The 114,576-nt window shown below is 49.8% G+C and carries 121 protein-coding genes, 1 tRNA gene and 1 pseudogene (1 of these 123 only partly in view); 52 read left to right on the top strand and 71 right to left on the bottom strand.

The annotated features are described in order from the left end of the window. Positions 1–1,060: the 3' portion of a SpoVR family protein gene (locus tag D9738_RS05250; RefSeq protein ID WP_130205627.1), read on the top strand. The gene continues 473 nt to the left of window position 1, outside the view; 1,060 of the gene's 1,533 nt are visible here — the last part of the coding sequence; its start codon lies beyond the left edge, outside the window; its stop codon occupies positions 1,058–1,060. A gap of 51 nt (positions 1,061–1,111) precedes the next feature. Here D9738_RS05250 and fadR read toward each other — a convergent pair whose 3' ends face one another. After that, on the bottom strand, positions 1,112–1,831 hold the full coding sequence (gene fadR / locus D9738_RS05245; RefSeq protein WP_130205625.1) for a fatty acid metabolism transcriptional regulator FadR: 720 nt from the start codon (positions 1,829–1,831) through the stop codon (positions 1,112–1,114). 221 nt (positions 1,832–2,052) lie between these two features. Between fadR and nhaB the strand changes: the two genes are divergently transcribed. Together nhaB and dsbB are read left to right on the top strand one after the other, a co-directional pair. Then, the gene (gene nhaB / locus D9738_RS05240) at positions 2,053–3,594 is read left to right on the top strand and encodes a Na(+)/H(+) antiporter NhaB (protein ID WP_130259690.1); all 1,542 of its coding nucleotides are present in this window, start codon (positions 2,053–2,055) and stop codon (positions 3,592–3,594) included. Positions 3,595–3,739: 145 nt separating this feature from the next. After that, positions 3,740–4,270 (top strand): disulfide bond formation protein DsbB, encoded by a 531-nt coding sequence (gene dsbB, locus D9738_RS05235; protein ID WP_130205621.1) that lies wholly within the window; start codon positions 3,740–3,742, stop codon positions 4,268–4,270. A gap of 45 nt (positions 4,271–4,315) precedes the next feature. Here the strand turns inward: dsbB and umuC are convergent, their stop codons facing one another. From umuC to D9738_RS05205, 5 genes are all read right to left on the bottom strand, one after another. Further along, positions 4,316–5,584: a DNA polymerase V catalytic protein gene (umuC, locus tag D9738_RS05230; protein ID WP_130259689.1), complete on the bottom strand. Its 1,269-nt coding sequence runs from the start codon at positions 5,582–5,584 to the stop codon at positions 4,316–4,318. After that, positions 5,584–6,003 carry a translesion error-prone DNA polymerase V autoproteolytic subunit gene (locus D9738_RS05225; protein ID WP_130205617.1) on the bottom strand — a complete coding sequence of 140 codons (420 nt, stop codon included), beginning with the start codon at positions 6,001–6,003 and terminating at the stop codon, positions 5,584–5,586. The genes umuC and D9738_RS05225 overlap by 1 nt, the downstream gene beginning before the upstream one ends. A gap of 1,714 nt (positions 6,004–7,717) precedes the next feature. Then, the gene (locus tag D9738_RS05215; RefSeq protein WP_205712811.1) at positions 7,718–8,164 is read right to left on the bottom strand and encodes a YcgN family cysteine cluster protein; all 447 of its coding nucleotides are present in this window, start codon (positions 8,162–8,164) and stop codon (positions 7,718–7,720) included. 90 nt (positions 8,165–8,254) lie between these two features. Further along, the gene (locus D9738_RS05210) at positions 8,255–8,914 is read right to left on the bottom strand and encodes a fumarylacetoacetate hydrolase family protein (protein WP_130205613.1); all 660 of its coding nucleotides are present in this window, start codon (positions 8,912–8,914) and stop codon (positions 8,255–8,257) included. A gap of 71 nt (positions 8,915–8,985) precedes the next feature. Beyond that, positions 8,986–9,279: a YcgL domain-containing protein gene (locus D9738_RS05205; RefSeq protein ID WP_130205736.1), complete on the bottom strand. Its 294-nt coding sequence runs from the start codon at positions 9,277–9,279 to the stop codon at positions 8,986–8,988. 125 nt (positions 9,280–9,404) lie between these two features. Here D9738_RS05205 and minC point away from each other — a divergent pair, with 125 nt between their 5' ends. The 5 genes from minC (at position 9,405) to D9738_RS05180 (ending at position 12,343) form a co-directional block, all read left to right on the top strand. Continuing rightward, positions 9,405–10,100, top strand: a complete 696-nt coding sequence (gene minC, locus D9738_RS05200; protein WP_130259688.1) for a septum site-determining protein MinC — start codon at positions 9,405–9,407, stop codon at positions 10,098–10,100. Between the two features lie 23 nt (positions 10,101–10,123). Then, complete coding sequence (gene minD / locus D9738_RS05195) at positions 10,124–10,936, top strand: septum site-determining protein MinD (RefSeq protein ID WP_000101043.1); 813 nt, start codon at positions 10,124–10,126, stop codon at positions 10,934–10,936. A gap of 3 nt (positions 10,937–10,939) precedes the next feature. Then, entirely contained in the window at positions 10,940–11,206 is a 267-nt protein-coding gene (gene minE / locus D9738_RS05190) for a cell division topological specificity factor MinE (protein WP_001185664.1), read from the top strand. Positions 11,207–11,659: 453 nt separating this feature from the next. Then, positions 11,660–12,004, top strand: coding sequence for a YMGG-like glycine zipper-containing protein (locus tag D9738_RS05185; protein ID WP_130205610.1), 345 nt, complete (start codon positions 11,660–11,662; stop codon positions 12,002–12,004). A gap of 3 nt (positions 12,005–12,007) precedes the next feature. Then, on the top strand, positions 12,008–12,343 hold the full coding sequence (locus tag D9738_RS05180; RefSeq protein WP_165383319.1) for a YmgD family protein: 336 nt from the start codon (positions 12,008–12,010) through the stop codon (positions 12,341–12,343). A gap of 56 nt (positions 12,344–12,399) precedes the next feature. Here D9738_RS05180 and D9738_RS05175 read toward each other — a convergent pair. The 4 genes and pseudogenes from D9738_RS05175 to D9738_RS05160 all read right to left on the bottom strand — a co-directional run. Continuing rightward, positions 12,400–12,543 (bottom strand): annotated as a pseudogene (locus tag D9738_RS05175) (autotransporter outer membrane beta-barrel domain-containing protein); the annotation flags it as partial. A 48-nt stretch (positions 12,544–12,591) separates the two neighbouring features. Continuing rightward, positions 12,592–12,810 (bottom strand): cell division-associated protein YmgF, encoded by a 219-nt coding sequence (gene ymgF / locus D9738_RS05170; protein WP_130259686.1) that lies wholly within the window; start codon positions 12,808–12,810, stop codon positions 12,592–12,594. Positions 12,811–12,940: 130 nt separating this feature from the next. After that, positions 12,941–14,464: a cyclic diguanylate phosphodiesterase gene (locus D9738_RS05165; RefSeq protein ID WP_130205605.1), complete on the bottom strand. Its 1,524-nt coding sequence runs from the start codon at positions 14,462–14,464 to the stop codon at positions 12,941–12,943. Between the two features lie 253 nt (positions 14,465–14,717). Continuing rightward, the gene (locus D9738_RS05160) at positions 14,718–15,119 is read right to left on the bottom strand and encodes a DUF302 domain-containing protein (protein ID WP_130205603.1); all 402 of its coding nucleotides are present in this window, start codon (positions 15,117–15,119) and stop codon (positions 14,718–14,720) included. Between the two features lie 454 nt (positions 15,120–15,573). On the opposite strand from D9738_RS05160, the gene D9738_RS05155 reads away from it, so the two are divergent. After that, a complete protein-coding gene (locus D9738_RS05155; protein ID WP_130205601.1) occupies positions 15,574–15,903 on the top strand; it encodes a YkgJ family cysteine cluster protein in 330 nt (109 codons plus the stop codon). A 405-nt stretch (positions 15,904–16,308) separates the two neighbouring features. On the opposite strand, the gene D9738_RS05150 is transcribed toward D9738_RS05155, so the two are convergent. Beyond that, positions 16,309–17,025: a YebC/PmpR family DNA-binding transcriptional regulator gene (locus D9738_RS05150; RefSeq protein WP_130259685.1), complete on the bottom strand. Its 717-nt coding sequence runs from the start codon at positions 17,023–17,025 to the stop codon at positions 16,309–16,311. 679 nt (positions 17,026–17,704) lie between these two features. On the opposite strand from D9738_RS05150, the gene D9738_RS05145 reads away from it, so the two are divergent. Further along, the gene (locus D9738_RS05145; RefSeq protein ID WP_130259684.1) at positions 17,705–18,046 is read left to right on the top strand and encodes a DHCW motif cupin fold protein; all 342 of its coding nucleotides are present in this window, start codon (positions 17,705–17,707) and stop codon (positions 18,044–18,046) included. 188 nt (positions 18,047–18,234) lie between these two features. Here D9738_RS05145 and icd read toward each other — a convergent pair whose 3' ends face one another. Next, positions 18,235–19,485, bottom strand: a complete 1,251-nt coding sequence (icd, locus tag D9738_RS05140) for an NADP-dependent isocitrate dehydrogenase (RefSeq protein WP_000444487.1) — start codon at positions 19,483–19,485, stop codon at positions 18,235–18,237. Positions 19,486–19,656: 171 nt separating this feature from the next. On the opposite strand from icd, the gene rluE reads away from it, so the two are divergent. The 8 genes from rluE (at position 19,657) to roxA (ending at position 27,483) form a co-directional block, all read left to right on the top strand. After that, positions 19,657–20,310, top strand: a complete 654-nt coding sequence (gene rluE, locus D9738_RS05135; RefSeq protein WP_130205595.1) for a 23S rRNA pseudouridine(2457) synthase RluE — start codon at positions 19,657–19,659, stop codon at positions 20,308–20,310. 9 nt (positions 20,311–20,319) lie between these two features. After that, positions 20,320–20,781 (top strand): phosphatase NudJ, encoded by a 462-nt coding sequence (gene nudJ, locus D9738_RS05130; protein ID WP_130205593.1) that lies wholly within the window; start codon positions 20,320–20,322, stop codon positions 20,779–20,781. Positions 20,782–20,834: 53 nt separating this feature from the next. Next, positions 20,835–21,941, top strand: a complete 1,107-nt coding sequence (mnmA, locus tag D9738_RS05125) for a tRNA 2-thiouridine(34) synthase MnmA (RefSeq protein WP_001353282.1) — start codon at positions 20,835–20,837, stop codon at positions 21,939–21,941. 35 nt (positions 21,942–21,976) lie between these two features. Then, a complete protein-coding gene (hflD, locus tag D9738_RS05120; RefSeq protein ID WP_001297479.1) occupies positions 21,977–22,618 on the top strand; it encodes a high frequency lysogenization protein HflD in 642 nt (213 codons plus the stop codon). A gap of 3 nt (positions 22,619–22,621) precedes the next feature. Beyond that, positions 22,622–23,992, top strand: coding sequence for an adenylosuccinate lyase (gene purB, locus D9738_RS05115; protein ID WP_130259683.1), 1,371 nt, complete (start codon positions 22,622–22,624; stop codon positions 23,990–23,992). 162 nt (positions 23,993–24,154) lie between these two features. Further along, on the top strand, positions 24,155–24,826 hold the full coding sequence (phoP, locus tag D9738_RS05110) for a two-component system response regulator PhoP (protein ID WP_130205589.1): 672 nt from the start codon (positions 24,155–24,157) through the stop codon (positions 24,824–24,826). Beyond that, the gene (gene phoQ, locus D9738_RS05105; protein WP_130259682.1) at positions 24,826–26,286 is read left to right on the top strand and encodes a two-component system sensor histidine kinase PhoQ; all 1,461 of its coding nucleotides are present in this window, start codon (positions 24,826–24,828) and stop codon (positions 26,284–26,286) included. The genes phoP and phoQ overlap by 1 nt, the downstream gene beginning before the upstream one ends. 75 nt (positions 26,287–26,361) lie before the next feature. Further along, positions 26,362–27,483, top strand: coding sequence for a [50S ribosomal protein L16]-arginine 3-hydroxylase (gene roxA, locus D9738_RS05100; protein ID WP_130205585.1), 1,122 nt, complete (start codon positions 26,362–26,364; stop codon positions 27,481–27,483). 48 nt (positions 27,484–27,531) lie between these two features. Here roxA and pepT read toward each other — a convergent pair whose 3' ends face one another. Next, complete coding sequence (gene pepT / locus D9738_RS05095) at positions 27,532–28,758, bottom strand: peptidase T (RefSeq protein ID WP_130205583.1); 1,227 nt, start codon at positions 28,756–28,758, stop codon at positions 27,532–27,534. Positions 28,759–29,007: 249 nt separating this feature from the next. Between pepT and potA the strand changes: the two genes are divergently transcribed. The 4 genes from potA to potD are packed head-to-tail and all read left to right on the top strand — an operon-like array spanning position 29,008 to position 32,819. Next, the gene (potA, locus tag D9738_RS05090) at positions 29,008–30,144 is read left to right on the top strand and encodes a spermidine/putrescine ABC transporter ATP-binding protein PotA (protein ID WP_130205581.1); all 1,137 of its coding nucleotides are present in this window, start codon (positions 29,008–29,010) and stop codon (positions 30,142–30,144) included. Continuing rightward, complete coding sequence (potB, locus tag D9738_RS05085) at positions 30,128–30,985, top strand: spermidine/putrescine ABC transporter permease PotB (protein WP_060773672.1); 858 nt, start codon at positions 30,128–30,130, stop codon at positions 30,983–30,985. The genes potA and potB overlap by 17 nt, the downstream gene beginning before the upstream one ends. Beyond that, entirely contained in the window at positions 30,982–31,776 is a 795-nt protein-coding gene (gene potC / locus D9738_RS05080) for a spermidine/putrescine ABC transporter permease PotC (RefSeq protein WP_000580316.1), read from the top strand. Before potB ends, potC begins: the two co-directional genes overlap by 4 nt. Continuing rightward, complete coding sequence (gene potD / locus D9738_RS05075) at positions 31,773–32,819, top strand: spermidine/putrescine ABC transporter substrate-binding protein PotD (protein WP_130205579.1); 1,047 nt, start codon at positions 31,773–31,775, stop codon at positions 32,817–32,819. The genes potC and potD overlap by 4 nt, the downstream gene beginning before the upstream one ends. Positions 32,820–33,060: 241 nt before the next feature. Here the strand turns inward: potD and cobB are convergent, their stop codons facing one another. From cobB to lolC, 5 genes are read right to left on the bottom strand one after another with little or no spacing between them, the layout of a single operon-like run. Further along, positions 33,061–33,882: a Sir2 family NAD+-dependent deacetylase gene (gene cobB, locus D9738_RS05070; RefSeq protein WP_096938882.1), complete on the bottom strand. Its 822-nt coding sequence runs from the start codon at positions 33,880–33,882 to the stop codon at positions 33,061–33,063. Positions 33,883–33,897: 15 nt separating this feature from the next. Continuing rightward, positions 33,898–34,809, bottom strand: a complete 912-nt coding sequence (nagK, locus tag D9738_RS05065; RefSeq protein WP_130259681.1) for an N-acetylglucosamine kinase — start codon at positions 34,807–34,809, stop codon at positions 33,898–33,900. Between the two features lie 28 nt (positions 34,810–34,837). Next, on the bottom strand, positions 34,838–36,082 hold the full coding sequence (gene lolE, locus D9738_RS05060) for a lipoprotein-releasing ABC transporter permease subunit LolE (RefSeq protein WP_042003467.1): 1,245 nt from the start codon (positions 36,080–36,082) through the stop codon (positions 34,838–34,840). Continuing rightward, positions 36,082–36,783 carry a lipoprotein-releasing ABC transporter ATP-binding protein LolD gene (lolD, locus tag D9738_RS05055; RefSeq protein WP_001033695.1) on the bottom strand — a complete coding sequence of 234 codons (702 nt, stop codon included), beginning with the start codon at positions 36,781–36,783 and terminating at the stop codon, positions 36,082–36,084. Before lolD ends, lolE begins: the two co-directional genes overlap by 1 nt. Beyond that, the gene (gene lolC / locus D9738_RS05050) at positions 36,776–37,975 is read right to left on the bottom strand and encodes a lipoprotein-releasing ABC transporter permease subunit LolC (RefSeq protein ID WP_000284714.1); all 1,200 of its coding nucleotides are present in this window, start codon (positions 37,973–37,975) and stop codon (positions 36,776–36,778) included. The genes lolD and lolC overlap by 8 nt, the downstream gene beginning before the upstream one ends. 261 nt (positions 37,976–38,236) lie before the next feature. On the opposite strand from lolC, the gene D9738_RS05045 reads away from it, so the two are divergent. From D9738_RS05045 to ldtC, 3 genes are all read left to right on the top strand, one after another. After that, positions 38,237–39,307, top strand: a complete 1,071-nt coding sequence (locus D9738_RS05045) for an acyltransferase family protein (RefSeq protein ID WP_130259680.1) — start codon at positions 38,237–38,239, stop codon at positions 39,305–39,307. Between the two features lie 127 nt (positions 39,308–39,434). Next, a complete protein-coding gene (gene mfd / locus D9738_RS05040) occupies positions 39,435–42,881 on the top strand; it encodes a transcription-repair coupling factor (RefSeq protein ID WP_130259679.1) in 3,447 nt (1,148 codons plus the stop codon). 144 nt (positions 42,882–43,025) lie between these two features. Beyond that, positions 43,026–43,988, top strand: coding sequence for a L,D-transpeptidase LdtC (ldtC, locus tag D9738_RS05035; protein ID WP_165383318.1), 963 nt, complete (start codon positions 43,026–43,028; stop codon positions 43,986–43,988). Positions 43,989–44,069: 81 nt separating this feature from the next. Here ldtC and bhsA read toward each other — a convergent pair whose 3' ends face one another. After that, on the bottom strand, positions 44,070–44,327 hold the full coding sequence (gene bhsA / locus D9738_RS05030; protein WP_000800147.1) for a multiple stress resistance protein BhsA: 258 nt from the start codon (positions 44,325–44,327) through the stop codon (positions 44,070–44,072). Positions 44,328–44,567: 240 nt separating this feature from the next. On the opposite strand from bhsA, the gene comR reads away from it, so the two are divergent. Continuing rightward, positions 44,568–45,200 carry a TetR family copper-responsive transcriptional repressor ComR gene (comR, locus tag D9738_RS05025; protein ID WP_130259678.1) on the top strand — a complete coding sequence of 211 codons (633 nt, stop codon included), beginning with the start codon at positions 44,568–44,570 and terminating at the stop codon, positions 45,198–45,200. Positions 45,201–45,262: 62 nt separating this feature from the next. Here the strand turns inward: comR and D9738_RS05020 are convergent, their stop codons facing one another. The 22 genes from D9738_RS05020 to yceD all read right to left on the bottom strand — a co-directional run bounded on the left by D9738_RS05020 (position 45,263) and on the right by yceD (position 64,487). After that, a complete protein-coding gene (locus D9738_RS05020) occupies positions 45,263–45,802 on the bottom strand; it encodes a glycine zipper 2TM domain-containing protein (protein WP_064528599.1) in 540 nt (179 codons plus the stop codon). 173 nt (positions 45,803–45,975) lie between these two features. Continuing rightward, entirely contained in the window at positions 45,976–47,280 is a 1,305-nt protein-coding gene (ndh, locus tag D9738_RS05015) for an NADH-quinone dehydrogenase (RefSeq protein WP_064528597.1), read from the bottom strand. Between the two features lie 397 nt (positions 47,281–47,677). Beyond that, positions 47,678–48,220: an alpha/beta hydrolase YcfP gene (gene ycfP, locus D9738_RS05010; protein ID WP_075331716.1), complete on the bottom strand. Its 543-nt coding sequence runs from the start codon at positions 48,218–48,220 to the stop codon at positions 47,678–47,680. A 22-nt stretch (positions 48,221–48,242) separates the two neighbouring features. Then, positions 48,243–49,268: a beta-N-acetylhexosaminidase gene (gene nagZ, locus D9738_RS05005; RefSeq protein WP_130205563.1), complete on the bottom strand. Its 1,026-nt coding sequence runs from the start codon at positions 49,266–49,268 to the stop codon at positions 48,243–48,245. A 10-nt stretch (positions 49,269–49,278) separates the two neighbouring features. Then, entirely contained in the window at positions 49,279–50,103 is an 825-nt protein-coding gene (gene thiK, locus D9738_RS05000; RefSeq protein ID WP_130205561.1) for a thiamine kinase, read from the bottom strand. Further along, positions 50,084–50,725 carry a penicillin-binding protein activator LpoB gene (gene lpoB / locus D9738_RS04995; protein ID WP_130205559.1) on the bottom strand — a complete coding sequence of 214 codons (642 nt, stop codon included), beginning with the start codon at positions 50,723–50,725 and terminating at the stop codon, positions 50,084–50,086. Before lpoB ends, thiK begins: the two co-directional genes overlap by 20 nt. Positions 50,726–50,738: 13 nt before the next feature. Continuing rightward, positions 50,739–51,116: a YcfL family protein gene (locus D9738_RS04990; protein ID WP_130205557.1), complete on the bottom strand. Its 378-nt coding sequence runs from the start codon at positions 51,114–51,116 to the stop codon at positions 50,739–50,741. Positions 51,117–51,118: 2 nt separating this feature from the next. Next, a complete protein-coding gene (gene hinT / locus D9738_RS04985) occupies positions 51,119–51,478 on the bottom strand; it encodes a purine nucleoside phosphoramidase (protein ID WP_054445830.1) in 360 nt (119 codons plus the stop codon). 498 nt (positions 51,479–51,976) lie between these two features. Further along, positions 51,977–53,410, bottom strand: coding sequence for a PTS glucose transporter subunit IIBC (gene ptsG, locus D9738_RS04980; RefSeq protein ID WP_000475698.1), 1,434 nt, complete (start codon positions 53,408–53,410; stop codon positions 51,977–51,979). A gap of 294 nt (positions 53,411–53,704) precedes the next feature. Then, on the bottom strand, positions 53,705–54,502 hold the full coding sequence (locus tag D9738_RS04975; protein WP_130205555.1) for a metal-dependent hydrolase: 798 nt from the start codon (positions 54,500–54,502) through the stop codon (positions 53,705–53,707). A 10-nt stretch (positions 54,503–54,512) separates the two neighbouring features. After that, the gene (gene holB / locus D9738_RS04970; RefSeq protein ID WP_130259677.1) at positions 54,513–55,517 is read right to left on the bottom strand and encodes a DNA polymerase III subunit delta'; all 1,005 of its coding nucleotides are present in this window, start codon (positions 55,515–55,517) and stop codon (positions 54,513–54,515) included. Further along, on the bottom strand, positions 55,514–56,155 hold the full coding sequence (gene tmk / locus D9738_RS04965) for a dTMP kinase (protein WP_130205551.1): 642 nt from the start codon (positions 56,153–56,155) through the stop codon (positions 55,514–55,516). The genes holB and tmk overlap by 4 nt, the downstream gene beginning before the upstream one ends. Further along, a complete protein-coding gene (yceG, locus tag D9738_RS04960) occupies positions 56,145–57,167 on the bottom strand; it encodes a cell division protein YceG (RefSeq protein WP_130205549.1) in 1,023 nt (340 codons plus the stop codon). Before yceG ends, tmk begins: the two co-directional genes overlap by 11 nt. 2 nt (positions 57,168–57,169) lie before the next feature. After that, positions 57,170–57,979 (bottom strand): aminodeoxychorismate lyase, encoded by an 810-nt coding sequence (pabC, locus tag D9738_RS04955; RefSeq protein WP_130259676.1) that lies wholly within the window; start codon positions 57,977–57,979, stop codon positions 57,170–57,172. Between the two features lie 119 nt (positions 57,980–58,098). Beyond that, positions 58,099–59,340 (bottom strand): beta-ketoacyl-ACP synthase II, encoded by a 1,242-nt coding sequence (gene fabF, locus D9738_RS04950; protein WP_130205545.1) that lies wholly within the window; start codon positions 59,338–59,340, stop codon positions 58,099–58,101. A gap of 89 nt (positions 59,341–59,429) precedes the next feature. Beyond that, the gene (gene acpP / locus D9738_RS04945; protein ID WP_000103754.1) at positions 59,430–59,666 is read right to left on the bottom strand and encodes an acyl carrier protein; all 237 of its coding nucleotides are present in this window, start codon (positions 59,664–59,666) and stop codon (positions 59,430–59,432) included. 210 nt (positions 59,667–59,876) lie between these two features. Further along, complete coding sequence (gene fabG / locus D9738_RS04940) at positions 59,877–60,611, bottom strand: 3-oxoacyl-ACP reductase FabG (protein ID WP_001008542.1); 735 nt, start codon at positions 60,609–60,611, stop codon at positions 59,877–59,879. 12 nt (positions 60,612–60,623) lie between these two features. Continuing rightward, positions 60,624–61,553, bottom strand: coding sequence for an ACP S-malonyltransferase (gene fabD / locus D9738_RS04935; protein WP_130215900.1), 930 nt, complete (start codon positions 61,551–61,553; stop codon positions 60,624–60,626). 15 nt (positions 61,554–61,568) lie between these two features. After that, positions 61,569–62,522 carry a beta-ketoacyl-ACP synthase III gene (gene fabH / locus D9738_RS04930; RefSeq protein ID WP_130205541.1) on the bottom strand — a complete coding sequence of 318 codons (954 nt, stop codon included), beginning with the start codon at positions 62,520–62,522 and terminating at the stop codon, positions 61,569–61,571. A gap of 67 nt (positions 62,523–62,589) precedes the next feature. After that, positions 62,590–63,660, bottom strand: a complete 1,071-nt coding sequence (plsX, locus tag D9738_RS04925) for a phosphate acyltransferase PlsX (RefSeq protein WP_130259675.1) — start codon at positions 63,658–63,660, stop codon at positions 62,590–62,592. Between the two features lie 80 nt (positions 63,661–63,740). Next, a complete protein-coding gene (gene rpmF, locus D9738_RS04920; RefSeq protein WP_000290727.1) occupies positions 63,741–63,914 on the bottom strand; it encodes a 50S ribosomal protein L32 in 174 nt (57 codons plus the stop codon). A gap of 51 nt (positions 63,915–63,965) precedes the next feature. Further along, a complete protein-coding gene (gene yceD, locus D9738_RS04915; protein WP_001174481.1) occupies positions 63,966–64,487 on the bottom strand; it encodes a 23S rRNA accumulation protein YceD in 522 nt (173 codons plus the stop codon). A 198-nt stretch (positions 64,488–64,685) separates the two neighbouring features. Here yceD and yceF point away from each other — a divergent pair, with 198 nt between their 5' ends. Further along, positions 64,686–65,270, top strand: coding sequence for a 7-methyl-GTP pyrophosphatase (gene yceF / locus D9738_RS04910; RefSeq protein ID WP_064528833.1), 585 nt, complete (start codon positions 64,686–64,688; stop codon positions 65,268–65,270). 111 nt (positions 65,271–65,381) lie between these two features. Here yceF and rluC read toward each other — a convergent pair whose 3' ends face one another. Then, positions 65,382–66,341 carry a 23S rRNA pseudouridine(955/2504/2580) synthase RluC gene (gene rluC, locus D9738_RS04905; RefSeq protein WP_024191859.1) on the bottom strand — a complete coding sequence of 320 codons (960 nt, stop codon included), beginning with the start codon at positions 66,339–66,341 and terminating at the stop codon, positions 65,382–65,384. Between the two features lie 572 nt (positions 66,342–66,913). Here rluC and rne point away from each other — a divergent pair. The 3 genes from rne to D9738_RS04885 all read left to right on the top strand — a co-directional run bounded on the left by rne (position 66,914) and on the right by D9738_RS04885 (position 71,014). Next, the gene (rne, locus tag D9738_RS04895; protein WP_130259674.1) at positions 66,914–70,099 is read left to right on the top strand and encodes a ribonuclease E; all 3,186 of its coding nucleotides are present in this window, start codon (positions 66,914–66,916) and stop codon (positions 70,097–70,099) included. Between the two features lie 133 nt (positions 70,100–70,232). Beyond that, a complete protein-coding gene (locus D9738_RS04890; RefSeq protein ID WP_130259673.1) occupies positions 70,233–70,526 on the top strand; it encodes a DUF1778 domain-containing protein in 294 nt (97 codons plus the stop codon). After that, complete coding sequence (locus tag D9738_RS04885; RefSeq protein WP_130205533.1) at positions 70,523–71,014, top strand: GNAT family N-acetyltransferase; 492 nt, start codon at positions 70,523–70,525, stop codon at positions 71,012–71,014. The genes D9738_RS04890 and D9738_RS04885 overlap by 4 nt, the downstream gene beginning before the upstream one ends. Positions 71,015–71,112: 98 nt before the next feature. Here the strand turns inward: D9738_RS04885 and flgL are convergent, their stop codons facing one another. The 11 genes from flgL to flgB all read right to left on the bottom strand — a co-directional run bounded on the left by flgL (position 71,113) and on the right by flgB (position 81,065). Next, the gene (flgL, locus tag D9738_RS04880) at positions 71,113–72,066 is read right to left on the bottom strand and encodes a flagellar hook-associated protein FlgL (RefSeq protein ID WP_130215892.1); all 954 of its coding nucleotides are present in this window, start codon (positions 72,064–72,066) and stop codon (positions 71,113–71,115) included. 11 nt (positions 72,067–72,077) lie between these two features. Next, positions 72,078–73,721, bottom strand: a complete 1,644-nt coding sequence (gene flgK / locus D9738_RS04875) for a flagellar hook-associated protein FlgK (protein ID WP_130258295.1) — start codon at positions 73,719–73,721, stop codon at positions 72,078–72,080. A gap of 65 nt (positions 73,722–73,786) precedes the next feature. Further along, complete coding sequence (flgJ, locus tag D9738_RS04870; RefSeq protein ID WP_130205527.1) at positions 73,787–74,728, bottom strand: flagellar assembly peptidoglycan hydrolase FlgJ; 942 nt, start codon at positions 74,726–74,728, stop codon at positions 73,787–73,789. After that, positions 74,728–75,825 carry a flagellar basal body P-ring protein FlgI gene (gene flgI, locus D9738_RS04865; protein ID WP_130259672.1) on the bottom strand — a complete coding sequence of 366 codons (1,098 nt, stop codon included), beginning with the start codon at positions 75,823–75,825 and terminating at the stop codon, positions 74,728–74,730. The genes flgJ and flgI overlap by 1 nt, the downstream gene beginning before the upstream one ends. 11 nt (positions 75,826–75,836) lie before the next feature. Then, positions 75,837–76,532: a flagellar basal body L-ring protein FlgH gene (flgH, locus tag D9738_RS04860; protein ID WP_130222889.1), complete on the bottom strand. Its 696-nt coding sequence runs from the start codon at positions 76,530–76,532 to the stop codon at positions 75,837–75,839. A gap of 43 nt (positions 76,533–76,575) precedes the next feature. Next, positions 76,576–77,358 carry a flagellar basal-body rod protein FlgG gene (flgG, locus tag D9738_RS04855; RefSeq protein ID WP_000625837.1) on the bottom strand — a complete coding sequence of 261 codons (783 nt, stop codon included), beginning with the start codon at positions 77,356–77,358 and terminating at the stop codon, positions 76,576–76,578. Positions 77,359–77,529: 171 nt separating this feature from the next. Next, positions 77,530–78,285: a flagellar basal-body rod protein FlgF gene (gene flgF / locus D9738_RS04850; protein WP_130259671.1), complete on the bottom strand. Its 756-nt coding sequence runs from the start codon at positions 78,283–78,285 to the stop codon at positions 77,530–77,532. Positions 78,286–78,304: 19 nt separating this feature from the next. Further along, a complete protein-coding gene (flgE, locus tag D9738_RS04845) occupies positions 78,305–79,510 on the bottom strand; it encodes a flagellar hook protein FlgE (RefSeq protein WP_130259670.1) in 1,206 nt (401 codons plus the stop codon). Between the two features lie 24 nt (positions 79,511–79,534). Beyond that, positions 79,535–80,230: a flagellar hook assembly protein FlgD gene (flgD, locus tag D9738_RS04840; RefSeq protein ID WP_130259669.1), complete on the bottom strand. Its 696-nt coding sequence runs from the start codon at positions 80,228–80,230 to the stop codon at positions 79,535–79,537. Positions 80,231–80,241: 11 nt separating this feature from the next. Beyond that, positions 80,242–80,646 (bottom strand): flagellar basal body rod protein FlgC, encoded by a 405-nt coding sequence (flgC, locus tag D9738_RS04835; RefSeq protein WP_001196460.1) that lies wholly within the window; start codon positions 80,644–80,646, stop codon positions 80,242–80,244. Between the two features lie 2 nt (positions 80,647–80,648). After that, the gene (gene flgB, locus D9738_RS04830; protein WP_130216143.1) at positions 80,649–81,065 is read right to left on the bottom strand and encodes a flagellar basal body rod protein FlgB; all 417 of its coding nucleotides are present in this window, start codon (positions 81,063–81,065) and stop codon (positions 80,649–80,651) included. Positions 81,066–81,218: 153 nt separating this feature from the next. On the opposite strand from flgB, the gene flgA reads away from it, so the two are divergent. The 3 genes from flgA to flgN all read left to right on the top strand — a co-directional run bounded on the left by flgA (position 81,219) and on the right by flgN (position 82,667). After that, the gene (gene flgA, locus D9738_RS04825; protein ID WP_130259668.1) at positions 81,219–81,878 is read left to right on the top strand and encodes a flagellar basal body P-ring formation chaperone FlgA; all 660 of its coding nucleotides are present in this window, start codon (positions 81,219–81,221) and stop codon (positions 81,876–81,878) included. 74 nt (positions 81,879–81,952) lie between these two features. Next, positions 81,953–82,246, top strand: a complete 294-nt coding sequence (gene flgM / locus D9738_RS04820; RefSeq protein ID WP_130205511.1) for a flagellar biosynthesis anti-sigma factor FlgM — start codon at positions 81,953–81,955, stop codon at positions 82,244–82,246. Positions 82,247–82,250: 4 nt separating this feature from the next. Beyond that, positions 82,251–82,667: a flagella biosynthesis chaperone FlgN gene (gene flgN, locus D9738_RS04815; protein WP_130205509.1), complete on the top strand. Its 417-nt coding sequence runs from the start codon at positions 82,251–82,253 to the stop codon at positions 82,665–82,667. A gap of 39 nt (positions 82,668–82,706) precedes the next feature. Here the strand turns inward: flgN and murJ are convergent, their stop codons facing one another. The 4 genes from murJ to rimJ form a co-directional block, all read right to left on the bottom strand. After that, positions 82,707–84,242 (bottom strand): murein biosynthesis integral membrane protein MurJ, encoded by a 1,536-nt coding sequence (gene murJ, locus D9738_RS04810; RefSeq protein ID WP_130205507.1) that lies wholly within the window; start codon positions 84,240–84,242, stop codon positions 82,707–82,709. A gap of 108 nt (positions 84,243–84,350) precedes the next feature. Next, positions 84,351–85,274, bottom strand: coding sequence for a Gfo/Idh/MocA family oxidoreductase (locus D9738_RS04805; RefSeq protein WP_130205505.1), 924 nt, complete (start codon positions 85,272–85,274; stop codon positions 84,351–84,353). A 1-nt stretch (position 85,275) separates the two neighbouring features. Then, positions 85,276–85,923: a YceH family protein gene (locus tag D9738_RS04800; protein ID WP_064528533.1), complete on the bottom strand. Its 648-nt coding sequence runs from the start codon at positions 85,921–85,923 to the stop codon at positions 85,276–85,278. A gap of 10 nt (positions 85,924–85,933) precedes the next feature. Continuing rightward, entirely contained in the window at positions 85,934–86,518 is a 585-nt protein-coding gene (gene rimJ / locus D9738_RS04795) for a ribosomal protein S5-alanine N-acetyltransferase (RefSeq protein WP_130205501.1), read from the bottom strand. Between the two features lie 235 nt (positions 86,519–86,753). On the opposite strand from rimJ, the gene mdtH reads away from it, so the two are divergent. From mdtH to D9738_RS04745, 10 genes are all read left to right on the top strand, one after another. Next, positions 86,754–87,962 carry a multidrug efflux MFS transporter MdtH gene (gene mdtH / locus D9738_RS04790; RefSeq protein WP_130259667.1) on the top strand — a complete coding sequence of 403 codons (1,209 nt, stop codon included), beginning with the start codon at positions 86,754–86,756 and terminating at the stop codon, positions 87,960–87,962. A 63-nt stretch (positions 87,963–88,025) separates the two neighbouring features. Further along, a complete protein-coding gene (gene grxB / locus D9738_RS04785; protein ID WP_130259666.1) occupies positions 88,026–88,673 on the top strand; it encodes a glutaredoxin 2 in 648 nt (215 codons plus the stop codon). Positions 88,674–88,806: 133 nt separating this feature from the next. Beyond that, a complete protein-coding gene (locus D9738_RS04780; RefSeq protein ID WP_064528527.1) occupies positions 88,807–89,367 on the top strand; it encodes a lipoprotein in 561 nt (186 codons plus the stop codon). Between the two features lie 105 nt (positions 89,368–89,472). After that, entirely contained in the window at positions 89,473–90,519 is a 1,047-nt protein-coding gene (gene pyrC, locus D9738_RS04775; RefSeq protein WP_130259665.1) for a dihydroorotase, read from the top strand. Positions 90,520–90,592: 73 nt separating this feature from the next. Further along, positions 90,593–90,838, top strand: coding sequence for a DNA damage-inducible protein I (dinI, locus tag D9738_RS04770; protein WP_130259664.1), 246 nt, complete (start codon positions 90,593–90,595; stop codon positions 90,836–90,838). 284 nt (positions 90,839–91,122) lie between these two features. Then, positions 91,123–91,377 (top strand): biofilm formation regulator BssS, encoded by a 255-nt coding sequence (bssS, locus tag D9738_RS04765; RefSeq protein ID WP_000414435.1) that lies wholly within the window; start codon positions 91,123–91,125, stop codon positions 91,375–91,377. A gap of 114 nt (positions 91,378–91,491) precedes the next feature. Then, a complete protein-coding gene (gene solA / locus D9738_RS04760; protein WP_130259663.1) occupies positions 91,492–92,610 on the top strand; it encodes an N-methyl-L-tryptophan oxidase in 1,119 nt (372 codons plus the stop codon). A 47-nt stretch (positions 92,611–92,657) separates the two neighbouring features. Then, positions 92,658–92,771: a YceO family protein gene (locus D9738_RS04755; protein WP_001253741.1), complete on the top strand. Its 114-nt coding sequence runs from the start codon at positions 92,658–92,660 to the stop codon at positions 92,769–92,771. Positions 92,772–93,032: 261 nt separating this feature from the next. Beyond that, positions 93,033–93,599 (top strand): cytochrome b, encoded by a 567-nt coding sequence (locus D9738_RS04750; protein ID WP_130205491.1) that lies wholly within the window; start codon positions 93,033–93,035, stop codon positions 93,597–93,599. A 3-nt stretch (positions 93,600–93,602) separates the two neighbouring features. Further along, on the top strand, positions 93,603–94,178 hold the full coding sequence (locus D9738_RS04745; RefSeq protein ID WP_064528519.1) for a YceI family protein: 576 nt from the start codon (positions 93,603–93,605) through the stop codon (positions 94,176–94,178). Between the two features lie 41 nt (positions 94,179–94,219). Here D9738_RS04745 and D9738_RS04740 read toward each other — a convergent pair whose 3' ends face one another. Further along, the gene (locus D9738_RS04740) at positions 94,220–95,272 is read right to left on the bottom strand and encodes a rhodanese-related sulfurtransferase (protein ID WP_130205489.1); all 1,053 of its coding nucleotides are present in this window, start codon (positions 95,270–95,272) and stop codon (positions 94,220–94,222) included. A gap of 223 nt (positions 95,273–95,495) precedes the next feature. Between D9738_RS04740 and lpxL the strand changes: the two genes are divergently transcribed. The 3 genes from lpxL to D9738_RS04725 all read left to right on the top strand — a co-directional run bounded on the left by lpxL (position 95,496) and on the right by D9738_RS04725 (position 98,271). Continuing rightward, entirely contained in the window at positions 95,496–96,416 is a 921-nt protein-coding gene (lpxL, locus tag D9738_RS04735; protein ID WP_130205487.1) for a kdo(2)-lipid IV(A) lauroyltransferase, read from the top strand. A 171-nt stretch (positions 96,417–96,587) separates the two neighbouring features. After that, complete coding sequence (mdtG, locus tag D9738_RS04730) at positions 96,588–97,814, top strand: multidrug efflux MFS transporter MdtG (RefSeq protein ID WP_130215860.1); 1,227 nt, start codon at positions 96,588–96,590, stop codon at positions 97,812–97,814. Positions 97,815–97,896: 82 nt separating this feature from the next. Beyond that, positions 97,897–98,271 carry a MysB family protein gene (locus tag D9738_RS04725; RefSeq protein ID WP_130205483.1) on the top strand — a complete coding sequence of 125 codons (375 nt, stop codon included), beginning with the start codon at positions 97,897–97,899 and terminating at the stop codon, positions 98,269–98,271. Here D9738_RS04725 and D9738_RS04720 read toward each other — a convergent pair whose 3' ends face one another. The 3 genes from D9738_RS04720 to mdoG form a co-directional block, all read right to left on the bottom strand. Next, positions 98,272–98,499 carry a YceK/YidQ family lipoprotein gene (locus D9738_RS04720; RefSeq protein ID WP_130205481.1) on the bottom strand — a complete coding sequence of 76 codons (228 nt, stop codon included), beginning with the start codon at positions 98,497–98,499 and terminating at the stop codon, positions 98,272–98,274. It lies immediately after the preceding gene. A gap of 171 nt (positions 98,500–98,670) precedes the next feature. After that, on the bottom strand, positions 98,671–101,214 hold the full coding sequence (gene mdoH, locus D9738_RS04715) for a glucans biosynthesis glucosyltransferase MdoH (protein ID WP_130205479.1): 2,544 nt from the start codon (positions 101,212–101,214) through the stop codon (positions 98,671–98,673). Next, positions 101,207–102,742: a glucans biosynthesis protein MdoG gene (mdoG, locus tag D9738_RS04710; protein ID WP_130258319.1), complete on the bottom strand. Its 1,536-nt coding sequence runs from the start codon at positions 102,740–102,742 to the stop codon at positions 101,207–101,209. The genes mdoH and mdoG overlap by 8 nt, the downstream gene beginning before the upstream one ends. A 393-nt stretch (positions 102,743–103,135) precedes the next feature. Here mdoG and mdoC point away from each other — a divergent pair, with 393 nt between their 5' ends. Next, positions 103,136–104,293: a glucans biosynthesis protein MdoC gene (gene mdoC, locus D9738_RS04705; RefSeq protein ID WP_130222069.1), complete on the top strand. Its 1,158-nt coding sequence runs from the start codon at positions 103,136–103,138 to the stop codon at positions 104,291–104,293. 7 nt (positions 104,294–104,300) lie between these two features. Here mdoC and clsC read toward each other — a convergent pair whose 3' ends face one another. The 6 genes from clsC to csgB form a co-directional block, all read right to left on the bottom strand. Continuing rightward, on the bottom strand, positions 104,301–105,782 hold the full coding sequence (clsC, locus tag D9738_RS04700; protein ID WP_130259662.1) for a cardiolipin synthase ClsC: 1,482 nt from the start codon (positions 105,780–105,782) through the stop codon (positions 104,301–104,303). Next, complete coding sequence (ymdB, locus tag D9738_RS04695; protein ID WP_130259661.1) at positions 105,724–106,257, bottom strand: O-acetyl-ADP-ribose deacetylase; 534 nt, start codon at positions 106,255–106,257, stop codon at positions 105,724–105,726. The genes clsC and ymdB overlap by 59 nt, the downstream gene beginning before the upstream one ends. 94 nt (positions 106,258–106,351) lie before the next feature. Beyond that, positions 106,352–106,663 (bottom strand): type 1 fimbrial protein, encoded by a 312-nt coding sequence (locus D9738_RS04690; protein WP_130205471.1) that lies wholly within the window; start codon positions 106,661–106,663, stop codon positions 106,352–106,354. A 117-nt stretch (positions 106,664–106,780) separates the two neighbouring features. Next, positions 106,781–107,113, bottom strand: coding sequence for a curli assembly chaperone CsgC (csgC, locus tag D9738_RS04685; RefSeq protein ID WP_000992819.1), 333 nt, complete (start codon positions 107,111–107,113; stop codon positions 106,781–106,783). Positions 107,114–107,171: 58 nt separating this feature from the next. Next, entirely contained in the window at positions 107,172–107,630 is a 459-nt protein-coding gene (csgA, locus tag D9738_RS04680) for a curli major subunit CsgA (RefSeq protein WP_000771421.1), read from the bottom strand. A gap of 40 nt (positions 107,631–107,670) precedes the next feature. Next, the gene (gene csgB, locus D9738_RS04675; protein WP_130205467.1) at positions 107,671–108,126 is read right to left on the bottom strand and encodes a curli minor subunit CsgB; all 456 of its coding nucleotides are present in this window, start codon (positions 108,124–108,126) and stop codon (positions 107,671–107,673) included. Positions 108,127–108,883: 757 nt separating this feature from the next. Here csgB and csgD point away from each other — a divergent pair. From csgD to csgG, 4 genes are read left to right on the top strand one after another with little or no spacing between them, the layout of a single operon-like run. After that, on the top strand, positions 108,884–109,534 hold the full coding sequence (gene csgD, locus D9738_RS04670; RefSeq protein WP_064528493.1) for a biofilm master transcriptional regulator CsgD: 651 nt from the start codon (positions 108,884–108,886) through the stop codon (positions 109,532–109,534). 4 nt (positions 109,535–109,538) lie between these two features. Beyond that, positions 109,539–109,928, top strand: coding sequence for a curli production assembly/transport protein CsgE (csgE, locus tag D9738_RS04665; protein ID WP_130205465.1), 390 nt, complete (start codon positions 109,539–109,541; stop codon positions 109,926–109,928). A 22-nt stretch (positions 109,929–109,950) separates the two neighbouring features. Next, on the top strand, positions 109,951–110,367 hold the full coding sequence (gene csgF / locus D9738_RS04660) for a curli production assembly/transport protein CsgF (protein WP_130205464.1): 417 nt from the start codon (positions 109,951–109,953) through the stop codon (positions 110,365–110,367). Between the two features lie 25 nt (positions 110,368–110,392). Next, complete coding sequence (csgG, locus tag D9738_RS04655) at positions 110,393–111,226, top strand: curli production assembly/transport protein CsgG (RefSeq protein WP_130205462.1); 834 nt, start codon at positions 110,393–110,395, stop codon at positions 111,224–111,226. 61 nt (positions 111,227–111,287) lie between these two features. Here the strand turns inward: csgG and D9738_RS04650 are convergent, their stop codons facing one another. The 4 genes from D9738_RS04650 to ghrA form a co-directional block, all read right to left on the bottom strand. Next, positions 111,288–111,779 carry a DUF1097 domain-containing protein gene (locus D9738_RS04650; RefSeq protein ID WP_130205460.1) on the bottom strand — a complete coding sequence of 164 codons (492 nt, stop codon included), beginning with the start codon at positions 111,777–111,779 and terminating at the stop codon, positions 111,288–111,290. Between the two features lie 101 nt (positions 111,780–111,880). Continuing rightward, on the bottom strand, positions 111,881–112,435 hold the full coding sequence (gene ycdY, locus D9738_RS04645) for a molecular chaperone YcdY (RefSeq protein ID WP_130259660.1): 555 nt from the start codon (positions 112,433–112,435) through the stop codon (positions 111,881–111,883). A 22-nt stretch (positions 112,436–112,457) separates the two neighbouring features. Beyond that, a complete protein-coding gene (ycdX, locus tag D9738_RS04640; protein WP_130205456.1) occupies positions 112,458–113,195 on the bottom strand; it encodes a zinc-binding phosphatase in 738 nt (245 codons plus the stop codon). Positions 113,196–113,249: 54 nt separating this feature from the next. Then, complete coding sequence (ghrA, locus tag D9738_RS04635) at positions 113,250–114,188, bottom strand: glyoxylate/hydroxypyruvate reductase GhrA (RefSeq protein WP_130205454.1); 939 nt, start codon at positions 114,186–114,188, stop codon at positions 113,250–113,252. Between the two features lie 233 nt (positions 114,189–114,421). Here ghrA and D9738_RS04630 point away from each other — a divergent pair. Beyond that, positions 114,422–114,509, top strand: a tRNA-Ser gene (locus D9738_RS04630). Positions 114,510–114,576 lie beyond the last annotated feature (67 nt).

Here is a 114,576-nt window from a genome sequence, read left to right as displayed (position 1 = left end):
CGAGTGCGAAGAGCGTTATGGCGTTGATGAAGTAGAAAAGCTGCTGGACTCCTGTCATGCCCTGATGAACTACGGCGTGGACCGGTACAAACGTCCGCAAAAAATCTCTCTCCAGGAGGAAAAAGCCCGGCAGAAAAGTCGCGAGGAGTATCTGCAAAGTCAGGTCAACATGCTGTGGCGTACCCTGCCGAAGCGCGAAGAAGAGAAAACAGTCGCCGAAGCGCGCCGCTATCCTTCCGAGCCGCAAGAAAACCTGCTTTATTTTATGGAGAAAAATGCCCCACTGCTGGAATCATGGCAGCGTGAAATCCTGCGCATCGTGCGAAAGGTGAGCCAGTATTTTTATCCGCAAAAACAGACCCAGGTGATGAATGAAGGCTGGGCGACCTTCTGGCACTATACCATCCTTAACCATCTGTATGATGAAGGGAAAGTAACGGAACGTTTTATGCTGGAGTTTTTGCACAGCCACACCAATGTGGTCTTCCAGCCACCCTATAACAGCCCGTGGTACAGCGGAATAAATCCGTATGCGCTTGGTTTCGCCATGTTCCAGGATATTAAAAGGATTTGTCAGTCGCCAACGGAAGAAGACAAATACTGGTTCCCGGATATCGCCGGTTCTGACTGGCTGGAAACATTGCATTTTGCGATGCGTGATTTCAAAGATGAGAGTTTTATCAGCCAGTTCCTGTCACCGAAAGTGATGCGTGATTTCCGCTTCTTCACTGTGCTGGATGACGATCGCCATAATTATCTGGAAATTTCTGCCATTCATAATGAGGAAGGTTATCGGGAGATCCGTAACCGATTATCGTCGCAATATAACTTAAGTAATCTGGAGCCGAATATTCAGATCTGGAACGTGGATTTACGCGGCGACCGTTCACTGACGCTGCGCTACATTCCGCATAACCGCGCTCCGCTGGACCGGGGGCGTAAAGAGGTGCTGAAGCATGTGCATCGCCTGTGGGGATTTGATGTGATGCTCGAACAGCAAAACGAAGACGGCAGCGTCGAGTTGCTGGAACGTTGCCCGCCAAGAATGGGTAATCTGTAAAAACAACAAAAAACCCCTCGTTTGAGGGGTTTGCTTTTTAAACGGAAGGGATTATCGCCCCTGAATGGCTAAATCACCCGGCAGATTTTTCTGCATCCGGTGCCATATCTCGCCACTCTCATGCCCATAGCGGCGCACTGTTTCGTAAACCTGATCATGCGCGCCTTCAGTGCACAATGCCGATAGCTTGTGATAGAAGCCCAGTGCCAGACTGCGCGCCTCCGGATTAGCGAAATAGTGACGACCAATTCGCGTATACAGCCCTTTCATCCCGTTAATGATCAGACCGTAAATTGGGTTACCGGAAGCAAACGCCAGACCGCGGAAAATGTTGTAATCCAGATCAGCAAAGGCGTCGGCGTGATCGGCCACTTCATTGGCGGTTGCCAACACTTCTTGCGCTTTATCAGGATGCTGACGAAACGCGGTGCGAATAAAAATGGTTGAAATATTGGTACGCACCGACAGCAAATTATCAATAAGCTGCGGCACACTTTCGTGATCCAGTCGCGCAAGCGTCTCAAGAATATTCAACCCGGAGGTTTCCCAGAAATTATTCACCTTCGTCGGTTTGCCGTGTTGAATAGTCAGCCAGCCGTCTCGCGCCAGGCGCTGCAACACTTCGCGTAACGTAGTACGCGTTACGCCAATTAATTCTGAAAGTTCACGTTCTGCGGGCAAAATAGTCCCGGGAGGGAAGCGGTTATTCCAGATACTTTCAATAATGTACTCTTCCGCGAAACCCGCCGGGCTTTGCGCCTTAATGACCATAGTGAGATTTCCATAACACAGCAAAACAAAGTTGCACTCATCATACCAGAGGGCTAATCACGCTGATAGCAGACAAAAAGAAGAAAAAAGGGATCAAGGCTTCATTTTCTGCATCTCTTTCTCCTTGATCATCAATACTTGCCTCACTCCTGCCCGACCGTTAAGCTTTGCGCTTAAACATAAAAACATCATTGATTATTACTAAGGTAAGGGAAACCATCATGGAAATCTCCTGGGGCCGCGCGTTATGGCGCAATTTTTTAGGCCAGTCACCCGACTGGTACAAACTTGCCCTCATCATTTTTTTAATTATTAACCCGCTCATTTTTCTCGTCAGTCCTTTTGTTGCTGGCTGGCTGCTGGTAGCGGAATTTATTTTCACGCTGGCAATGGCCCTGAAGTGCTATCCGCTACTGCCAGGTGGTCTGTTGGCTATCGAAGCCGTATTTATTGGCATGACCAGCGCAGGACATGTTCGGGAAGAGGTGGCTGCAAACCTTGAGGTTTTGCTGCTACTGATGTTTATGGTTGCGGGGATCTATTTTATGAAACAGCTATTGCTGTTCATTTTTACCCGCTTGCTGTTAAGCATTCGCTCCAAAATGCTGTTGTCGCTCTCTTTTTGCATTGCGGCAGCATTTCTCTCCGCGTTCCTTGATGCCTTAACCGTCGTGGCGGTGGTGATCAGCGTCGCTGTCGGTTTTTATGGTATTTATCACCGCGTAGCCTCTTCCCGCACGGAAGATACTGACCTGCAAGACGACAGCCATATCGACAAACATTACAAGGTGGTGCTGGAGCAGTTCCGTGCTTTTCTACGTAGCCTGATGATGCACGCGGGCGTCGGTACCGCATTAGGCGGCGTGATGACTATGGTAGGCGAACCGCAAAACCTGATTATCGCCAAAGCCGCTGGCTGGCATTTTGGCGATTTCTTTCTGCGCATGTCGCCGGTAACCGTTCCGGTCCTGATCGGTGGCATGTTAACCTGCCTGCTGGTGGAAAAAATGCGTTGGTTTGGCTACGGTGAAACACTGCCGGAGAAAGTCCGCGAAGTGCTGCAGCAGTTTGACGATCAAAGCCGCCAACAGCGTACCCGCCAGGATAAAGTTCGCCTGATTGTCCAGGCAGCCATCGGCGTCTGGCTGGTTATCGCGCTGGCACTACATCTGGCAGAAGTTGGCTTAATTGGTTTGTCTGTGATCATTCTGGCGACATCACTGACCGGTGTGACTGATGAACACGCTATCGGCAAAGCCTTCACCGAATCACTTCCGTTTACCGCATTGTTGACGGTCTTTTTCTCGGTAGTTGCGGTGATTATCGACCAGCAATTGTTCTCGCCAATTATTCATTTTGTCCTACAGGCATCGGAACACGCCCAGTTGTCACTGTTCTATATTTTCAACGGCCTGCTGTCATCCATTTCGGATAACGTCTTCGTGGGGACGATTTATATCAACGAAGCGAAGGCAGCTATGGAGAGTGGCGTTATCACCCTGAAGCAATACGAGCTGCTGGCGGTCGCTATTAACACCGGGACCAACCTGCCCTCCGTCGCCACGCCGAACGGCCAGGCAGCATTCTTGTTCCTGCTGACCTCCGCACTCGCGCCATTGATTCGTCTCTCTTATGGTCGCATGGTGTGGATGGCCCTGCCTTATACCCTCGTACTGACTCTCGTCGGACTGCTCTGCGTCGAGTTTACTCTTGCCCCTGTAACCGAATGGTTTATGCAAATGGGGTGGATAGCAACGCTTTGATAACAACTTACCGGGCATATTTATGCCCGGTTTGCCTTTTCGCCCGATAATTGTTCAATTACATCCTATTTTTACTCCCTCCTGGTGGCGCAACGAATGAATTGGTTTAAACTGCGCATTCGATGCATATTGCAGGGAAATTATTATGTTGCGATTTTTGAACCAATGTTCACAAGGCCGGGGGGCGTGGTTGTTAATGGCGTTAACCGCTCTGGCACTGGAACTGACGGCGCTGTGGTTCCAGCATGTGATGTTACTAAAACCTTGCGTGCTCTGTATTTATGAACGTTGTGCGTTATTTGGCGTTCTGGGCGCTGCACTCATTGGCGCCATCGCCCCGAAAACTCCGCTACGTTATGTAGCAATGATTATCTGGTTATACAGTGCGTTCCGCGGTGTGCAGTTAACTTACGAACACACTATGCTTCAACTCTATCCCTCACCGTTTGCGACCTGTGATTTCATGGTTCGCTTCCCGGACTGGCTGCCGCTGGATAAATGGGTGCCACAAGTGTTTGTCGCCTCTGGCGATTGTGCCGAGCGTCAGTGGGAATTTTTAGGTCTGGAAATGCCACAGTGGTTGCTCGGTATTTTTATCGCTTACCTGATTGTCGCGGTGCTGGTGGTGATTTCCCAGCCGTTTAAAGCGAAAAAACGTGATCTGTTTGGTCGCTAATCAATTCGGCGCTCCTGCGGGAGCGTCTTTTTCCTGCCGCTATGTTTATTTGACCCGCAGTAAATCAGAACTTCGCGTTGTATAACGAGGCGAAAGCATGGCACGCTTCATCTGCCATTGTTGCTGGATCCCCTGTCCGGCAAAATAGAGTGTTCTCCTGCCATCCTTAGCATTCAGCATATCCATTACCGCCATCAATTGTTCACTACCGGGACGCGGTGCGTTGTCATCGAACAAATTTAGCTGCGCCACTCCCTGACTGAAAAAATCGCCCAGCATCACTCCCGCTTTTTGGTAGCGATGGCCCGCTTGCCAGATGATGTCCAGGCAGCTCGTAGCCGCGTTAATAATGTCTCTGCTGTCCTGGGTAGGCGTCAGCAGTTTTACCGACGCACTATTACCGTAATAGGATTCATTGAGCGCAAATGGCGACGTTTTAATAAACGTGGAGATAAACCGACAATATTGATGCTCACTGCGGAGTTTTTCTGCCGCCCGGGCGGCGTAACTACAAATGGCCTGCCGCATCGATTCATAATCCGTGATACGTTCGCCAAACGAGCGGGAACAGATAATTTCCTGCTTCGTCGGTGCAAACTCTTCCAGCTGCAAACAGGGTTCGCCGCGCAGTTCACGCACCGTTCTTTCGAGCACGACATTAAAGTGTTTACGAATAAACCGGATATCTGTATCCGCCAAATCCAGAACGGTTTTGATACCCATCGTGTTCAATTTTTTGCTGATGCGCCGTCCAATTCCCCAGACTTCATCTACGGGTAAAGCGGCCATTAATTTACGCTGGCGTTCCAGATTGGATAAATCCACCACCCCACCGGTCTGCCGCTGCCATTTTTTTGCCGCATGATTGGCAAGTTTTGCCAGCGTTTTGGTCTGAGCGATACCCACCCCTACGGTGAGATGCGTTCGTTGCAGTACCGTTGCGCGAATTTCTCTGCCAAAGTCAGTGAGATCGCGGCAGTTACGTACCCCCGTCAAATCGCAGAACGCTTCATCAATACTGTAAATCTCCACGCGAGGAGATAGCTCTTCCAGCGTCGACATCACCCGATTGCTCATGTCTGCGTAAAGCTCATAATTGCTGCTAAAGCAGACAACGCCACAGCGACGAAACAGCTCTTTTTGTTTGAACCAGGGATCGCCCATTTTAACGCCCAGCGCCTTTGCCTCAGCGTTTCGGGCAATAACGCAACCGTCATTATTCGATAGCACAACCACCGGTTTACCCCATAAGTCAGGGCGAAACACCGCTTCACAACTGGCATAAAACGAGTTCACATCGCAAAGGGCAAACATCAGCGCATCGCCTTTATTACATGGACAACTACGCCAAAGACATCCAGCGTATCCTCGCTGCCGAGGGTAATCGGCGAGTACGCGCTATTCATGGGAATAAGCTGTACCGTCGGGCGCAACTGCAATTTTTTCACCGTAAACTCGCCATCGACAGCAGCGATGACGATATCACCGTGGCTGGCGGTAATAGCGCTATCGACAATCAATAAATCACCGTCACTAATCCCACCGTCAATCATGGAGTCTCCGCTCGCTTTGACGAAGTAAGTCGCGCTGGGATGCTGAATAAGCAATTGATTCAGATCGATACGCTGTTCAACGTAATCCGCTGCCGGTGAAGGAAAGCCACACTGAACAAGATCGCTAAATAGCGGAAAAGTCACAATTTCGCGGAGATCCGCAGGCTTGATAAACAACATAATAATCTGCCTGAAGTTATACTGTTTTTATATACAGTAGTCTGTTCTTGCCAGCAGATCAATACTGATTCAGGCTATCAATATCTGTCGCTGCGTAGGCTGCTCCTTAAGGATTGCCGCCCCACTGTTAACCGTCTGAACGCGGTATGGATATGTCGGTAAGCATTACCTAAAAATACGGTTAATTTTATAGTTTAAACCTTTTTTAGTTATTAGTAAGATACCTGTGCTTCCAAAAAAGCTGGGAAATTCAACGACTCTTGGAAATTTTTGGACCTTGTCCCGCGGCTACAATCCGACAGCCGCGTTTCTTTTTACTATCTAACCCACCGTAAACCTACCTACGGACCTTGCTCTACGGCTCATCCTGTACCCGTGTGATCCTGGCCACGTAATGAATGGATAGCAGTGACTTATCCGGTTACGACATCAACCAGTTCTTTGGTTTCATCACTTTGGACTCTGCCCACCACAATAAATCTGAGAAGATGGACAACGAGAGCAATAACACAGACCATAAATAAGCCTCAAAAAAAATAATAAAAGAAGCCATTTGTTTTATTAACAACGAGGATTTAATGATCAATAGAATTACAGATGTTTTAGTTAATGGGATATCTTCGATATTAAAATGACATAAAGAGTAGTTATTATTTTCCTGACACATTGTTCCCGGTGGCGGCCTTCAAGATGGTCATTGATAATGATCAAGTCAATAATATCTTCCGATATTTATATTTTTATCGTGAAGCGTTTTTACTATAGCGCTAAAGTTTATCGATCAGCTAAAGACACGTTACCATGGATTAACAGTATGAATGGAGTTTTTTCAGCACGGCGTGATATTAATCACGCCAGAGTTGGATAATGAAAAGCAATATGACAGACGAGAAGTTAATGCAGGACTTTTCCATGAGTGGGGGGGAGTTGCGTAACGTTGGGTATTTACGCTCAGGAAGATGGGGGTATTTATTATGTTGAAAATCATAGGGTAGATCAGGATCTTGCTGTGGCCTATCCTGCTCAGGTAGTAGCATTCTACGGCGAATCCATCGCCTGATGGCGCTTCTTTGTCCACTGTCATTTGCATTATTGTAGAGTAAACATAGACTGGAATTGAACAATCTCACGTAATCAGAATCACCCATTCTCAGTTTCAACCGCCAGTGCATAGCGCTAAATAAAGCTAACAATATAAAAGGACTTTATGAATTTTTTACATATTCTACAAGCATATTCACGAGTATTTTTATATCAACTACCTGTATCTCGGATATATAACGGCGTCGTTTGATGTCCGAATTTACCGTCTTTCATTTTATACCCACCAGAACACCTGAGTAGAATAAGCATGCATGTTCAGGCAGTCTAATAAATGTGTCCATTGGTTACGGCATTTAAATTATTGTCATACCGTAGATTATCTTTTTTCGCGTGCTGCAATTTACTTAGAAACAGCGATGACGCTCTCACTTTTTAGCTCGAAAATTTTTTGCAGGATTCAGGATTAATACGTCAGCCCACCAGTACAAAATATTTCATACTTCCAATATACCGCCAGCCCAAACTTCATCGTGGCACTCTGGCGACACGTCTGGGAAATCGGTTCATTTCTTCCCGGGTAGCAAATCGCTAATACACTGTGCGCCAGACCTTGTTATTGATGACCAGAAAACCGCAAGGACCATTTTCGCGGCGGTTTGACTGATGCGGATTATTGCGCCCAGTCAGGTTTATTTAAGATATGGTCCTGCCAGTCAATCACTTCCGACTCTTTCACCGCGATATGGCGCACTGAAATGCGTTCGCCATGCATGGCTGCTTTTGAACCGGTAAGTAGCGGATGCCACGCAGGTAAATCTTTACCCTCCGCCAACAAGCGATAAGCACAAGTCATCGGTAGCCATTCGAACGTGGGCAGATTTTCACGAGTTAATTTAATGCAGTCGGGTTCAAACTCGAAGCGGCGTTCGTAGTTCCGACATTGACAGGTTTTAATATTGAGCTGACGGCAGGCAACGTTAGTGAAGTAGATTTCGTCGGTGTCCTCATCCATCAGTTTATGCAGGCAGCACTGACCACAACCATCACACAACGACTCCCATTCTGCATCGCTCATTTCGTCCAGGGTTTTACTTTGCCAGAAAGGTATATCGCTCATCAGGTGTTCCACCATTACGTTAAAACGCACCTTATAACCAGTCTGGCACGGCGATGCAAGCTTTGCCGCCCCTTTCAGGCGGCAAAAGTATTACAAAACGCGAGTTGTCAAAGAATGACCGCCGAAAGTAACCGTCAATTCATCGCCACTGTGCAGCGGACCAACACCATCAGGCGTGCCTGTCAGCACAACGTCACCGGCCTTAAGGGTAAAAAACTTGCTCATATAAGCAATCAGTGGAACGATTTTGTGGATCATGTCCGCAGTCGTACCTTGTTGGCGTTGTTCGCCGTTTACACTTAGACCCAGCGACGTATTTTGTGGATCACCGCTGAACTCTGCTGCAGGAATAAACCCGGAAAGTGGACACGAGTTATCAAACCCTTTGGCCTTTTCCCACGGCTGTCCGGCTTTCTTCATTTTTCCCTGAACATCACGTAATGTCAGATCGAGCGCCACACCGTAACCTGCAATAGCTTTGCGCACATGCTCTTCCGTGGCCTGACGTAGCGTCGCGCCAATCAACACCGCCAGTTCAACTTCATGATGAACCGAGCCGAAATTAGAGGGGATAGCCAGGGGCTGGCGCAGATCACACAGTGCCGTTTCAGGTTTAATAAACAACACGGGCTCTTCGGGCACTTCACTCCCCATCTCTTTAATATGTTTGGCATAGTTACTGCCAACACAGACGACCTTACTCACCGGATAATCCAGCAGCGCACCTTGCCAGTTGTGATGTTGATACATAACGTTCCTCTCACTTCATCGTGGTTCTTAAAACCCGCTCCAACGAATATGATGCCACCGCCGGATATCGGTTATTTGTCAGTACTGTCTGTATTTTTCGCCATCACAGAAAGATGTTGTTTAAGCAAATCCTCAGGTGGTGGTGGTAACTGGAGATAATAACCTTGCTCGGCTAATGCCTGTTTAACTTTCTCAATATCGGCATTTACCAGTTTTTTCCGCCCATCCAATGGCAGAATCATCGCGAGTTGAGGTTGGCCAAACCCTTTCATCAGCTCCTCTGGAACACGCGAAAAATCGTCTTTTTTTTCGACATATAAATAGGTCTGGTCACGTTTGCTACTTCGATAGATCACACAAAACATAATTTTACTCTGAATAAATGTGGGGGTGACTTGCCTCAATATAATCCAGACTATAACATGCCTGATAGTCTTCGTAATATCATCGCTCGCTGATGATGATAATTAGCTAATTGAGTAAGGCCAGGATGTCAAACACGCCAATCGAGCTTAAAGGTAGCAACTTCACCTTATCCGTGGTTCATCTGCATGAGGCAGAGCCTAAGATTATTCATCAAGCGCTGGAAGACAAAATCGTTCAGGCCCCGGCATTTTTAAAACATGCACCCGTCGTACTCAATGTCAGTGGCCTCGAAGAACGGGTCAACTGGTCAGCAATGCACAAAGCTATCTCAGCAACTGGCTTGCGGATAATTGGCGTCAGCGGTTGCAAAAATGCGAAACTGAAAGCTGAAATAGAAAAGATGGGGCTACCAATCCTGACTGAAGGAAAGGAAAAAGCGCCACGTTCAGCTCCCGTTCCCCAGGCTCCAGCGCAAAATACGATCCCGGACACAAAAACACGTTTAATAGATACTCCTGTACGTTCCGGTCAGCGCATTTATGCTCCACAATGTGATTTGATTGTTACAAGTAATGTAAGTGCAGGAGCAGAATTGATCGCAGATGGTAACATTCATATCTATGGCATGATGCGCGGTCGTGCGCTGGCCGGGGCAAGTGGTGACCGGGAAGCGCAAATATTTTGTACTAACCTGATGGCCGAACTAGTATCTATTGCTGGTGAATACTGGCTGAGTGATAAAATCCCAGTAGAATTTTATGGCAAAGCGGCACGGCTGCAATTAGTCGAAAACGCTTTGACCGTTCAATCGTTAAATTGATCCCTTTTTAACAAGGAATTTTTATGGCACGCATTATTGTTGTTACTTCGGGGAAAGGGGGCGTTGGAAAGACCACCTCCAGCGCGGCCATCGCCACTGGTTTGGCCCAGAAGGGAAAGAAAACTGTCGTGATCGATTTTGATATCGGCTTGCGTAACCTCGACCTGATTATGGGTTGTGAGCGTCGGGTCGTGTACGATTTCGTCAACGTCATTCAGGGCGATGCAACGCTAAATCAGGCGCTAATTAAGGATAAGCGTACTGATAACCTCTACATTCTCCCGGCATCGCAAACTCGCGATAAAGATGCCCTCACCCGCGAAGGGGTGGCCAAAGTTCTTGATGACCTAAAAGCGATGGACTTTGAGTTTATCGTTTGTGACTCACCGGCGGGTATTGAAACCGGTGCATTAATGGCTCTTTATTTCGCTGATGAAGCCATTATTACCACGAACCCGGAAGTCTCATCAGTTCGTGACTCTGACCGTATTTTAGGTATTCTGGCGTCGAAATCACGTCGCGCAGAAAACGGCGAAGAACCCATTAAAGAGCACCTGCTGTTAACGCGCTATAACCCTGGTCGCGTGCACAAAGGAGACATGCTGAGTATGGAAGACGTGCTGGAAATCCTGCGCATCAAACTCGTCGGTGTGATCCCAGAGGATCAATCCGTATTGCGCGCCTCTAACCAGGGTGAACCGGTCATTCTCGACATCAATGCCGATGCGGGTAAAGCCTACGCAGATACCGTAGAACGCCTGTTGGGTGAAGAACGCCCTTTCCGCTTCATTGAAGAAGAGAAGAAAGGCTTCCTCAAACGCTTGTTCGGAGGATAAGTTATGGCATTACTCGATTTCTTTCTCTCACGGAAGAAAAACACGGCCAACATTGCAAAAGAACGGCTGCAGATTATTGTTGCTGAACGTCGTCGCAGCGATGCAGAACCACACTATCTGCCGCAGTTGCGTAAAGATATTCTTGATGTCATTTGTAAATACGTACAAATTGATCCCGAGATGGTGACCGTACAGCTTGAGCAAAAGGATGGCGATATTTCCATTCTTGAGCTTAACGTGACCTTACCAGAAGCAGAAGAGCTGAAATAAGCTGTATTAGCTCAAACCTGATCTGACAGTTACCGGTTGTTTATACTGGTATCTGTCAGATTGCATTTGGTCTAAATTTTGTTCTCCCCTTCTATTGTCAGCTCAAATCGCCGCTAATTCACACTATTGCCACCAGAGCGAAATTACTTATCCTGCCTTTTTTGATAAATATTTTTTACATTTAAATCACACAACAATATTGATATTTCAGATCGCATAACCTTTACAATACCATGTTAACACCTGATGACATTTCTTGAAGAAAATATTTCAAATCAATGAGTTAATCCTTATTTAAGATTATTCCCATTCAAGCATAAAACACAATTACTATTATACCATTCGCGCTCATTTTGAATTATCTGAATAATAGCGAGCGTTCTTTAGTTAAGTGAATATTAATTAAAGACGAAATTATTGTGTGTGCAACTTACTTAATACCGGACATCTAAGTTGAAGAAAAAAATACTCGCCTTCGGGCTTATCTCAGCATTGTTCTGCTCCGCACCAGCAATGGCGGATATGAATCGCACCACGAAAGGTGCGCTGTTAGGTGCAGGCGTAGGTTTACTGACTGGCAATGGCGTTAATGGTGTGCTGAAAGGCGCTGCTGTGGGCGCTGGTGTTGGTGCAGTAACTGAAAAAGGTCGTGACGGTAAAAATGCCCGCAAAGGTGCGAAAGTGGGTGCTGCCGTTGGTGCAGTCACTGGCGTGTTGACCGGCAATGGTCTGGAAGGCGCGATTAAAGGTGCTGTAGTTGGCGGCACAGGTGGTGCCATTCTGGGTAAAATGAAATAAGGAATGATAATGAAAAAATTTGCATTACTGGCTGGTCTGTTTGTTTTCGCACCAATGAGCTGGGCGCAGGACTACAATATTAAGAACGGTTTGCCAGCAGAAACCTATATTACTTGTGCTGAAGCCAACGAAATGGCAAAAACTGACAGCGCACAGGTTGCAGAAATTGTGGCTGTAATGGGTAACGCCAGCGTTACGAGCCGTGATTTAAAGATCGAGCAATCTCCGGAACTCAGTGGCAAAGTGGTAGAAAAACTGAACCAGGTTTGTGCTAAAGATCCGCAAATGCTGTTAATTACCGCCATTGATGACACCATGCGTGCCATTGGCAAAAAATAATCATTAATGCAGTACCGCGCCGATTGATTCGGCGCGTTTTTTAGCAGGCGAAGGAATCAGAACTTATATTTCAATCCCACCATAACTGCGGTGTCATTGTAGCCATTATCACCGAGTTGAACGCCAACATTTCCCCAGACGCTGGCCGCTGAATTCAGATTGCCATTTACGCCAAGTTTAATTTCCCCCTGATTACGCGCACTGCCAGCAACTCATTTAGCCGTTTTCTGACAGTGATAACAGAAGGATTAAGGCTGATCCCTATGGCTAACGAGTTTTTCCCTTAACCGATTAACCACATTGATCGCCAACCAAACCAACGCATTTAGCAAATTTATAGTAACAAGCACTTCTCCCCGCCAGGTGCTGGGTTTGGCAAAAAGGATAACCAGGAAAGTGATTAGCATAAATGCAATGGAGAAAATGATATATAAAGTAAAATAATCCAGATTATTACTCTTGTTCATGCTACTGATGGTAATCCTGTCAAAAATTTCAGACAATTATAGCAAACAAAATAATGAACAATAGTAACAAGACGAAACGAGCTAATTAGCTGTCTATAATTACGTCACCTCACGCTCAGGCGATCATTTTTCACTCAACCACCACTTTCACCTTCGGTTTTGAGAGAATAATTTTGACCAGCTCAATATATGTCACTGGTTTATAGAAATAGTATCCCTGTTGGAACGTGATGTTGTTTTGGTTCAGGTAATCGAGCTGCTCCTTCGTCTCAACACCTTCAGCGACAATACTGATAGAAAGTTTGCGCGCCAGATCCAGCACGCAGTCTAGGATCCGGGTGGAATCTGGATCTGCGTTGACCCGCCCGACGAAGCTGTGATCAATCTTAATATAATCAATATGTAGATCATGGAGATAAGAAAGCCCCGAGTATCCAGTACCAAAATCATCCAGTGCGATGACAAAACCATTTTCATGCAAAATGTTTAGTCGCTGGACCAGACTTTCATCAACATGCAAAGGCTCACGCTCAGTGACTTCAAGCACGAGATTCAAATCACGGCGCGTGAAGCTGTCCTTGTATTTCAGGCATTCTTCAACAAATGTCGGCGAAATAATATGCGAGGCGCTGAAATTTATCCCAACGTGAAAACCTTCTGGCAGTTTACTTTCGATCGCATTCATTTGTTTGGCGACCTGGCTCATCAAACTTTGGGTGAGCGGAACTATCAACCCTGATTTTTCAGCAAGAGGAATGAAAGCCGCAGGAGAGATATATCCTCCCCGAGGGTGTTTCCAGCGGGCAAGGACTTCCACGCCGCGTAACGTCCCTTCCAGCCCATTTACCACTGGTTGATAAAAAGGCACAATTTCACCGTTATGTATTGCCCGCCGCAGGATCTCTTCCGGTGTCGCGCTTTTGTTGAAATATTTATCAAGCAGGAAGACAACGGCGCAGGAAATCAACAAAATGAATATCAAAATCCCCAGACCTTTATCGATAAGTCTGCTAAAGCTAAATAGAGGCGGCTGGTTATAAATAATACTGAAATGATATTTTGTGGAACTGACTCGCCCAGAAAAATGATTTTTACCATTGAGAGCTGTCACATCTCCCGACGGGCCAATAATGCTACCGCCAACGAGTAAAGTATATTTCGCCCCCTTCAACGGCACATTGAGCGCGCCACGAATATGTTGATCGCTAATAGTCACCAAAACTCGGGTATCTGCGAACTGATTCTGATAAAGCAAAATGGGCATTTTATTAACAGTATCGATTGCCGGAGCTAGCAGTAAATTGCTTTCAGGAATCACGGGTATACGTGATAGCAGTACGCGGTTCCCCGGCAGTGAAGTACACCAGACCGCATCTTGTTTGAGAATGATGATCGTACGCAGATGTGGCTTGAGCGCTGCTTCTGTACCTAGTTGATATTGTTCATCCAGATCACACCCTTTTCTGGCTATTTCCCGTACCGTTTGAATCGCCTGTGACGCTTCCTCAAGTATATAATTGATATTGTTTGCGGCATATCTCGCCCCTGCCAGGCTCTCCGCTTTTGCGGAATACCAGAGCTGGATGTTCAAAATAGAGACGCCGGTAATAAACAGGCAAACCGCAGCGAGGATAGGGATAAGTGTATTGCGCATCTGCGTGTCCCTGACAACAGGTTAATAGAGGGGGTTGACATTCATTCGCTCAATCTGGCGTCTACAGAGAGCATGGTCGAGAGAATCAGAAATATCCACGCATCAGATGAAATTTTGCCCAACATGCCGCAAGTCTTTCAATGACTGATGAAAAACTAATGTTCGCGCTGATCAATGGGTCTTTAAGCAGACAAGAGGCATGGGGTAATAATTCGGGAACAAAAATATAGGTTGAGCACGTTTCTGTTTAGCTTTAACCTTCGCCTTTATACATATGTGAATCAATAGGTTGAATGCATTTCTGTACCAGCAATTCCAGCTTTTTCAGCGTTTGTATCGCCGTTGAGTCAAGTCCATAACATTTCAATTCTTCTGCCGAATGAAATCTAACGTTGACCTGACCTCCGGGCAACTGGCGAAGGAGTACCCTGAAAGGTAAATCCAGAGCGAGGTCTGGATGTTCCAACATCAAAGGCGTTCCCTTTTCAGGATTACCAAATACCAGAACAGTCGTTGGCGGCATTACAAGACCTGCATTACTGGCAGCTTTCGCGTGGTCAAACTCGCCAAATAAAACCAGACCATTATTTGATACCGCCTTAAGAAGACGTGTTCTGGTATGCTCGAAGTCAAATGCACTATTGAATTGAATCATAACGTTTTTACCATTAACACCATAATCAATGTGAACGATGAGACAACCATAATATAAATACAAAATATTAAAACCTGAGTTTGCTCATATTTTTTAACATCAGAAAAATAACATTTTCTGATGAGTTCCTTTAATCAACCAGAATTAAAACAATCGCAATATCCACTATGTTTATAAAATCATCCTATGCTAACAAGATAATGTAGACTCTGATTCCATAAAGCACTCCCTTCCTAAACCCTGTAGTTACAAATTGTAAAGATTAATTTACTCTGTTTATATTTTGACTATCTGGTTATATCTCAGTGGATATGTAAAATTAATAACAGCTGGTGATCATTCAGTAGTTGACTATAGAAAATTCGCCAGCCGGTCACAGACACGCATCTTTACAGGGCGTGTCTGCATTTTTTGTTATGATGTATTGTGATGTATATAGTAGTACTGGTGAATTATGAGCAATCTGAATCCATGCCTGGCGTGTGGTGCCTGTTGTGCATTTTTCCGCGTCTCTTTTTACTGGGCCGAAGCAGATGATGCAGGCGGCACTATCCCGGCTCATCTTACTGAGCAAATATCCCCTTACCATCGATGTATGAGCGGTACTAACCAGAAGGATCCCCGTTGTGTTGCCCTGGCAGGAACGCCTGGAAAAAACGCATGTTGCACCATATACAAGAATCGCTCATCGACATGTCGAGAATTCGCCATGTCTGGCGAGGATGGGAAGATTAATGAGGCATGTAATCGCGCCCGAGCAAAATATGGGCTGCCTCCAATTTAAAAAGCACTTTTCATTTTTAATGGGCGCTATAAAACTGCGTATCCATGATTATATTCTGATGTAACATGCCCATTGCCCGAGTATCAAGAATACAATGCCATATGTTCCTGGTACCGGGCAACATTTTGGTGAAAACTGCCATTTTAAAAATTCAGTTCTTGATGATCATTCTTGATATTTTACGTAACAATCAACAGGCATTACATTCTGATATTTCGACTGTAAACCATTATGTTTTTCGCGCAATTCCCACCCATCGAATGATCCTTTGCCGTTAATCATGAGATAGTTAAAATCAGTAATTTCGATTAGTCTTATTTTTTAGATGAGAGTCTTTTTATATGCTTTTAAACATTCTTTAAGAATAAGAAATCTGCCATAAAGACAGATTTCTTTAATTTATAATTAGAGATTTGCAACGTTATGATATACTTTTTGAACATCGTCGTCATCTTCGAGGGCATCAATAAGTCCTTCAAAGATTTCTAAATCTTCTGGTGAAAGCTCAACTTCTGATTGAGCAATCATTTCTAATTCTGTTGTTGAGAACTCAGTAATTCCAGCTGCTTTTAGAGCTGCAATTCCTTTATGAAGGTCTGTAGGCTCAGTATAAATAACTATGTTTCCTTCTTCTTCGGTCACATCACGGACATCCACTTCAGCTTCAAGCAAAATTTCAAAAATACGGTCAGGGTCAGTTCCTTCAAATACAATCACGCCAGTATTGTCAAACATATAGCTGACAGAACCAGCTGCTCCGATATTCCCGCCTTTTTTATTGAAAATTGTACGAACGTTAGCAATCGTACGGTTAACGTTTGAAGTCAACGTTTCAGCGATAATCATTGAACCACTGGGTCCAAAGCCTTCATAACGTCCTTGTACGAACGTTTCGTCTCCGCCACCTTTGGCTTTATCAATAGCTTTATCAATAACGTGTTTTGGAACTTGCGCCTGCTTCGCGCGTTCAATAACGAACTTTAAAGAAGTGTTTAATTCTGGGTCTGGTTCACCTTGTTTAGCCGCAGCATAGATTTCCACACCGAATTTTGCATATACTTTAGACGTTGCCCCGTCTTTAGCCGTTTTTTTAGCTACGATATTGGCCCATTTACGTCCCACTGGAATAATCTCCTCGAAATTTATTTACATCAATAACAGGTTGATAACCTGCGATTTTCGTCATATTATATCATAACATGAAAAATTTCGTCTATGAGAATTAGAAATAAGATAAACATATAGCAGCACTTTAATTTTCCATTATTTAAAAATGTTACCAGATTATTTTTCTGATTTAGTTTTAGATTTTTGTTCTTAATAATTGAAACGCTATAATAATACATAAGGCAAAAACAATGTGATAATCCCGACTAATCATCTGGAAACCGTTTTTAAAACAAATCCATTCTTAATCAACTGATATTTAATGATAAATTTCATTTAATTGTTCTTTTATTAATTGAAATCAACCCTTTCCCAACCATTTGATATAATTGATATTATCCTTCATTTTAGGAAGTTTTTTTACTATCACTTATATCAAAATAACGTTTCTTTTCACCAACGATTAAGAGGAACTTTTAATGATTACGGTTGAGCTATGAGCGAAAAGCGGACGTTACCGACACCCGCCGATCTTCACTAATGTAGCACTCCAAATGAATATATACCTTAAATCAGGTTCAACTTCGTTACTACATATGAAAAATAATGTGTTGATATATAAATTATTTTTTCTTATGTTAATTCATTCCAACCTGTGCTCAAGCACTCTTTCTTAACAACGAAAGGCCATAAAATGAATATCGAAGCATTTGCTTTTGGCACCACCAACTGGGGTGAAGTCGAAAAAACAGAACATCCCGGGGAAACAGGCATGGCCTACTGGCGCACACAATTTTTTGGTCACAAGCCGAACCAAATCCGTGTGCGAATGGTTGAATATACCCCAGGTTACCTGGCGGATCATTGGTGCAGTAAAGGTCATATCCTTTTATGCATAGAGGGAGAACTCGAAACACTGCTCGCAGATGGCCGCAAATTCACTTTAACTGCGGGGATGAGTTATCAGGTTGGTGATAACGCAGAGCCACATCAGTCCAGAACAGAGACAGGAGCAAAACTCTTTATTGTGGACTAAAGGATTCGTCGTTGTTGCGATTGCGACATCCGATTCTGGCACAGAATTGGAACCTGGCAGTAGAACAACCATCTGACCATCCCCCAACTACCTGGGGGTTTTGATAACTTATTTTGATAACCGTTAGCATCCTGACAAAAATAACGGGAGCGTTACGCTCCCGTTAATGGATTTAATAAATTACCGAATTACATGTTCTTGATGATCGCATCACCAAACTCTGAACATTTCAGCAGCTTAGCGCCTTCCATCAGACGTTCGAAGTCATAGGTTACGGTTTTCGCGTTGATTGCGCCTTCCATACCTTTAACAATCAGGTCTGCGGCTTCAGTCCAGCCCATATGGCGCAGCATCATCTCAGCGGAGAGGATGATAGAGCCTGGGTTAACTTTGTCCTGACCGGCATATTTCGGCGCAGTACCGTGGGTGGCTTCAAACAGGGCGCATTCGTCACCGATGTTTGCGCCAGGGGCGATACCGATACCGCCAACCTGCGCTGCCAGGGCGTCAGAAATGTAGTCACCGTTCAGGTTCATACAGGCGATTACGTCGTATTCAGCCGGACGCAGCAGGATCTGTTGCAGGAATGCATCAGCAATCACGTCTTTAATGACGATCTCTTTGCCGGTATTCGGGTTTTTAACTTTCAGCCACGGGCCACCGTCAATCAGTTCACCGCCAAACTCTTCACGCGCCAACTGGTAGCCCCAGTCTTTAAACGCGCCTTCGGTGAACTTCATGATGTTGCCTTTGTGCACCAGGGTCACGGAGTCACGATCGTTAGCAATTGCGTATTCGATCGCTGCACGAACCAGACGTTTGGTGCCTTCTTCAGAACATGGCTTAATACCGATACCACAATGTTCCGGGAAGCGAATTTTCTTCACGCCCATCTCTTCACGCAGGAATTTAATTACTTTCTCAGCGTCGGCAGAGTCTGCTTTCCATTCGATACCTGCATAAATGTCTTCCGAGTTTTCACGGAAGATAACCATATCGGTCAGTTCAGGGTGTTTAACCGGGCTTGGGGTGCCCTGATAGTAACGTACCGGACGCAGGCAGATGTAGAGATCAAGTTCCTGGCGCAGGGCAACGTTGAGAGAACGAATACCGCCACCAACCGGAGTGGTCAGCGGGCCTTTAATAGCAACGCGATATTCACGAATCAGATCAAGGGTTTCAGCAGGCAGCCACACATCCTGACCATAAACCTGTGTGGATTTTTCACCGGTGTAAATTTCCATCCAGGAGATTTTACGCTCGCCTTTATAGGCTTTCTCGACTGCAGCGTCGACCACTTTCAGCATGGCTGGGGTTACATCTACACCGATTCCATCACCTTCAATGTAAGGGATAATCGGATTTTCAGGAACGTTGAGTTTGCCGTTTTGCAGGGTGATCTTCTTGCCTTGTGCCGGAACAACTACTTTACTTTCCATTCACCTCTCCTTCGAGCGCTACTGGTTTGCTCGTCTGCCACCACGTTGCATATGCGTTTGCGTCCTGCGATACGGATGCTTTAGAGCAATTTTTTGTTAATGATTTGTAATTGGCTTGTCAATACTACCCTATTGTTTGCCGTCATGAAAGATGCGCGTTATTAGGCTATAATGCGGCAATTCATAATCTCTGAAAATACCATGCAAAAAACTTCTTTTAGAAATCACCAGGTTAAGCGATTCAGCTCGCAACGCACTAACAAACGCAAACCAGAAAACCAGCCCACGCGTGTGATCCTGTTTAATAAACCTTACGATGTCCTGCCACAGTTCACCGATGAAGCTGGGCGCAAAACATTAAAAGAATTCATCCCGGTTCAGGGTGTTTATGCGGCGGGTCGTCTCGACCGCGATAGCGAAGGGTTATTGGTGCTGACCAATAATGGTGCACTACAGGCTCGTTTAACTCAGCCGGGCAAACGCACCGGGAAAATCTATTATGTGCAGGTGGAAGGCATTCCCACACAAGACGCTCTTGAAGCCTTACGCAATGGCGTAACCTTAAATGATGGTCCTACCCTGCCCGCAGGCGTGGAGCTGGTTGAAGAACCAGAGTGGTTATGGCCACGTAATCCGCCAATTCGTGAACGTAAAAGTATTCCCACCAGCTGGCTGAAGATTACTTTATATGAAGGACGTAATCGCCAGGTGCGCCGCATGACCGCCCATGTCGGTTTCCCTACGCTGCGACTGATTCGCTATGCCATGGGCAATTACACACTGGATAATCTCGCTAACGGCGAATGGCGAGAAGCAACAGAATAAGGATGCACAATGTTTAAACCGCACGTTACCGTCGCCTGCGTGGTACACGCAGAGGACAAATTTTTAGTTGTTGAAGAGACGATTAACGGTAAAGCGTTATGGAACCAACCGGCGGGACATCTGGAGGCGGATGAGACGCTAGTAGAAGCAGCTGCGCGTGAGCTGTGGGAAGAAACCGGCATCAGCGCGCGACCGCAACACTTTATCCGCATGCATCAGTGGATTGCGCCAGATAAAACGCCGTTTTTGCGTTTCCTGTTTGCCATTGAACTTGAGCAAATATGCCCGACCCAGCCTCATGACAGCGATATAGACTGCTGCCGTTGGGTCAGCGCCGAAGAAATTTTACAGGCGTCAAATCTACGTTCGCCACTGGTGGCGGAAAGTATTCGTTGTTATCAAAGCGGGCAACGCTATCCGCTGGAGATGATTGGCGATTTTAACTGGCCTTTTACAAAGGGTGTCATCTAAAAGGCTGCGTGATAGAATACGCCGCCTTGAAGTTCAATGTCGTGAGTAATCCAATGTCTGAAACCGCAAAAAAAGTGATCGTCGGCATGTCCGGCGGTGTCGATTCCTCCGTTTCTGCCTGGCTGTTGCAACAACAGGGATATCAGGTCGAAGGCCTGTTTATGAAGAACTGGGAAGAAGACGACGGTGAGGAATATTGCACAGCGGCAGCGGATCTGGCTGATGCCCAGGCGGTCTGCGATAAGCTCGGCATTGAACTGCACACCGTCAACTTTGCTGCCGAATACTGGGACAACGTCTTCGAACTGTTCCTTGCCGAATATAAAGCCGGTCGCACGCCGAATCCGGATATTCTGTGCAACAAAGAGATCAAATTTAAAGCCTTCCTCGAATTTGCCGCCGAAGATTTAGGTGCCGATTATATCGCTACCGGTCATTACGTTCGTCGGGCAGATGTCGATGGCAAGAGCCGCCTGCTGCGTGGTCTGGACAGCAATAAAGACCAGAGCTACTTCCTTTATACGCTCAGCCATGAGCAAATTGCGCAAAGCCTGTTCCCGGTCGGCGAACTGGAAAAACCGCAGGTGCGTAAGATTGCTGAAGATCTTGGTCTGGTCACCGCGAAGAAAAAAGACTCTACCGGCATTTGCTTCATTGGCGAACGTAAATTCCGCGAGTTCCTGGGCCGTTATCTCCCGGCGCAACCGGGCAAAATCATTACCGTCGATGGCGATGAAATTGGTGAGCACCAGGGGCTGATGTATCACACCCTCGGTCAGCGTAAAGGTCTGGGTATCGGTGGCACTAAAGAAGGCACCGAAGAACCGTGGTATGTGGTCGATAAAGACGTCGAAAACAACATTCTGATTGTTGCGCAGGGCCATGAACACCCGCGTCTGATGTCTGTCGGTCTGATTGCCCAGCAGCTACACTGGGTCGATCGCGAACCGTTCACCGGCACTATGCGTTGCACGGTAAAAACCCGCTATCGCCAGACCGACATTCCGTGCACCGTCAAGGCGCTGGACGACGATCGCATTGAAGTGATTTTCGATGAGCCAGTTGCCGCCGTGACGCCGGGCCAGTCTGCCGTCTTCTATAACGGTGAAGTGTGCCTCGGTGGCGGTATCATTGAGCAGCGTCTACCGCTGCCGGTCTGATTATTGTCTTTAATTACAACAAGGAAGCAGTGAACGTGGCAAAGAATTACTATGACATCACCCTCGCCCTGGCCGGTATTTGTCAGTCGGCACGCCTGGTGCAACAACTCGCTCACCAGGGGCATTGTGATGCCGATGCGCTACACGTCTCACTCAACAGTATTATTGATATGAACCCCAGCTCGACGCTGGCGGTTTTTGGCGGCAGTGAAGCCAACCTGCGCGTCGGGCTGGAAACCCTGCTCGGCGTGCTCAATGCCAGCAGTCGTCAGGGCTTAAACGCTGAGCTAACCCGCTACACGCTAAGCCTGATGGTGCTTGAGCGCAAACTTTCCTCAGCGAAAGGTGCGCTCGACACTCTGGGCAACCGGATCAACGGCCTGCAACGCCAACTCGAACACTTCGATTTACAGTCCGAAACGCTGATGAGCGCGATGGCCGCCATCTATGTTGATGTGATAAGCCCGCTTGGCCCGCGCATTCAGGTCACCGGCTCCCCTGCCGTACTGCAAAGCCCACAGGTGCAGGCGAAAGTTCGCGCAACCCTGCTGGCAGGCATTCGCGCCGCCGTGCTCTGGCACCAGGTCGGCGGCGGACGTCTGCAACTGATGTTTTCTCGTAATCGCCTGACCACTCAGGCAAAACAAATTCTTGCTCATTTAACCCCGGAGTTGTGATCTATGGAATTATCCTCACTGACCGCCGTTTCCCCTGTCGATGGACGCTACGGCGATAAAGTCAGCGCGCTGCGCGGGATTTTCAGCGAATACGGTTTGCTGAAATTCCGTGTACAAGTTGAAGTACGTTGGCTGCAAAAACTGGCCGCGCACGCAGCGATCAAGGAAGTTCCTGCTTTTGCTGCCGACGCAATCGGTTACCTTGATGCAATCGTCGCTAATTTCAGTGAAGAAGATGCATCGCGAATCAAAACCATCGAGCGTACCACTAACCACGACGTTAAAGCGGTTGAGTATTTCCTGAAAGAAAAAGTGGCGGAGATCCCGGAACTGCACGCGGTTTCTGAATTCATTCACTTTGCCTGTACTTCGGAAGATATCAATAACCTCTCCCACGCGTTGATGCTGAAAACTGCGCGTGATGAAGTGATCCTGCCATACTGGCGTCAACTGATTGACGGCATTAAAGATCTCGCCGTTCAGTATCGCGATATCCCGCTGCTGTCCCGTACCCACGGTCAGCCAGCCACACCGTCAACCATCGGTAAAGAGATGGCTAACGTCGCCTACCGTATGGAGCGCCAGTACCGCCAGCTTAACCAGGTGGAGATCCTCGGCAAAATCAACGGCGCGGTCGGTAACTATAACGCCCACATCGCCGCTTACCCGGAAGTTGACTGGCATCAGTTCAGCGAAGAGTTCGTCACCTCGCTGGGTATTCAGTGGAACCCGTACACTACCCAAATCGAACCGCACGACTACATCGCCGAGCTGTTTGATTGCGTTGCGCGCTTTAACACCATTCTGATCGACTTCGACCGTGACGTCTGGGGTTATATCGCCCTTAACCACTTCAAACAAAAAACCATTGCTGGTGAGATTGGTTCTTCCACCATGCCGCATAAAGTTAACCCGATCGACTTCGAAAACTCCGAAGGCAATCTGGGGCTTTCCAACGCGGTATTGCAGCACCTGGCAAGCAAACTGCCGGTTTCCCGCTGGCAGCGTGACCTGACCGACTCCACCGTGCTGCGTAACCTCGGCGTGGGTATCGGTTATGCGCTGATTGCTTACCAGTCCACCCTGAAAGGTGTGAGCAAACTGGAAGTGAACCGTGATCATCTGCTGGATGAACTGGATCACAACTGGGAAGTGTTGGCTGAACCGATCCAGACGGTAATGCGCCGTTACGGGATTGAGAAGCCATACGAGAAGCTGAAAGAGCTGACTCGCGGTAAACGCGTTGACGCCGAAGGCATGAAGCAATTTATCGACGGTCTGGCGCTGCCAGAAGATGAAAAAGCACGCCTGAAAGCGATGACGCCGGCTAACTATATTGGTCGTGCCATCACTATGGTTGATGAGCTGAAATAAGCCTCGTATCAGTGCCGGATGGTGATGCCGTCCGGCCTGTTTATAAAGATAATCCGCTTTTCTATTTACACCTCCCTTCCCCACTGGTTTATTTAATGTTTACCCCCACAACCACATAATCGCGTTACACTATTTTTATAATTAAGACAGGGAGAAATAAAAATGCGCGTACTGGTTGTCGAAGACAATGCGTTGTTACGTCACCATCTTAAAGTTCAGATTCAGGACGCGGGTCATCAGGTCGATGACGCAGAAGATGCCAAAGAAGCCGATTATTATCTCAACGAACATTTACCGGATATTGCGATTGTCGATCTCGGTTTGCCTGACGAAGATGGTTTGTCGCTGATCCGTCGCTGGCGTAGTAATGATGTTTCACTGCCAATTCTGGTTTTAACCGCCCGTGAAAGCTGGCAGGACAAAGTTGAAGTATTAAGCGCCGGTGCTGACGATTACGTGACTAAACCCTTTCATATTGAAGAAGTGATGGCTCGAATGCAGGCATTAATGCGGCGTAATAGCGGCCTGGCTTCACAGGTTATTTCACTGCCGCCGTTTCAGGTTGATCTCTCCCGTCGCGAATTATCCATTAGTGACGAAGTCATCAAACTGACCGCATTTGAATACACCATTATGGAAACCTTGATCCGTAACAACGGCAAAGTGGTCAGTAAAGATTCATTGATGTTACAGCTCTACCCGGATGCCGAACTGCGGGAAAGTCACACCATTGATGTTCTGATGGGCAGGCTGCGCAAAAAAATTCAGGCGCAATACCCGCACGAGGTGATTACCACCGTTCGCGGCCAGGGTTATCTTTTCGAATTGCGCTGATGAAAAAATTACTGCGTGTTTTTTTCCCGCTCTCGCTGCGGGTACGTTTTCTGTTGGCGACGGCCGCGGTAGTACTAGTGCTTTCACTTTCCTACGGTATGGTTGCCCTGATCGGTTATAGCGTTAGTTTCGATAAAACGACGTTTCGTCTGTTACGCGGCGAGAGCAATTTATTCTATACACTGGCGAAATGGGAAAACAATAAGCTACACGTTGAACTGCCGGAAAATATTGACAAGCAAAGTCCCACGATGTCTCTGATTTATGACGAGAACGGCAAACTATTGTGGGCGCAGCGTGACGTTCCCTGGCTGATGAAAATGATCCAGCCTGACTGGCTGAAATCCAATGGTTTTCACGAAATAGAGGCTGACGTGAACGATACCAGCCTGCTACTGAGTAACGATCTCTCTATTCAGCAGCAGTTGCAGGAAGTTCGGGAAGACGACGACGATGCAGAAATGACCCACTCGGTAGCCGTTAATGTCTATCCGGCAACGGCGCGAATGCCAAAACTCACCATTGTGGTGGTCGATACCATTCCCGTAGAGCTTAAAAGTTCCTATACGGTATGGAGCTGGTTTCTCTATGTACTCCTGGCCAACCTGTTGTTAGTGATCCCGTTACTGTGGATCGCCGCTTGGTGGAGCTTACGCCCTATTGAAGCCCTGGCGCGAGAAGTCCGCGAACTGGAAGAACACCACCGTGAACTGCTCAACCCTACAACAACGAGAGAACTGACCAGCCTGGTGGGTAACCTGAACCGACTTTTAAAAAGCGAGCGTGAGCGTTACGACAAATACCGCACTACGCTCACTGACCTGACTCACAGCCTGAAAACGCCTCTGGCGGTGCTACAAAGTACGCTACGTTCTTTGCGAAGTGAAAAGATGAACGTCAGTGAGGCGGAACCGGTGATGCTGGAACAAATTAGCCGTATCTCGCAACAAATTGGTTACTACCTACACCGAGCCAGTATGCGTGGAGGGACATTACTTAGCCGCGAACTACATCCAGTGGCCCCGTTGTTGGACAATCTCACATCGGCACTGAATAAAGTTTATCAGCGTAAAGGCGTCAATATTTCCCTCGATATCTCGCCAGAAATTAGCTTTGTCGGTGAGCAGAACGATTTTGTTGAGGTAATGGGCAATGTACTGGATAACGCCTGTAAGTATTGTCTCGAATTTGTCGAAATCTCCGCAAGGCAAACTGACAAACATCTCTACATCGTGGTCGAAGATGATGGACCGGGGATCCCGCAAAGCAAGCGTGAGGTGATTTTCGACCGTGGTCAGCGTGTTGATACCTTACGCCCCGGGCAAGGCGTGGGGCTGGCGGTCGCTCGTGAAATTACTGAACAGTACGACGGAAGAATCATCGCCGGAGAGAGCATGCTCGGCGGTGCGCGAATGGAGGTGATTTTTGGTCGCCAGCATTCCTTGTCGAAAGATGAATAAATATGTCCTTTGTTCGCGCATTACAGTATGCATCCGTTATAATCGGTTGCAGATACCCGCCTATGGACGCTTAACATGGAATACCAACTCACCCTTAATTGGCCCGATTTTCTTGAACGCCACTGGCAGAAACGTCCCGTGGTGCTAAAACGCGGCTTTAATAATTTTATTGACCCTATTTCTCCCGACGAGCTGGCGGGCCTGGCGATGGAAAGTGAAGTCGACAGTCGGCTGGTCAGTCATCAGGATGGCAAATGGCAGGTCAGTCACGGGCCATTCGAAAGCTACGACCATCTGGGCGAAACCAACTGGTCATTGCTGGTCCAGGCGGTTGATCACTGGCATGAACCGGCCGCCGCGCTGATGCGTCCGTTCCGTGAATTACCGGACTGGCGCATTGACGACCTGATGATCTCGTTTTCCGTGCCTGGCGGCGGCGTCGGTCCGCATCTCGATCAGTACGATGTATTTATTATTCAGGGTACAGGTCGCCGTCGCTGGCGGGTAGGTGAAAAACTGCACATGAGGCAGCACTGCCCTCACCCGGATCTGTTACAGGTTGATCCGTTTGAAGCGATTATTGATGAAGAGCTGGAGCCAGGCGATATTCTTTATATTCCGCCAGGGTTCCCGCACGAAGGCTACGCGCTGGAAAATGCGATGAACTATTCCGTTGGTTTTCGTGCGCCGAATACGCGGGAACTGATCAGCGGATTTGCCGATTACGTGCTGCAACGTGAGCTGGGCGGTAATTACTACAGCGATCCGGATGTCCCTCCTCGCGATCATCCGGCAGACGTTCTGCCGCAGGAGATGGATAAACTGCGTGAGATGATGCTTGAGTTGATCAACCAGCCAGAACACTTTAAGCAGTGGTTTGGCGAGTTTATTTCGCAGTCGCGTCATGAACTGGATATCGCTCCGCCAGAGCCACCGTATCAACCGGATGAAATCTACGACGCGCTGAAACAAGGTGATGTACTGGTGCGTCTGGGTGGTCTGCGCGTCTTGCGCATTGGCGACGATGTTTATGCTAATGGTGAGAAAATTGATTCCCCGCACCGTCCGGCGCTGGAGGCACTCGCCAGCAACATTGCACTGACCGCCGAGAATTTTGGCGACGCACTGGAAGATCCGTCATTCCTCGCGATGCTCGCGGCGCTGGTCAATAGCGGGTATTGGTTCTTCGAAGGGTAAATTTGAATTGAAGCCGGATGCGGCATCATATGCCGCATCCAATTTCGCTTACTTCCGTTTCGCCGTTAACTCGGCAATACGCACAATCACTTGCACCGCTTTTTCCATTCCTTCCAGAGTGACAAACTCATGTTTACCATGATAGTTATAACCGCCGGTAAACAGATTCGGACACGGTAATCCCATAAACGACAACTGCGCACCGTCAGTACCACCACGGATCGGTTTCAGGTCTGGTTCAATATCGCAATCGCGCATCGCCTGCTGGGCAATATCAAGAATATGCGGATGCTCAACGACTTTCTCGCGCATGTTGTAGTAACTGTCTTCAATCACCAGTTCAATGTAGCAATCCGGGTGTAACCCTTTGCCCACTTTCTTGGCAATTTCCATCATTTTACGTTTACGCGCTTCAAACTGTTTACGGTCGAAATCACGGATGATGTAGTGCATATCGGCGCGCTCAACAGTGCCTTTCATGCTTGTCAGGTGATAGAAGCCTTCATAACCTTCCGTGGCTTCCGGGCTTTCATCTGCCGGTACTTCCGCATGAATGCGTGCCGCCAGCGACAGCGCATTCACCATCACACCTTTTGCCGTACCTGGGTGAACATTGTTGCCGACGATTTTGATATTCACCGAAGCAGCGTTGAAGTTTTCAAACTCCAGTTCACCTACGCCACCACCATCTACGGTGTAAGCCCAGCGGGCATCAAAGGCTTCAACATCAAAATGTTTCGCCCCTTTGCCCACTTCTTCATCTGGCGTAAAGGCAACACGAATATCGCCATGCGGAATATTTTTCTGCTGCAATACCGCCAGCGCGGTCATGATTTCTGCAATACCTGCTTTGTCGTCAGCACCCAACAATGTTTTACCGTCAGTGGTGATCAGCGTCTGTCCCAGCAGTTGATGCAGTACCGGGAACATGACCGGTGACAGGACTTCGTCGCCGACGCCCAACGCAATGTCGCCGCCACGATAGTTTTCAACAATCTGCGGATTCACATTTTTACCGCTGCAATCCGGTGAGGTATCCACATGAGAAATAAAGCCAATCGCCGGAATATCGCCAGGAACGTTAGCCGGTAGCGTCGCCATCAACGTTCCTTTCTCACTTAAGGTCACATTGATAAGACCCATTTCTTCCAGCTGATCTTTCAGCAGATGCAATAATTTCCACTGGCCTTCCGTGCTGGGAACTTGTCTCACCCCCGCTTTTGATTGGGTATCGAGAGACACGTAGTTCAAAAAACGCTCAAGTAGTTTATCCATGTAGTCACCCTCACTTTTCGTGACAACATTATTAAGAAGCAGGAAAAGACAAATATTGCGTCAGGTCACTTTTACCCCTGCAATCGGGAATATTTATCAACATTACCTTAATGAATATAAAGCTAAGCCAGTAATTCACAACAAGGATTGGCGATCCAAGTAGTTTGCCGTAGAATTACGGCCCTCTTTAAGAGTCACCAAGGTGGTTAACCACAAACCCCGCTTCGGTAAGCCATCCGTTGCGTTTACATGGGACAGAGTAAAAAATTGAATAAACAACCGAGTTCGCTTTCACCGCTGGTGCAATTGGCGGGAATTCGCAAATGCTTTGATGGTAAAGAGGTCATTCCCCAGCTGGATCTGACTATCAACAATGGCGAGTTCCTCACGCTGCTTGGCCCTTCTGGCTGCGGTAAAACAACCGTTCTTCGCCTGATTGCGGGTCTGGAAACTGTTGATTCTGGACGCATCATGCTGGATAACGAGGACATCACCCACGTTCCGGCGGAAAACCGCTATGTGAACACCGTTTTCCAAAGCTACGCGCTATTCCCCCACATGACCGTATTCGAAAATGTGGCCTTTGGTTTGCGTATGCAAAAAACCCCTGCTGCTGAAATTACGCCTCGCGTGATGGAAGCTTTGCGGATGGTGCAACTGGAAAGCTTCGCTCAACGCAAACCGCATCAACTCTCAGGCGGTCAACAGCAACGCGTCGCCATTGCCCGCGCGGTGGTTAACAAGCCTCGCCTGCTGCTGCTTGATGAGTCGCTCTCTGCGCTGGATTACAAACTGCGCAAGCAAATGCAGAACGAGCTGAAAGCGTTACAGCGTAAGCTTGGCATTACCTTCGTCTTTGTCACTCACGATCAGGAAGAAGCACTCACCATGTCAGACAGGATTGTGGTGATGCGCGAGGGGCGTATTGAGCAAGATGGTACACCGCGCGAAATTTACGAAGAGCCGAAGAATTTATTTGTTGCCGGATTCATTGGCGAAATCAATATGTTCAACGCTACTGTCATCGAACGTCTCGACGAGCAGCGCGTGCGGGCTAACGTTGAAGGTCGCGAGTGTAATATCTACGTTAACTTCGCCGTTGAACCGGGGCAAAAACTGCATGTTCTGCTGCGCCCGGAAGACTTACGTGTTGAAGAGATTAACGACGACAACCATGCTGAAGGTCTGATTGGTTACGTTCGTGAGCGTAACTACAAAGGCATGACGCTGGAGTCGGTTGTTGAACTGGAAAATGGCAAGATGGTGATGGTCAGCGAATTCTTCAATGAAGACGATCCTGACTTTGACCACTCTCTCGACCAAAAAATGGCCATTAATTGGGTAGAAAGCTGGGAGGTCGTACTGGCTGATGAAGAACACAAGTAAGTTCCAGAATGTAGTGATTGTCACTATTGTCGGTTGGCTTGTGTTGTTTGTCTTTCTGCCCAACCTGATGATCATTGGCACCAGCTTTTTGACCCGCGACGACGCCAGCTTCGTCAAAATGGTCTTTACGCTGGAAAACTACGCACGTCTGCTCGATCCGCTCTATTTTGAAGTGCTATTGCACTCGCTGAATATGGCGCTGATCGCCACCCTCGCCTGCCTGGTTCTGGGCTATCCGTTTGCCTGGTTTCTGGCGAAGCTGCCGCACAAGGTGCGTCCGCTGCTACTTTTTCTGCTGATTGTTCCCTTCTGGACCAACTCATTGATTCGCATCTACGGGCTGAAAATTTTCCTCAGCACCAAAGGCTATCTCAACGAGTTTTTGCTCTGGCTGGGCGTTATCGACACACCAATTCGTATCATGTTCACGCCCAGTGCGGTGATTATCGGTCTGGTTTACATTCTGCTGCCGTTTATGGTGATGCCGCTGTACTCCAGTATCGAAAAACTGGATAAGCCGTTGCTGGAGGCGGCGCGCGATCTCGGTGCCAGCAAGTTACAGACTTTTATCCGCATCATTATTCCACTGACGATGCCGGGAATTATTGCCGGATGTCTGCTGGTGATGCTGCCAGCGATGGGCCTGTTCTATGTGTCCGACCTGATGGGCGGTGCGAAAAACCTGCTGATCGGTAACGTCATCAAGGTCCAGTTCCTTAATATTCGTGACTGGCCGTTTGGTGCAGCCACCAGCATTACGCTGACTATCGTAATGGGCCTGATGTTGCTGGTTTACTGGCGCGCTTCTCGTTTGCTGAATAAGAAGGTGGAACTCGAATGATCGGTCGACTGCTTCGCGGCGGTTTTATGACCGCTATCTACGCGTACCTGTATATCCCAATCATTATTTTGATTGTGAACTCCTTCAACAGCTCGCGCTTTGGCATCAACTGGCAGGGTTTTACCACCAAATGGTATAGCCTGCTGATGAACAACGACAGCCTGTTACAGGCAGCGCAGCATTCACTGACGATGGCGGTGTTTTCGGCGACGTTTGCCACGCTTATCGGTTCACTGACGGCAGTTGCGCTGTACCGCTATCGCTTTCGCGGTAAGCCGTTCGTTAGCGGAATGCTGTTTGTGGTGATGATGTCGCCAGATATCGTGATGGCAATTTCTCTGCTGGTGCTGTTTATGCTGCTGGGTATTCAGCTTGGCTTCTGGTCGCTGCTGTTCTCGCATATCACCTTCTGCCTACCGTTTGTGGTGGTGACGGTGTATTCGCGCCTGAAAGGTTTTGACGTGCGAATGCTGGAAGCGGCGAAAGATCTCGGTGCCAGTGAATTTACCATTCTGCGGAAAATCATCCTGCCACTGGCAATGCCAGCGGTGGCGGCGGGCTGGGTGTTAAGCTTTACCCTGTCGATGGACGATGTGGTAGTTTCTTCGTTCGTCACCGGCCCAAGCTATGAAATTCTGCCGTTAAAAATTTATTCGATGGTCAAAGTCGGCGTATCGCCGGAAGTTAACGCGCTGGCAACCATATTACTGGTGCTGTCGCTGGTGATGGTTATTGCCAGCCAGCTTATTGCTCGTGATAAAACGAAAGGTAACACAGGGGACGTTAAATGAAAAAATGGTCACGCCACCTGCTCGCGGCGGGTGCTCTGGCACTGGGCATGAGCGCCGCTCACGCTGATGACAACAATACACTGTATTTCTACAACTGGACCGAGTATGTGCCGCCTGGACTGCTTGAACAGTTCACCAAAGAAACCGGTATTAAGGTTATCTATTCGACTTACGAGTCGAACGAAACCATGTACGCCAAGCTGAAAACGTACAAAGACGGTGCCTATGACCTGGTGGTTCCTTCAACCTATTACGTTGATAAAATGCGTAAAGAAGGGATGATCCAGAAGATCGACAAGTCGAAGTTAACAAACTTTGGCAACCTCGATCCAGAAATGCTCAACAAGCCGTTTGATCCGAATAACGACTACTCCATTCCGTATATCTGGGGTGCGACGGCGATTGGCGTTAACGGTGATGCGGTGGATCCGAAATCTGTCACCAGCTGGGCCGATCTGTGGAAGCCTGAGTACAAAGGCAGCCTGCTGCTGACCGACGATGCCCGTGAAGTGTTCCAGATGGCGCTGCGTAAGCTGGGCTACTCCGGTAACACCACCGATCCGAAAGAGATTGAAGCTGCGTATAACGAGCTGAAAAAACTGATGCCAAACGTCGCGGCGTTTAACTCCGATAACCCGGCAAACCCGTACATGGAAGGCGAAGTTAACCTCGGCATGATCTGGAACGGCTCTGCTTTCGTTGCTCGCCAGGCGGGTACGCCAATTGACGTGGTGTGGCCGAAAGAAGGCGGCATTTTCTGGATGGACAGCCTGGCGATTCCGGCAAATGCCAAAAACAAAGAAGGCGCGCTGAAACTGATCAACTTCCTGCTGCGCCCGGATGTGGCAAAACAGGTTGCCGAAACTATCGGTTATCCAACACCAAACCTCGCCGCGCGCAAACTGTTAAGCCCGGAAATAGCGAACGACAAGACGCTCTACCCGGATGCTGAAACCATTAAAAATGGCGAATGGCAGAGTGACGTTGGCCCAGCCAGCAGCATTTATGAAGAGTATTATCAGAAGCTGAAAGCAGGACGTTAATTCAGCAAGCGGGCGGTGGTATTACCGCCCGTTTTTTATTTAGCAAGGAAGTGACTAATGAGTCAGGAATAATGTATCGCTGCTATAGACGAGTTAAAGGAAAAGAGGCCGGAAAAGTGCGCGTGTATTATGCCAAATGCGGCGAGAACGCCTTATCCGGCCTACAAACCCCACAAATTCAATTAATTGTGGTCCGCTCGTAGGCCTGATAAGCGTAGCGCATCAGGCAATTACTCCTGATTTATAATCCCTTCAGCAACTTCTCAACAAACTCTGGTACCACCTGGCTTGCCGGGCCGTAATATTTCTCGGCAAATTCATTACCGACCTGACTCGGTTCGAGATTGAGTTCAACCGTATGCGCGCCATGCAGCTTCGCTTCGTGAACAAACCCAGCCGCCGGATAAACATGCCCGGATGTGCCAATAGCAATGAAAATGTCGGCCATCGACAACGCCATATAAATTTCATCCATGCCGAGTGGCATTTCGCCAAACCACACTACGTGTGGGCGCAGCGGAGCCGGGAACTGGCAGCAATGACATTTGTCTTCTGGCGTGACGTCTCCGGTCCAGTCGAGAACCTGACCGCTTTGCGAACAACGTACTTTCAGCAATTCCCCATGCATATGAATCACATTGGTATTACCTGCGCGTTCATGCAGATTATCGATATTCTGCGTCACCAGCAAAAAGCGATCGCCGAGGGCGTCTTGCAGTTTCGCCAGAGCAAGATGCGCAGCGTTAGGCTGAATTTCTGGCTGCTGTAGTTGACGGCGACGGGCGTTATAAAACGCTTGCACCAGTTCAGGATCGCGATCAAAACCTTCCGGTGTAGCCACATCTTCAACCCGATGTTCTTCCCACAGGCCATCTGCTGCGCGAAAGGTACGAATACCTGATTCCGCAGAAATTCCTGCCCCTGTCAGTACGAGTACTCTTGGTTTTTCCATTGCTTCCGGCACCACTTTATCTCTGAAAAAAATACGCTGACGCAAACGCTCGTGCAGGCGGCGTTTATTTTTACGAAAACGACTTAACCGATGACCCCGACGCGACAACATAGCAACCTCTGTTGATTAATCGGTTAGATGTAGGAAGGCCGCACCACGCATTCCTCCTGCATCCCCGTGACGCGCGCGTTCAATGCGCGGAACACGAGCTACAGGTAAGAGATGACGAGGCAGCCTGTCCGCCAGTTGCGTTGTGATTGCCGGGAAATTCGATAAGCCACCGCCAATGACCAGCAAATCAGGGTCAACAATGGTCAGGATATTTCCCAGACAAACCGCTAATAAATCCAGATAACGCTCAACGTGCGCCCTTGCCTGCTCATCGCCTTGCTCATAAAGCGCAATAATTTCGGGAGCCTGCAACGGTTGATGATAATAGTGTTGCCAGAGCCACGCAAAGCCCCGACCTGATAGATAATTTTCGATACAACCAATTTGACCACAGCCACAGCGACGTAATGGGAAATCCAGCCCCATCATGGTTAATGCATCGACGGGAAGGCGCATATGCCCAAATTCACCCGTAATATAGCTTTTACCCGTTACCGGTTTACCGTTGAATACCAGTCCACCGCCAACGCCAGTCCCCAGGATCAGTCCCATCACCAGTGGATATTGGGTAAATTCATCGTCCCAGGCTTCAGAAAGGGCAAAGCAGTTGGCGTCGTTATTAAGGCGCACATCGCGTTCAAGGCGGGCGCTCAGATCGGCACGCAGCGGTTTACCACTGGCGGCGGGGACATTGGCGGCATACAGCGTGCCATCTTCTGTTTCCGGCATTCCCGGAATACCGATACCTACAGAACCTTTACAGCCAAAACGCTGATCGGCTTCAGCCACCAGTTCGCACACTGCATCTAAAAATGCGTCATAGCTGTCACGCGGTGTCGGCACCCGCTTTTCCCACTGCAACTGCCGACCGCTATCAAACACGCCTAGCGCAATTTTCGTTCCACCAATATCAAACCCGTAATACATTGCCGCTCCTTGTTTTAATGTACTGCCTTTACTGGCCGCTAAGGACTCGCGCAGGGTCAATATTACTGGCGCGTCGCGCCGGATACCAACTTGCCAAAAGACTCAGCAACAATGCTGTGACCAGTACGTAGAAGACGTCCAGCCAGTGCAATTCCGATGGCAGGAAGTCAATAAAATAGATATCGCTGGAGAGGAACTGATGACCAATCAGCTTTTCAATCCACTCAATAATCGGGGTAAGTTGCAGTGAAACCACTACGCCGATAATCACACCACAGAGGCTGCCGAACAGCCCTGCCAGCAATCCATACCAGACAAAGATGGCGCGAATTAAACCGTCTTTCGCCCCCAGCGTTCTTAAAACTGCGATATCGCCACTCTTGTCTTTCACCGCCATCACTAAGGTGGAGACGATGTTGAAACAGGCCACGCCAATCACCAGTACCATCGCCAGATACATAATGGCGCGGATCATCTGGATATCGCGATACATATAGCCGTAAGTACCAATCCAGCTTTTAATATAAACATAGCTGTTGGTTACTTCACCCGCGTCACGTACCAGTTTGTTAGCGTTAAAAACATCCGTCATTTTAAGGGCAATGCCTGACACACTGGAACCCATATCAAGATATTGTTGGGCATCCGCCAGCGGGATCATGGCAAAACTGTGATCGAGTTGGCCACTCAACTGCAAAATACCCGCAACGTGCAAACGCACACGTTTCGGCTGCATCAGCTTATGCTCGGGATTCGAGTTTGGGATCATAATCGACACCCAATCGCCCTGCTTCACTTTCAGCGCATCCGCCACGCCTTTGCCGATGATAATTTGCTGTTCGCCCGCTTTAAAATTGTTCCAGGCATCGCCCTGGACAAATGATGGCAGCGCGCTCAGACGCTGTTCCTGTTGCGGATCAACGCCTTTAACCTGCAGAGCGCGCAGATTCGCTCCACTCTCCACCAGCCCGGTGAAATTGATATACGGCGCAGCGGCGGCAATACCCGGCACTTTCTGCACTTTATCCAGTGCTTCCTGCCAGTTAGTCCACGGCTGATCTACCGCCTCAATTTCACCGTGCGGTACCACAGCAAGAATGCGGTTGTTCAGTTCGCGTTCAAAGCCATTCATCGCGCTTAAGCCGACGATCAATACCGCCACGCCAAGTGCAATGCCAATGGTAGAAATGACGGAGATCAGCGACACCATGCCGCCGCGCCGCCGTCCGCGACTAAAACGCAGGCCAATTAATAACGATAAAGGCATCGCCATTACTCCGCCCCCATCAGGCTTAGTTCCGCCGTCAGACGACCATCACGCATCTCCAGTTGGCGGCTCATACGTTTCGCCAGTTGCAGGTCGTGAGTGACCACCAGGAAGGCGGTGCCCTGCAAGCGATTCAATTCCCCAAGCAACTGGAAGATGCTGTCTGCGTTACGCGCGTCAAGGTTACCGGTAGGTTCATCCGCCAGTACCAGGCGCGGGTTATTGACCAGCGCACGGGCAATCGCCACACGCTGGCGCTCACCGCCGGAAAGCTCTGACGGGCGGTGATTCGCACGATGCTCCAGCCCCACCGCTTTTAACATTTCCAACGCTCGACTGTTGATTTCAGCGGGCTTTTTCTTGCCAATCAGCAGCGGCATAGCCACGTTTTCCAGGGCGGTAAAATCCGGCAGCAGGTGGTGAAACTGATAAATAAAGCCCAGCTTCTGGTTGCGCAGTTCTGCTTTCGCCGCCGAAGACAGTTTGCTCATTGGCTGACCATTAAAAATCACATCGCCGGAGGTTGGCGTATCCAGCCCGCCCAACAGGTGCAGCAAGGTACTTTTACCAGAACCAGAGCTACCGACGATCGCCATCATTTCACCTTCGCCCACGCTGAAACTGACATTGTGCAGCACATCGGTTTGCACACTGCCTTCCTGATAGCGTTTGCACAGGTTGTCGCATTGCAACAGGATCTTATTCATAACGTAAAGCCTCAGCGGGTTGAGTGGCGGCAGCGCGCCAGGAAGGGTAAAGCGTAGACAACAGCGCGATAGCCATCGCCACCAGCGCAATAACAATGACCTGTAAAGGTTCGATAGCCACCGGCAGCGCTGCGCCATCAAGCAGGACGCCGATTATCGGCATCAGATTATTCAACTGGCTGGCAAGCAGTGCGCCAAGCGCTGCTCCGAGGATTGCGCCGATAATCCCGGCGCTGGCCCCTTGCACCATAAAGACCATCATGATTTGTCGCGGAGTTAAGCCTTGCGTTTGCAGGATCGCTACTTCGCCCTGCTTCTCCATCACCATTAGCCCCAGCGAGGTAATAATGTTAAACGCCGCAACGGCGACAATCAGGCTCAGCAGCAAGCCCATCATATTTTTTTCCATGCGTACGGCCTGGAAAAGCTCGCCTTTACGGTCACGCCAGTCCTGCCATTTGCTGCCTTCAGGCAGTTTTTGCTGACTTAATGAGTCGACTTTCAGCGGCTCATCCAGCCACAAACGCCAGCCGGTAATATTGCCTGCCGGATAACGCATCAGACGCGAGGCATCCTCAATATTCACTAGCATTTCATAGCCATCGACTTCACTGTTGGCGGCGAAAGTGCCAATCACATTGAACAGGCGCTGACTTGGAATACGCCCCATTGGCGTGAACTGGCTGGCAGATGGCACCATCACGCGGATTTGATCACCGCGATTAACGCCCAACTGTGAGGCCAGCTGTTCACCGAGGATGACATTATATTTCCCCGGCTCGAGGTCAGTTTGTTTCACATTGACCAGATACGGCGTTAGTGGATCTTTTTGCGCCGGGTCGATACCCAGCATCACCCCGACCGCCACGCTGCGCGCGCTTTGCAGTACCACATCACCGGTAGTGATAGGTGCGACGCGATTAACGCCGTCCAGTTTGACTGCCGTTTCCGGGAGTTGCTGCGGGTTAAGAGAGCCATGCTCAGAAGAGAGAATTGCCTGTGGCATCAGGCCAAGTATGTTGTTTTGCAGCTCGCGCTCAAAGCCGTTCATCACTGACAATACTGTGACCAGCGCCATCACCCCGAGGGTAATGCCGATGGTAGAAAGCCAGGAGACGAAACGACCGAAGCGATCCGCTGCACGCCCACGCATGTAACGCAGGCCAATAAATAGAGCGACAGGTTGGTACATGAAATCCGTCTGGTTGCTGTTAGCAAAGACACGAGTATATAAGCGAAAGCGGGATGGGTAAACGTCTGAACTGTAAGTGATCGTCAGGGCTAATATGAAAAGTACCAGCAAATCAATCGGCTAAAGGGCCTCATTTTCTCATCGGCCTTGTGGCCTGATCTTTATCTGAAAAATAACCAAATACAGACAGATACGCATTACACCACGCGACTCGCCCCGCAGGATCAACAGCATGTTAAATAAAAAGAGCGTGTTGTCCTGATGAAACAAAAAGAGCTATGGATTAACCAGATCAAAGGGTTATGTATTTGTCTGGTGGTAATTTATCACTCGGTCATTACCTTTTATCCGCATCTGACCACTTTCCAGCATCCGTTATCGGAAGTCCTGAGCAAATGCTGGATCTATTTCAATCTTTACCTTGCCCCCTTTCGTATGCCGGTTTTTTTCTTTATTTCCGGCTATTTGATTCGCCGCTATATCGACAGCGTACCCTGGGGAAATTGTCTCGATAAACGCATCTGGAATATCTTCTGGGTGTTGGCGCTTTGGGGCGTGGTGCAGTGGCTGGCGTTAAGTGCGCTGAACCCGTGGCTGGCGCCTGAGCGCGATTTAAGTAATGCCTCCAATGCTGCTTATGCCGATTCCACCGGCGAATTCCTGCACGGGATGATCACCGCCAGCACCAGCTTGTGGTATCTGTATGCTTTAATTGTCTATTTCGTGATATGTAAAATTTTTAACCGCCTGGCACTGCCGTTATTCGTTCTGTTTGTGCTGATGAGTGTGGCGGTTAATTTCGTTCCCACGCCATGGTGGGGAATGAACAGTGTGATCCGCAATTTGCCTTATTACAGCCTTGGTGCATGGTTTGGCGCAACATTAATGACCTGTGTTAAAGAGGTGCCGTTGCGCCGCCATCTGCTGATGGCTTCTTTGCTGGCCGTTCTGGCGGTTGCTGCCTGGTTGTTTAATATCTCGCTGCTGTTGTCGCTGGTATCGATTGTAGTGATCATGAAACTGTTTTATCAGTACGAGCAGCGTTTCGGTATGCGTTCCTCCAGCCTACTGAATGTGATTGGTTCTAACACCATTGCCATTTACACCACCCATCGCATTCTGGTAGAGATATTCAGCTTAAGTCTGATTCCGCAAATGAATGCAGCCCGCTGGTCGCCGCAACTCGAACTAACGCTCCTGCTGGTTTATCCTTTTGTCAGTTTGTTGATTTGTACTGTTGCTGGATTACTGGTGCGAAAATTTTCACAACGCGCATTCAGCGACCTGTTGTTCTCCCCGCCTTCTCTACCTGCCACCAGTTACTCTCGTTAAACCATCGCCCCTGCCGGGGCGATTCGATTTGCTAAACCATGCCGATTACGGATAATGAACAGCATTGCTTATCAGAGATAGGCCCCCATATGTTGGGGCATATCCTAACGAGACTCTGACAACCGTTATGCCTGAACAATATCGTTATACGCTGCCCGTCAAAGCGGGTGAGCAGCGTCTGCTGGGCGAGTTAACTGGCGCTGCCTGCGCGACGCTGGTGGCGGAAATTGCCGAACGTCACGCCGGTCCGGTGGTACTCATTGCACCAGATATGCAAAATGCTCTGCGTTTGCATGATGAAATCAGCCAGTTCACCGATCAGATGGTGATGAATCTGGCGGACTGGGAAACACTCCCTTACGACAGTTTTTCACCTCATCAGGACATTATCTCCTCGCGCCTTTCCACCCTTTACCAGCTACCGACGATGCAGCGTGGCGTACTGATTGTTCCGGTGAATACGCTTATGCAGCGCGTTTGCCCGCACAGTTTTCTCCACGGTCATGCGCTGGTGATGAAAAAAGGTCAGCGCCTGTCACGAGATGCATTACGAACCCAACTGGACAGCGCAGGTTATCGCCATGTTGATCAGGTGATGGAGCACGGCGAATACGCCACGCGCGGCGCGTTGTTGGATCTCTTCCCGATGGGCAGCGAGCTACCTTATCGTCTTGATTTCTTTGATGATGAAATCGACAGCCTGCGTGTATTTGACGTCGATAGCCAGCGCACGCTGGAAGAAGTTGAAGCCATCAACCTGCTGCCCGCACACGAATTCCCGACCGATAAAGCGGCAATTGAACTGTTCCGCAGCCAGTGGCGCGATACCTTCGAAGTGAAGCGCGATCCGGAACATATTTACCAGCAAGTGAGTAAAGGCACATTGCCTGCCGGGATCGAGTACTGGCAGCCGCTATTCTTCAGCGAACCGCTACCGCCACTGTTCAGTTATTTCCCTGCCAATACATTGCTGGTGAATACTGGCGATCTGGAAAACAGTGCCGAACGTTTCCAAGCTGACACGCTGGCGCGTTTTGAAAGCCGTGGCGTCGATCCAATGCGACCGCTGTTGCCGCCACAATCGCTCTGGCTGCGGGTGGACGAGCTCTTCTCAGAGCTGAAAAACTGGCCCCGCGTACAGCTAAAAGCTGAACATTTACCGACAAAAGCAGCGAATGCCAATTTAGGCTTCGAGAAGCTGCCAGACCTGGCCGTTCAGGCGCAACAAAAAGCGCCGCTGGATGCGCTGCGTAAGTTCCTCGAGTCTTTCGACGGTCCGGTGGTGTTCTCGGTAGAAAGTGAAGGTCGCCGTGAAGCGCTGGGTGAACTGCTCGCGCGAATTAAAATTGCCCCGCAACGCATTATGCGTCTTGATGAAGCCAGCGACCGTGGGCGTTATTTGATGATTGGCGCTGCCGAACATGGTTTTGTCGATACGGTGCGTAATCTGGCGCTGATCTGCGAAAGTGATCTGCTCGGTGAACGTGTTGCCCGCCGTCGTCAGGATTCTCGTCGCGCCATCAACCCCGATACACTGATCCGTAACCTCGCGGAGCTGCATATTGGTCAGCCGGTGGTCCATCTGGAGCACGGCGTCGGGCGCTATGCCGGAATGACCACGCTGGAAGCCGGCGGCATTACTGGCGAGTATCTGATGCTCACCTACGCCAACGACGCCAAACTGTATGTTCCGGTGTCGTCACTGCATCTGATTAGCCGTTACGCGGGTGGCGCGGAAGAAAACGCCCCGCTGCATAAACTTGGCGGCGATGCATGGTCACGCGCGCGGCAGAAAGCGGCGGAAAAAGTGCGTGATGTGGCGGCAGAATTGCTGGATATCTACGCGCAACGCGCCGCCAAAGAGGGCTTCGCGTTTAAACACGATCGTGAGCAACATCAATTGTTCTGCGATAGCTTCCCGTTTGAAACCACGCCGGATCAGGCGCAAGCCATTAATGCTGTGCTTAGCGACATGTGTCAGCCGCTGGCAATGGATCGTCTGGTGTGCGGCGATGTTGGCTTTGGTAAAACAGAAGTCGCGATGCGCGCCGCTTTCCTGGCGGTAGAGAATCACAAGCAGGTGGCGGTGTTGGTGCCAACCACCCTTCTCGCGCAACAGCATTACGACAACTTCCGCGACCGTTTCGCCAACTGGCCGGTACGCATCGAAATGATCTCCCGTTTCCGCAGCGCCAAAGAGCAGACGCAAATCCTTGCGGAAGTGGCGGAAGGGAAAATCGATATTCTGATCGGTACGCACAAACTGCTGCAAAATGACGTCAAGTTTAAAGATTTAGGCTTGCTGATTGTCGATGAAGAACACCGCTTCGGGGTGCGTCATAAAGAGCGCATTAAAGCGATGCGGGCGAACGTGGATATTCTGACGCTTACCGCTACGCCAATCCCACGTACGCTGAATATGGCGATGAGCGGAATGCGTGACCTGTCGATTATCGCCACGCCACCCGCCCGTCGTCTGGCTGTTAAAACGTTTGTCCGCGAGTATGACAGTCTGGTGGTTCGGGAGGCGATTCTGCGTGAAATTTTGCGCGGGGGGCAGGTTTATTATCTCTACAATGATGTGGAAAACATCCAGAAAGCCGCCGAACGGCTGGCGGAACTGGTGCCTGAAGCGCGGATTGCCATCGGTCACGGGCAGATGCGTGAGCGTGAACTGGAACGGGTGATGAATGATTTCCATCATCAACGTTTCAACGTGCTGGTTTGTACCACCATCATCGAAACCGGAATCGACATCCCGACTGCCAACACCATTATCATTGAACGCGCGGATCACTTCGGTCTGGCGCAGCTGCATCAGTTGCGCGGTCGCGTCGGACGTTCGCATCATCAGGCATATGCATGGCTGCTGACGCCGCATCCGAAAGCGATGACTACCGATGCGCAAAAACGTCTTGAAGCGATTGCCTCGCTGGAAGATCTCGGGGCAGGCTTTGCGCTGGCAACGCACGATCTGGAGATCCGCGGCGCGGGTGAATTGCTTGGCGAAGAACAGAGCGGCTCGATGGAAACCATCGGTTTCTCGCTGTATATGGAGTTGCTGGAAAACGCCGTCGATGCACTGAAAGCCGGACGCGAGCCGTCGCTGGAAGATCTCACCAGCCAGCAAACAGAAGTCGAGCTGCGGATGCCGTCGCTATTGCCAGATGATTTCATCCCTGACGTGAATACGCGTTTGTCGTTCTATAAACGTATTGCCAGCGCCAAAACGGAAAACGAACTGGAAGAGATCAAAGTCGAGCTTATCGATCGCTTCGGCCTACTGCCGGATCCGGCGCGTACCCTGCTGGATATTGCCCGTCTGCGCCAGCAAGCGCAGAAACTGGGGATCAGGAAGCTGGAAGGTAATGAGAAAGGCGGCGTGATCGAATTTGCCGAGAAGAATCACGTGAATCCAGCCTGGCTGATTGGTTTGCTGCAAAAACAGCCGCAGCATTATCGCCTTGATGGCCCGACGCGCCTGAAGTTTATTCAGGATTTGAGCGAGCGGAAAACGCGTATCGAATGGGTTCGCCAGTTTATGCGTGAACTGGAAGAGAACGCGATCGCTTAATGGTGATATCGGGGGCGTTTCTGCGCCCCCATCTGTAACATTTACAAATTCTTTGCACTTCCCTGCACTATCCGACACTGTCACCATCCATAATTCAGGCTTATCTTTTTATTACAATAACCTTATATTTATTATGGATTTTTGGTGATGATCAAAACGCGTTTTTCTCGCTGGCTGACGTTTTTTACGTTCGCTGCTGCCGTGGTGCTGGCACTACCGGCAAAAGCCAATACCTGGCCGCTGCCGCCAGCGGGCAGTCGTCTGGTTGGCGAAAATAAATTTCATGTGGTGGAAAATGACGGTGGTTCGCTGGAAGCCATCGCCAAAAAATATAACGTCGGCTTTCTCGCTCTGTTACAGGCTAACCCCGGCGTTGATCCTTACGTGCCACGCGCGGGTAGCGTGTTAACGATCCCATTGCAAACTCTACTACCAGACGCGCCGCGCGAAGGCATTGTGATCAACATTGCGGAGCTGCGTCTCTATTACTACCCGCCGGGTAAAAATTCGGTGACCGTGTATCCCATCGGCATTGGTCAGTTGGGTGGTGATACGCTGACACCGACAATGGTGACCACCGTTTCTGACAAACGTGCAAACCCAACCTGGACGCCAACCGCAAACATCCGCGCCCGTTATAAAGCACAGGGAATTGAGTTGCCTGCGGTAGTTCCTGCTGGACCAGATAACCCAATGGGCCATCATGCGATTCGTCTGGCGGCCTATGGCGGCGTTTATTTGCTTCACGGTACGAACGCCGATTTCGGTATTGGCATGCGGGTAAGTTCTGGCTGTATTCGTCTGCGTGATGACGATATCAAAACACTCTTTAGCCAGGTTACCCCAGGCACCAAAGTGAATATCATCAACACGCCGATTAAAGTCTCTGCCGAACCAAACGGTGCGCGTCTGGTTGAAGTACATCAGCCGCTGTCAGAGAAGATTGATGACGATCCGCAGCTATTGCCGATTACGCTGAATAGCGCAATGCAATCATTTAAAGATGCAGCACAAACTGATGCTGAAGTGATGCAGCATGTGATGGATGTCCGTTCCGGGATGCCGGTAGATGTGCGCCGCCATCAACTGAGCCCACAATCGCTGTAACTCCCGGATAAAAAAATCCCCGCGGCACAGTATGTCGCGGGGAAAAAAGCAGCAATAGCGGGCATTAATGAGGGTTAATGCTTATTTATAAATGACTGCCGTTCCGTGGAGGGTATTCGGACCGGTTACTGAAGTAATACGGAAAGATTTTGCGCCCATCTCATCCGCTTTTTGTGCCAGCTGTTCTTCCAGCGATCCCAGATTTGTCCCCGCGTTAGCACTAATTGTACCCACTTTTTGTTGGCCTTCTGGTGTTGCCTGAACTTCGACAGCAGCAAAGCTGGCAAATGACATGGAACTTAAAATCGCCGCAGCGATGAGGGTTTTTACGTTTTTCATAATAGTGGCCTTATGCAGGTGAATGGCGTCGCAAGAAATTACTTAACGATCGATAACTAAATGATAGATGTGATCTAGATCACATACAAGAAGTTTTTTATAACAATCATTAATTAAATTAAAAAACTTTAAATTTCAGTTAAATAGAGAGTTTTTATTTTTCTATTTTCTGGACTGGTGAAGGGAGGTGATTATTTTTATAATAACCATTCATTCACAGCCACCAGGTACAATGGCATCATGGCAACAGACTCAACACATTGTGTAAAAAAAAGCCGTGGCCGCCCAAAAGTGTTCGACAGGGACGCCGCGCTTGATAAGGCCATGAGATTGTTCTGGCAGCACGGTTATGAAGCGACTTCCCTTGCGGACCTCGTTGAAGCGACCGGAGCCAAAGCGCCAACGCTCTACGCGGAATTTACCAACAAAGAGGGGTTATTCCGCGCCGTACTCGACCGTTATATCGATCGCTTTGCCGCTAAGCATGAAGCGCAGTTGTTTTGTGAAGAAAAAAGCGTGGAGTCTGCACTGGCGGACTATTTCGCTGCCGTCGCCAGCTGCTTTACCAGCAAAGACACCCCCGCGGGTTGCTTTATGATTAACAACTGCACCACGCTTTCAGCGGATTCGGGCGATATTGCTCATACGGTGAAATCACGTCACGCAATGCAAGAACGCACCTTGCAGCAGTTTTTAAGTCAACGCCAGGCACGCGGGGAAATTCCCGCCCACTGTGACGTAACGCATCTTGCGGAATTTCTTAATTGTATTATTCAGGGGATGTCGATAAGCGCCCGTGAAGGCGCATCGCTGGAAAAACTGATGCTGATTGCCCGGACAACGCTGCGTTTATGGCCTGAACTGGTGAAGTAAGACGCAAAAAAAAGCCCCTCAGCCTGAGCGAATGAGGGGCTAAATTGCAGAGTACAGCCTTGTTATACTTTGTTATTCAGAACCAGTTGCCCATTGTTATCTAATGGGATTTGCGTACCCGGATCGCTGTTCATCCGAATTTTGCCCTGCTGATCGCCAATCTTATAGGTCACATCATAACCGAGCATTTTTTCTGACTTGTCATACACCGTTTTACAACGCTGCTGCGTGGTAGTGTAAGTATCGCTTTCCTGGAGAGAGCCCTGGATCTGGTTACCGGCATATCCACCGCCCAGCGCCCCCACAACAGTGGCGACATCTTTACCGCGACCACCACCAAACTGATGCCCTATCACCCCGCCAGCGACGGCCCCGAGGACCGAACCAGCAATGCGGTTTTCATCCTGTACCGGTCGGCGATGGGTCACCGTGACATTGCGGCACTCCTGGCGCGGTGTTTTAACCGTTTCCTTGATTGGGGTTGCAGAAACAACCTGAGCGTATTGCGGGCCACGTTCAAACACGTTCAGACTGGCCACTGCCGCTACGCCAAGCGCAGCCGCTACACCAATCCCGATACCCGCCAACATTGATTTATTCACGGGAACACCTCCTTCTTTGCAGTTATGACAATCATGCAAGCGAAGGGGAAAAGCAGGAAAAGCTGAAGGATTCAGAGAAGTCTGAAAGGATACCTGGTACGACGCGGCTACCGATCGCACTGTTCCTCAAGGGCGGATGAGGCGTTTACGCCACATCCGCCAGTGTACGCCGATTAATGCAACTTCAAACGCGGACGGATAACGCGGTTGATACTGCCCACCAGCATCATTAATCCGGTTTTAAAGTAGCCATGCAGCGCAATCTGATGCATTCGGTATAGCGAGATGTACACAAAGCGCGCAATTCTTCCTTCAATCATCATTGAACCGCGCGTCAGGTTACCCATCAGGCTACCGACGGTGGAGAAGTTGGACAGCGATACCAACGAACCGTGATCCTTATACTGATAATTTTTCAGCGGTTTACCGTTCATCTGCGCCAGAATGTTGTTCATTGCGCAGGTCGCCATCTGATGTGCGGCCTGAGCACGCGGCGGTACAAAGCCCCCTTCCGGACGCGGGCATGACGCACAGTCACCAATAGCGTAAATGTCTGGATCGCGCGTGGTTTGCAGCGTCGGTTCCACCACCAGTTGATTGATACGGTTGGTTTCAAGACCACCAATATCTTTCAGGAAATCTGGTGCTTTTATCCCGGCAGCCCACACCATCAGATCGGCCTGAATATATTCACCATCTTTAGTGTGCAAACCGCCTTCATCGGCACTGGTAACCATAGTTTGCGTCAGCACGCGAACGCCCAGTTTCGTTAACTCATTGTGAGCCGCAGCAGAGATACGCGGCGGTAACGCTGGCAAAATTCGCTCTCCCGCTTCCACCAGAGTAACGTTCAGGGCTTCGTTGGTCAGCCCTTTGTAACCGTAACTGTGCAGTTGTTTCACGGCATTGTGCAATTCGGCAGAGAGCTCTACGCCGGTCGCGCCGCCGCCAACAATCGCAATATTCACTTTGCCATTGGCGCCCAGGTTAGCAGAAAACTTCAGGAACAGATTCAGCATCTCCTGATGGAAACGACGTGCCTGATGCGGGTTATCAAGGAAAATGCAGTTCTCTTTTACGCCCGGCGTGTTGAAATCGTTAGAGGTGCTACCCAGCGCCATCACCAGCGTGTCGTAAGCAATTTTCCGCTCTGGAACTAACAATTCACCTTTTTCGTCGCGCAGTTCAGCAATGGTGATTGTTTTCGCTTCACGATCGATATCAACCACAGATCCCAGCTGAAACTGGAAACCATGATTACGCGCATGGGCCAGATAGCTCAGCGCATCAACGCCTTCATCGAGCGATCCGGTCGCCACTTCGTGCAGCAACGGTTTCCACAGGTGGCTGTGGTTACGATCGACCAACGTAATTTTGGCTTTTTTCTTGCGCCCCAGCTTATCTCCAAGCTGTGTTGCCATTTCCAGCCCACCAGCACCGCCGCCGACAATCACAATTTTTTTCAATGGCGTAGTCAACGTGACCCCCTTAAATTTATTAACCAATTGTTAACTAATGGTTATTAACATAGCTCTTAATTAACAACAGGTTACAGCAATGAAAATGTTCTTCGCTATTGAGAATAACATGAATGGTGCATTGGTCATACCAAAATTGATGTTAATCAAGTTTTGTTGCTGAAAAGATAGGCGGTTTTACCTGTTGAGATCAAAAAACAGAGTTTATTGTTTATTATTCGAGCTAATTCAGGAGAGTGATGCGTATATGGAGGGCGTTTGGTAGGCCTGATAAGACGCGAACGGCGTCGCATCAGGCACATTGCCAGTGTCGGATGCGGCGTGAACGCCTTATCCGACCTACAGAATCCGGGGCCGCATCAGGTACCGGCCAGGTTACCTGATGCGACGATGCCAATTAACCGAGGGTTTTGAATGCTTTAATGCGCTGCAAATGCGGAGAGATATTTTTGAATTTGTGTGTCTGCTCTTCGTCCCAGACAATCTCGTAATAATGATGCAACTCTTCAGATGTCCGCTGACTGTTAAGCGCTTCATCGTGACGCGACAAAATCACCAGGCAACGATCGCGATTCTTCTCACGGAAGTTGGTCACACACTTGGTGGCAATATCGGCATACTCTTCCGGGCGATCAATCTTCCCTTCCATGTTCTCATAAGGGAACAAATTGGGATTGAAGATCACCTGGCGAATATCACAGAGAAAACCAATCCGCTCTGCCCAATAACCGCCCAGACCAACACCACAAATGAGCGGGCGCTCGTCGACGTTCAGTTGCAGCATTTTGTCCACTTCTTTGAGCAAATGCTGCATATCATGTTTCGGATGCCGCGTACTGTAGCTTATTAGCCGTACATCCGGGTCAATAAACTGCAATTGTAAGACTTTCTCGTGGTTACCCGGACTGTTAGAGTCAAAACCGTGCAAATAGATAATCATCGCTTCCTCACATAAGCCAGGGTTAATGACCTGCCTTCTCTTCCTGCCAGCGTTCATGCAACTGATTCAGACGGGCGCTGATCTCTTTCCAGCGAGCCGAGTCCATCAGTTCCTGTCGCGAAAATGAACCTTTATGATACAAACGTGTAACACGTTCTGCCTTGATCGGTGACAGATTATCTAACACGCTGACGGCCCCTTTACGATTATTGCAGACCAGGATCATATCGCAACCTGCATCCAGTGATGCCTGTCCACGCTCGGCATAACTGCCCATAATCGCGGCACCTTCCATCGATAAATCGTCAGAGAAAATCACGCCGTCAAACCCCAGCTCCTGACGTAAAACAGTTTTCAGCCAGTGGGGAGAACCGCTCGCCGGACGCGGATCAACATCGCTGTAGATCACATGCGCGGGCATAATGGCATCGAGTTTATTTTCGCAAATTAACGTACTGAAAACCGACATATCTTTGGCACGAATTTCCGCTTGCGGGCGTGGGTCGCACGGCGTCTCTTTGTGTGAATCTGCAGTTACGGCACCGTGACCAGGAAAATGTTTACCGGTGGTTTTCATTCCGGCTTCATGCATCCCATCAATAAACCGACTGGCGATTGCCAGGGCTTTTTCTGGGTCGGCATGATAAGAACGTTCACCAATCGCCGCGCTGATATGTCCTACGTCCAGCACTGGCGCAAAGCTGATATCAATATCCATAGCGATCATTTCGCTGGCCATCAGCCAACCTGCCTCTTGCGCCAGTTTGCCCCCCTCTTCCATTCCTAACAGCGCAGCGAATGATTGCGCTGCCGGTAAGCGGGTAAAACCGTCACGAAAACGCTGCACACGTCCACCTTCCTGATCCACCGCCACCACCAGGTGATTGCGTGAAGCTGCGCGGATCTGGCGTACCAGTTCGCGCAACTGTGCTGGATCATGATAGTTACGTGTAAAGAGAATCAGCCCTCCCACCAGCGGATGCGCAAGTATTTCGCGCTCTTCCGCGTCCAGTTCATAACCTTCAACATCCAACATTACTGGACCCACACTGCTCTCCTTATTGTTTTATTGATAGCTGCCGCCAGGTGTCATTGGCCAGCCTGATAAATTGTTGATCGCCGGTTTGTTGCCAGCGGTACTCAAACCACCCTGCTTTCAGCATCAGTAACCAGGGAAACCAGCGCCTGACCTGATGCCACAAATGCGCCGAATTAATATTCGCCCGCACGGCATAGTCATTAACTAATTGCCGGTGCTGCTCACTATTTTCCACCCACACCGCCGCCAGTTCCAGAGCGATATCGCCATCACCGGCATACTCCCAGTCGATGAGTTTTAGCCCTGACGAGGTATAGACTAAGTTCCCTGCATGAACATCCATATGCAACGGACTTAATCGTAACGGTTGTGGTTCGCGCGCTTTACGCAGACGTTTTAACAGTCGCAACCATCCCGCTGTTCGCCGCGCCGGATCGCTTCGCTGCCAGTACCGTTCCAGTAACGGCAGCAGGGTTATTCGCCAGCCAAAACGCGGTTGTTGATGCAGATAATACAGCAAGCCTGCCAGTTCGTCGGTATCCGGCAATTGCGTTTTTACCTCGCCGGGCAAATAGTCGACCGCCATCCAGCCACGGAGATAGAGACGTGGCTTCGGTGCAAGGTATGCCGGTAATCTTGATAACGCCCGGTACTGGCGCAGAAACACGGACTGCGGCGCATCAGGATCGTGAGTCTGACGCACAACAAAACGCTGATCCTGATGTTCAATGAGAAAACTCCCGCCGCTAAGTCCACTGTTAAACGTCGCGACGGGGTGATACTGCGGGAAATAGCGCGACAATAACTCGTCGCGCGTGATGGGATTATTGTTGCTGAACGGCACCTTTACCTGACCAGATAATTTCGCCCGTCTGCACCAGCATCAACTGCATTTGCAGGGTCGGAGCGTTAACGTTGCCAGAGGCGCTGGAGTACAGCACGTAATGAGCCCCCACGTTGCGAGCAATACCAATGGCTTTACTACGGGTGCCTAAGCTATCCTGCGGCGACAAACCTAACTGCTGCTTGGCCATCGAAAGCTGCTGGGCGGAAACGAGGGTAAATTTACCGTTATTAGCCAGTGCATTGCGCAGCGTTTCTGTCGCTTCCCCGGTATTCAAAGAACCATTGGTGCGGTTATTGACGCTATCAACCAGCAAGACGCTGCCTGCGGTCACGCCATCGGCCCCAAGCATCTTACCGACCATCGGCTGCATTGCGCCATTCCAGTCATAATGACGAATATGCGGCGCAGGCGGTGCGGTTTGGTCTTCGTGCTCAATTGGCCCTGGCTGCTCCGGGATCGTCGGCACTGATGGCACTGTGGGTACTGGCTGTTGCGGCTCAGCCGGTTGCTCCGGCGCAGGTTTTACCTCTTCTACCGGTGCGGGTTCACGTGGCCCCACACACCCGGCGAGAAACATCGCCAGCGCGGTGATTAAGGCGTAGCGACTCATTTTTGTCATCAAGATTCACCCCTTACAAATAAAGATAAAGTCTGACTTTGTGCGCTCCAAGAAAATTGGCGCTGCCGTACAGAGTCACCGCTGAACGTGCGGGAATGGTGACGCTGCGCGGCGTTTCCAGAGGGTGCATCTCAAGCCCCCTGGCGTCATACCAGTAAAAACGATAATGAACGGTAACGGGTTCTTGCCTTTCGTTATAAAGCGTCGAGGATGCTGAAGGCTGAATATCAGACGTTGAAAGAACGGGCTTTTCTGCGCTAATGCCCGCTGCCAGCAAAGATGACTCCATCACCAGTGACTGTTCATCATTCACCGGGATTTCCGGATGTGAACGACAACCGACCAGCAATAGCAACGCCAAAGACGCCAGTCCAAAGCATCCTTTTCTCATCGTTACAGGCCTTTATGCGCCAGCATTGGCCCCAACGGACGGCCACCCAGCAGGTGCATATGAATGTGATAGACCTCTTGTCCGCCATGACGGTTGGTGTTCATGATCAAACGATAGCCGTCTTCGGCAATACCCTCTTGCTCGGCGATTTTTGCCGCTACGGTGATCATACGCCCCAACGCCTGCTCATGCTCGGCAGACACGTCGTTCACGGTAGGGATAAGGATATTTGGAATGATCAGAATATGCGTTGGCGCTTGCGGCGAAATATCGCGAAACGCCGTTACCAGCTCATCCTGGTAGACGATATCGGAGGGGATCTCACGACGAATAATTTTGCTGAAAATAGTTTCTTCTGCCACGACATTTTCCTTTTTCAAATTGCCATGCGTTGCGCCATGCTACGCCGCGCTACACTGCGAGTATAGAGTATGGTCGAGTTAAACCTGCTCTTTCAACCTTAAGCCACGATTTATAAGCAAAAAATCGTTTTACTGCCGTATACATCGCCATTATTCCCATTTTTGCCTATGAATGGGCCGAAAACACCTTTTCTCTTTGGTTTAGATAATAACAGGGATATCGGCGACAAGGCCCTTCCTGCTACCACCAGCATTGCTTTGACAGTTTCCTTCCACTGCCGGGCAAAATTGCTATGCGCAGGTGGAACTGTTCGCCTGTTATCAGGCAACCCCAAACGTCTCATTGCTGGAAATAATCTGCTCGACAAAACCTACGATATCAACGTGAAAGGAACTATCGCCCCGGGCGCAACACGCAATTTAATGATGACCGGTCTGATTAGCGGCTGTAAAAAAGGCAGCCATTCGGCTGCCTCAGTCTCCCCAACGTCTTACGGATTAGTTGTTGCGGATGTACTCATCCATTTCGGTTTTCAGGTTATCGGATTTCGTACCGAAAATCGCCTGAACACCGGAACCAGCAACCACTACGCCCGCTGCGCCCAGTTTCTTCAGGCCAGCCTGATCCACTTTGGACACATCAGCGACGCTAACACGCAGACGGGTAATACATGCGTCAAGGTTAGTGATGTTTTCTTTACCACCAAATGCAGCAACCAGAGCCGGTGCCATTTCGCTGGTGCCGGTAGCTTTCGCATCTTCAGTTGCGTCTTCACGGCCCGGGGTTTTCAGATCCAGAGCTTTAATCAGCACGCGGAAGATGGTGTAGTAAACAATCGCATAACCGATACCGACAATCGGGAACAGCCACAGCTTGCTGCTGTTACCAGACAGGACGATGAAGTCGATCAGACCGTGCGAGAACGATGTACCATCGCGCATACCCAGCAGGATACAGATCGGGAATGCCAGACCTGCCAGAATCGCGTGGATGATGTACAGGATCGGCGCTACGAACATGAAGGAGAACTCGATTGGCTCGGTAATACCGGTCAGGAACGAGGTCAACGCCGCGGAGATCATGATACCGCCCACTTTAGCGCGGTTTTCTGGTTTAGCAGAGTGCCAGATAGCAATCGCGGCAGCCGGCAGACCGTACATTTTGAACAGGAAGCCGCCAGACAGTTTACCCGCAGTCGGGTCACCCGCCATATAACGCGGAATGTCACCGTGGAATACCTGACCTGCGGCGTTGGTGTATTCACCAATCTGCATCTGGAAAGGTACGTTCCAGATGTGGTGCAGACCAAACGGTACCAGGCAGCGTTCGATGAAGCCGTAGATGCCAAACGCAACTACCGGGTTCTGGTAAGCAGCCCACTGGGAGAAGGTCTGAATGGCGGAACCAATTGGCGGCCAAATAAAGGACAGCACAACGCCAGTAAAGATGGCAGCCAGGCCAGAAATGATCGGCACAAAGCGTTTACCGGCAAAGAAGCCAAGATACTCAGGCAACTTAATACGGTAGAAACGGTTAAACATGTACGCTGCAATCGCACCGGAGATGATCCCCCCGAGTACGCCCGTATCCGCCAGGTGTTTAGCGGCAATTTCTTCAGCAGGTAAATGCAGTACCAGCGGCGCAACCACGGCCATGGTTTTTACCATGATGCCGTAGGCAACAACTGCGGCCAGAGCGGATACGCCATCGTTATTGGTAAAGCCGAGGGCGACACCAATTGCAAAAATCAGTGGCATGTTTGCAAAAACGGAACCGCCCGCTTCTGCCATAACATGCGATACAACGGCGGGCAGCCAGCTGAAATTCGCGGAACCGACGCCAAGCAGAATACCTGCGATAGGCAGTACGGATACCGGCAGCATCAGCGATTTACCGACCTTTTGCAGGTTAGCAAATGCATTCTTAAACATAATTGAGAGTGCTCCTGAGTATGGGTGCTTTTAACGTTCTCACGCGTGGCAAGGGGGGGAGAACCTTGCCGTGTACAGGGCGTCTAAGCGCCCTTTATTTATTACACAGAGTAAAATAATTCATTATCGATTTGTTTGACGGCTATCACGTTTCAACTTCGGACCTTTAGCGAAGTTGCACGTATTGACAAAATAAATGCCATAATGCATCAAACATGGTTATTCACCGCCCAATTTGCGGCGGTGAACTTTACTCGTTTTAGTAATTAATTACGAGCCTTAAAATAAATTCATTTAACGGATGGATTGAAGGCGGGAAGCGTCGATGTGAAACAGGCGGGCGAAGTTATCGGTGGTTACCTGCGCCAGCTCTTCAACGGCAACACCTTTCAACACAGCCATGTATTCAGCAACATCACGAACCATTGCAGGTTGATTCTCTTTTCCTCGATGCGGCACAGGTGCCAGATAAGGCGCGTCAGTTTCGACCAGTAACCGGTCGAGCGGCACATAACGCGCGGCATCACGTAGTTGTTCTGCATTACGGAAGGTCACAATGCCGGAGAAGGAGATGTAAAATCCAAGATCCAGTAATTTGCCTGCCGTTTCTCTGTCCTCTGTAAAACAGTGTAGTACGCCACCGCAATCCGTCACCTTTTCTTCGCGCAGAATTGCCAGCGTATCGGCGCGGGCGTCACGCGTATGGACGATAACCGGCTTGTTCAGTTCACGACCAATCTGGATATGGTGGATGAAAGACTCTTGCTGACGCACTTTAGTTTCCGGCGTGTAATAATAATCCAGCCCGGTTTCCCCGAGAGCAACAACGCCCTCTTCCGCCGCCAGGCGGCGCAAATCTTCCACATCATAGGGATCGTTCTGGTTGAGCGGATGCACGCCGCAAGAAAATACGACGTTGTCACGTTCACCTACCAGATCCCGCATATGCAGATAACCCGGTAATGTCGTGGCGACCGCCAGACAAAATTTCACATCGCGCGCAGCGGCTTTCGCCAGAACGTCATCCACGTCCTTATGCAAAGATTCATAATCCAGACCATCGAGATGGCAGTGTGAGTCGACTAAAAACATGATGTCTCTCTTAAAGATGAGGAACCGGTAGCACAACGCCCGGTTGCAGGTAATGCTCAATACGCAGTAAAAGATCGGTGATGAGAAGCTCGCGGTTTACGCCAGTGACAGAAATTAACTGCTCACGAGTGTGACAAACATCCCCCAGTATAGCCTGCAGGCGCGCGGGAGAAAGCTGGTTTGCCAGCGCAGCAACAACGCCCGGCACATCAACATTGGTAACCTGCGAAGCGCCATACTTGCGCTTGAGCGCGTCCATCATCAGGGTTGCCAGCCAGTGCAGACGCGCCGGAGCTTGTTCATGATTAAGTGTCGGCAACAGGGAATACCAGTCGCCAGATTGCACACTGTGAGCCAACGCCTGGCAAAGTGTTTCGCGGGCCTGCCAGGTATCTCCCTGAAACAACGCCAACGCCGCGCCTGGCGAACCGGCGCTTAAGCGCAGTGCGGCAAGTAACGCGTCCTGTGACATTGTCACTTCACGTGAAAGCCAGGTCACGGCGTACTGTTCTGGCGGTGGTGCGAGGTAATGTAGCCGACAACGACTACGTAATGTCGCCAGTAAACGTTCAAGCTCCCGGGTAGCAAGGAAAAACCAGGTTTCTGCCGGCGGCTCTTCCAGTGTTTTTAGCAAAGCGTTCGCCGCAGCGTCGGTCAGCAAGGCGGCATCGGTTATCCAGACAACCTTAGCACCGCCTAAACGCGCGTGCTCATTCAGTTTTTCGGTGACTTCACGCACCGCATCAATACCCAGCGCGTTCTTCCCTTTTTCGGGAGCAAGGGTGTAATAGTCGGGATGCGTTCCCGCCTGCATCAACTGACATCCACGACAGTGGCCGCAGCTTTTATGCCCTTCTGGTTGTTGGCACAGGAGGTAACGGCTTAAAGCGTAGATTAAGGCGTCATCGCCCATGCCAGGTAACGCCTGAATGAGTAGCGCATGGTGACCCCTTCCGGCCTGATAGCTGGCTACCAGTTTCTCGAAATCGGGTCTTAACCACGGATACCATCTCATGCGTTATGTTCCTTAACCCAGTGAGTCACGGTGGTGCGAATCGCCTCCATCACTGATTCCAGTGGCTGAGTGGCATCAATGGTGTAAATGCTTTTATCCTGTGCCGCCAGTTCAAGATAGCGAGCGCGAGTACGATTAAAGAAATCGAATGACTCTTGCTCAATGCGATCCAGTTCGCCACGCGCACGGGCGCGTTTTAGCCCCACTTCTGGGGTCACATCAAGATAAAGCGTCAAGTCAGGGCGAAAATCCCCCAGAACAGCATCACGCAGCGTTGCCAGCATATGCTGGTCAATGCCACGACCGCCGCCCTGATACGCCTGAGTGGAGAGATCGTGCCGATCGCCAATCACCCAGGTGCCTTTCGCCAGCGCCGGTTTGATGACAGTTTCCACCAGCTGAACGCGCGCGGCATAAAACATCAGTACTTCGGCTTTATCGGTAATGACTTCATCGCCTACCGATTTGATATCCAGCACCAGGCTTCTTAATTTTTCCGCCAGCTGCGTACCGCCGGGTTCTCGAGTGAAAACCATGTCGCGGATCCCCAGTTGCTCAAGCGTCTCAACCACCACGTTTCGCGCGGTGGTTTTGCCTGCGCCTTCCAGCCCTTCAATGACGATATACTTACTGCGCATTTTTTTCCTTAAGCACTTTCAGGTAATCCTGCACAGACTTGTTATGACTGGCAAGATTGGTATTAAACGTGTGACCGCCTTTACCATCGGCCACAAAATAGAGATACGGCGTTTTCGCCGGATGCGCAGCAGCCTTCAGCGAATCCGCCCCCGGCGTAGCAATCGCGCCTGGCGGCAGACCAGTAATGGTGTAGGTGTTATACGCTGTCGGCGTTTCCAGATCTGCACGAGAAAGTTTGCCATTATAACGCTCTCCCATCCCGTAAATCACCGTCGGGTCGGTTTGCAGGCGCATGCCGATACGTAAACGGTTGATAAATACTGAGGCAACCTGATCGCGCTCACTGGCAACGGCGGTTTCTTTTTCGATTATCGACGCCATCGTTACCAACTGGTTTTTATCTTTATACGGCAGACCATCCGCTCGTCCATCCCAGGCGCTATCGACCGCTTTCACCATTTTCTTGTGCGCTCGTTTGAGTAACGCGACATCAGTGGTATTAGCGGTATACATCCAGGTGTCTGGCCAAAACCAGCCTTCAATCCACTCTGGATTTTCAAGTTCCAGGGCCTGCGCCACGGTAGCGTATTTATCGTCGCTTAACGTGTGCGTGATATAGGGTGCCTCACGCAATTGTTTGAGGTAGTCGCTCAGACGCATCCCTTCTACCAGGCGTAGCGGAAACTGCGCTTCTTTCCCGCTTTTCAGCAATTGCAGCATTTCGCGCACGGTCATCTGCGGCGTAAAGCGATAAGTCCCGGCTTTGAAATGGGAAAGGTCCGGCTCAATACGCAGCAACCACTGAAAGACTCGGGGGCGATTGATGATTTTATCGGCATACAATTGTTCACCGAGAGCCATTCTTCCGGTTCCAGGTTTCAGGGTGAATATCGTCTCTTCTTTAATAAGTAATTTGCTGTCGGCAAGATGGTGAACCTTCCAGACGCCCACACCAGCGGCGATACCCAGTACCATCAGCAATAACAGGATAATCAAAAACACTTTTTTCATGACTAATTCGGGTGCTCACAAAGTGGGGCTAAATATTCATATAGCGTTGTTGACGAAAAGAAGACATCATCACAGGCACGCACAGGCATAACTGGCATCAGCGCATTACAAACCATCACTTCATCTGCCTGCATCACGTCTTCCAACGAGGCTTGCACTTCGGCAATCTGATAGGAGGATTGTGCCAGTAAACGGATACAGAATTGTCGCATAATACCGTTAACTCCAGCCTGATCCAGACGCGGCGTGTAGACCACGTTGCCTTTACGCCAGAACAAATTAGCTGCACAGCATTCCGTAACCCACCCTTCACTGTCAAGAACCAGCGCCTCGTCGGCGTTTGTCTGCTCAAGATGAGAGCGAATCAACACTTGCTCAAGACGATTAAGATGTTTAATTCCCGCAAGATGAGGATTGCGTCCCAGGCGTACCGGGCTTAGTGCCAGCAGCATTCCCTCTTTGCGTAAGCGGTCGTAATGCGTTGGGTAAGCCATAACTGAGAGCATGCGCGTTGCCGGTCCGCTGTTTAACGTACTGTAACCTCGCCCACCACTGCCACGACTGATCACCACTTTCAGCACGCCATTTTGCTGCTCTGCCGCCAGAGTCGCCATCTCGTGCTCAAGCTGCGTCCAGAAGTCACAAACGATCATTAATCGCTGACAGGCTTCCTGTAGTCGCGTCATGTGCGCGGATAATAAGCTGACTTTACCGTCGATAATTCTGGCTGTCGTGAAACAGCCATCGCCAAACTGTATGGCCCGATCGTTTGCTGCCAGCGAATCCTGTTTATGACCGTTAATTAAGAACATACCGGCTCCTTATAATAGGATTGTAAGTGTGGCAGCATGTTCACTGCGGAACAAGTCTGAATAAAATCTAAGAAAAAAGGCCCGCAAGCGGACCTTTTATGTAGGTGGAAAATGGCGACTTAGATCTTTTTGAAGATCAAAGAACCATTGGTGCCACCAAAGCCGAAGGAGTTACACAGGGTGTATTCCATTCCGCTGACCTGACGCGCTTCATGCGGCACAAAATCCAGATCGCAACCTTCATCCGGGTTATCCAGGTTGATGGTCGGCGGAACAGCCTGATCGCGCAGCGCCAAGATGGAGTAGATGGACTCTACTGCACCTGCTGCACCTAACAGGTGACCGGTCATGGATTTCGTGGAGCTTACCAGCACACGGCTTGCAGCTTCACCGAAGATAGTTTTCACGGCCTGCGCTTCAGCTTTATCGCCAGCTGGCGTAGAAGTACCGTGCGCGTTCACGTAGCCAATCTGGCCAGGCTCAATTCCTGCGTCACGCAGAGCATTTGCCATCGCCAGAGCTGCGCCTGCGCCGTTTTCCGGCGGCGACGTCATATGGTAGGCATCGCTGCTCATACCAAAGCCGACGAGTTCAGCGTAAATTTTCGCACCGCGTTTTTTCGCGTGTTCGTACTCTTCAAGTACCAGCATACCGGCGCCATCGCCCAGTACGAAACCATCACGCTCTTTATCCCACGGACGGCTAGCCGCTTGCGGGTTATCATTGCGGGTAGATAATGCACGTGCCGCGCCAAAACCACCAACGCCCAGCGGCGTACTGGCTTTCTCTGCGCCACCTGCAACCATCACGTCAGCATCGCCATACGCGATAATACGCGCAGCTTGACCGATGTTGTGCACGCCAGAAGTACAGGCGGTCGCGATAGAGATGCTTGGGCCACGCAGGCCATACATGATAGTCAGGTGACCTGCCACCATGTTCACAATCGTTGACGGAACGAAGAATGGGCTGATCTTACGCGGACCACCGTTCATCAGAGATGTGTGGTTTTCTTCGATCAGTCCGAGGCCGCCAATCCCGGAGCCAATTGCGGCACCAATGCGGGTTGCGTTCTCTTCCGTTATTTCAAGGCCAGAATCCTGCATGGCCTGAACGCCAGCGACAATTCCATATTGAATGAAGGCATCCATCTTGCGCTGTTCTTTGCGCGAGATAATGTCCTCACAGTTAAAATCCTTTACTAAGCCAGCAAATTTCGTTGCATAGGCGCTAGTATCGAAATGGTCGATTAGGCTGATGCCACTCTGACCGGCAAGCAGAGCTTTCCAGGTAGACTCTACGGTATTGCCGACAGGAGACAACATGCCCAGTCCGGTCACAACTACACGACGCTTAGACACGTTTGTCCTCCAGGGAGGGAAAAAAATGATTCTAGTGGGACAAAAAAGAAAAAACTCAGGCGGTCGAACGACCGCCTGGAGATGTTCACTTACGCCTGGTGGCCGTTGATGTAATCAATGGCAGCCTGAACGGTGGTGATTTTCTCAGCTTCTTCGTCCGGAATCTCAGTATCAAACTCTTCTTCCAGAGCCATTACCAGCTCAACGGTGTCAAGAGAATCCGCGCCCAGGTCTTCAACGAAAGAAGCATTGTTGGTAACTTCTTCCTGCTTAACGCCCAGCTGTTCGCCGATAATTTTCTTAACGCGTTCTTCGATAGTGCTCATACTCTTAAATTTCCTATCAAAACTCGCTTTCGCGATGGTTTTCGTAGTGTATAAAATGTTGAAAAATTTGCAACTAAATCCCGGCAGGTCTTACCACGATTTTACGTTATTTTGAGGCCATACCCCCCAACAACGCAAATCATTTTGCACTTATTATTACTCATAACCACGCAGACTGCGCGCAACATGAGCATTTTGTGCAAATCGCGGTCAGACCATGTACATCCCGCCGTTCACATGCAAAGTTTCACCCGTGATGTAAGCTGCTTCGTCGGATGCCAGGAATGCAACCGCGTTGGCGATTTCCTGTGCGCCGCCGAGGCGACCCGCAGGAACCTGCGCCAGGATACCCGCACGCTGGTCATCGCTCAGCGCACGTGTCATGTCCGTTTCAATAAAGCCCGGAGCAACAACGTTTACAGTAATACCGCGTGACGCAACTTCGCGCGCCAGTGATTTACTGAAGCCGATCAAACCCGCTTTCGCCGCAGCGTAGTTGGCCTGACCGCCATTTCCCATGGTACCAACCACAGAACCGATAGTGATAATACGACCATGACGCTTTTTCATCATAGCGCGCATTACCGCTTTTGACAGACGGAAAACAGATGAAAGGTTGGTTTCGATAATATCGTTCCACTCATCATCTTTCATTCGCATTAACAGGTTATCACGAGTGATACCGGCATTATTGACCAGGATATCGACTTCACCAAATTCTGCGCGAATTTTTTCCAGAACAGATTCGATAGATGCCGGGTCGGTCACATTCAACATCAGACCTTTACCGTTGGCGCCTAAATAATCACTGATCGCCTGAGCGCCGCTTTCACTGGTCGCAGTACCGATAACTTTCGCGCCACGAGCCGCGAGCGTTTCAGCGATTGCACGGCCAATCCCGCGGCTAGCACCGGTTACCAGTGCGATTTTTCCTTCAAAATTCATGTTGTTCCTCTTTTAAAGCTCGAGCGCCGCTGCCATCGCTGAAGGTTCGTTCAGCGCCGAGGCGGTCAGGGTGTCGACAATACGTTTCGTCAGGCCAGTAAGCACTTTGCCCGGTCCCACTTCATAAAGATGCTCAACGCCTTGCGCTGCCATGTATTCAACGGATTTCGTCCACTGAACAGGGTTATACAACTGACGTACCAGTGCATCACGAATGGCATCGCCATTGGTTTCGCATTTGACATCAACGTTATTCACAACCGGAACGGTCGGCGCGTTAAAGGTGATTTTCGCTAATTCAACCGCCAGTTTGTCGGCAGCGGGTTTCATCAGCGCACAGTGAGAAGGTACGCTCACCGGCAACGGCAGCGCACGTTTCGCGCCCGCAGCTTTACAGGCAGCGCCAGCACGTTCAACCGCTTCTTTGTGACCAGCAATAACCACCTGGCCCGGAGAGTTGAAGTTTACCGGAGAAACGACCTGACCTTCTGCTGCATCTTCACAAGCTTTCGCAATAGACGCATCATCCAGACCGATGATTGCCGCCATTGCGCCAGTTCCTTCCGGTACGGCTTCTTGCATGAACTTGCCGCGCATCTCAACCAGACGTACCGCATCAGCAAAATCAATCACACCAGCGCAAACCAGCGCGGAGTATTCACCCAGGCTGTGACCGGCCATCATTGCCGGTGCTTTACCGCCCTGCTGCTGCCATACACGGTACAGTGCAACAGAGGCAGTTAACAGTGCTGGCTGAGTTTGCCAGGTTTTATTCAGTTCTTCAGCTGGCCCCTGCTGGGTCAGCGCCCACAGGTCATAACCCAGCGCAGCAGAAGCTTCAGCAAAGGTTTCTTCGACAATTGGATAACTCGCCGCCATATCAGCCAGCATGCCAACGGTTTGAGAACCCTGACCAGGGAACACAAATGCAAATTGCGTCATGTTTAAATCCTTATCCTAGAAACGAACCAGCGCGGAGCCCCAGGTGAATCCACCGCCAAAGGCTTCAAGCAGAACCAACTGCCCCGGCTTAATACGCCCGTCGCGTACGGCTTCATCCAGCGCGCACGGTACAGAAGCGGCAGAGGTATTACCATGGCGGTCCAGCGTCACGACGACATTGTCCATTGACATGCCGAGTTTTTTCGCCGTTGCGCTGATAATACGCAGGTTCGCCTGATGTGGAACCAGCCAGTCCAGTTGGGAACGGTCAAGATTATTTGCTTCCAGCGTCTCATCAACGATGTGCGCCAGCTCCGTTACCGCAACCTTGAAGACTTCGTTGCCCGCCATGGTCAGATGAATTGAATTCTCTGGATTCACGCGGTCGGCGTTTGGCAGCGTCAGCAATTCACCATAACTACCGTCGGCATGCAGATGGGTAGATATGATTCCCGGCTCTTCAGAGGCAGCCAACACCGCAGCGCCCGCGCCATCGCCAAAAATGATAATGGTCCCGCGATCTGTGGGATCGCAGGTGCGCGCCAGTACATCGGAACCGACGACCAGAGCATACTTCACCGCGCCAGATTTCACGTATTGATCGGCCACGCTCAATGCATAGGTGAAACCTGCGCAGGCTGCGGCAACGTCAAACGCCGGGCAGCCTTTAATGCCCAGCATGCTTTGGATCTGACATGCTGCGCTCGGGAAGGCGTGGGTGGCAGAAGTCGTTGCCACAACAATCAGGCCAATCTGGTCTTTATCGATGCCTGCCATTTCAATTGCACGCGTTGCCGCTTCAAAACCCATGGTTGAAACGGTTTCGTTTGGCGCAGCAATATGGCGTTCGCGAATACCGGTACGAGTAACAATCCACTCGTCAGAAGTATCCACCATTTTTTCCAGATCGGCGTTTGTCCGCACTTGTTCGGGCAGATAGCTGCCAGTACCAATAATCTTCGTATACATGTACGCTCAGTCACTTTTCGGTTATATACCGTCACTTGCAAACTGCGAGTTCGCTGGCAGCGCCCTGCTACCGCAGAGTTCCGCTTTTGCCATCGTCCAGCAGCTCAAAACCAGCTGGGTATACAGATTTCAGGCGAGCGGCAATTCGCTGAGGAACTTGTCGCTGCACCGCCTGCACTGCCTGTTCAATCGCGACCGCAAAAGCTCGCTGATTGGCCGCACCATGACTTTTTATCACCGTGCCGCGCAATCCTAACAGACAGGCGCCGTTATACTGGTCGGGGTTGAGGTGACTGAATCGCCTCGTCAGGCTCTTTTGTAGCCAACGCTTTAATAACAGTAGCCACCACGACCGTTTTTTTCCTTCACCCTGAGATTTCAGCAGAGAAAGGAACATCCTGACAACACCTTCCATCGTCTTTAATGTGACATTTCCTGTAAAGCCGTCACAGACCAGCACATCTGTCTTGCCAGTTAATAACTCATTGGCTTCAAGATAGCCGATGTAATTGATAGAAGGGATTGTTTTCAGCACAGCTGAGGCATCCTGAATGCTGTCAAGACCCTTCACTTCTTCTTCACCAATATTGAGCAACGCCACGCGAGGATTGGGAATTTCCACCACCTCTTCAGCCAAAACAGAGCCCATAATGGCGAATTGCACCAACATTGTACTATCACAATCGACGTTGGCCCCTAAATCAAGGACCACCGTTTTGCCCTTTTGTTGATGCGGCAGCACCGTCACCAACGCCGGACGCTCAATCCCCTCAAGGGGCTTGAGTAATAATTTTGCCAGTCCCATCAACGCTCCGGTATTACCAGCGCTGACGCAGGCTTGTGCTCTACCTTCTTTAACCAACTCCAGCGCCACGCGCATTGAGCTACCGCGACTGGCGCGAATAGCTTGCGAAGGCCGGGCATCACTGGCGATAACTGACTGCGCAGGGATAATCTGCAGACGCGAACGTTGTTCAAAGTCAGCTTTAGCAAGTAATGGCGTGATGGCGTCGGGATTACCGACTAAAAGAAGAGTGACTTGCGAATTAGAATTCAGTGCCTGCAAAGCTGCAGGCACTGTCACGGAAGGACCGAAATCCCCTCCCATGACATCTAACGCCAGGGTTAGACGTGTCAAGGTATCGTCGCCGCCCGGTTTGGTCTTTCCCCAGTTGCCTGGGGAAAATCCTCACTAAGCTTCATCACGCAGACGCGTGATTACTTAGCGATGACCTTGCGGCCGCGGTAGTAACCGTCGGCAGTGATGTGGTGACGCAGGTGTTTTTCACCAGAAGTTTTGTCTACAGACAGGCTGGTGACTGCGGTCAGCGCGTCATGGGAACGACGCATGCCACGTTTGGAACGGGTTGGTTTATTCTGTTGTACGGCCATGGACCTTACTCCTCAATTACGGTTTATCCCCGATCCAACGGGGAGCACCAATTACTTACGCTTTAAGCTGGCTAATACGGCAAATGGGTTTGGCTTTTGCGCTTCTTCAGGCAGTTCACCAAAGACCATGTCCGCTTCGGACACTTCACAGTGTTCAGAATCATGCACCGGAACTACCGGCAAGGCGAGGATGATTTCATCTTCAACCATTGCAAGCAGATCGATTTCACCGAATTCGTTAACCTCAATCGGTTCATACGCTTCCGGCAGTGCTTCAGCCTGTTCGTCTGAACGCACAGGACTAAAACAATACGTTGTGTAGACCTGATGAGTAAACGGCTTCCCGCAACGCTGACACTCGAGCGTTACCGTCACCTTCGCATCGCCGTTTAACACCGCGAGACGTTGGTTATCGATAGCGAACGACATGGAGCATTCCACATCACTGTCCACACTGACCACAGATTCGGCGACGCGCTCAACCTGATCAGGAGTATAAATACCCTGGTAATCAAGGCGTTTTTGAGCCGTACGAACCGGATCGAGAGTCAGGGGTAATTTTACCTTTTGCATAGGGCGCGCATATTAACTTTGTAACGTCATAGAGTCAAAGAAAAAGGCAGCCTGTGGTTGCCTTTTGCCAATAATTCGCACACATTGCGGGTTACTGCTTTATTTTCGTTCAGTGCTGACCACGAACATCAACCTGCAAAACGAAGCGCATAGTTTAAAATGGCTATCATCAATACGCTATATCTGATGGAAAAAAATATGCCTAAACTTATTTTAGCCTCCACATCGCCCTGGCGCCGCGTCCTACTGGAAAAACTGCAAATCTCTTTCGAATGTGCCGCGCCGGAGGTCGACGAAACCCCGCGCAGCGATGAATCACCGCGCCAGTTGGTGCTTCGACTGGCGCAGGAAAAAGCGCAATCTCTGGCGTCACGTTATCCGGATCATTTAATTATTGGTTCTGATCAGGTGTGTGTACTGGACGGTGAAATCACTGGCAAACCGTTAACGGAAGAAAATGCCCGTCTGCAATTACGTAAAGCCAGTGGCAATATTGTCACCTTCTATACCGGGCTGGCGCTGTTTAATTCGGCGAATGGGCATCTGCAAACAGAAGTTGAACCTTTTGACGTCCATTTCCGTCACCTGAGCGAGGCGGAGATTGATAATTACGTGCGTAAAGAGCATCCCCTGCACTGCGCAGGCAGCTTTAAGAGTGAAGGGTTTGGTATTACGCTGTTTGAGCGCTTAGAGGGGCGTGACCCTAACACGCTGGTTGGTTTGCCGCTTATCGCGCTCTGTCAGATGTTGCGCCGGGAAGGGCAAAACCCGCTGATGGGATAATTTTATGGGCCGGACGCGTTTACGCCGCATCCGGCAATTGGTGCTGACTGCCTGATGCGGCGTAAATGCCTTATCAGGCCAACCGCCTACTAGCAGGTTTATATGCTCGCATTAACGCGTGTTACGCAGTTTCTGCAAACAACGCTTCAAACCATCATCCATTGGCGCTTCGATACGCATCACCTCACCGGTCCCCGGATGGGTAAACTTCAGCGCCGCCGCATGCAGGAACAAGCGATTTAACCCCGTTCCCGCTTCAGTCAGTTGTTTATCGAATTCACGGTCGCCGTAACGATCGTCAAACGCTATAGGATGACCGGCATACTGAGTATGCACTCGGATCTGATGAGTACGTCCGGTAACCGGGCTACAACGCACCAGAGTGGCAAACGCATAGCGTTCCTCCACTTTAAAACGCGTTTCGGATGGTTTACCTTCCTGGCTCACACGCACAATACGCTCACCGCTTTGCAAAATATTCTTCAGCAACGGCGCTTGTACACTCTTCACGTGTGACTGCCACTGACCACGCACCAGCGCCAGGTAATCTTTCTGCATGCCTTTTTCACGTAACTGCTCATGCAGCGAACGTAACGCCGAGCGTTTTTTCGCCACCAGCAGCACGCCTGAAGTGTCCCTGTCGAGTCGATGCACCAGTTCGAGGAACCGCGCTTCAGGGCGCAACGCCCGCAAACCTTCAATAACGCCGAAACTTAAACCACTGCCGCCATGTACCGCCGTGCCGGACGGTTTATTCAGCACCAGAATATGATCATCTTCATATAAGATGACATCCGCCAGCGCCGCCACTTTTTGCAGATGTGGCGACACCGCATCTTCTTCCCGTTCGGCAACGCGAACTGGCGGAATACGCACTTCGTCGCCAGCTTCGAGTTTATATTCAGGTTTAATACGTTTTTTGTTCACCCGTACTTCACCTTTACGCAAAATACGGTAGATCATACTTTTTGGTACGCCTTTCAGTTGGGTACGCAAAAAATTATCGATACGTTGCCCTGCTTCGTCAGCAGTGATAGCAACGATTTTTACGGATGGAGTCTCTGTTTTCATGGTGGGCGATTCTAAATAGCCAGCAGGATTCGCGCCACTCATTTTTCTATGCTTATATTTAGTTTTGCACCTTATTACTTCGCAGGGTGATCACCTAATTGGTGGTTATTAAACCAATCGCCAGCAAGAAGTGAAAAAACTGTGAGTAAGTGGGTGATAAATGGTAAAAGTCATCTTGCTATAACAAGGCTTGCAATGGAATAATGAGAACGTTTCCGTGTCCAACCTTGTTAAAACAAGAAATTTTACGGAATAACCCATTTTGCCCGACCGATCATCAACGCAGCAATGGCGTAAGACGTATTGATCTTTCAGGCAGTTAGCGGGCTGCGGGTTGCAGTCCTTACCGGTAGATGGAAATATTTCTGGAGAGTAATACCCAGTCTGTTTCTCTGATAATTGCGCTGTTTTTCCGCATGAAAAACGGGCAACCGACACTCTGCGCCTCTTTGAGCTGACGATAACCGTGAGGTTGGCGACGCGACTAGACACGAGGCCATCGGTTCACACCCGGCAAGGCGTTACTTTGCCCGCAGCTTAGTCGTCAATGTAAGAATAATGAGTAAGTTACGATGAAAAGAATGTTAATTAACGCAACTCAGCAGGAAGAGTTGCGCGTTGCCCTTGTAGATGGGCAGCGTCTGTATGACCTGGATATCGAAAGCCCGGGGCATGAGCAGAAAAAAGCTAACATCTACAAAGGTAAAATCACCCGCATTGAACCGAGTCTGGAAGCTGCTTTTGTTGATTACGGCGCTGAACGTCACGGTTTCCTCCCTCTTAAAGAAATTGCCCGCGAATATTTCCCAGCTAACTATAGTGCTCATGGTCGTCCCAACATTAAAGATGTGTTGCGTGAAGGCCAGGAAGTTATTGTTCAGATTGATAAAGAAGAGCGCGGCAACAAAGGCGCGGCATTAACTACCTTTATCAGCCTGGCGGGTAGCTATCTGGTTCTGATGCCGAACAACCCGCGCGCGGGTGGCATTTCTCGCCGTATCGAAGGCGACGACCGTACCGAATTAAAAGAAGCACTGGCAAGCCTGGAACTGCCGGAAGGCATGGGGCTTATCGTGCGCACCGCAGGCGTCGGTAAATCTGCTGAGGCGCTGCAATGGGATTTAAGCTTCCGTCTGAAGCACTGGGAAGCCATCAAAAAAGCGGCTGAAAGTCGCCCTGCTCCGTTCCTGATTCACCAGGAGAGCAACGTAATCGTTCGCGCATTCCGCGATTACTTGCGCCAGGACATCGGCGAAATTCTTATCGATAATCCGAAAGTGCTCGAACTGGCGCGTCAGCATATCGCTGCATTAGGTCGCCCGGATTTCAGTAGCAAAATCAAACTGTACACTGGTGAAATTCCGCTGTTCAGCCACTATCAGATTGAATCGCAGATTGAGTCCGCCTTCCAGCGTGAAGTCCGTCTGCCGTCTGGTGGCTCTATTGTTATCGACAGCACCGAAGCGTTAACCGCCATCGACATCAACTCCGCACGTGCAACTCGCGGCGGCGATATCGAAGAAACTGCGTTTAACACCAACCTGGAAGCTGCTGATGAAATTGCTCGTCAGCTGCGTTTGCGTGACCTCGGTGGTCTGATTGTTATCGACTTCATCGACATGACGCCAGTACGCCACCAGCGTGCGGTAGAAAACCGTCTGCGCGAAGCGGTGCGTCAGGACCGTGCTCGTATTCAAATCAGCCATATTTCTCGCTTCGGCCTTCTGGAGATGTCCCGTCAGCGCCTGAGCCCGTCGCTGGGTGAATCCAGTCATCACGTTTGTCCGCGTTGTTCCGGTACTGGCACCGTGCGTGACAATGAATCCCTGTCGCTCTCTATTTTGCGTCTGATTGAAGAAGAAGCGCTGAAAGAGAACACCCAGGAAGTCCACGCCATTGTTCCTGTGCCAATCGCCTCTTACCTGCTGAACGAAAAACGTTCTGCGGTAAATGCCATTGAAACTCGTCAGGACGGCGTGCGCTGTGTGATTGTACCAAACGATCAGATGGAAACTCCGCACTACCACGTGCTGCGCGTGCGTAAAGGGGAAGAAACGCCGACCTTAAGCTACATGCTGCCGAAACTGCATGAAGAAGCGATGGCGTTGCCGTCTGAAGAAGAGTTCGCGGAACGTAAGCGTCCTGAACAACCTGCACTGGCAACCTTTGCTATGCCAGATGTGCCACCAGCGCCAGCTCCGGCTGAACCTGTAGCGCCTGCAGCAGCCCCGGCACCTAAAGCGGCACCAGCAACGCCTGCAGCTCCGGCACAACCGGGTCTGTTGAGCCGCCTTTTCAGTGTACTGAAATCGCTGTTCAGTGGCGGTGAAGAAACCAAATCGGTCGAGCAACCTGCACCAAAAGAGGAAGCGAAACCGGAACGTCAACAGGATCGCCGTAAGCCTCGTCAGAACAACCGCCGTGACCGTAATGAACGCCGCGACACGCGTAGCGAACGTACGGAAGGTAGCGATAATCGCGAAGAAAACCGTCGTAATCGTCGCCAGGCGCAGCAGCAAACGGCTGAGACGCGTGATAGCCGTCAGCAGGCTGATGTAACGGAAAAAGCGCGTACCACTGACGAACAGCAAGCGCCGCGTCGTGAGCGTAGCCGCCGCCGTAACGATGATAAACGTCAGGCGCAACAAGAAGTGAAGGCGCTGAATGTTGAAGAGCAATCTGTTCAGGAAACCGAACAGGAAGAACGTGTACGTCCGGTTCAGCCGCGTCGTAAACAACGTCAGCTGAATCAGAAAGTGCGCTATGAACAAAGCGTTGCAGAAGAAGTGGTAGCCGCACCGGTGGTTGAAGAAACTGTCGCTGCCCAGCCTGTTACTCAGGAAGCACAAGCCCCGAGCACTGAACTGGTGAAAGTACCGCTGCCAGTCGTAGCGCAAACTGCGCCGGAACAGCAAGAAGAGAACAACGCCGATAACCGTGACAACGGTGGCATGCCGCGTCGTTCTCGCCGTTCTCCTCGTCACCTGCGCGTGAGTGGTCAGCGTCGTCGTCGCTATCGTGACGAGCGTTATCCGTCCCAGTCACCGATGCCGTTAACCGTAGCGTGCGCATCTCCGGAACTGGCCTCTGGCAAAGTCTGGATCCGTTATCCGGTTGTACGTCCGCAAGATGTACAGGTTGAGGAGCAACGCGAACAGGAAGAAGTGCAGGTGCAGCCGATGGTGACAGAAGTCCCTGTTGCTGCCGCTGTCGAGCCGGTTGTTGCCGCGCCGATTGTTGAAGAGGTGGCTGAAGTTGTAGAAACACCTGTTCAGGTTGCAGAACCGCAACCTGAAGTTGTTGAAACAACGCATCCTGAAGTGATTGCCGCAGCGGTAACTGAACAGCCTCAGGTGATAGCCGAGGCCGATGTTGCCGTAGCGCAGGACGTTGCAGAGCACGCAGAACCGGTAGTTGAACCGCAGGAAGAGACGGCAGACATTGAAGAAGTTGCCGAAACTGCCGAGGTTGTGGTTGCCGAACCTGAAGTTGTAGCTCAACCTGCCGCCCCGGTCGTCGCTGAAGTCGCAGCAGAGGTTGAAACGGTAGCTCCTGTTGTATCCGAGGTAATCGTTGAACATAACCACGCCACTGCGCCGATGACACGCGCTCCGGCACCGGAATATGTTCCGGAAGCACCGCGTCAAAGTGACTGGCAGCGCCCAAGCTTTGCCTTTGAAGGTAAAGGTGCCGCAGGTGGTCATGCAGCAACACATCATGCATCTGCTGGCCCTGCGCGTCCGCAACCTGTTGAGTAAAACTTAACTCAAAGTGATCAAGCCCTGGCAACCGCCGGGGCTTTTTATTTCAGGGGCAGTGCCTTTGCTGTAATGACATTAGCGTTACATATGTTGTATAATTATTATCCATATAAAGCTGAAGGATTTTTTTATGCCAGCCGCCAACAACATTCCAGCCAGGCGCGAATCTTTAAATCTGCGCATAAAACCCGCAGAACGCGATCTTATCGACCGGGCCGCTAAAGCCCGAGGAAAAAATCGCACCGAATTTGTCCTTGAGGCCGCCAGAGCCGCCGCTGAAGAGGCACTCATTGAGCAGCGAATTTTCAGGATGGATTCTGATGATTATCAGCTATTTTTGAATCGGCTGGATCAGCCACCCGCGCCCAATTCTGCATTACGCAAAACCATGCGAACACCCGCGCCGTGGGAACAGAAAAAATGATTCAGGCCCCCGAACCACTCCAGGCAAAGCATCAATTCACCTCTTTTTGCTCGGGGGTAGAAACGATGGATAACTGGCTAAAGCAGAGGGCCCTAAAAAATCAGCTTGCAGGTGCATCACGTACATTTGTTGGCTGTGATACTCATAGCAACGTTTTGGCTTATTATTCGCTTGCCTCAAGCGCCGTCGAAATGCATGTCGCAACAGGACGATTTCGCCGTAATATGCCAGAACCGATCCCTGTTGTAGTACTTGGTCGTTTGGCAATAGATAAATCATTACAGGGTCAGGGTATCGGTCGCGCGATGGTCAGAGATGCCGGTCTACGAGTACTACAGGCAGCTGAAGTCATTGGTATTCGCGGAATGTTGGTCCATGCGTTATCAGACCAGGCCCGCGAGTTTTATCTGCGAGTGGGTTTTGAGCCGTCACCTGTCGATTCTATGATACTGATGGCAACATTGGCTGATTTGCAGGCATGTCTGTAATAGTTCTTTATGCCTCATAGCAAAAAAATGCCCGCCCCGGCGATCCCAGAGCAGGCAGACAAAACATACCCAGTTTCAAGATATGCTTAAAAACGAGCCTATTTGTTGAGCTGGAAAAGCGACAATCCTTGCATATCTGTAAACGCTTTGTACGACGCCTGCAACGCCGTTTGCTGCATGATGTAAGATGAAATAGTCGCATTCCAGTCTACATCAACCAGATCGCTCATCTGCTGCGTTTGCCCTAAAGCGCGATCGCTACCTAATGAATCCAGCGACTCCAGTTCATTCAGTTGCGTGCCGAGTTCCGCGCGTACGGTCAGGACATTATTCAGTGAGTTTTTCAGGCCACGGTTGGTTTTATCCAATGCCGCTGCGGCGGTTTCTTTATCCGCTTCGCTATCTGCAACTGGCGTTTTTAGCGCCGCGATGGCGCTATCCAGCATAGCAAACAGGTTAGTTTCAGAATCGCTACCGTCAGGTTCCGCTACCGCGTTGCTGGTGATACTGTTGAAAATTTTGTCACCTGTATGCCCTATCACCATTGAGCGAGAGGCATCGACCTGCTGCTTAATACTCTCTGTTCCGCCGACATAATCACCGTCAGCCTCACTAAACGGCGCGGATTCTGTTTTATAACCGGCAAAAATGTAACGCCCGTTCCCATCCGTGGTATTCGCCAGGTTTAACAACTGGTCGCGAATCCCCTGAATATCCGTTGCCAACGATGCCCGGTCATCATCACTTAACGTGCCGTTGCTGGCATAAACAATTTTTTCCTGGGCATTCTGGATTGCCGTCGTCACCTGGCCAAGCACGCTTTCTTCCAGCGACACCTTTTGGGTCGCGAAAGTCCGCGCCAGTGTGTACTGGCTGTTTTGCGCCTGCGCCTGGGAGAGAACCACGGCTTGTGATGCTGCAATAGGATCGTCAGAAGGGTTAACGACTCGCTTACCCGTCGACATCTGTTCGCCGTACTTCATCCATTCCGCCTGAGAATTGGTGATACCGCGCATATTTTGCTGGTACATCATCTGGGTACTGAAACGCATCTTATCTCCCCTTAGCGAATGTTAATCAGCGCATCAAAAATGGCATTCGCCGTCTGCAGAACCTGGGCATTGGCCAGATAATACTGCTGAAAACGTTGCAGATTGCCGTACTCTTCGTCGAGATTGACGCCAGAGATAGACTGCTGCTGATTAGAAAGTTGCGTCACCACATTACTTTGAGTAGTGCTGCTGGTTTTCAACGTAGCGGTTTTATTCCCGATATCGCTAACCAACGAGGCATAGGCATCGTTAAAGGATTTCCCCCCGCCGACCGTTTTGCCATTAGTTTGCAAATCCAGCAGCGCCTGACCATTGCGGTTGTCGCTTTCACCGGCAGTTTCGTCGCTTGCCATGGCGATTTTCGCTTCGTCAGTGATTAGTACATCCATATTGACGATGGCATCGCTTACCGGTTTCAAGGTGAAGCTGTCGTTTGGTTTTGGCGTTCCGGTGAAGGTCAGTTCCAGACCATCAAATGAGACTTTACCGTCGGCATCCGGCACCACCGTAAAAGTGGTATTGCTTGCCAGACGGGTGACCTGCCACTGATTATCTTGGAACGTGATTTTGTAATCTGTCGCCAGCACAGCGGAACTATCGGTCACCGTAGCACCGATCGCGGAGCTACCTTTGTTTTTGCTATTTTCCAGAACAGCGGGCTTACCAATAGCAAAGAAATCCCCCCCTTCTTTACCATTGGCATCATACCCCTTGTTATGTTGGGCATTGAAAGCCTCAGCAAATGCCAGCGCCAGTTGCCCGAGCGTATTACGCGTCTGGTCCAGGTCCTGAGAACGAAATGTCAGAATGCCGCCCAGCGACCCCGTATTCAGCAATTTCTCTGGGATCTCAATATGTTCCGCCGTCCCATCAACATAAGCGACTGTCGTACGAGAAGGATCGGCACTGGATGGGACTGCTGCAAGCTGACGTGCCGAACTGCCTTGAACCAGCGAATACCCATTGGCCATGGTGATATTGTAAGTACCCCCATCCTGAACGCTGACCTCAACACCAACGATCTGGTTTAATTCACTCACCAGTTGATCGCGTTGATCAAGGAGATCATTGGGTGATGCCCCTGCTCCCACACCTGTTAAACGGGAGATCTGATCGTTCAGGCTGGCGATTTGTTTGGCATAATTATTGATCTGGTCAACGCTGGCACCTATCGCGATATTGACCTGTTTGTCCTGGTCGCGCAGATACTGGTCAGTGGTTTTAAACTGATTTACCAGACCTTCTGCCTTGCCAATCAGCGCCTGCCGTGCAGCAGGATCCTCTGCGTTACTGACCAGCGTTTGCAAACTGGTAAAGAAGTCCTGCATTTGCGTTGCCAGCGACGTGGTGCTGCCAGAGAGCATATTGTCGATTTTCGACATTTGCTCATAACGGGAAGTCAGGCCGCTACTCTGGGTCTGGGCCGCACGTAACTGATTGGTAATAAACGCATCGTATTCACGTTGCACGCCAGAAACATAAACGCCATTGCCTCCCCAACCGCCCGCACCTAACGTACTGTTAGCCTGCGCCATAATGGTGGTTTGTCGGGTATATCCGGCAACGTTATAGCTGGAAATATTATTACTCGCCGTATTTAACGCCGCCTGGGCAGCGTTAAGTCCGCTCATGGCGTTATTAATCAAGCTGGACATGGAGGTTCCTTATAAGCCTTCAATTACCAAGCATTATCGGCAGACACCCGCCGGACTTGAATTATTCAGAACAGATTATCGATACTCATACTGTAGGTTTTGCTCACCTTGTCGCTTACCGATTTCAATTGCTGAATCATATTGGTGAGTTTGCGGGCATATTCAGGATCGGTGGCATAACCTGCATCCTGTAATGCCTGCGCCCCCTGCTCGGCGCTGGCAGCGCGAGTCACGGCGGCGTAGCGTGGATTACGGGTTAACAGCCCAACGTAATCTGACAATGCTTCGAAATAAGAACTGTAAACACGAAACTTCGCCTTTACTTTCTTCGCTTCGCCGTTTTCATATTCGGTGGTAGTGATTTCAGTAACTGGCCCTTTCCAGTTACCTGACGCTTTTACGCCAAACACGTTGTAGCTCGGCTCGCCATTTTCGCGACGAATTTGTCGTTGTCCCCAGCCGGATTCCAGCGCAGCCTGGGCGAGAATCAGATGATGTGGCACACCGCTTTGCTGGCTTGCCAATTGAGCTGGCTGCGAGAGCTGTGCAAGGAACGCTTTGCTGTCACCAGGCAACAAAGCATCGAAATTGTGCGGTAAAGCTTTTTGCACCATCTGCTTGAGCGCTTTATTTTGAAAACTCATCACCGTTTCAAGTGGGAATTTCATCGGTCCGGCAGGCATTTCTTCTGCTGGCAATGGCTGCTCTGGCGTCATCTGTTTTACCATCATCTCCGCAAGTCCCAGACCTTTGCCTGCTGTCATCTGTTGGGCTATCTGCTGGTCATACATGCTGGTGTAGAGCCGGGTATTCTCGCTGCTGAACAGGCCATCTTTAGGTAAGGCTTCACGCATGCTTTTTAGCATCATCTGCACAAACATCCCTTCCACCTGGCGAGCTACCGGGCGAATATTTGCAGCTGGATCTTCGCCCGCTTTCGCTTTCAGATCGTTAAGTGATTGAGCATCCCAGGCGGCGCTCGCCAGCAGCTTGCTGTCGCTAATCATCAGATGATTTCCAGTTTTGCCCGCAGACATCCCGCGCTTTGCATAGATTGCAGTATGGACATTAAATCCATCGGGGTGGCTCCCAAGGCGTTGAGCGCGCGCACTACGTTATTGAGGCTGGCACTGGAACGCACGCTTTGCAGCGAACCGCCGCTCTGGCGTAAGTCGATCTGCGTTTGTGGCGTTACCACAGTCTGCCCACCACCAAACGGCGTATCTGGTTGGCTGACATTGGCCTGACGATTTACCGTAACCGAGAGATTGCCCTGCGCCACCGCGCAGCTGTCGAGGGTCACTTCACGATTCATCACCACCGAACCAGTGCGCGAGTTAATCACGACTTTGGCGTCCTGCGGGGTGACATTGACCTGCATATTCTGGATATCGGCAAGGAAACGCACCTGGGAACTATTACCGCTCGGCACGCGAACCTGAATAGTTCGGGCATCTAACGCCGTGGCACTGCCGAATCCTCGGGTGCGGTTGATGGTATCGGCGATCTGCTGCGCCATCGCGAAGTCTTCGTCATTTAGCTGCAAATTGAAGGTATTGCCAGTGCCGAATTGGCTGGGTAATTCGCGCTCAATAATCGCACCGTTGGTGATCCGCCCGCCATTCAGTTGGTTAACCTGAACGCTGCTACCTCCCGCTGATGCCCCCGCGCCACCGACCAGAATATTGCCCTGCGCCAGCGCATAAACCTGGCTGTCGACGCCCTTAAGCGGTGTCATCAACAACGTACCACCACGTAAGCTTTTGGCATTACCCATGGAAGAAACCACCACATCGATGGTTTGCCCCTGGCGTCCAAACGGCGGAAGTGACGCCGTCACCATTACCGCAGCGACGTTTTTTAGCTGCATATTGGTGCCAGTCGGAACGGTAATTCCCAACTGTGAGAGCATGTTATTAAGCGTTTGAGTGGTAAACGGCGTCTGGGTCGTCTGGTCGCCCGTACCGTCAAGGCCAACAACAAGGCCATAACCAATCAGCGAGTTTTGCCGTACGCCCTGTACGCTGGTGAGATCGCGAATGCGGTCAGCCTGTGCAACGGTCGCTACCAGCAGAAGAATGAATACAGAGAGAAATTTAATCACCACAGCCTCACTTACATTGGCGACAGGTTAAGGAAGAAACGCTGTAACCAGCCCATGTTTTGTGCTTCGTTAATGTAGCCATTGCCAACGTACTCAATGCGCGCGTCTGCCACCTGGGTTGACGGTACAGTGTTGCTGCCACTGATGGTGCGTGGATTGACCACGCCGGAGAAACGAATAAATTCCGTACCCTGATTAATGGCGATCTGTTTTTCGCCCACCACATGCAGGTTGCCGTTGACCAGCACCTGATCAACCGTCACGGTCAAGGTGCCGCTAAAGGTATTGCTGGCATTTGCCCCGCCTTTACCATTGAAGCTATTACCGCCAGAGGCATCGACGTCGGCACGGGCATTACCAAACAGCCCCTGCAAATAGCGCGGCACAGTATCAAACCCGAAGTTGGTTTTTCCGTCGCGGCTGGCATTAGCAGACGAACTCTTGCTGGCGCTGACGTTTTCCTGCAACACAATAGTCAGCGTATCGCCGATATTGCGTGGTCGGCGATCTTCAAATAACGGCTGATAGCCATAATTAATCGGCTGGGCAGACTGAAAAATGGAACCATTGGCGACGGGCGTCGGGCCGGGTACAGGTTGTGCCGTGGTCACCCCCTGCACCAGCGGGGTAGACGGGATCCAGGCGCAGCCGGTCAGTGAAAGCACCAACAAGGTGGAAATGCCGTATTTTTTTCGCATGGCTATCATCTTCAAAAATCAATAAACCGGTAAGTTGCCCTACCGGTATGCTTTAGAGTTGCGTCAGTTTTTGCAGCATCTGGTCGGTGGTGGATACCGCTTTACTGTTGATTTCGTAGGCGCGCTGTACCTGAATCATGTTGACCAGTTCCTCCGCCACGTTGACGTTAGACGTTTCAACATATCCTTGATACAACAGCCCAGCGCCGTTCAGACCTGGCGTGCTTTCGTTCGGTGCGCCGGAGGATTGTGTTTCGGTGTAGAGGTTTTCGCCAATGCTCTCCAGGCCAGTGTCGTTCATAAACGTGGTCAGATTGAGTTGTCCAACCTGAACCGGAGCAGCCTGGCCTTGCTGGGTAACGCTGACCACGCCATCACGACCAATGGTAATACTTAACGCATTCGCCGGAATGGTGATTGCTGGCTGCACCTGAAAACCGCCCGCCGTCACCAGTTGCCCGTTCTGATCCACCTGAAAAGAGCCGTCGCGGGTATACGCTGATGAGCCATCCGGCAGCATGACCTGGAAAAAGCCCTGCCCTTTAATCGCCACATCTTTGCTGTTATTGGTTTGCGACAGGTTGCCCTGGCTGTGTAAGCGTTCAGTGGCGACCGGACGCACCCCCGTACCGATTTGTAACCCGGATGGCAAGGTAGTTTGTTCGGAAGACTGTGCGCCAGGCTGGCGAATGGTTTGATAAAGCAGATCTTCAAACACCGCCCGCTGGCGCTTGAAACCATTGGTACTGACGTTTGCCAGGTTGTTGGCAATGACGTCCATATTGGTTTGCTGGGCATCGAGGCCCGTTTTGGCGATCCATAATGAACTGATCATAAAATGTCCTGTAGTGGATTGCTGACAAATCGCATATGTCTTCTTGCCGGATGCGGCGTAAACGCTTTATCCGGCCTACAAGAGCTCGCAAAATCAATAAATTGCGATTTATCCCGTAGGCCCGATAAGCTTGCGCTTCGGGCAACTTATGCTTGTCATTTATCCTTTCAATTAACTCATCGACAGCAGTTGGTTGGCGCGACCAGCGTTATCATCGACGCTGCTTATTACCTTCATCTGCATTTCAAAACGCCGCGCACTGGCAATCATGTCGCTCATTGCCGAAATGGCATTGACGTTGCTACCTTCCAGCACGCCCGACATCACCCGTAACGTTGGGTCAGCCTGTAACACCGGACCACGCGAGGCCTGACTTTCCGCACTCAAACGAAAGATCCCATCATCACCACGCTGCACTTCACTGCCCATGGCTTTCACCAGTTTCAACCGTCCTACTGGCGCAACGGTATTTGCCGGATCGCCCGGATTGAGCGCCGAAATGGTGCCATCGGCGGCGATAGTAATTTCCGCCCCTTCCGGCACGGCAATCGGCCCCGCCTCGCCAATCACCGGATACCCCTGAATCGTTAGTTGTCCACCGGGATCAACCTGAATGCTGCCATTACGCGTATACCCCTCGCTGCCGTCAGCGGTCTGCACGGCCAGCCAGCCATCCTGCTGCAACGCAACATCCAGGGGGCGCGAGGTGTAATCCATCTTGCCGGACGTCATATCTGCGCCCGGCGTAGATGCCGTCACGAGTGTGCGCGTGAGCAGAGAAAGCCCTTCCACCGGCACCGCACGTAAGGCGTTTAATTGCGCGCGAAAACCGGGCGTGGAGGCATTCGCCAGATTGCTGGCGGTCACCGCCTGTTGATTCAGCGTCTGACTGGCGGCGCCCATTGCGGTATAGATTGCGTGATCCATCGAGCTATCCCGTCAGCAATTAGCGTAAGTTAACCAGCGTGTTGAGGATCTGGTCCTGAGTTTTGATGGTCTGGGCGTTAGACTGATAGTTACGCTGGGCGACAATCATATTGACCAGTTCTTTGCTGAGATCGACGTTAGACGCTTCCAGGGCACCGTTGGTCAGCGCGCCAAAATTGCCAGTCCCGGCGGTTCCCAGCAGCGCTACACCAGAAGATTGCGTTGCAGACCAGACGTTGTCCCCCTCTGATGCCAGCCCTTCGTTGTTGGCAAAGTTGGCCAGCACAATCTGACCCAGCAATTGGGTTTGTTCGTTCGAATAGTTCCCGACTACCGTGCCGTCATCGTTGATTTGATAACTCACCAGATCGCCCGGTTTGTAACCGTTCTGGGTGGTTGCCACAATATTGTTAGCGCCGGTGTTTTGCTGCATAGAGTTGAGGAAGCTGAGGGAGAATGTTGCAGGATCCGCGCCGTTAATCGCGCCAGTGGTAATATCCTTTGTTGGATCCGACGTCAGAACACCATTGGCATCAAATTCCAGTGTTGTCGCTATCGTTGCAATGCTGTTTGGAGCACTACTATCCTGGGTGTAGACATCCCAGGTATTATCTTGCGTCTTCACAAAGTAGACGCTCATGTCATGGGCATTACCCTGACTGTCATACACCGTTACCGAACCTTTTTTGTTATAGCTATCGGCATCACTGGCGCTGAATGGCGTAACGGTAGGAAGCGTATCACTGGAGTTAAGGTTAATCTGCATGGACGCCGTGGTCGTGGACTTCGCCGCCATCAAGGTATTTGGAATCGAAATACTGCCTGGATTCGCCCCTTGCTGGATGGTCGGAGGCGTACCGGTTGCCGGATACCCGGTCAACTGTAAACCTTGCATATTCACAAGATTACGGTTTTCATCCAGTTTGAATTGCCCGTTACGGCTGTAAAACACCGAACCGTTACTGTCTACCAGACGGAAAAAACCGTTCTGGCTGATAGCGACGTCCAGCCCACGACCAGTATTTGTGGTCGTGCCATCGGTAAAATCCTGAGTGATGCCAGCAACTTTTACCCCCAGTCCCACTTTCGAACCAGCAAACATATCAGCAAAAGAGGCCGTGCCGGATTTAAAGCCATAGGTGGCGGAGTTGGCGATATTGTTGCCAATGACATCGAGATTGGTGGCGGCAGCGTTTAATCCGCTAACCGCTTGAGAAAAGGCCATGACTGACTCCTGAAATGTGAAGGCTTAAATTATCTGCCGTACTTCGTCGAGAGTGGTGGTGCCGTAAGTGCCGAGATCCAGCGTGTTACCGTTATTGCCGCGAATCACGCCCTGTACCAGCGCAAACTGCAATGGCTGGGCAACCAACTGCGTACCGCCGTTGCTGGCACTAATTGCCACGTTATAAGAACCGTTCGGCGCGGTCGTACCATCAGTCAACGTGCCGTCCCAGGTGAAACTGTGGACTCCGGCGCTGAGCTCACCAATATCAATGGTGCGCACAACTGCGCCATTTTTATCGGTTATGGTTGCGGTCACTTTGTCTGCGGCCTGTTGCAGTTCAACACCAAACGGCGTGGTGGTGGTCACCGCCCCTTCTTCACTGCCAGTACCGACAAGAATGGTGGTGCCGGGGATCATCACGCCGTGACCAATCAGGTTGCTGGCCTGTAGCGACTGGCTGTTATCAATCTGCCCGGAAATCGAACCGAGTGTGGTGTTGAGCTTTTCAATCCCGCTGACCGTGCTGATTTGCGCCAGTTGTGACGTCAGCTCGTTGTTTTCCATTGGATTGGTCGGATCCTGGTTTTTCAGTTGCGCCACCAGCAACGTCAGAAAGCTGCTCTGTAAATCGGCGGCGTTACTGCCCGTAATCGAACTACTGCTGGTAGTGCTGACGCCGGTATTTGTCGGATCGGTGGTGGTTACCGCAATGGACATGACTTTCTCCTTTATTGACCGAGCGTGAGGGTTTTCAGCATCATGCTTTTCACCGTATTGAGTACTTCAACGTTGGCCTGATAGCTGCGCGACGCCGACATGGTGTTAACCATCTCGCCTACCACATCGACGTTTGGCATTTTCACGTAGCCCTTCGCGTCCGCCAGCGGATTACCCGGTTCATAGACCAGTTTGTCCGGGGCCTGGCTTTCAATCACGTCAGCCACTTTGACTCCGCCCGTCGCAGCCCCTGGCGCGGCGTTCACCTGGAACACCACCTGTTTTGCCCGATACGGCTGACCATCTGGCCCCGTCACGCTGTCGGCGTTGGCCAGGTTGCTGGCAGCCACGTTCAGACGCTGAGACTGAGCGGTTAACGCCGATCCGGCGATATCAAAAATATTCAGCAGTGCCATCGTTAATTTCCGCTTTGTAATACGTTCATCATGCCTTTGATTTGTCCGCTCAACGCGCTAAGGCTCATCTGGTATTGCAGGCTGTTATCGGCAAACTGGGTGCGTTCGCGATCCATATCCACGGTATTGCCGTCCAGTGAAGGCTGGTCCGGAATTCGGTATTGCAATTCTGTGGCAGGAGGTGACAACGCCTGTGCTGGAATATGCTGCGACGAGGTCAACGTCAGCGCGACCACGCTGGTTTCATCTCTCCCGCGCTGCATCACTTTTTTAAGTTCACTGGCAAAATCCATATCGCGTGCCTGATAACCAGGGGTATCGGCATTGGCGATATTTGCCGCCAGCACTTCCTGACGCTGGGCGCGCAGATTGAGTGCCTCTTGTTGAAAACGTAAGGCGGCGTCGAGCTTATCGAGCATATCTCCTCCGCAGATATCAAAATTCTGCCGTCAGCTTAAAGACTTTACGCGCGCGTTATCGGCGGAATAAAAGCAAAATGGGTTGCTATTTATGCCGTTGATGGTCATTGCGTACGGGTACAATTCAGGCTGTGAAAATGGCCGGGGGCAAAAATGCTGACAATAATGCGCTGTGTGGCGATCATCACGATGTTGTTCAGTCCACTTAGTGCGGCTGGCGATTTCCCCTCACAATTGCAAACCTTTTTCGTTGCACAACTAGCAGGGCTAAGTGATGAGGTCCACGTCTCTATTCGTACTGCACCCAATTTATTGCCGCCATGCGAACAGCCGCTGCTTTCCATGACTAATAACGCCCGCCTGTGGGGCAATGTGAATGTGCTGGCACGTTGTGGCAACGATAAGCATTACGTGCAAGTGAATGTACAGGCGACAGGGAATTATGTTGTTGCAGCAATGCCAGTTGTGCGTGGGGGAAAGCTTGACGCAGGCAGTGTAAAACTTAAACGTGGCAGACTGGATACACTACCGCCGCGTACCGTTCTGGATGCTAATCAACTGGTTGATGCGGTTAGCCTGCGCGATTTGGTCCCCGGACAACCTATACAGCTGACTATGCTGCGTCAGGCCTGGCGGGTAAAAGCAGGACAACGCGTTAACGTGATTGCCAGTGGCGATGGGTTCAGTGCAAATGCTGAAGGTCTGGCGCTGAATAACGCTTCCGTCGCGCAAAAAGCCCGCGTGAGAATGATATCGGGTCAGGTAGTCAGTGGCGTAGTGGATGCCGATGGGAATATTCTTATAAACCTGTAAGCTATTAAAGATTGCCCGTCCATTGCCGATAAATAAGCAACAAATGATAAAGCGCCCTCAATGAGGAATAAACCATGAGTATTGACCGCACTTCCCCCCTGAAGCCTGTAAGCACCGTTCAGCCACGTGAAACCAGTGACGCTCCGGTAGCCAATACCCGCGCAGCAAAAACGACGGCTACCGCCAGTACTAACGTCAAGTTAAGCGATGCGCAGGCAACACTGATGCAACCGGGCAGCAGTGATATCAATCTTGAACGCGTTGAAGCATTAAAATTGGCGATTCGTAATGGTGAACTAAAAATGGATGTCGGCAAAATTGCCGATGCGCTGATCAACGAAGTGCAACAAGATTTAATGAGTAAATAATCAGATGCCGCGTCTTGCTGAGATTCTCAACCAGATGTCTGTGGTGCTTAACGAGCTTAATATAGTGATGGTCCAGGAGCAGCAACATCTCTCTATGGGGCAGTTCACCGGTAGCCAGCTGCAACATATTACAGAACAAAAAAGCTCAATGCTGGCGACTCTGGATTACCTGGAACAGCTGCGTCGACAGGCACCGGATACAGAAATAAGTGAAGATATTGCGCAATGCTGGCAGGAAATCACCGAGAAAACGCAGCAATTGCGCCAGTTAAATCAGCATAACGGCTGGCTACTGGAAGGGCAGATTGAGCGCAATCAACAGGCACTGGAAATGCTGAAACCGCATCAGGAGCCGACACTGTACGGGGCGAACGGTCAGACCTCAACACCCTGGCGCGGTGGTAAAAAGATTTCTATTTGAAGATTTTCTCCGGCCTGCGATGCAGGCCGGAATTCTACGTTAAGCAGTACGACGAGCAAATTCTTTTACTTTGAAGCCCAACACCGCCAGTGCGGCAAAGTATGCTGCAATTCCCGCGACAACGACCGCCATCAAACGCAGTAAACGCCAGGGCATAGTGCCCAACGACCAGTCCGGCATAATATGCAACATGCCTAAAAGCACACCAGACATCACCAGAACCGCCACGAGTAAACGCAGCAGAAACGCAGTCCAGCCGGGTTGTGGGGTAAAGATTTTCTGCTTACGCAACTGCCAGTAAAGCAGCGAAGCATTCAGACACGCCGCCAGACCAATGGAAAGCGACAGTCCGGCATGTTTCAACGGGCCGATAAATGCAAGGTTCATCAATTGCGTCAAAATCAGCGTGACGATGGCAATTTTCACCGGCGTTTTAATGTCCTGCCGTGAATAAAAGCCCGGAGCCAGCACTTTCACCACAATCAGGCCAATCAAACCTACCGAGTAGGCAATTAACGCCCGCTGGGTCATCAACGCATCAAAGGCGGTAAATTTACCGTACTGGAACAGCGAAACAGTTAACGGACCGGAGAGGATGCCCAGCGCCACCGCGCTTGGCAGCGCCAGCAGGAAACAAAGACGCAGCCCCCAGTCCATCAGACGGTTATATTCATCGTGATTACCACTGGCAAAACTTTTCGACAGCGACGGCAGCAAAATGGTCCCCAGCGCCACGCCCAGTACACCGGACGGAAACTCCATCAAACGGTCGGCATAATACATCCATGACACCGAGCCGGAGGCAAGAAATGAGGCAAAAATAGTGTTGATGATTAAGGAAATCTGGCTAACAGAGACGCCAAGAATCGCCGGCCCCATCTGTTTCACTACGCGCATCGCCCCGGCATCGTGGAAGTTAATGCGCGGCAATACCAACATACCAATCTTCTTCAGATGCGGTAGCTGATAAACCAGTTGCAGGATGCCGCCCACCGTAACTGCCCACGCCAGCGCCAGCACGGGTGGATTAAAGTACGGCGCAGCAAACAGCGCAAAGCCAATCATGCTGATGTTGAGTAACGTTGGGGCAAATGCCGGAATCGAGAAACGGTTCCAGGTATTCAGAATTGCCCCCACCAGCGATGCCAGTGAAATCAATAAGATATAAGGAAAAGTAATCTGTAATAACTGGCTGGTAAGTGCGAATTTGTCGGCAGTATCCGCAAAGCCCGGCGCGGTTACCATGATCACCCACGGCGCGGCGAGCATGCCGGCGACCGTCACAACCGCCAGCGCCAGTGTCAGCAGACCAGAGACATAAGAGACAAAGACCCGCGTGGCATCTTCACCCTGCTTGCTTTTATATTCCGCCAGAATCGGCACGAAAGCCTGGGAGAATGCCCCTTCAGCAAAGATACGGCGTAACAAGTTAGGAAGTTTGAACGCGACAAAAAAGGCGTCGGTTGCCATCCCTGCGCCAAAGATTCTGGCGACAATAGCGTCGCGCGCGAAGCCAAGCACACGCGAAAACATGGTCATCGAGCTGACGGCGGCCAGCGATTTTAATAAATTCATCGGTGTTCTAATCCAGACCCACGGCAAAACGCCTGCAAGGCAGGCGCTGAAAGAGGCGAATAGTCTACCTGGATTATGGTGAATTGCTACCGCCAGATGTTACAGGGTTTATTCACTCATCGCATCGCGCCAGATCTTATCAACGATGCGCTGCGCCAGCACCGCCTGTTCACCCGCGGTTTGCGGAACTGTCTGATTTTGCACGCATTCAATGAAATGGCGCGCACAACCGACAAATCCACGCTGCTCGAGGGTACTTTGCCAGCCAGGAATCGGTTTATGCACCACGCCCTGCCCACGCTCCTCACGCCATTCACGCATATCGGTGATGTCGATTAATGCCCCTTCAGTCACTGCCAGCACCGCTTCACGCTGACTTCCGGCACGACGATGCATAGAGGTGGTGATTTGTAACTGACCTGCCGAAAAATGGTGCTCGGCAAACAGCATTTCGCCAGACTCATTGGTCAGCAACGTACCGCTTTCGAGAGTTGCATTGCCGCCAGACAACCACAACGCGGTATCAACCACATGCAAATAATCATCCAGCAAGGTGAAATAAAGATCGTGTGGCCCGACGCTATTGGTACGATGTTTATCCATTCTTAGCGAGGCTGCGCTGGCAAGCTGCGTTTTTAACTCACTGTACAGCGGCGCGAAACGACGGTTAAAGCCGACCATCAGTGTCAGTTTTTTGCGCGCTGCAAGTTCAACCAGTCGCTCGGCATCGCGCAGATTTTCCGCCAGCGGTTTATCGACACAGACATGTACACCTGCATTTAATAACGCACTGACCACCTCAAAATGACTGGCGGTGCTGGAGTGGACAAATACCGCATCGCAACTGGCGGCAAGGTTAGATAACGAATCGGCGTAAGGAATGCGCCAGCTTTCACAAATTGAGATGGCTTTCTCACGCGTTGGCGACCACGCCCCCTGTAGCGTCCAGTCAGACGCTGCTGCCAGCACTGGCAGCCACGCTTTTTGCGCGATGCCGCCTAAACCCACTACGCCGATACGTAATTTTTTCACGTTAATCTCCCAGATGGGCCAGCAACGAATCAAGACGCTGTTTCAGTTCTGCCACCTCGATTTCCAGGGCTTCGACGCGGGATTGTAAATCACCACCAACCGCGTCCGACGTTTCTGTAAGCACAGGCTGATCATCCACCTCGCCACTGAAAAGATGCATATAGCGGCTTTCGCGTTTACCCGGTTCGCGAGCCAGACGAACGACAAAAGGCCCATCTTCGCGATTAGCCAGTTGTTCCAGCGTCGTTTCTACTTCCGTCATATCGCTGAATTCATACATCCGCGCCGCGCGACTGCGCAGTTCACCTGGCGTCTGAGCACCGCGCAACAACAAGGTGGTAATTAATGCGACTTCCGCGGCACTAAGTTTCAGGTCACCAAACTCAGAGTTGCAGAAACGCTGTTCATATTTGGTGACTCGATTACCAAAGCCACTCACCGTGCGCAGATAATGGCGTTTTACCAGATTATCCAGTTGCTCCTGTACCTCGGATTCGCTCAGATTCATTACCGGTTCACGGTTTGTTTTCTGGTTACAGGCCGTTACCACGCCATTCACGGAAAGCGGGTATTGCTCTGGCGTCGTCACCTGTTTTTCCAGCAAACAGCCAATCACACGGGCTTCCAGTGCGGTAAGTTGATACTTCATGAAATTCTCCTTAGCGGCCGGGCGTCCAGTCCGGGGTGGTTAATGCCGTCAGTACGTGATCGCGCCATTTTCCATCAATCAACAAATAATCTTTCGCATAGCCTTCTTTTTCAAACCCCAACCGCGCCAGCAAATCACCGCTGCGTTTATTGTGCGGCATATAGTTGGCCATAATACGATGAATATGTTGGGTGCGTTGCATATAGCGAATGGCGGCGGTCAGAGCTTCAAACATCAGTCCTTTACCCTGCCATTTTTGTCCGATCGAATAACCGAGATAACAGGCGTGAAAAGAGCCGCGTACCACATTGGAAAAATTGGCTACGCCAATAATCTCTTTCTCATCTGGATCAAATAATCCAAAGTAAAAGGCTGAGCCCTGTTTATGAAATTCGTTAATCATGCTTAACCTGGCCTGCCAGCCTGAAGGATAGCAGTGGCTTTCATCGCGCACCGGCTCCCAGGGCTTCAGGAAATGGCGATTCTCTGCGTAATAATCCGCCAGTCGCCAGGCATCACGTTCATGCACCAGACGCACGACCAGTCGGTCGGTGGTTAAGCGCACTTTTGGCACGTTACTGCGATAGCCAAACATTCTATACCTACTCCTTCCCGTAACGTCTTTAATACGCTGTAAGTATTACTATACCTGCGCAACCAGAGCCTGTGAAAAGTCCAAAATACCATTTTCTGCATTATTCACATATTTGATAAAAACTCTCTATCAAAGCGACGTTTTGATAAAAAAATATTGTCCCCGATATGATGGGAAAAATCTTAGCAGCAATGCAGAATAGAAAGTGCTCATCTTTTATTTCCCGGGAGGGGAAATGTCGCGCGTATCGCAGGCGAGGAACCTGGGTAAATATTTCCTTCTCGTCGATAATATGCTGGTCGTGCTGGGGTTCTTTGTTGTCTTCCCGCTGATCTCTATCCGCTTCGTTGATCAAATGGGCTGGGCCGCCGTAATGGTCGGTATTGCCCTCGGTCTGCGTCAGTTCATTCAGCAAGGATTAGGCATTTTCGGCGGTGCTATTGCCGACCGTTTTGGCGCTAAACCGATGATCGTTACCGGTATGCTGATGCGCGCCGCCGGATTCGCCACCATGGGCATCGCCCATGAACCCTGGATGCTGTGGTTTTCTTGTTTGCTCTCGGGCCTCGGCGGTACGTTATTTGATCCGCCGCGTTCGGCGCTGGTGGTGAAATTAATTCGTCCGGAACAACGGGGCCGTTTTTTCTCCCTGTTGATGATGCAGGACAGTGCCGGTGCGGTCATTGGCGCGCTGTTGGGGAGTTGGTTATTGCAATACGATTTTCGCCTGGTCTGCGCCACGGGGGCAATTCTGTTTGTATTGTGTGCAGCGTTTAACGCCTGGTTGTTGCCCGCATGGAAACTCTCTACCGTGCGTACGCCAGTCCGCGAAGGCATGACCCGCGTGATGCGCGATAAACGTTTTGTCACCTATGTCCTGACACTCGCGGGCTACTACATGCTGGCTGTGCAGGTGATGTTGATGCTGCCGATTATGGTCAACGACGTAGCCGGAGCGCCCTCTGCCGTTAAATGGATGTATGCCATCGAAGCGTGTCTGTCGTTAACGTTGCTCTACCCTATCGCCCGCTGGAGCGAAAAGCGTTTTCGTCTGGAACACCGGTTGATGGCGGGGCTACTGGTGATGTCATTAAGCATGATACCCGTGGGCATGGTCAGTGGCCTGCAACAACTTTTCGCCCTGATTTGTCTGTTTTATATTGGCTCGATCATTGCCGAACCTGCGCGTGAAACTCTTAGCGCCTCGTTAGCGGATGCACGAGCGCGCGGCAGTTATATGGGGTTTAGTCGGCTGGGCCTGGCGATAGGCGGCGCTATTGGCTATATCGGCGGCGGCTGGCTGTTTGACCTGGGTAAATCCACGCAACAACCGGAGTTGCCGTGGATGATGTTGGGCGTTATTGGCCTCATCACCTTCCTTGCATTGGGCTGGCAATTTAGCCATAAACGTGCCGCGCGTCGGTTGCTGGAACACGACGCCTGATTTGATAGTCCCCCCTGACTCCTCCATACTGAAAGTGAACTGACAGCCAAATGGAGGAGTCACGTGAAGCTATATATTTACGATCACTGCCCTTACTGCCTCAAAGCCCGCATGATTTTCGGCCTGAAAAATATCCCCGTCGAATTACACGTTCTGCTCAACGACGATGCAGAAACACCCACCCGGATGGTCGGTCAAAAACAGGTTCCCATTCTGCAAAAAGATGACAGCCGCTATATGCCAGAGAGCATGGACATTGTTCACTATGTGGATAAGCTCGACGGCAAACCGTTACTGACGGGTAAACGCTCCCCTGCCATTGAAGAGTGGCTGCGCAAGGTCAACGGCTATGCCAATAAACTGCTGTTGCCGCGTTTTGCCAAATCGGCGTTTGATGAGTTTTCTACTCCCGCCGCACGCAAATACTTCATCGACAAGAAAGAGGTCAGCGCGGGTAATTTTGCCGAGCTTCTCTCACATTCTGATGGGTTAATTAAAAATATCAGCGATGATTTACGTGCACTGGATAAACTCATCGTCAAGCCAAACGCCGTGAATGGCGAGCTTTCGGAAGATGACATTCAACTTTTTCCGCTGCTGCGTAATCTGACGCTGGTTGCCGGAATAAACTGGCCAAGCCGCGTCGCTGATTACCGCGATAACATGGCCAAACAGACGCAAATCAATTTGCTATCATCAATGGCGATTTAATCCTGGCCTGCCGCGGCAGCCTGTATTCGCGGGTTGCCGCTGTTTTCAGTTTTTTCTGCTGGCGAGTTTATCGCTGGTGACACATGCTGCGTTGTGTCAGGATATTGACGCAGATTTCATGTCGAGGACTACCATGAACAAGTTTTTATTTGCCGCTGCATTAATCGTCAGTGGCCTGCTCGTTGGCTGTAATCAACTCACCCAATACACCATCACCGAACAAGAGATTAACCAGTCGCTTGCGAAACATAATAATTTCTCAAAAGATATCGGTTTGCCCGGCGTGGCTGACGCCCATATAGTTCTGACAAACCTGACCAGCCAAATTGGTCGTGAAGAACCTAATAAGGTTACCCTAACCGGGGACGCCAATCTGGATATGAACTCTCTGTTCGGTAGCCAAAAAGCAACCATGAAACTGAAGCTGAAAGCGCTGCCTGTGTTTGATAAAGAGAAAGGCGCCATCTTCCTGAAAGAGATGGAAGTGGTCGACGCGACCGTGCAGCCGGAAAAAATGCAAACCGTGATGCAAACGTTACTTCCCTATTTGAATCAGGCATTACGCAATTACTTTAACCAGCAGCCGGCTTACATCCTGCGCGAAGATGGCAGCAAAGGCGAAGCAATGGCTAAAAAACTGGCAAAAGGCATTGAAGTGAAACCAGGTGAAATAGTCATTCCGTTCACTGATTAATTACGAGGGCGTATTTGCGCCCTTTATTTTACGTGCAAAGGAAAACGTTTCCGCTTATCCTTTGTGTCCGGCAAAAACATCCCTTCAGCCGGAGCATAGAAATTAATGACTGCACCATCCCAGGTATTAAAGATCCGCCGCCCAGACGACTGGCACCTTCACCTCCGCGATGGCGACATGTTAAAAACTGTCGTGCCGTATACCAGCGAAACCTATGGTCGGGCCATCGTTATGCCCAATCTGGCACCGCCTGTAACAACAGTTGAGGCTGCTGTGGCTTATCGCCAACGTATCCTTGACGCCGTACCGGACGGACACGATTTCACCCCGCTGATGACCTGTTATTTAACAGACTCGCTGGACCCCAATGAGCTGGAGCGTGGATTTAACGAAGGCGTGTTCACCGCCGCAAAACTTTACCCTGCGAACGCCACCACCAACTCCAGCCACGGTGTGACGTCGGTTGAGGCGATCATGTCAGTACTTGAGCGCATGGAAAAAATCGGTATGCCTCTGCTGGTGCATGGTGAAGTGACCCATGCTGACATCGACATTTTTGACCGTGAAGCGCGTTTTATTGAGACGGTCATGGAGCCACTACGCCAGCGCCTGACCGCGCTGAAAGTCGTTTTCGAGCACATCACCACCAAAGATGCGGCCGACTATGTTCGTGACGGAAATGAACTATTGGCCGCCACCATTACTCCCCAGCATCTGATGTTTAACCGTAACCATATGCTGGTTGGCGGTGTGCGTCCGCATCTCTACTGTCTGCCGATCCTCAAACGCAATATTCACCAACAGGCGCTGCGTGAGCTGGTCGCCAGTGGTTTTGATCGCGTTTTTCTGGGTACCGATTCCGCGCCACATGCCCGTCATCGTAAAGAGAGTAGCTGCGGCTGTGCAGGTTGCTTTAATGCGCCATCGGCGCTGGGTAGCTATGCAACCGTATTTGAAGAGATGAATGCACTACAGCATTTTGAAGCATTCTGTTCTTTAAACGGGCCGAAATTCTATGGATTGCCGGTCAATGAATCGTTTATTGAACTAATACGTGAAGAGCAGCAAATTGCTGAAAGCATCGCTCTGACAGACGACACGCTTGTTCCTTTCCTGGCTGGGGAAACTGTACGTTGGTCTTTTAAGCAATAAAAAACGTAGCCACCTGTTGTCTTTAGCTTATTTTGCCTGTATAAATAACCAGTATATTCAACAGGGGGCTATTATGCGAATTGAAGTCACCATAGCGAAAACTTCTCCACTACCCACTGGGGCCATTGACGCTCTGGCGGGTGAACTTTTTCGTCGTATTCAGTATGCGTTTCCGGACAATGAAGGTCACGTATCGGTACGATATGCTGCGGCAAATAATTTATCGGTTATTGGCGCAACAAAAGAAGATAAACAGCGCATTAGCGAAATTCTACAAGAAACGTGGGAAAGCGCCGATGACTGGTTTGTTAGCGAATAATATGCAGTGATGTTTGTTTTTGCCGGGTCGCCCCGGCTTTTTTATATTTTAAGATTGTTCGTACAAATTTTACACTCCCTCAAAATAATTGCACAATATGCTAAAAAAATATGAACGACATGCTGTTTTATTGTTCATATAAATCTTAAAAGCAAAAAAATATCTCACTACCCCTTTAAAATTTCGGTGAATACCCATATTTATTGATATACTGAAGTTGCTTCAGATAAAAACGCATTGAACCTCGAATAACGTTGTCTAGTAACACGAATTAGGGGGCCATGATGGAAAAAAACAATGAAGTCATTCAGACTCATCCGCTCGTAGGGTGGGACATCAGCACCGTTGATAGCTATGATGCGCTGATGTTGCGTTTGCACTACCAGACCCCAAATAAGTCCGAGCAGGAAGGGACTGAAGTTGGTCAGACACTCTGGTTAACTACTGATGTTGCCAGACAATTTATTTCGATATTAGAAGCAGGAATCGCCAAAATTGAATCTGGTGATTTCCATGTCAATGAGTATCGGCGTCATTAACATGACATGACCATCCACCCAAAAGGCACCTTAACGGTGCCTTTACCATTTCTGGGTTGTATATCGTTTGTTACTTATTTACTCTGCTTAAACCATGAGAGCAGAGAGAAAAAAATGAAATACGATCTCATCATTATTGGCAGCGGTTCCGTAGGCGCTGCAGCCGGGTATTATGCCACCCAGGCCGGTTTGAAAGTGCTGATGACCGACAGCCATATGCCGCCACATCAACACGGCAGCCACCACGGAGATACGCGATTAATTCGCCATGCTTATGGCGAAGGCGAAAAGTATGTCCCGCTAGTACTCCGTGCGCAAACCCTGTGGGAAGAACTCTCCCGTCACAACGAAGAAGACCCCGTTTTTGTGCGCTCCGGCGTCATCAACCTCGGCCCTGCTGACTCCGAGTTTCTCGCCAATGTCGCCCACAGCGCGGAACAATGGCAACTCAACGTCGAAAAACTGGATGCACAGACAATTATGGCCCGCTGGCCGGAAATACGCGTCCCTGACAACTATATCGGGCTATTTGAGGCCGATTCCGGTTTTTTACGCAGCGAACTGGCGATTAAAACCTGGATCAAACTGGCGAATGAAGCTGGCTGCGCACAACTGTTTAACTGTCCGGTCACCGCAATTCGTCATGACGATAACGGCGTAACTATTGAAACGGCGGACGGCGAGTACCAGGCGAAGAAAGCGATCGTCTGTGCAGGTACCTGGGTAAAAGAGCTGCTACCAGAACTGCCCATCCAGCCCGTACGTAAAGTATTCGCCTGGTATCAGGCCGATGGCCGCTATAGCGTGAAGAATAAATTCCCGGCCTTTACCGGTGAATTGCCCAATGGCGATCAATACTACGGTTTTCCGGCGGAAAACGATGCTCTGAAGATTGGGAAACATAACGGTGGTCAGGTCATTCATTCAGCGGATGAACGTGTTCCGTTTGCGGAAATCGACAGTGACGGTTCCGAAGCTTTCCCATTCTTACGTAGTGTGTTGCCAGGTATCGGCTGCTGCCTGTATGGCGCTGCTTGCACCTATGATAATTCGCCTGACGAAGATTTTATTATCGATACCCTACCAGGACACGCTAATACGCTACTGATTACCGGCCTGAGTGGGCATGGCTTTAAATTTGCTTCGGTATTAGGGGAAATAGCCGCTAATTTTGCGCAAGACAAAAAAATCGATTTTGATTTAACGCCATTCCGGCTTTCCCGCTTCCAATAATCATCATCACGGCCTCTAAGTTGAGGCCGTTTTTACAGGAGCTTTTAATGCGTCGCCTGGTGAACTATCTCATCAATAATATTCGCGAACATCTCATGCTTTATCTTTTTCTCTGGGGGGTATTGGCGATTATGGATCTGATCTATGTGTTTTATTTTTAATCACCAGGCGCTGACACAAACTGACAAAAATTTAATTTCCCTTTCATTTGGCGTGAAAATTTGAATAAGCTTATTCCAGTCGCAACAGCATTCACCAGACATCCCTCAGCCTGGAACCACTAAACTTATGAAGATTCTTTCATTATTAAATCAAAATTATTGAAATAAAAATAAATATCATTCGGATTGTTGTTTTTAAGTTGCAATTCATCTCATGACAGGCCATTTTCATTACCTCGTGAATATGTTCTGGATGCAGTTATGCAATTCATAAATTCCCCTCAACGCTATGGTGTTATTTCTGCCGCTTTGCATTGGCTAACGGCAATTATTGTCTATGGCATGTTTGCTTTAGGTTTGTGGATGGTAACGTTAAGTTATTACGACGGTTGGTATCATAAGGCGCCAGAGTTGCATAAAAGCATCGGTATTCTATTAATGATGGGGCTGGTTATTCGCGTTCTCTGGCGTTTAATTTCTCCTCCGCCTGGCCCACTGAAAAGCTATTCCCCCGGTATACGTTACGGAGCGAAAGCAGGCCATCTGGCACTTTATCTTTTGCTCTTTGCTATTGGCTTGAGCGGCTACCTTATTTCGACCGCCGATGGCAAACCCATCAGCATCTTTGGTTGGTTTGAAATCCCCGCAACGCTTGCCGACGCAGGCACGCAAGCTGACTTAGCAGGCGCTCTACATTTCTGGTTTGCCTGGAGTGTCGTCGTCCTGTCAGTTATGCACGGATTTATGGCGCTGAAACATCATTTCATCGATAAAGACGACACCCTGAAGCGCATTCTGGGAAAGTCGTCATCTGACTATGGAGTATAAAAAATGAAAAAAAGCCTGCTTGGTTTAACCTTCGCTTCCCTGTTGTTCTCTGCCGGTTCAGCTATCGCTGCCGATTACAAAATTGACAAAGAAGGCCAGCACGCCTTTGTCAATTTCCGCATTCAACATCTGGGCTACAGCTGGGTTTACGGCACTTTTAAAGATTTCGACGGTACTTTTACGTTTGATGAAAAGAATCCGGCTGCCGATAAAGTCAATGTCACCATTAACACCACCAGCGTAGATACCAACCATGCCGAGCGCGATAAACATCTGCGCAGCGCGGATTTCCTCAACACAGCAAAATATCCGCAGGCAACCTTTACGTCCACTAGCGTAAAAAAAGACGGTGACGAGCTGGATATCACAGGTGATCTGACACTGAATGGCGTAACTAAACCAGTAACGCTGGAAGCGAAGTTGATTGGTCAGGGCGACGACCCATGGGGTGGTAAACGTGCAGGCTTCGAAGCTGAAGGTAAAATTAAGCTGAAAGACTTCAATATCAAGTCAGATTTAGGTCCGGCCTCTCAGGAAGTTGATCTGATTATTTCGGTGGAAGGTGTACAGCAGAAATAATGCTGAAATGTTGCCGGATGACGCGCATCCGGCAATGATGTTTATTCCGCAGGATCAGGTATGCCCAGTGTCGTATTCAGGCGTCCCCGCGACTTATTGAAGATTTTATTGCCATTTTCTCGCCCGGCTCGACGGCGTCGCTGTTCTTCTGGCGGTAACGCGCTCTCTTCGCAGCAAATCTCACTACAACACCCCTTGAATTTCTCAGCACACGTCGGACACTGGATAAACAGCAAGTGACAGCCATCATTTTTACAGTTGGTATGGCTGTCGCATGGCGTGCCGCACTGATGGCAATGTGCAATAATTTCATCAGAGATGCGCTCGCCCATCCGTTCGTCAAAAACGAAATTTTTGCCAACAAAACGCACTGGTAAGCCTTGTTCACGCGCCTTACGGGCGTATTCAATAATGCCGCCTTCAATATGCCAGACTTTATTAAAGCCGTTATGCTTCATCCAGGCACTGGCCTTTTCGCAACGAATGCCACCAGTGCAGTACATGACGATTTTTTTATCTTTATGCGTCTGCATCATCTCAACCGCTTTCGGCAGTTGTTCACGAAAGGTATCAGCCGGAATTTCCAACGCATTTTCGAAATGGCCGACTTCATATTCATAGTGGTTGCGCATGTCGATAAACAGCGTATCGGGATCATCAAGCATGGCATTCACTTCCGCCGCTTGCAGGTATTCCCCGACATTAGTGGCATCAAATTGAGGATCGTCAATCCCGTCGGCGACAATCCGCTCGCGGACCTTCATGCGCAGCACCCAAAAGGATTTCCCATCATCATCCAACGCGATATTCAGGCGTAAACCATCTAAAGCAGGATCAAAAGCATAAAGCTGTGCACGAAATGTCTCGACGTTGCTCGCTGGTACACTAATTTGCGCGTTGATCCCCTCATGTGCCAGATAGACCCGGCCAAAAACATTCAACGAAGCAAATAGCTGATATAAAGCATCGCGGGTCACTTTAGGATCGGCAATATGGAAATATTTATAAAACGAAATGGTGGTGCGCGGTTCACTCTCGGCCAGCATTTTGGCTTTCAGTGCGTCGTTGGAAATTCGGTTGTGTAACACTGGCATGGTGTACGGTTCCTGCGAGGTGGGAAAGTAAAATCCGGCGCATGATATAGCAATAATCGCAAATTAACATCCACACATTTTACGCTACATTTGCGCATTAAAAATTATTAATAGTTTACATGCGCGGCATTTTCGCCCAGTCTTCAGCCTCAAATTTTGGTTGAGGGCGAAAAAATGCGACAATACATACAATTGCCCGTATAGGTTGAAAGACAGGATTGATATGACGAATCTACCCAAGTTTTCCACCGCACTGCTTCATCCGCGTTATTGGTTAACCTGGTTGGGTATTGGCGTACTTTGGTTAGTCGTTCAGTTACCCTACCCAATCATCTACCGCCTTGGCATTGCGACGGGGCGACTGGCGTTACGTTTAATGAAACGACGCGCCAAAATTGTGCATCGCAACCTGGAACTGTGCTTCCCGGAAATGAGCGAACAAGAGCGCCAGCAGATGGTGATTAAGAATTTTGAATCCGTTGGCATGGGACTGATGGAAACCGGCATGGCATGGTTCTGGCCAGAAAGTCGGGTTGCCCGCTGGACGGAAGTTATCGGCATGGAGCATGTCCGTGACGTGCAGGCGCAAAAGCGTGGCATCCTGTTAGTTGGCATCCATTTTCTGACGCTGGAACTCGGTGCACGACAATTTGGAATGCAGGAACCGGGGATCGGGGTTTATCGCCCGAATGACAACCCATTGATCGACTGGCTGCAAACCTGGGGCCGCCTGCGTTCGAATAAATCGATGCTCGATCGCAAAGATTTAAAAGGGATGATTAAAGCCCTGAAAAAAGGTGAAGTCGTCTGGTATGCGCCGGATCACGATTACGGTCCGCGCTCGAGCGTTTTTGTGCCGTTGTTCGCCGTTGAGCAGGCGGCAACCACTAGCGGTACCTGGATGTTGGCACGAATGTCCGGCGCATGTCTGGTGCCATTTGTCCCTCGTCGTAAGCCGGACGGCAAAGGTTATCAGTTGATCATGCTACCGCCAGAGTGTTCACCGCCTCTGGATAACGCTGAAACCACCGCCGCGTGGATGAACAAAGTGGTCGAAAAATGCATCATGATGGCGCCAGAACAATACATGTGGTTGCATCGCCGCTTCAAAACGCGCCCGGAAGGCGTTCCTTCACGTTACTAACCTTCTTTATGCCGGATGCGCAGCATCGCATCCGGCACATCAGCATCAAATTCCCTGATTTAGCGATAAAAGCTCTCTGCATTGCGTCACTTATAAGTCAGGCGCATAATTAGTGTGCTTATCTTTTATTCTCTTGTTCACCGCGCCCTGGCGCACCAACAGCGGATTGCTATGTCACCCTGTGAAAATGACACTCCCATAAACTGGAAACGGAACCTGCTCGTTGCCTGGCTTGGCTGTTTTCTTACCGGCGCCGCCTTCAGTCTGGTAATGCCATTCTTACCCCTCTACGTTGAGCAACTTGGCGTTACGGGCCACTCGGCGCTAAATATGTGGTCAGGGATTGTCTTCAGTATTACCTTTCTATTTTCCGCCATTGCTTCTCCGTTCTGGGGAGGATTAGCTGACCGAAAAGGTCGAAAAATTATGCTCCTGCGCTCTGCCCTCGGGATGGGTATCGTGATGGTGCTGATGGGGGTAGTGCAAAATATCTGGCAATTTCTGATCCTGCGAGCATTGCTGGGTCTGCTCGGTGGATTTGTCCCTAATGCCAACGCACTAATCGCCACTCAGGTCCCACGCAATAAAAGCGGCTGGGCGCTGGGTACGCTCTCTACCGGTGGCGTTAGCGGCGCGCTGCTCGGCCCCATGGCTGGCGGCTTGCTTGCCGATAACTACGGCTTACGTCCGGTATTTTTTATTACCGCCAGTGTGCTAATACTCTGCTTTTTCGTCACCCTGTTTTGTATCAAAGAGAAATTCCAGCCAGTCAGCAAAAAAGAGATGCTGCACATGCGGGATGTCGTGACATCGCTTAAAAACCCGAAGCTGGTACTTAGCCTGTTTGTCACAACATTAATCATCCAGGTCGCCACCGGTTCAATCGCGCCAATCCTGACACTCTATGTCCGCGAACTGGCGGGGAATGTCAGTAATGTTGCTTTTATCAGTGGCATGATTGCCTCGGTCCCCGGTGTGGCTGCGCTACTTAGCGCGCCACGGCTTGGCAAACTGGGGGATCGTATCGGGCCAGAGAAGATCCTGATAACGGCGCTGCTCTTTTCTGTGCTGCTGTTAATCCCTATGTCTTACGTCCAGACACCATTCCAGCTGGGGGTTTTACGCTTTTTACTCGGAGCCGCCGATGGCGCGTTACTCCCCGCAGTACAAACGCTACTGGTTTATAACTCAACAAACCAAATCGCCGGACGAATTTTCAGCTACAACCAGTCATTTCGTGATATTGGCAACGTTACGGGACCATTGATGGGCGCGGCTATCTCAGCAAACTATGGTTTCCGCGCAGTGTTTCTGGTCACCGCAGGAGTTGTGTTGTTTAACGCGGTTTATTCCTGGAACAGTTTGCGTCGCCGCCGATTGCCCCAAGTGACAGGCTGATTTTTCGCCTTTCATACTTGCAAAAGCGCATAATCAGCTATTCTTTCCCTGAATACATCATCAAATCAAAGGGAGAATCGTGATGACTATGTACGCAACGCTTGAAGAAGCCATTGATGCCGCACGGGAAGAATTTCTTGCTGACAACCCCGGAATTGATGCAGATGAAGCAAATGTGCAACAGTTCAATGTCCAGAAATACATTCTGCAAGATGGCGACATTATGTGGCAGGTTGAGTTTTTTGCTGATGAAGGCGAAGAAGGTGAATGTCTGCCAATGTTCAGCGGTGAAGCTGCACAAAGCGTCTTTGACGGCGATTATGATGAAATTGAAATCCGCCAGGAATGGCAGGATGAAAATACGCTGCATGAATGGGACGAAGGCGAATTTCAGCTTGAGCCGCCCCTGGATACTGAAGAAGGACGCGCTGCCGCCGATGAATGGGATGAGCGTTAATTACTCATATGGCCCATGTTGAATATCAATGGGCAGCAGTAAGGTATCAAAGACGAGGGAGAACGGCAGATCGAGGATCGTAACATAGCGCCATGCGGAGTCACGAACATCCCATTGCACCCCGGGATAATATTGGTTGCCATGCCCCTGCCCCGGTAAAGTGCGGCTAATGATGCTGCCACAGCCACTCAGTAAGGTAACCATGATGCCTACCACAATGAAACGCATTTGATACCTCTTTCCTAAAAAAATACCGGCATTACGCCGGTATCTTTATTGGCTCGTTGTTTTGCCGGATGCGGCGTGAACGCCTTATCCGACCTACAAAATCTTGCAAACTCAATATATTGCAGGAACGATGTAGGCCTGATAAGCGTAGCGCATCAGGCAACTACGTTTTTATTGCGAAGCCGCATCCGGGTTACGCAATGCCTGTGGATTCAGCTTTATCCCTTCATAGTAACTCACCCATGAAGAATATTTCTCCGGAGAGTTCCATACGCGGAAATGCAAACGTGCCATCGTTACCGGATCGCTCAAAAGCACCAGACGACGATCGCGGTTCAGCTTCTCTGGCGTCTCGTTCAGCGCCTGTTCAACGTGGCGGTCACGGGCGATTTCCAGCACCTTACTGGCGCGGTGACGAGCGGTCGCCATTGCCGTTGCCAGGGCGTTAAACGACGGGTTAAATACCGCGTGCATAAAGCCATCGTCGAGAGAACGTTGACGGTTCATCTCAAGGAAACGATCGGTATCTACCAGCACCTGCGGCGGTGAATACTCTTCCGGGATCAGGAACAGTTTCCAGCGTTTAGCACGCAGCCCCACGGTCGCACGACTGGAGATCACCGAAACAAACGGTGACAGGATCAGCGAGAAGACAATCGGCGCCAGCCAGAACAGGAATCTCAGATCCAGCCATGCCATACCAACCGCCCACACCAGGCCCAGTAACAGTTGCGAACCGTGACGTTTAAACGCTTCTCCCCAGGAAGTGGAGTCATCATCACGTTGCGGTGAATTCCACACCACCTCCCAGCCGAGGAAGGCACTGACCACGAATACCGTATGAAACAGCATGCGCACCGGCGCCAGCAGTACGGAGAACAGCACTTCCAGCAGCAGCGACAAAGTGACGCGCCAGAAGCCACCATACTCTTTAGTCCCTTTGCACCAGATGAGCAAAATACTCAACAATTTTGGCAGGAACAGCAGCACCATTGTTGAGGCAAACAGTGCAATCGCCAGTTCAGGACGCCATTGCGGCCACACTGGGAACAACTGCCGTGGTTGCAGGAAGTATTGCGGTTCGGTCAACGCATGCACTACCTGCAATGCGGTCGAGAGCGCGAGGAACATAAACCACAGCGGCGCAGAGAGATAAGACATTACCCCCGTCAGGAACACCGCACGGTGTACCGGGTGCATCCCTTTGACCAGGAACAGGCGGAAGTTCATCAGGTTGCCGTGACACCAGCGACGGTCACGCTTTAGCTCGTCCAGCAAGTTTGGTGGCAACTCTTCATAAGAGCCCGGGAGATCGTACGCAATCCATACTCCCCAACCTGCACGGCGCATCAGTGCCGCTTCTACAAAGTCGTGCGACAGGATTGAACCGGCAAAAGAGCCTTCACCCGGCAACGGCGCCAGCGCGCAGTGCTCGATAAAGGGTTTCACGCGGATAATCGCGTTATGCCCCCAATAGTGCGACTCGCCAAGTTGCCAGAAGTGCAGACCGGCAGTGAACAATGGCCCATAAACACGGGTCGCAAACTGCTGGCAGCGCGCGTACAGCGTATCCATACCAGATGCTTTCGGCGAAGACTGGATAATCCCGGCGTTCGGGTTGGCTTCCATCAGGCGCACCAGGCCGCACAAGCAATCACCGGTCATCACTGAATCGGCATCCAGCACTACCATGTAGCTGTACTGACTGCCCCAGCGACGGCAGAAGTCATCGATATTACCGCTTTTACGCTTTACACGACGGCGGCGGCGGCGATAGAAAATCTGCCCTTCGCCGCCGACTTCAGCGATAAGCTCCATCCAGGCTTTTTGCTCTGCGACGCAGATATCCGGGTTGTAACTATCACTCAGAATGTAGACATCAAAGTGTTTAGCATTGCCGGTGGCTTTTACCGATTCCCACGTTGCGCGCAAGCCGGCAAAGACGCGATTCACGTCTTCATTACAGATGGGCATGATCAATGCCGTACGATGCTCCGGGTTTAGCGGTTCATCGCCAACGGTCGACGCAGAAATACTGTATTTATCGCGACCAATGAGCAGTTGCAGGAACCCCATCAACGCGGTCCAGAAACCGGCAGACACCCAGCAGAAAAGAACAGCAAAGAGGATCAGAATGCCGGTTTGCAGCATATAGGGCAGGAGCTGCATAAAGGAAACCCACAGATCCTGATCGACCATATCAACCGGATTAATAAACGCCCACCCCTGGTACGGCAGAATCGTCTTCATGTACCAGGTAGCGACAACGGTTTGCGCCAGTGTCAGGATAAGCAGGATATAACGACGGATTGTCCCAACGGTACGCCATTTTTGCTCGCTTTCCTGTTCTTCTTTGGTCAACCGAGCCAGATAGCGCGGTGTCACATCGCGGCCGCGCAGACGATCCCAGAATCGCCCTACCGGGTTAGTTCGCCACGGATCGGGAAACATAGAGGAGCGTTTTGCTTTCGGCATTGCCTGAAGCTGATCGCGTCCTTCGTCGTCCTTAATTAACTGCCCATCAGCCAGCGAATCCGGCCAGGCTTGTTCAAGACGTGCCTTCACCGACCCTTGCGGGGAGTCATCCTCCCGCGCATAGATGCGGTGTTCGGCATCCAGCGCCTGATGAACGGCGCGGATATCGGTCTTCGGCAATGCCGCTTTCTCACTGGCGGAGATGGGCATTGCGTCAATGTACTCAGTTGTTTTATTCATTGGCAGGTAACTGGTAGCTCCAGGTTTCACTCAACGTCTGATCGGCATTCACCAGCGCAGCACGCATTTCTGTGGTTTTCTTGGCATCTTTCACTTTCACGCGCATTACCAGACGCCAGCCTTTGGTGACCGGGTTATAACGCACTGTACTCTCTACAATCTCACCATTATCGCCAATACTGGTTTGTGCGGTGACTGGCGTATCCGCTGGCAGTTTTTTCATTTCTGCACCAGTAAAATCGACCACAAAGGCGATAGTACCGTCAGGTTGACGAATCAGGTTTGATTGTTTCACATCCCCCGTTGAACGACGCGTCTGCTGTACCCAGGCGTTATCTGGCGCATGCAATTTGTCTTCGTCCCGGCTGAAGGTGATGGTGTATTTAAAGTTCATCTCTTTACCCGGTTCCGGCAGCTGGTCCGGCGTCCAGTAAGCGACGATGTTATCGTTAGTTTCATCGTTAGTCGGGATTTCTACCAACTCAACGCTACCTTTGCCCCACTCCCCTTTCGGTGTTACCCAGGCGCTTGGACGCAGATCGTAACGGTCGTCGAGATCTTCAAAACGAGAGAAGTTGCGGCCACGCTGTAACAGACCAAACCCTTGCGGATTCTCCATAGAGAAGCTGCTAACTGCCAGATGTTTCGGGTTATTCAGCGGACGCCAGATCCACTCGCCGTTACCGGCATGGATAGACAAGCCGTTTGAGTCGTGCAATTCCGGACGATAGTTATTCGCCGGAGACGGCTGGTTCGGTCCGAACAGGAACATACTGGTTAGCGGCGCAACACCCAGTTTGCCGACTTTGTCGCGCAGATAAATTTTAGACTGCACATCAACAACCGTGTCACGTCCTGGCATAACCACAAATTTGTAAGCGCCTGTCGCTCGCGGTGAGTCAAGCAATGCATAAATGGTTAAACGTTTATCAGTCGGTTTTGGACGCTCGATCCAAAACTCTTTAAAGCGCGGAAACTCTTCACCGGATGGCAACGCGGTATCAATTGCCAGGCCGCGGGCAGAAAGGCCATATACCTGACCTGCACCAATCACGCGGAAATAGCTGGCCCCGAGCATGCTGACGATTTCATCGTTTTTATCTTTGCTGTTGATCGGGTAAAGCACTTTAAAACCGGCAAAACCAAGGTCTTTTACCGTGTCTTTGTCATGCTGAACATCGCCGAATGTAAAATAATCCGGACTGTATTTGATTCTTTTTACTGCCGTTGCAGTAACTTCATTGATTTTGACCGGCGTGTCGAAGTACATACCCTGATGGTAGAACTCGAGCTTGAATGGGGTCTTCAGATTGTTCCAGTAGGCTTTGTCATGATTAAACTGGATCTGCTGATAATCCGCGTATTTCATGTCGCGGAAAACGGAGGGCAAGTTGCTTTTAGGCGCCTCATAGCCTTTTCCGGCTAAGGATTGAGCTTGCTTTGCAACATCGTCAATGCTGAACGCCCAGCTTGAAGAGGTATACAGGGTTAACATTACTGCAGCACTCAACCAACGCATTTTCATCATTTGTAGTTTATGTTTCATAATAAGTAAGCACTTCCCCCTTTGTGTGCTTATATCGATCCGATCTATTTTAATGGATAACCAGCCATTACGACAACAGAATCCCGGCGTTATTCAGCATGCTGGCTCATGGATTAAGCACTTGATTGCGGCCGTTTTCACTTTCCGTGCTTCTCCTAAAGACAGAAGCAGCGAGTTCGTGTAGGGTTTGCCAGCAAATTTATTTATCAACAGTCTTACAGACGCTTCCATTTTGGTTAGTGGTAGTGACTATGCCGCGCAAAAACACCCGTGAAGCCTGTGCCAGATGCGGTCAGGTCGATGTTGTTATGGCAAAAGCCTAAAGGCATTACCCGGCAGGGATAAGACGAAAAATCCGAGATTAGTTAATCATATATGAATCCAGTACCCGCGCAGCGTGAATATTTCCTCGACTCCATCCGCGCCTGGTTGATGTTGTTAGGGATCCCTTTTCATATTTCTTTAATCTATTCAAGCCACACCTGGCATGTGAATAGCGCAGAGCCGTCCTGGTGGCTGACACTTTTTAACGATTTCATCCACTCGTTCCGCATGCAGGTATTTTTCGTTATTTCTGGTTATTTTTCCTACATGCTTTTTTTGCGCTACCCATTGAAAAAATGGTGGAAAGTTCGTGTCGAACGCGTAGGGATCCCGATGTTAACGGCCATTCCTCTGCTGACCTTGCCGCAATTCATTATGCTGCAGTATGTCAAAGGCAAAGCAGAAAGCTGGCCTGGCCTGTCATTGTATGACAAATATAATACACTGGCCTGGGAATTAATTTCGCACCTGTGGTTTTTACTGGTATTGGTGGTCATGACGACACTTTGCATATGGATATTTAAGCGCATCAAAGATAATTTAGATAATTCCGATAACAAAAATAAAAAATTCTCAATGGCTAAACTATCGGTGATCTTCTTATGCCTCGGCATCGGCTATGCGGCAATAAGAAGAACGCTCTTTATCGTTTATCCGCCTATTTTAAGCGATGGCATGTTCAATTTTATTTTCATGCAGACGCTGTTTTATATGCCGTTTTTTATCCTTGGTGCATTAGCTTTTATTTTCCCTAATCTTAAAGCCTTGTTTACCACACCTTCTCGTGGTTGCACACTCGCTGCAGCAATGGCATTTGTCGCATATTTGCTCAATCAACGTTACGGTAGCGGTGATGCCTGGATGTATGAAACCGAGTCGGTGATCACGATGGTACTCGGCTTGTGGATGGTGAATGTGGTTTTCTCCTTTGGTCACCGCTTGCTCAATTTTCAGTCGGCACGGGTGACCTACTTTGTAAACGCATCGCTGTTTATCTACCTGGTTCACCACCCGTTAACGCTGTTTTTCGGCGCATACATCACCCCGCATATCACCTCAAATTGGCTTGGTTTTCTCTGCGGTCTGATATTTGTGATAGGGATTGCGATAATTCTGTATGAAATTCATTTACGCATTCCGTTGTTGAAGTTTTTGTTCTCCGGAAAACCGGCCATTAAGCGCGAGAATGATAAAGCGCCAGCCCGCTGAGCCACACTTACAATAACCATTCAACGGGTAATATTGACGCCAGTCTGACCAAAACCCGCTTCCAGAAACTGGTTGCGGGTTCTTTTTTGAGAATAATTTCTTCCTTCCCGTGGCGATCGACCCAGTTAATCCGCCCCCATCGATCCAGACGCAGCTGCCAGGCCGCATCATACTGACTCTGAATAAAGCGTTTATCGATCAGTTGCGCCAGCGTTTTGCTCTCTATTACCAGGCCCATTTCAGTGTTGAGTAATGTTGAACGCGGGTCGAAATTGAATGAACCAATAAATACGGTTTTGCCATCGACACTGAAGGTCTTGGCATGCAGACTGGCACCGGAATTCCCGGTTATTCCGCGGTCGTGCAGTGTACCGGGTTGTTCCTGCGTCGGCTTTAGTTCATAGAGTTCCACGCCATAACGGAGCAATTTTTTGCGCCAGCGTGCGTAGCCAGCATGCACCACAGCGACATCATTGGCGGCAAGTGAGTTGGTTAAGATTGCTATCTTTACCCCTTTTCTTACCATCCGTAACAGTTGCGCTACACCTGCACGCGTCGGCACAAAATAGGAAGAGATAATATCAATCCGCTCGCCGGGTGACCCCATGATATCGAACAGACGCTGCGGCAGAAGGGAATGGCGTTTTGCTTTGCCCTCCCCTTTCGCAGGATCATCACTTAATAAACGCGTTTTTGCCCAAATAAGCGGTAACGCCCCCTCAACGAGTTGATTCATAAAAGGGCTTGATTCCAGTTTACGTAAATAGCGATGCGTGATGCTGTCATTATGCCAGGATGCGGGTAGTTCAATACGATCAGCCATTTCACCTTCTGGCACATCCAGAACATGCTGCAAGGGTGAAACTGATTTGCAATACCAGTAGCGGGCAAAATCATCAGCGACGTCCTCAACAACCGGCCCCATTGCCATCACATCTAAATCTGAAAAAAGCGGTTCTTCTCCTGCACCAAAATATGCATCGCCAATGTTTCTCCCCCCCACCAGCGTCACCACGCCATCGACGGTAAAACTCTTATTGTGCATACGTCGATTGAGACGGGAAAAATCGGTGATATAGCCAAGCGGACGCAATAAGCGAAATGAGAAAGGATTGAAAAGTCGAACTTCAATCCGCGGGTGGCTATCGAGCAAGCGTAAAATGTCATCAAGTCCGGGGGTATTGTTGTCATCAAGCAACAAACGAACGCGAACGCCACGCTTCGCGGCGGCTAACAGAGCGGAAAACAGTAACCGCCCCGACATATCGTCCTGCCAGATGTAATACTGAACATCCAGCGTATGTTCCGCCATTTCTGCCAGGCGATAACGTGCGGCAAACGCATCCAGACCTTTATCAAGGGGGAAAATGCCGCACAGTCCTGGATGTTGCGAACACAAGTGCAACACCGCGCTCGCCAGCCGAGGCAAATCATTCATCTCCTTGTTGGGTAAGGAGTCTTTCGTAGAGATGGGCGTTTTCTTCATCATAACAGACAAAGTATACCTGCTCGGGTAAAGCGTGACGGATAATAAATTCCGAAACGGTTTTTACTGCTATTTCAGCCGCTGCTGCGCGTGGGTATCCATAAACACCAGTACTAATGGCAGGGAAAGCTACCGATGTATAACTGTTCGCCGCCACCAGTCGCAGACTATTGAGATAGGCATCCTGCAATAGCAGATCTTCATTTTGTTCTCCGCCGCGCCACACGGGTCCAACAGTATGTACAACAGCTTTGGCGGGGAGATCGCCTGCGAGGGTAATTACTGCGTGTCCCGTAGGGCAATCGCCCTGTTGTTGTCTGACTTTTAAACAGGCATCCAGCAGCGCCGGACCGGCAGCGCGATGTATAGCGCCATCGACGCCGCCTCCCCCCATCAACGATGGATTTGCCGCATTAACAATCACATCAACGGCCAGTTTGGTAATATCGCCCTGTACAACATGAATACGCGATTTCATAACGCCTCCTTACACCATCTTGTTTCTTAAGTGTACAGCAGGGTTTTTAGAGAAATCGCATTTTTCTTGTCGGCGACGTGAGTGGTTCAGAAACTTAGTTATATTCGATATTCATCACAGCCAGCTTTTTCTGCTCATCAAGATACTGCACTTTTACTGAGGCAATTTGCGCATTTTTAACTTTGCCGCTCATTAGCTCTTTGCTGGAATACGTTTTGCTCTGTACAGGACCATTTTGCATACAGGTCATTTCAACTGGCGCTTGTAGGGAGCTCACGTCACACGCCGGTTCCACAATTTGACCATAAAAATGAATCACGCCACCTTGCGCATTGCTTTCCGCTGTTGCAAAAAAAGGAAAAACCAGGCTGCCAAGCATAAGGGAGTTTAATAACGGTCTGAACATCTCTTCTATTTCCTCAATGATTAATCATCCTTGAGGGTGTGTTATCCATGCTTTCAGGTGGTCGATTCGTATCAGACCATTCTCTTCCGGCTCATTTTATGCTCAACTATCAATACATTAAGACTTTCCTGAAGAGGGCGGCCATTGTTGTGATAAATGAAGTGACTGTCCATCAGAAACAGTAACAACTATTTTCACCCGATCGTCCGGGGAAATATTTAAACTCAACTTCGTCAAGGCAATGGGTTGATTAGCGGGTAATGAAAGGGTTTTTTCTTGCTTCGTCTGACTTTGTCCCGAACTGCCTTCACGCAGAGATAATATTTGCACCCGGCACAAGCATGATTGCGTCAGAGTAACCTCAGGAATAATGGTGTACATGTCACCTTGCTGGGTTGTATTAAAGGTTATCTGGCTGGAAAGCGCCGCGAGAAGTAATAACGCGTTCATACTATTCTCCCGAAAAAAAACAGGGCTTGCGCCCTGTTTCTGTAATACAAATTCTATATTAGTACTGATGAGCGGTCGCGTTGTTACCAAAGCCAACCTGAGTTACGTTGACGCTGGAGTTAGATGCAGTCTGGTCAACTGCTGCACCGTTGCCGCCACCGAACTGTTTAACAGTCATTTCAGAGTTTTTACCGTTCCACTGATCCAGTGTCGCGCTGTTACCAAAGCCACGTTGGGTCAGTTCAATTGAGCTGTCATCAGAACCTTGTCCCACGTCTGCGCCGTTACCGCCGCCGTGCTGGGTAATAGTCAGATCAGAGTTGCGGGCATCAGCCTGCAATGCAACAGCAGAGTTACCGCCACCGTATTGGTAAATATTCAGTTCAGAATTCGGGCCGCTGTTATTACCGCCACCACCGTGGTTGCCGCCGCCACCGCCGTACTGAGGAATAGAACCTGCCAGAGCGCTACCGGAGAATACGATTGCTGCAATTGCTGCTACTTTTAAAAGTTTCATGTAAAACCCCCATCGGATTGATTTAAAAGTCGAATGGAAATTAACGCTGTGTTACGCGAATAGCCATTTGCGACTGTCTCTGCACTACAATTGCCGTTTTTTGAGTACCATACTGCGTAATATTTGCTTTATTACCAGAACCTTTCTGGATAATCATTGCTGTATTACCATATGCGCCCTGCGAAATACTGGCATCGTTGGCATTGCCCGCCTGATCAATATACGCAAGGTTATAATCTCCTGTCTGGTCAATCTTTGCCCGGTTGTTATTACCATCTTGCGAAACAACCGACAAAAGTTTAGAGCCTCCCTGCCGTAACTGTGCACTATTATTAGCACCAGCTTGACCAATTATGGCTGCCTGATTAAATGAAGACTTACTCAATTCATTTACCGCAAAGTTATACTCTGAATTAGCTAAATCATAACCTGCCGCGGCTGCAATCCCAGGCGCACCCAGTACTGTTAACATCATAAATAACAATCTGTTTTTCATGTTGTCACCCTGGACCTGGTCGTACATTTAAGAAATTTAAATCATTTCAACTTGGTTGTTAACGCAAACCGTTTTTTGTTAACGCTGCGTTACGATGGAAAGTATGTCTGCGGAAATATTTTTAATAACTCACCCGCGCGTTGTATTTTTCTTTTTTTACCCATGCCAAAGTATTAAAACTCGCGTAAATACGCTGTTATTTACGCAAAAATTATTTTGTTTACTTTTAAACCGTCGTTTTTTGACCGCGAAAATTCGACAAACTATCTCTCCTCATGATTCACGAAGATTCTGTCGATATGTTTGCCTGACAAGCCGTCACAAACATCGTTTTTTTGCAGCCAAAAATTGTCCATGAAGAGAATCTGAAAATGCAGACAATTTTAGCGCAACAAAAGGACCAGAGATAAATAACATTTATTAAAATAATCATGTGGTTACGTGTATTTGTATGACTTTTCAAAATTGTGCAATAAAAGCCATATGTACAACTTTTCTATCATTACCAAACTTAACAATCCATTAATGTTAACAAATTTAATTACCAGATTACATTTTGTTACATGTTTAACACTTGATTTAAGATTTGTAATGGCTAGATTGAAATCAGATGTAATCCATTAGTTTTATTTTTTACCCATTTAGGGTTGATTTATTACTACACACAGCAGTGCAACATCTGTCAGTACTTCTGGTGCCTTTATTGAATAAAGGCAGCTGTCAGGTGTGCGATTAATAAAAAGAGCGGGGTTTCATCATGTTTAATGAAGTCCATAGTATTCATGGTCATACATTACTGTTAATCACTAAACCTTCCTTGCAAGCGACTGCGTTATTGCAGCATTTAAAACAATCGCTGGCAATCACAGGAAAACTACATAACATTCAACGTTCTCTGGACGATATATCTTCTGGCTGCATTATTTTGTTGGATATGATGGAAGCAGATAAAAAACTCATCCATTACTGGCAAGATACATTAAGCAGAAAACACAACAACATCAAAACACTGTTGTTAAATACTCCAGACGATTACCCGTACCGCGACATTGAAAACTGGCCTCATATCAACGGTGTTTTTTACGCCCTGGAGGATCAAGAACGCGTCATCAATGGGTTGCAAGGCGTCTTACGCGGGGAATGCTACTTTACGCAAAAACTTGCCAGCTATCTGATTACACATTCAGGTAACTATCGTTATAACAGCACGGAATCTGCCCTCCTTACTCATAGGGAAAAAGAGATCCTTAATAAACTGCGTATCGGCGCCTCCAATAACGAGATTGCTCGTTCGCTGTTCATCAGCGAAAATACGGTTAAAACGCATCTTTATAATCTTTTCAAGAAGATAGCAGTCAAAAACCGGACTCAAGCAGTCTCATGGGCAAACGATAACCTCAGGCGATAAAGCCATGAAACGTTATTTATGCTGGATTGTAGCAGCGAATATTTTCTTCGCTGCGGGGAATGTTCACGCCGTAGAGGTAGAAGTACCGGGATTGTTAACTGACCATACTGTTTCATCCATTGGACATGATTTTTATCGTGCCTTTAGTGATAAATGGGAAAGTAGCTATACCGGGAACTTGACGATTAATGAAAGGCCCAGTGCACGATGGGGAAGCTGGATCACCATAACGGTAAATCAGGACGTTATTTTCCAGACTTTTTTATTCCCATTGAAAAGAGACTTCGAGAAAACTGTTGTCTTTGCACTGGCACAAACTGAAGAAGCACTGAACCGTCGACAGATTAGTCAGGCTTTACTGAGTACGGGCGATTTAGCGCCTGATGAATTTTAAATTAAATTGTCCGGAGGCTGCAATGCGTGTCAAACATGCAGTAATTCTACTCATGCTAATTTCGCCAATAAGTTGGGCCGGAAATATGACCTTCCAGTTCCGCAATCCTAATTTTGGTGGCAACCCCAATAATGGTGCTTTTTTACTAAACAGCGCCCAGGCACAGAACTCGTATAAAGACCCTAGCTATAATGATGACTTTGGTATTGAAACACCCTCGGCGTTAGATAACTTCACCCAGGCCATTCAGTCACAAATATTAGGTGGGCTGCTGACAAATATTAATACAGGTCAGCCAGGACGAATGGTGACTAACGAATATATCGTCGATATTGCCAACCGGGATGGTCAGCTGCAACTGAACGTAACCGATCGTAAAACGGGTCAAACGTCCACGATTCAGGTTTCGGGATTACAAAATAACTCAACCGATTTTTAAGCCCCAGCTTTGTAAGGAAAATAATATGCAGCGCTTATTTGTTTTGGTTGCAGTCATGTTGCTGAGTGGATGCTTAACCGCACCACCAAAAGAAGCCGCCAAGCCGACATTAATGCCTCGAGCTCAAAGCTACAAAGATTTAACCCATTTGCCTTCGCCAACGGGCAAAATCTTTGTCTCGGTATACAACATCCAGGATGAAACTGGACAATTTAAACCCTATCCGGCAAGTAACTTCTCCACCGCAGTTCCGCAAAGCGCGACCGCTATGTTGGTCACCGCATTGAAAGATTCGCGTTGGTTTGTACCGCTGGAGCGTCAGGGCCTACAAAACTTACTGAACGAACGTAAGATTATTCGTGCGGCACAGGAAAATGGCACCGTTGCGCTCAATAACCGGATCCCGCTACAGTCGCTGACGGCAGCCAATATCATGGTTGAAGGGTCGATTATTGGTTATGAAAGTAACGTGAAATCGGGCGGTGCCGGGGCGAGATACTTCGGTATTGGCGCCGATACGCAGTACCAACTTGACCAAATCGCGGTGAACTTGCGTGTCGTTAATGTCAGCACCGGTGAAATCCTGTCATCAGTGAACACCAGTAAGACCATTCTTTCCTATGAAGTCCAGGCCGGCGTCTTCCGCTTTATCGACTACCAGCGGTTACTGGAAGGGGAAGTAGGATATACCTCAAACGAACCCGTTATGCTATGCCTGATGTCGGCGATTGAAACCGGTGTTATCTTCCTGATTAATGATGGTATCGACCGCGGTCTGTGGGATTTGCAGAATAAAGCAGATCTGCAGAATGACATTCTGGTGAAATACCGCCATCTGTCAGTACCGCCGGAATCCTGATCCATAAAAATGCCGGAGTATTAATCCGGCTTTTACGTATTCAATATAAAGCGTGATTCTCTCACGCTTTATTTTTTACTTGTTGCTCATGGTTAGCGGTCTTAGCACTGCGCGCCGCCAACCAAAGCCCACTGTTTTTCATCGCGTAACCAAACACCAGCCCAAGCGCCAGAGATGGCAATACCAGTTTCCAGTTTCCCTGCGCGGCAAACGTCGCACACGCGCCGATAAATGTACCCGGAACAAATGAAAGCAATAGCTGTTTGGCCTGAATACACATCAGGAAAGCGACAATGCCAGTCATGACATAGCCAACTATTTCCAGATGGGGTGCCAGCGCACTACCGTAAATAATGACCATTGCCCACACCACACCGCTAAGCAGCGTTGCAGCGGAGATCGCCAACCCTTTCAGGCCGCCTTGCGGACAGGCAAAGTAGGCCGTGCAGCCAAGGAAACCCGCCCAGCTGAGTAAACCAAGGGAAACAGCCACCCATCCCCAGATACCGGAGAGAATGCCTGTTGTGATTGCAATAGAGAGAAGTATGTTCATGCCGCGAATGATAGCAGAAAACGCGGCCATGAATGAGATCGAGCACACATTTTATGCAACGTAGAGTTTGATGTTGCATTTATTAGTGACCACTATCACACTTATTCTTCTTTTTCTTCCTCAAGTTCATCCCACATTGCGCCGATAGCATCGCGGGTCAGTGGTGCCATAGTGCGCCAGAACGGCGTGGTTGCATGGGCCTCAATTTTACCGAGAAATGCGCCACACCACGGCAACAGATACTCGCTGAACAACGTTTCCAGTGCTTCGCTTTCATCTTCCGTTGACTGATCTTCCAGCCAGGAAGCCGCGAGCAGTAACGTGCCGATGTGATCGGCTGGCGTATCTGCTAACGGCATCCCGCGTTCTGAAAGAAAAGCACGCACTTCCGCTTCCGTCGCGCCCTCAACCCAGGCACTGCGGTAAGGCGGTACTGCACATTCATCGCCGATAAACAGCGCATTGTAATTGGCAGATACTTGCGCCATATCACAACTTTTCTGCAAGCGTGCCAGCAACTCATCCTGCTCCAGAGGCCAGCTCGCTGCCAATTTTCCCTCACGAATCAGGGTAAACAGCGGAACCAGTAAAGGGTCCTGCGGTTGGCGGTAATAAAGTGACCCCAGTACACGACACAGGATAGAAAACTCGTTCATTTATTTATTTCCATAAAAGCAATTAAAGTTCAGCAAATTCCGCAATCGGCGCCATACCGCGGGATTCCAGGAAGTTGAGTAAACGGCGCGGTGAAACATTCAAAATGCGTTCTTCTGGAAAATCAACCGCGTCAAGAATTTTACGACACTCTTCAAAATCCCCCATAGTAAACGCGGTATGAGAATCCGAGCCTAATGCCACCCAACCGCCAGCATCGCGCACCGCAGCGGCAACTGCACGGCAGTTATCTTCACTGCCTTTGCGCGAGTGTAAGAAGGACGAATTATTGATTTCCAGCGCGACCTGGTGTTTCGCGGCTGCTTCCGCAACTGCTTTGAAATCAATGGAATATTTCGGATTGCCCGGATGGCTTATTATGTGCACATTGCCGCTGGCGATAGTCGCGATCATCGCTTGCGTATTGGTCGCTTCATCATGTGGTGCAAAAACCGGTTCATGAAAACCAGCAATGATTAAATCCAGCGACTCAAACATTTTGCCGCTACAGTCAATTTCACCGTCAACATTTTTAATGTTGGCTTCAATGCCGCGCAGGATCCCTACCCCATCAACCACTCGTGGCCAAATACGCATATTAATGAAATGCCAGTGATGCGGCGCATCTTCCATATCCGGGCCGTGATCGGTAATTGCAAAAAGCTTGATTCCCTTCTGTTTAGCCTGGGCAATGTAGTCACTTAATGTGCTGTATGCATGCGTGCTGGCAACGGTATGCATATGTAGGTCGACGGGATACATAACTCTCTCCTGTATTCAATTCTTGCCAAGGATAGCAGGAATCCTGGCGCTTTATTAGTAGCCTCGAACTCGGTCGACTTGCCCGCTGACAGCCTCACCTCTTTCTAGCTGGGAAATGGTGCGCGAAATATACTCCACTGCTTCGACGGGGCGAGTAATAGCTGCCACATGTGGCGTTATCGTGACGCGTGGATGTTGCCAGAGCGGGCTTTCCGGCGGTAAAGGTTCACGATTAAAAACATCCAGCATTGCTCCTTTAATCTTGCCACTTTCCAGCGCCGCGAGCAGGTCATCTTCCACCACATGGACGCCACGCGCCAGATTGAGAAGATACGCGCCATCCGGTAATTGATTGAATAATTGTTGATTAATAATGCCGACGGTTTCGGGCGTATTCGGTAACAGATTAATCAGTACCCGGCATTGACTCAGAAATGCCTTCAGCTCTTCGCCTCCAGCAAAGCTTTGTACATCTGGCCAGGATTTACGACTGCGACTCCAGCAACGCAGCGGAAAGCGCCATGTTTGTAGACTCTGTGCGACTTTACTGCCCAACACGCCAGCGCCCAGGATGCCAATTGTAAAATCTTCCCGATGATATTCAGGCAGCGGTTGCCAGTGTGAAGCATTTTGCTGGATTCGATAATCGTCAAAACGTCGGAACCAATGTAGCACCTGGCTGACAGCATATTCCTGCATTTGCTCACCCATACCGGTATCTTCCAGGCGGAAAAGCGGAATGGAGGGTTTAAGCATTTCAGGGTGTGCCTGTAGTTTACTCAATATAGAATCCACACCGGCGCCTAGTGCAAACACAGCTTTAAGATCGCGTCCTGCCAGCATTTCAACTGGAGGATGCCAGACTAACGCATAATCCGCGCCCTGGTTATCTCCGTTTTTCCAGGCTCTGACCCTGGCATGAGGTATCGCTTTACTCAGCGCCTCAATCCACCATTTTGAGTCAAAGGTTGGGTGATAAAAGATGATATCCATATTGGCTCCCGAAAAGAGTTGAGCGGAATTTATTCGCGCTTATTGTTATGATCTGCAAGGAACATCAGAATAGCAAATCTGCTGTCGGTGGCAAAAAAAGCGAAACTTGCTTATTTAAGCCGCAAATTGATTGAAGTTTGAATAAACGCACTTTTTTTTAAAAAAGTTTGTTGACCCGAGGCGACTATTTCCCTAAATTAGCGCCCGTTACAGCAAGACAGGAACAACAATTTGGTGAGGTGTCCGAGTGGCTGAAGGAGCACGCCTGGAAAGTGTGTATACGGCAACGTATCCGGGGTTCGAATCCCCGCCTCACCGCCATATTTAAAGAAGAGCTCGTACGAAAGTACGGGCTTTTTTTTCGCATGTGACCCGTCCTGAATAGCGT

Origin of the sequence: Escherichia sp. E10V5 (assembly GCF_004212315.1) — a bacterium.
Lineage (GTDB): Bacteria > Pseudomonadota > Gammaproteobacteria > Enterobacterales > Enterobacteriaceae > Escherichia.
Note: the sequence above shows the minus strand (reverse complement) of the source record. Positions and strands in the feature narration are given on the sequence as shown.

Coding starts and splice junctions, on each gene's coding strand:
- fadR (WP_130205625.1), bottom strand. CDS start 1,831: ATGGTCATTAAGGCGCAAAGCCCGGCGGGTTTCGCGGAAGAGTACATT.
- nhaB (WP_130259690.1), top strand. CDS start 2,053: ATGGAAATCTCCTGGGGCCGCGCGTTATGGCGCAATTTTTTAGGCCAG.
- dsbB (WP_130205621.1), top strand. CDS start 3,740: ATGTTGCGATTTTTGAACCAATGTTCACAAGGCCGGGGGGCGTGGTTG.
- umuC (WP_130259689.1), bottom strand. CDS start 5,584: ATGTTTGCCCTTTGCGATGTGAACTCGTTTTATGCCAGTTGTGAAGCG.
- D9738_RS05225 (WP_130205617.1), bottom strand. CDS start 6,003: ATGTTGTTTATCAAGCCTGCGGATCTCCGCGAAATTGTGACTTTTCCG.
- D9738_RS05215 (WP_205712811.1), bottom strand. CDS start 8,164: ATGAGCGATATACCTTTCTGGCAAAGTAAAACCCTGGACGAAATGAGC.
- D9738_RS05210 (WP_130205613.1), bottom strand. CDS start 8,914: ATGTATCAACATCACAACTGGCAAGGTGCGCTGCTGGATTATCCGGTG.
- D9738_RS05205 (WP_130205736.1), bottom strand. CDS start 9,279: ATGTTTTGTGTGATCTATCGAAGTAGCAAACGTGACCAGACCTATTTA.
- minC (WP_130259688.1), top strand. CDS start 9,405: ATGTCAAACACGCCAATCGAGCTTAAAGGTAGCAACTTCACCTTATCC.
- minD (WP_000101043.1), top strand. CDS start 10,124: ATGGCACGCATTATTGTTGTTACTTCGGGGAAAGGGGGCGTTGGAAAG.
- minE (WP_001185664.1), top strand. CDS start 10,940: ATGGCATTACTCGATTTCTTTCTCTCACGGAAGAAAAACACGGCCAAC.
- D9738_RS05180 (WP_165383319.1), top strand. CDS start 12,008: ATGATAATGAAAAAATTTGCATTACTGGCTGGTCTGTTTGTTTTCGCA.
- ymgF (WP_130259686.1), bottom strand. CDS start 12,810: ATGAACAAGAGTAATAATCTGGATTATTTTACTTTATATATCATTTTC.
- D9738_RS05165 (WP_130205605.1), bottom strand. CDS start 14,464: ATGCGCAATACACTTATCCCTATCCTCGCTGCGGTTTGCCTGTTTATT.
- D9738_RS05160 (WP_130205603.1), bottom strand. CDS start 15,119: ATGATTCAATTCAATAGTGCATTTGACTTCGAGCATACCAGAACACGT.
- D9738_RS05155 (WP_130205601.1), top strand. CDS start 15,574: ATGAGCAATCTGAATCCATGCCTGGCGTGTGGTGCCTGTTGTGCATTT.
- D9738_RS05145 (WP_130259684.1), top strand. CDS start 17,705: ATGAATATCGAAGCATTTGCTTTTGGCACCACCAACTGGGGTGAAGTC.
- icd (WP_000444487.1), bottom strand. CDS start 19,485: ATGGAAAGTAAAGTAGTTGTTCCGGCACAAGGCAAGAAGATCACCCTG.
- rluE (WP_130205595.1), top strand. CDS start 19,657: ATGCGGCAATTCATAATCTCTGAAAATACCATGCAAAAAACTTCTTTT.
- nudJ (WP_130205593.1), top strand. CDS start 20,320: ATGTTTAAACCGCACGTTACCGTCGCCTGCGTGGTACACGCAGAGGAC.
- mnmA (WP_001353282.1), top strand. CDS start 20,835: ATGTCTGAAACCGCAAAAAAAGTGATCGTCGGCATGTCCGGCGGTGTC.
- purB (WP_130259683.1), top strand. CDS start 22,622: ATGGAATTATCCTCACTGACCGCCGTTTCCCCTGTCGATGGACGCTAC.
- phoP (WP_130205589.1), top strand. CDS start 24,155: ATGCGCGTACTGGTTGTCGAAGACAATGCGTTGTTACGTCACCATCTT.
- phoQ (WP_130259682.1), top strand. CDS start 24,826: ATGAAAAAATTACTGCGTGTTTTTTTCCCGCTCTCGCTGCGGGTACGT.
- roxA (WP_130205585.1), top strand. CDS start 26,362: ATGGAATACCAACTCACCCTTAATTGGCCCGATTTTCTTGAACGCCAC.
- pepT (WP_130205583.1), bottom strand. CDS start 28,758: ATGGATAAACTACTTGAGCGTTTTTTGAACTACGTGTCTCTCGATACC.
- potA (WP_130205581.1), top strand. CDS start 29,008: ATGGGACAGAGTAAAAAATTGAATAAACAACCGAGTTCGCTTTCACCG.
- potB (WP_060773672.1), top strand. CDS start 30,128: ATGAAGAACACAAGTAAGTTCCAGAATGTAGTGATTGTCACTATTGTC.
- potC (WP_000580316.1), top strand. CDS start 30,982: ATGATCGGTCGACTGCTTCGCGGCGGTTTTATGACCGCTATCTACGCG.
- potD (WP_130205579.1), top strand. CDS start 31,773: ATGAAAAAATGGTCACGCCACCTGCTCGCGGCGGGTGCTCTGGCACTG.
- cobB (WP_096938882.1), bottom strand. CDS start 33,882: ATGTTGTCGCGTCGGGGTCATCGGTTAAGTCGTTTTCGTAAAAATAAA.
- nagK (WP_130259681.1), bottom strand. CDS start 34,809: ATGTATTACGGGTTTGATATTGGTGGAACGAAAATTGCGCTAGGCGTG.
- lolE (WP_042003467.1), bottom strand. CDS start 36,082: ATGGCGATGCCTTTATCGTTATTAATTGGCCTGCGTTTTAGTCGCGGA.
- lolD (WP_001033695.1), bottom strand. CDS start 36,783: ATGAATAAGATCCTGTTGCAATGCGACAACCTGTGCAAACGCTATCAG.
- lolC (WP_000284714.1), bottom strand. CDS start 37,975: ATGTACCAACCTGTCGCTCTATTTATTGGCCTGCGTTACATGCGTGGG.
- D9738_RS05045 (WP_130259680.1), top strand. CDS start 38,237: ATGAAACAAAAAGAGCTATGGATTAACCAGATCAAAGGGTTATGTATT.
- mfd (WP_130259679.1), top strand. CDS start 39,435: ATGCCTGAACAATATCGTTATACGCTGCCCGTCAAAGCGGGTGAGCAG.
- bhsA (WP_000800147.1), bottom strand. CDS start 44,327: ATGAAAAACGTAAAAACCCTCATCGCTGCGGCGATTTTAAGTTCCATG.
- comR (WP_130259678.1), top strand. CDS start 44,568: ATGGCAACAGACTCAACACATTGTGTAAAAAAAAGCCGTGGCCGCCCA.
- ycfP (WP_075331716.1), bottom strand. CDS start 48,220: ATGATTATCTATTTGCACGGTTTTGACTCTAACAGTCCGGGTAACCAC.
- lpoB (WP_130205559.1), bottom strand. CDS start 50,725: ATGACAAAAATGAGTCGCTACGCCTTAATCACCGCGCTGGCGATGTTT.
- D9738_RS04990 (WP_130205557.1), bottom strand. CDS start 51,116: ATGAGAAAAGGATGCTTTGGACTGGCGTCTTTGGCGTTGCTATTGCTG.
- ptsG (WP_000475698.1), bottom strand. CDS start 53,410: ATGTTTAAGAATGCATTTGCTAACCTGCAAAAGGTCGGTAAATCGCTG.
- D9738_RS04975 (WP_130205555.1), bottom strand. CDS start 54,502: ATGTTTTTAGTCGACTCACACTGCCATCTCGATGGTCTGGATTATGAA.
- holB (WP_130259677.1), bottom strand. CDS start 55,517: ATGAGATGGTATCCGTGGTTAAGACCCGATTTCGAGAAACTGGTAGCC.
- tmk (WP_130205551.1), bottom strand. CDS start 56,155: ATGCGCAGTAAGTATATCGTCATTGAAGGGCTGGAAGGCGCAGGCAAA.
- yceG (WP_130205549.1), bottom strand. CDS start 57,167: ATGAAAAAAGTGTTTTTGATTATCCTGTTATTGCTGATGGTACTGGGT.
- pabC (WP_130259676.1), bottom strand. CDS start 57,979: ATGTTCTTAATTAACGGTCATAAACAGGATTCGCTGGCAGCAAACGAT.
- acpP (WP_000103754.1), bottom strand. CDS start 59,666: ATGAGCACTATCGAAGAACGCGTTAAGAAAATTATCGGCGAACAGCTG.
- fabG (WP_001008542.1), bottom strand. CDS start 60,611: ATGAATTTTGAAGGAAAAATCGCACTGGTAACCGGTGCTAGCCGCGGG.
- fabD (WP_130215900.1), bottom strand. CDS start 61,553: ATGACGCAATTTGCATTTGTGTTCCCTGGTCAGGGTTCTCAAACCGTT.
- fabH (WP_130205541.1), bottom strand. CDS start 62,522: ATGTATACGAAGATTATTGGTACTGGCAGCTATCTGCCCGAACAAGTG.
- rpmF (WP_000290727.1), bottom strand. CDS start 63,914: ATGGCCGTACAACAGAATAAACCAACCCGTTCCAAACGTGGCATGCGT.
- yceD (WP_001174481.1), bottom strand. CDS start 64,487: ATGCAAAAGGTAAAATTACCCCTGACTCTCGATCCGGTTCGTACGGCT.
- yceF (WP_064528833.1), top strand. CDS start 64,686: ATGCCTAAACTTATTTTAGCCTCCACATCGCCCTGGCGCCGCGTCCTA.
- rluC (WP_024191859.1), bottom strand. CDS start 66,341: ATGAAAACAGAGACTCCATCCGTAAAAATCGTTGCTATCACTGCTGAC.
- rne (WP_130259674.1), top strand. CDS start 66,914: ATGAAAAGAATGTTAATTAACGCAACTCAGCAGGAAGAGTTGCGCGTT.
- D9738_RS04890 (WP_130259673.1), top strand. CDS start 70,233: ATGCCAGCCGCCAACAACATTCCAGCCAGGCGCGAATCTTTAAATCTG.
- D9738_RS04885 (WP_130205533.1), top strand. CDS start 70,523: ATGATTCAGGCCCCCGAACCACTCCAGGCAAAGCATCAATTCACCTCT.
- flgL (WP_130215892.1), bottom strand. CDS start 72,066: ATGCGTTTCAGTACCCAGATGATGTACCAGCAAAATATGCGCGGTATC.
- flgK (WP_130258295.1), bottom strand. CDS start 73,721: ATGTCCAGCTTGATTAATAACGCCATGAGCGGACTTAACGCTGCCCAG.
- flgJ (WP_130205527.1), bottom strand. CDS start 74,728: ATGATTAGCGACAGCAAGCTGCTGGCGAGCGCCGCCTGGGATGCTCAA.
- flgH (WP_130222889.1), bottom strand. CDS start 76,532: ATGATAGCCATGCGAAAAAAATACGGCATTTCCACCTTGTTGGTGCTT.
- flgG (WP_000625837.1), bottom strand. CDS start 77,358: ATGATCAGTTCATTATGGATCGCCAAAACGGGCCTCGATGCCCAGCAA.
- flgF (WP_130259671.1), bottom strand. CDS start 78,285: ATGGATCACGCAATCTATACCGCAATGGGCGCCGCCAGTCAGACGCTG.
- flgE (WP_130259670.1), bottom strand. CDS start 79,510: ATGGCCTTTTCTCAAGCGGTTAGCGGATTAAACGCTGCCGCCACCAAT.
- flgD (WP_130259669.1), bottom strand. CDS start 80,230: ATGTCCATTGCGGTAACCACCACCGATCCGACAAATACCGGCGTCAGC.
- flgC (WP_001196460.1), bottom strand. CDS start 80,646: ATGGCACTGCTGAATATTTTTGATATCGCCGGATCGGCGTTAACCGCT.
- flgB (WP_130216143.1), bottom strand. CDS start 81,065: ATGCTCGATAAGCTCGACGCCGCCTTACGTTTTCAACAAGAGGCACTC.
- flgA (WP_130259668.1), top strand. CDS start 81,219: ATGCTGACAATAATGCGCTGTGTGGCGATCATCACGATGTTGTTCAGT.
- flgM (WP_130205511.1), top strand. CDS start 81,953: ATGAGTATTGACCGCACTTCCCCCCTGAAGCCTGTAAGCACCGTTCAG.
- flgN (WP_130205509.1), top strand. CDS start 82,251: ATGCCGCGTCTTGCTGAGATTCTCAACCAGATGTCTGTGGTGCTTAAC.
- murJ (WP_130205507.1), bottom strand. CDS start 84,242: ATGAATTTATTAAAATCGCTGGCCGCCGTCAGCTCGATGACCATGTTT.
- D9738_RS04800 (WP_064528533.1), bottom strand. CDS start 85,923: ATGAAGTATCAACTTACCGCACTGGAAGCCCGTGTGATTGGCTGTTTG.
- rimJ (WP_130205501.1), bottom strand. CDS start 86,518: ATGTTTGGCTATCGCAGTAACGTGCCAAAAGTGCGCTTAACCACCGAC.
- mdtH (WP_130259667.1), top strand. CDS start 86,754: ATGTCGCGCGTATCGCAGGCGAGGAACCTGGGTAAATATTTCCTTCTC.
- D9738_RS04780 (WP_064528527.1), top strand. CDS start 88,807: ATGAACAAGTTTTTATTTGCCGCTGCATTAATCGTCAGTGGCCTGCTC.
- pyrC (WP_130259665.1), top strand. CDS start 89,473: ATGACTGCACCATCCCAGGTATTAAAGATCCGCCGCCCAGACGACTGG.
- dinI (WP_130259664.1), top strand. CDS start 90,593: ATGCGAATTGAAGTCACCATAGCGAAAACTTCTCCACTACCCACTGGG.
- bssS (WP_000414435.1), top strand. CDS start 91,123: ATGGAAAAAAACAATGAAGTCATTCAGACTCATCCGCTCGTAGGGTGG.
- solA (WP_130259663.1), top strand. CDS start 91,492: ATGAAATACGATCTCATCATTATTGGCAGCGGTTCCGTAGGCGCTGCA.
- D9738_RS04755 (WP_001253741.1), top strand. CDS start 92,658: ATGCGTCGCCTGGTGAACTATCTCATCAATAATATTCGCGAACATCTC.
- D9738_RS04750 (WP_130205491.1), top strand. CDS start 93,033: ATGCAATTCATAAATTCCCCTCAACGCTATGGTGTTATTTCTGCCGCT.
- D9738_RS04745 (WP_064528519.1), top strand. CDS start 93,603: ATGAAAAAAAGCCTGCTTGGTTTAACCTTCGCTTCCCTGTTGTTCTCT.
- D9738_RS04740 (WP_130205489.1), bottom strand. CDS start 95,272: ATGCCAGTGTTACACAACCGAATTTCCAACGACGCACTGAAAGCCAAA.
- lpxL (WP_130205487.1), top strand. CDS start 95,496: ATGACGAATCTACCCAAGTTTTCCACCGCACTGCTTCATCCGCGTTAT.
- mdtG (WP_130215860.1), top strand. CDS start 96,588: ATGTCACCCTGTGAAAATGACACTCCCATAAACTGGAAACGGAACCTG.
- D9738_RS04725 (WP_130205483.1), top strand. CDS start 97,897: ATGACTATGTACGCAACGCTTGAAGAAGCCATTGATGCCGCACGGGAA.
- D9738_RS04720 (WP_130205481.1), bottom strand. CDS start 98,499: ATGCGTTTCATTGTGGTAGGCATCATGGTTACCTTACTGAGTGGCTGT.
- mdoH (WP_130205479.1), bottom strand. CDS start 101,214: ATGAATAAAACAACTGAGTACATTGACGCAATGCCCATCTCCGCCAGT.
- mdoG (WP_130258319.1), bottom strand. CDS start 102,742: ATGATGAAAATGCGTTGGTTGAGTGCTGCAGTAATGTTAACCCTGTAT.
- mdoC (WP_130222069.1), top strand. CDS start 103,136: ATGAATCCAGTACCCGCGCAGCGTGAATATTTCCTCGACTCCATCCGC.
- clsC (WP_130259662.1), bottom strand. CDS start 105,782: ATGATGAAGAAAACGCCCATCTCTACGAAAGACTCCTTACCCAACAAG.
- ymdB (WP_130259661.1), bottom strand. CDS start 106,257: ATGAAATCGCGTATTCATGTTGTACAGGGCGATATTACCAAACTGGCC.
- D9738_RS04690 (WP_130205471.1), bottom strand. CDS start 106,663: ATGTTCAGACCGTTATTAAACTCCCTTATGCTTGGCAGCCTGGTTTTT.
- csgC (WP_000992819.1), bottom strand. CDS start 107,113: ATGAACGCGTTATTACTTCTCGCGGCGCTTTCCAGCCAGATAACCTTT.
- csgA (WP_000771421.1), bottom strand. CDS start 107,630: ATGAAACTTTTAAAAGTAGCAGCAATTGCAGCAATCGTATTCTCCGGT.
- csgB (WP_130205467.1), bottom strand. CDS start 108,126: ATGAAAAACAGATTGTTATTTATGATGTTAACAGTACTGGGTGCGCCT.
- csgD (WP_064528493.1), top strand. CDS start 108,884: ATGTTTAATGAAGTCCATAGTATTCATGGTCATACATTACTGTTAATC.
- csgE (WP_130205465.1), top strand. CDS start 109,539: ATGAAACGTTATTTATGCTGGATTGTAGCAGCGAATATTTTCTTCGCT.
- csgF (WP_130205464.1), top strand. CDS start 109,951: ATGCGTGTCAAACATGCAGTAATTCTACTCATGCTAATTTCGCCAATA.
- csgG (WP_130205462.1), top strand. CDS start 110,393: ATGCAGCGCTTATTTGTTTTGGTTGCAGTCATGTTGCTGAGTGGATGC.
- D9738_RS04650 (WP_130205460.1), bottom strand. CDS start 111,779: ATGAACATACTTCTCTCTATTGCAATCACAACAGGCATTCTCTCCGGT.
- ycdY (WP_130259660.1), bottom strand. CDS start 112,435: ATGAACGAGTTTTCTATCCTGTGTCGTGTACTGGGGTCACTTTATTAC.
- ycdX (WP_130205456.1), bottom strand. CDS start 113,195: ATGTATCCCGTCGACCTACATATGCATACCGTTGCCAGCACGCATGCA.
- ghrA (WP_130205454.1), bottom strand. CDS start 114,188: ATGGATATCATCTTTTATCACCCAACCTTTGACTCAAAATGGTGGATT.